Origin of the sequence: Paracoccus litorisediminis (genome assembly GCF_009711205.1) — a bacterium.
In the GTDB taxonomy this organism is placed as follows: Bacteria; Pseudomonadota; Alphaproteobacteria; order Rhodobacterales; family Rhodobacteraceae; genus Paracoccus; species Paracoccus litorisediminis.
In genome coordinates this window covers 1-88531 of sequence record NZ_WMIG01000018.1, presented here as the reverse complement: position 1 = coordinate 88531, position 88531 = coordinate 1, and the positions used below count along the sequence as shown (strand labels likewise).

At 63.4% G+C, this 88531-nt stretch carries 72 protein-coding genes and 1 pseudogene; 56 read left to right on the top strand and 17 right to left on the bottom strand.

Translation table 11 applies throughout. From position 1 onward, the window contains the following. Nucleotides 1-161 precede the first annotated feature (161 nt). Entirely contained in the window at nt 162-1079 is a 918-nt protein-coding gene (locus GL300_RS20880) for a LysR substrate-binding domain-containing protein (protein WP_155041621.1), read from the bottom strand. Between the two features lie 120 nt (nt 1080-1199). Here GL300_RS20880 and GL300_RS20875 point away from each other — a divergent pair, with 120 nt between their 5' ends. The 6 genes from GL300_RS20875 (at nt 1200) to GL300_RS20850 (ending at nt 7626) form a co-directional block, all read left to right on the top strand. Further along, nucleotides 1200-2501, top strand: a complete 1302-nt coding sequence (locus tag GL300_RS20875; RefSeq protein ID WP_155041620.1) for an MFS transporter — start codon at nt 1200-1202, stop codon at nt 2499-2501. 23 nt (nt 2502-2524) lie between these two features. Further along, nucleotides 2525-3649, top strand: coding sequence for a tartrate dehydrogenase (locus GL300_RS20870; RefSeq protein ID WP_155041619.1), 1125 nt, complete (start codon nt 2525-2527; stop codon nt 3647-3649). A gap of 12 nt (nt 3650-3661) precedes the next feature. Then, on the top strand, nt 3662-4924 hold the full coding sequence (locus GL300_RS20865) for a glycerate kinase type-2 family protein (RefSeq protein ID WP_155041618.1): 1263 nt from the start codon (nt 3662-3664) through the stop codon (nt 4922-4924). Continuing rightward, entirely contained in the window at nt 4921-6366 is a 1446-nt protein-coding gene (gene pyk, locus GL300_RS20860; RefSeq protein WP_246195284.1) for a pyruvate kinase, read from the top strand. Before GL300_RS20865 ends, pyk begins: the two co-directional genes overlap by 4 nt. A gap of 364 nt (nt 6367-6730) precedes the next feature. Continuing rightward, on the top strand, nt 6731-7189 hold the full coding sequence (locus tag GL300_RS20855) for a YeeE/YedE family protein (RefSeq protein WP_155041617.1): 459 nt from the start codon (nt 6731-6733) through the stop codon (nt 7187-7189). Then, nucleotides 7189-7626, top strand: coding sequence for a DUF6691 family protein (locus tag GL300_RS20850; RefSeq protein ID WP_155041616.1), 438 nt, complete (start codon nt 7189-7191; stop codon nt 7624-7626). Before GL300_RS20855 ends, GL300_RS20850 begins: the two co-directional genes overlap by 1 nt. Before the next feature lie 551 nt (nt 7627-8177). Here the strand turns inward: GL300_RS20850 and GL300_RS20845 are convergent. Next, a complete protein-coding gene (locus GL300_RS20845; RefSeq protein ID WP_155041615.1) occupies nt 8178-8639 on the bottom strand; it encodes a histidine kinase in 462 nt (153 codons plus the stop codon). Nucleotides 8640-8881: 242 nt separating this feature from the next. On the opposite strand from GL300_RS20845, the gene GL300_RS20840 reads away from it, so the two are divergent. The 8 genes from GL300_RS20840 to GL300_RS20805 all read left to right on the top strand — a co-directional run bounded on the left by GL300_RS20840 (nt 8882) and on the right by GL300_RS20805 (nt 18014). Beyond that, on the top strand, nt 8882-11170 hold the full coding sequence (locus tag GL300_RS20840) for a DUF3141 domain-containing protein (protein ID WP_211595277.1): 2289 nt from the start codon (nt 8882-8884) through the stop codon (nt 11168-11170). After that, on the top strand, nt 11167-11820 hold the full coding sequence (locus GL300_RS20835; protein WP_155041614.1) for a CoA transferase subunit A: 654 nt from the start codon (nt 11167-11169) through the stop codon (nt 11818-11820). The genes GL300_RS20840 and GL300_RS20835 overlap by 4 nt, the downstream gene beginning before the upstream one ends. Beyond that, on the top strand, nt 11820-12473 hold the full coding sequence (locus tag GL300_RS20830; RefSeq protein ID WP_155041631.1) for a 3-oxoacid CoA-transferase subunit B: 654 nt from the start codon (nt 11820-11822) through the stop codon (nt 12471-12473). Before GL300_RS20835 ends, GL300_RS20830 begins: the two co-directional genes overlap by 1 nt. 21 nt (nt 12474-12494) lie before the next feature. After that, nucleotides 12495-13451: a phosphate acetyltransferase gene (locus GL300_RS20825; RefSeq protein ID WP_343043147.1), complete on the top strand. Its 957-nt coding sequence runs from the start codon at nt 12495-12497 to the stop codon at nt 13449-13451. Beyond that, a complete protein-coding gene (locus GL300_RS20820) occupies nt 13448-14641 on the top strand; it encodes an acetate/propionate family kinase (protein WP_155041613.1) in 1194 nt (397 codons plus the stop codon). The genes GL300_RS20825 and GL300_RS20820 overlap by 4 nt, the downstream gene beginning before the upstream one ends. Next, complete coding sequence (fabI, locus tag GL300_RS20815) at nt 14638-15423, top strand: enoyl-ACP reductase FabI (RefSeq protein ID WP_155041612.1); 786 nt, start codon at nt 14638-14640, stop codon at nt 15421-15423. Before GL300_RS20820 ends, fabI begins: the two co-directional genes overlap by 4 nt. A gap of 108 nt (nt 15424-15531) precedes the next feature. Next, complete coding sequence (locus GL300_RS20810) at nt 15532-17112, top strand: DUF3300 domain-containing protein (protein ID WP_155041611.1); 1581 nt, start codon at nt 15532-15534, stop codon at nt 17110-17112. Continuing rightward, nucleotides 17109-18014: a DUF2950 domain-containing protein gene (locus GL300_RS20805; RefSeq protein ID WP_155041610.1), complete on the top strand. Its 906-nt coding sequence runs from the start codon at nt 17109-17111 to the stop codon at nt 18012-18014. Before GL300_RS20810 ends, GL300_RS20805 begins: the two co-directional genes overlap by 4 nt. Nucleotides 18015-18079: 65 nt before the next feature. On the opposite strand, the gene GL300_RS20800 is transcribed toward GL300_RS20805, so the two are convergent. Then, nucleotides 18080-19711 (bottom strand): tetratricopeptide repeat protein, encoded by a 1632-nt coding sequence (locus GL300_RS20800; protein ID WP_155041609.1) that lies wholly within the window; start codon nt 19709-19711, stop codon nt 18080-18082. Between the two features lie 159 nt (nt 19712-19870). Between GL300_RS20800 and GL300_RS20795 the strand changes: the two genes are divergently transcribed. From GL300_RS20795 to GL300_RS20715, 17 genes are all read left to right on the top strand, one after another. Then, nucleotides 19871-20128 carry a hypothetical protein gene (locus GL300_RS20795; protein ID WP_155041608.1) on the top strand — a complete coding sequence of 86 codons (258 nt, stop codon included), beginning with the start codon at nt 19871-19873 and terminating at the stop codon, nt 20126-20128. Between the two features lie 146 nt (nt 20129-20274). Further along, on the top strand, nt 20275-23007 hold the full coding sequence (locus GL300_RS20790) for an aminotransferase class I/II-fold pyridoxal phosphate-dependent enzyme (protein WP_155041607.1): 2733 nt from the start codon (nt 20275-20277) through the stop codon (nt 23005-23007). Between the two features lie 21 nt (nt 23008-23028). Beyond that, nucleotides 23029-24720 carry an aspartate-alanine antiporter gene (gene aspT / locus GL300_RS20785; RefSeq protein ID WP_155041606.1) on the top strand — a complete coding sequence of 564 codons (1692 nt, stop codon included), beginning with the start codon at nt 23029-23031 and terminating at the stop codon, nt 24718-24720. 49 nt (nt 24721-24769) lie between these two features. Continuing rightward, nucleotides 24770-26458, top strand: coding sequence for an aspartate-alanine antiporter (gene aspT / locus GL300_RS20780; protein ID WP_155041605.1), 1689 nt, complete (start codon nt 24770-24772; stop codon nt 26456-26458). Nucleotides 26459-26473: 15 nt separating this feature from the next. Beyond that, nucleotides 26474-27562 carry a calcium/proton exchanger gene (cax, locus tag GL300_RS20775; RefSeq protein ID WP_155041604.1) on the top strand — a complete coding sequence of 363 codons (1089 nt, stop codon included), beginning with the start codon at nt 26474-26476 and terminating at the stop codon, nt 27560-27562. Then, nucleotides 27559-28197: a VIT1/CCC1 transporter family protein gene (locus GL300_RS20770; protein ID WP_155041603.1), complete on the top strand. Its 639-nt coding sequence runs from the start codon at nt 27559-27561 to the stop codon at nt 28195-28197. The genes cax and GL300_RS20770 overlap by 4 nt, the downstream gene beginning before the upstream one ends. A 2-nt stretch (nt 28198-28199) precedes the next feature. After that, nucleotides 28200-28577: a potassium channel family protein gene (locus tag GL300_RS20765; RefSeq protein WP_155041602.1), complete on the top strand. Its 378-nt coding sequence runs from the start codon at nt 28200-28202 to the stop codon at nt 28575-28577. Nucleotides 28578-28649: 72 nt separating this feature from the next. Beyond that, the gene (locus GL300_RS20760; RefSeq protein WP_343043144.1) at nt 28650-30305 is read left to right on the top strand and encodes a bifunctional aspartate transaminase/aspartate 4-decarboxylase; all 1656 of its coding nucleotides are present in this window, start codon (nt 28650-28652) and stop codon (nt 30303-30305) included. 178 nt (nt 30306-30483) lie between these two features. Continuing rightward, complete coding sequence (locus tag GL300_RS20755; protein WP_211595273.1) at nt 30484-31206, top strand: FadR/GntR family transcriptional regulator; 723 nt, start codon at nt 30484-30486, stop codon at nt 31204-31206. 11 nt (nt 31207-31217) lie between these two features. After that, nucleotides 31218-32420, top strand: a complete 1203-nt coding sequence (locus GL300_RS20750) for a mandelate racemase/muconate lactonizing enzyme family protein (protein WP_155041601.1) — start codon at nt 31218-31220, stop codon at nt 32418-32420. Between the two features lie 201 nt (nt 32421-32621). Further along, the gene (locus tag GL300_RS20745; RefSeq protein WP_155041600.1) at nt 32622-34247 is read left to right on the top strand and encodes an amidohydrolase; all 1626 of its coding nucleotides are present in this window, start codon (nt 32622-32624) and stop codon (nt 34245-34247) included. Between the two features lie 75 nt (nt 34248-34322). Then, nucleotides 34323-35915 carry an ABC transporter substrate-binding protein gene (locus GL300_RS20740; RefSeq protein WP_155041599.1) on the top strand — a complete coding sequence of 531 codons (1593 nt, stop codon included), beginning with the start codon at nt 34323-34325 and terminating at the stop codon, nt 35913-35915. Between the two features lie 75 nt (nt 35916-35990). Then, a complete protein-coding gene (locus GL300_RS20735) occupies nt 35991-36926 on the top strand; it encodes an ABC transporter permease (RefSeq protein ID WP_155041598.1) in 936 nt (311 codons plus the stop codon). A 3-nt stretch (nt 36927-36929) separates the two neighbouring features. Further along, nucleotides 36930-37751, top strand: coding sequence for an ABC transporter permease (locus GL300_RS20730; protein ID WP_155041597.1), 822 nt, complete (start codon nt 36930-36932; stop codon nt 37749-37751). Then, nucleotides 37748-38671 (top strand): ABC transporter ATP-binding protein, encoded by a 924-nt coding sequence (locus GL300_RS20725; RefSeq protein WP_155041596.1) that lies wholly within the window; start codon nt 37748-37750, stop codon nt 38669-38671. Before GL300_RS20730 ends, GL300_RS20725 begins: the two co-directional genes overlap by 4 nt. Further along, nucleotides 38668-39618 carry an ABC transporter ATP-binding protein gene (locus GL300_RS20720; RefSeq protein ID WP_155041595.1) on the top strand — a complete coding sequence of 317 codons (951 nt, stop codon included), beginning with the start codon at nt 38668-38670 and terminating at the stop codon, nt 39616-39618. The genes GL300_RS20725 and GL300_RS20720 overlap by 4 nt, the downstream gene beginning before the upstream one ends. 101 nt (nt 39619-39719) lie before the next feature. Continuing rightward, nucleotides 39720-40742 (top strand): DmpA family aminopeptidase, encoded by a 1023-nt coding sequence (locus GL300_RS20715; RefSeq protein WP_155041594.1) that lies wholly within the window; start codon nt 39720-39722, stop codon nt 40740-40742. 160 nt (nt 40743-40902) lie between these two features. Here the strand turns inward: GL300_RS20715 and GL300_RS20710 are convergent, their stop codons facing one another. The 3 genes from GL300_RS20710 to GL300_RS20700 form a co-directional block, all read right to left on the bottom strand. Next, a complete protein-coding gene (locus GL300_RS20710) occupies nt 40903-41736 on the bottom strand; it encodes a shikimate dehydrogenase family protein (RefSeq protein WP_155041593.1) in 834 nt (277 codons plus the stop codon). 73 nt (nt 41737-41809) lie between these two features. Continuing rightward, nucleotides 41810-43198, bottom strand: a complete 1389-nt coding sequence (locus GL300_RS20705) for an MFS transporter (RefSeq protein ID WP_155041592.1) — start codon at nt 43196-43198, stop codon at nt 41810-41812. A gap of 582 nt (nt 43199-43780) precedes the next feature. Continuing rightward, entirely contained in the window at nt 43781-45661 is a 1881-nt protein-coding gene (locus GL300_RS20700) for a bifunctional sugar phosphate isomerase/epimerase/4-hydroxyphenylpyruvate dioxygenase family protein (RefSeq protein WP_155041591.1), read from the bottom strand. A 213-nt stretch (nt 45662-45874) separates the two neighbouring features. Here GL300_RS20700 and GL300_RS20695 point away from each other — a divergent pair, with 213 nt between their 5' ends. Both GL300_RS20695 and GL300_RS20690 read left to right on the top strand, forming a co-directional pair. After that, complete coding sequence (locus GL300_RS20695) at nt 45875-46801, top strand: LysR family transcriptional regulator (protein WP_155041590.1); 927 nt, start codon at nt 45875-45877, stop codon at nt 46799-46801. 183 nt (nt 46802-46984) lie between these two features. Further along, nucleotides 46985-47989, top strand: a complete 1005-nt coding sequence (locus GL300_RS20690; RefSeq protein WP_155041589.1) for a purine-nucleoside phosphorylase — start codon at nt 46985-46987, stop codon at nt 47987-47989. Between the two features lie 113 nt (nt 47990-48102). Here the strand turns inward: GL300_RS20690 and GL300_RS20685 are convergent, their stop codons facing one another. Continuing rightward, the gene (locus tag GL300_RS20685) at nt 48103-49020 is read right to left on the bottom strand and encodes a LysR substrate-binding domain-containing protein (RefSeq protein WP_211595271.1); all 918 of its coding nucleotides are present in this window, start codon (nt 49018-49020) and stop codon (nt 48103-48105) included. A gap of 240 nt (nt 49021-49260) precedes the next feature. Between GL300_RS20685 and GL300_RS20680 the strand changes: the two genes are divergently transcribed. From GL300_RS20680 to GL300_RS20640, 9 genes are all read left to right on the top strand, one after another. Next, entirely contained in the window at nt 49261-50352 is a 1092-nt protein-coding gene (locus tag GL300_RS20680) for an ABC transporter ATP-binding protein (protein ID WP_155041587.1), read from the top strand. A 32-nt stretch (nt 50353-50384) separates the two neighbouring features. Next, nucleotides 50385-51113, top strand: coding sequence for an HAD-IA family hydrolase (locus GL300_RS20675; protein ID WP_155041586.1), 729 nt, complete (start codon nt 50385-50387; stop codon nt 51111-51113). Nucleotides 51114-51122: 9 nt separating this feature from the next. Beyond that, nucleotides 51123-52424, top strand: coding sequence for an NAD(P)/FAD-dependent oxidoreductase (locus GL300_RS20670; protein ID WP_211595269.1), 1302 nt, complete (start codon nt 51123-51125; stop codon nt 52422-52424). A 39-nt stretch (nt 52425-52463) separates the two neighbouring features. Further along, nucleotides 52464-53504, top strand: a complete 1041-nt coding sequence (locus tag GL300_RS20665) for a polyamine ABC transporter substrate-binding protein (RefSeq protein ID WP_155041585.1) — start codon at nt 52464-52466, stop codon at nt 53502-53504. A 113-nt stretch (nt 53505-53617) separates the two neighbouring features. Continuing rightward, nucleotides 53618-54490, top strand: coding sequence for an ABC transporter permease (locus tag GL300_RS20660; RefSeq protein WP_155041584.1), 873 nt, complete (start codon nt 53618-53620; stop codon nt 54488-54490). Nucleotides 54491-54494: 4 nt separating this feature from the next. After that, nucleotides 54495-55301: an ABC transporter permease gene (locus GL300_RS20655; RefSeq protein ID WP_170297756.1), complete on the top strand. Its 807-nt coding sequence runs from the start codon at nt 54495-54497 to the stop codon at nt 55299-55301. Between the two features lie 6 nt (nt 55302-55307). Further along, nucleotides 55308-56996 (top strand): GMC family oxidoreductase, encoded by a 1689-nt coding sequence (locus tag GL300_RS20650; RefSeq protein ID WP_155041583.1) that lies wholly within the window; start codon nt 55308-55310, stop codon nt 56994-56996. A gap of 17 nt (nt 56997-57013) precedes the next feature. Beyond that, nucleotides 57014-58063, top strand: a complete 1050-nt coding sequence (locus GL300_RS20645) for a tartrate dehydrogenase (RefSeq protein ID WP_155041582.1) — start codon at nt 57014-57016, stop codon at nt 58061-58063. A gap of 5 nt (nt 58064-58068) precedes the next feature. Next, nucleotides 58069-59529 carry an NAD-dependent succinate-semialdehyde dehydrogenase gene (locus GL300_RS20640; RefSeq protein WP_211595267.1) on the top strand — a complete coding sequence of 487 codons (1461 nt, stop codon included), beginning with the start codon at nt 58069-58071 and terminating at the stop codon, nt 59527-59529. Nucleotides 59530-59991: 462 nt separating this feature from the next. On the opposite strand, the gene argE is transcribed toward GL300_RS20640, so the two are convergent. Then, nucleotides 59992-61125: an acetylornithine deacetylase gene (argE, locus tag GL300_RS20630; protein WP_155041581.1), complete on the bottom strand. Its 1134-nt coding sequence runs from the start codon at nt 61123-61125 to the stop codon at nt 59992-59994. A gap of 247 nt (nt 61126-61372) precedes the next feature. Here argE and GL300_RS20625 point away from each other — a divergent pair, with 247 nt between their 5' ends. The 3 genes from GL300_RS20625 to GL300_RS20615 are packed head-to-tail and all read left to right on the top strand — an operon-like array spanning nt 61373 to nt 65362. Next, nucleotides 61373-62836 (top strand): aldehyde dehydrogenase family protein, encoded by a 1464-nt coding sequence (locus GL300_RS20625; protein ID WP_155041580.1) that lies wholly within the window; start codon nt 61373-61375, stop codon nt 62834-62836. Between the two features lie 7 nt (nt 62837-62843). Further along, entirely contained in the window at nt 62844-63896 is a 1053-nt protein-coding gene (locus tag GL300_RS20620) for a tartrate dehydrogenase (protein ID WP_155041579.1), read from the top strand. A 5-nt stretch (nt 63897-63901) separates the two neighbouring features. Beyond that, nucleotides 63902-65362, top strand: a complete 1461-nt coding sequence (locus GL300_RS20615; RefSeq protein ID WP_211595267.1) for an NAD-dependent succinate-semialdehyde dehydrogenase — start codon at nt 63902-63904, stop codon at nt 65360-65362. A gap of 147 nt (nt 65363-65509) precedes the next feature. On the opposite strand, the gene GL300_RS20610 is transcribed toward GL300_RS20615, so the two are convergent. From GL300_RS20610 to GL300_RS20600, 3 genes are read right to left on the bottom strand one after another with little or no spacing between them, the layout of a single operon-like run. Beyond that, the gene (locus tag GL300_RS20610; RefSeq protein WP_155041578.1) at nt 65510-65863 is read right to left on the bottom strand and encodes a cupin domain-containing protein; all 354 of its coding nucleotides are present in this window, start codon (nt 65861-65863) and stop codon (nt 65510-65512) included. Then, nucleotides 65863-67140: an NAD(P)/FAD-dependent oxidoreductase gene (locus GL300_RS20605; protein ID WP_155041577.1), complete on the bottom strand. Its 1278-nt coding sequence runs from the start codon at nt 67138-67140 to the stop codon at nt 65863-65865. Before GL300_RS20605 ends, GL300_RS20610 begins: the two co-directional genes overlap by 1 nt. A 5-nt stretch (nt 67141-67145) precedes the next feature. Beyond that, nucleotides 67146-67991, bottom strand: coding sequence for a haloacid dehalogenase type II (locus GL300_RS20600; protein WP_246195283.1), 846 nt, complete (start codon nt 67989-67991; stop codon nt 67146-67148). Nucleotides 67992-68107: 116 nt separating this feature from the next. Between GL300_RS20600 and GL300_RS20595 the strand changes: the two genes are divergently transcribed. From GL300_RS20595 to GL300_RS20565, 7 genes are all read left to right on the top strand, one after another. Next, on the top strand, nt 68108-68923 hold the full coding sequence (locus GL300_RS20595) for a GNAT family N-acetyltransferase (protein ID WP_155041576.1): 816 nt from the start codon (nt 68108-68110) through the stop codon (nt 68921-68923). Between the two features lie 17 nt (nt 68924-68940). Continuing rightward, on the top strand, nt 68941-70317 hold the full coding sequence (locus GL300_RS20590) for an aspartate aminotransferase family protein (protein ID WP_155041575.1): 1377 nt from the start codon (nt 68941-68943) through the stop codon (nt 70315-70317). Beyond that, nucleotides 70317-71231 (top strand): 2-hydroxyacid dehydrogenase, encoded by a 915-nt coding sequence (locus GL300_RS20585; protein WP_155041574.1) that lies wholly within the window; start codon nt 70317-70319, stop codon nt 71229-71231. Before GL300_RS20590 ends, GL300_RS20585 begins: the two co-directional genes overlap by 1 nt. A gap of 349 nt (nt 71232-71580) precedes the next feature. After that, nucleotides 71581-73194 (top strand): ABC transporter substrate-binding protein, encoded by a 1614-nt coding sequence (locus GL300_RS20580; protein WP_155041573.1) that lies wholly within the window; start codon nt 71581-71583, stop codon nt 73192-73194. 56 nt (nt 73195-73250) lie between these two features. Then, nucleotides 73251-74204: an ABC transporter permease gene (locus tag GL300_RS20575; RefSeq protein WP_155041572.1), complete on the top strand. Its 954-nt coding sequence runs from the start codon at nt 73251-73253 to the stop codon at nt 74202-74204. Beyond that, complete coding sequence (locus GL300_RS20570) at nt 74204-75046, top strand: ABC transporter permease (protein ID WP_155041571.1); 843 nt, start codon at nt 74204-74206, stop codon at nt 75044-75046. The genes GL300_RS20575 and GL300_RS20570 overlap by 1 nt, the downstream gene beginning before the upstream one ends. Next, a complete protein-coding gene (locus tag GL300_RS20565) occupies nt 75046-76692 on the top strand; it encodes a nickel ABC transporter ATP-binding protein NikE (RefSeq protein WP_155041570.1) in 1647 nt (548 codons plus the stop codon). The genes GL300_RS20570 and GL300_RS20565 overlap by 1 nt, the downstream gene beginning before the upstream one ends. Here GL300_RS20565 and GL300_RS20560 read toward each other — a convergent pair. Then, nucleotides 76689-77168: an Lrp/AsnC family transcriptional regulator gene (locus GL300_RS20560; RefSeq protein ID WP_211595263.1), complete on the bottom strand. Its 480-nt coding sequence runs from the start codon at nt 77166-77168 to the stop codon at nt 76689-76691. The two genes, GL300_RS20565 and GL300_RS20560, sit on opposite strands and share 4 nt — an antisense overlap. 218 nt (nt 77169-77386) lie before the next feature. Between GL300_RS20560 and GL300_RS20555 the strand changes: the two genes are divergently transcribed. Beyond that, nucleotides 77387-78706, top strand: coding sequence for an NAD(P)/FAD-dependent oxidoreductase (locus GL300_RS20555; RefSeq protein WP_155041569.1), 1320 nt, complete (start codon nt 77387-77389; stop codon nt 78704-78706). A 35-nt stretch (nt 78707-78741) separates the two neighbouring features. Here the strand turns inward: GL300_RS20555 and GL300_RS20550 are convergent, their stop codons facing one another. Further along, a complete protein-coding gene (locus tag GL300_RS20550) occupies nt 78742-79608 on the bottom strand; it encodes a GNAT family N-acetyltransferase (protein ID WP_211595260.1) in 867 nt (288 codons plus the stop codon). Between the two features lie 174 nt (nt 79609-79782). Continuing rightward, nucleotides 79783-80232: a GMC family oxidoreductase gene (locus tag GL300_RS20545; RefSeq protein ID WP_343043148.1), complete on the bottom strand. Its 450-nt coding sequence runs from the start codon at nt 80230-80232 to the stop codon at nt 79783-79785. Between GL300_RS20545 and GL300_RS26435 the strand changes: the two genes are divergently transcribed. After that, nucleotides 80233-80895: a LysR family transcriptional regulator gene (locus GL300_RS26435; RefSeq protein WP_155041567.1), complete on the top strand. Its 663-nt coding sequence runs from the start codon at nt 80233-80235 to the stop codon at nt 80893-80895. Between the two features lie 259 nt (nt 80896-81154). On the opposite strand, the gene GL300_RS20535 is transcribed toward GL300_RS26435, so the two are convergent. From GL300_RS20535 to GL300_RS20525, 3 genes and pseudogenes are all read right to left on the bottom strand, one after another. After that, nucleotides 81155-82174 carry a nucleotidyltransferase family protein gene (locus tag GL300_RS20535; protein WP_155041566.1) on the bottom strand — a complete coding sequence of 340 codons (1020 nt, stop codon included), beginning with the start codon at nt 82172-82174 and terminating at the stop codon, nt 81155-81157. Between the two features lie 742 nt (nt 82175-82916). After that, nucleotides 82917-84099: pseudogene (locus GL300_RS20530) on the bottom strand (IS3 family transposase); the annotation flags it as partial. A gap of 197 nt (nt 84100-84296) precedes the next feature. Beyond that, nucleotides 84297-84971 carry a hypothetical protein gene (locus GL300_RS20525; RefSeq protein ID WP_155041565.1) on the bottom strand — a complete coding sequence of 225 codons (675 nt, stop codon included), beginning with the start codon at nt 84969-84971 and terminating at the stop codon, nt 84297-84299. Nucleotides 84972-85442: 471 nt separating this feature from the next. Between GL300_RS20525 and GL300_RS20520 the strand changes: the two genes are divergently transcribed. Both GL300_RS20520 and GL300_RS20515 read left to right on the top strand, forming a co-directional pair. Next, on the top strand, nt 85443-86747 hold the full coding sequence (locus GL300_RS20520) for an AAA family ATPase (RefSeq protein ID WP_155041564.1): 1305 nt from the start codon (nt 85443-85445) through the stop codon (nt 86745-86747). Next, entirely contained in the window at nt 86744-87841 is a 1098-nt protein-coding gene (locus GL300_RS20515) for a ParB/RepB/Spo0J family partition protein (RefSeq protein WP_155041563.1), read from the top strand. The genes GL300_RS20520 and GL300_RS20515 overlap by 4 nt, the downstream gene beginning before the upstream one ends. Nucleotides 87842-88531: the final 690 nt, after the last annotated feature.

The window sequence follows — 88531 nt, the reverse complement described above, 5'->3', positions numbered from 1 at the left end:
AAGACCTGTCCGCCACTATCACCACATCCGCCGGGAATGACCCTCGGTCGACATGATCGCGGATCACCGGGTTGCGGCTGCAGGAACGCCGCCTTCTGGCGACATGTGTGGGGCCGCCCCGTCAGGGTGTGGAGGGCAACGTCACCAGTCCCGGTTCACTGTCATGCGGATGCGGCATAGCGGTCGATGATCGACAGCAGGATCTCGACAACAGCATCGCGTGAGGGATCACGAATGTCGCGTGGCCAGACGACATGCAGCGGCAATTTGGCTTGCGCCTCGCCCCGGCTGGGCGCCAATTCGCAGACCTGCACGCCCCGGGGCGCAAGCGCGGACCACCAGCGCGGGATGATGGCTGCCCCGATCCCGGCGGCGACCATATTCATCATGGTCTGCTTTTCATCCGCATTCTGAATGATGTTCGGCTGGATATTCTCGCCCTCGAACAATGCCAGCACGGAATCGTGGCTATGGGGGCGCGAGCGGCGATCCGGCACGATCAATGGCATGTCCTGCAAATCGGTGACGTTCACTTCCTGCAGACGGGTCAGCGGATGGCCAGAGGGCAGCAGGACGACCGAGCTTTCATGCAGCAGGAAATGGCCGCGAAGACGTCGGTGAAACGGCATCAGACCCGGTCGGACCAGCGCCAGATCAAGGTTTCCGGCCAGCAGCCGGGGTATCAGCTTGGCGGATCGTTCCTCCACCAACTGAATCTTCAGTTCGGGATGACTGGCGTGGACCGCCGAGAGAAGGCCGGGAATCAGCCCGCTGGCAGCAGTATCGATTGCACCCAGCCGCAGCACCTGCCTGCCCTTGCGGCCCATCTTGCGCCAGCGCTGCTCTGCCGCGTCAATATGCTCCAGGAGGACACGGGCTTCCCTGATCAGCTTCAGGCCCTCGGGGGTGATGACGACGGAACGGGTTGTCCGCTCGAACAACTGGACGCCCAGCCCGTCCTCCAGTTGCCGGACCATGCGCCCCAATGCGGCAGGTAGTATTTCCAGCCGCGCCGCAGCCCTGCCGAAATGCATCTCGTCGGCGACTGCGACGGCGCAGCGCAATTGGCGAAGGTCCATCCAGCCTCCATTGATTATATCGTTTCAGTATATATTCCCCAAACGATTGAGGAAAGGCGCCACCTCCCGGTATTTTCATCAAAAGGCGCGGAGGAGCGCTTTCATATCCGGGAGGACCGCATGAGCAACGCGCTCGAAAAGCGCGTCATGAGAAAGATCTCATGGCGCATCATCCCCTTCATCATGCTGCTCTATTTCATCGCTTTCCTTGATCGCGTGAATGTGGGCTTTGCCGCCATCCACATGAACGAGGATATCGGCCTGTCACCCGCAATCTTCGGCTTCGGGGCCGGGTTGTTCTTTATCGGCTATTTCCTGTTCGAGGTGCCCTCGAACCTCGCTCTGGAACGCTTCGGTGCGCGGCTGTGGATTGCGCGGGTCATGGTGACCTGGGGCCTGATCTCGGGGGCAATGGCCTTTGTGCAGGGGCCGACCAGCTTCTATGTCCTGCGCTTCCTGCTGGGCGCGGCCGAGGCCGGATTCTTTCCGGGCATCATCCTGTATCTGAGCTACTGGTTCCCTTCTCGCTCTCGTGCACAGGTTACCGCCTTGTTCATGGCCGCGGCACCGATCTCGGTCGCGCTCGGCTCGCCCATCTCGGGCATCCTGCTTGAGATGGACGGGCTGATGGGCTGGCATGGCTGGCAGTGGATGTTCATGATCGAGGCAGTTCCGGCGCTGGTGCTGGGCGTGGTCGTCCTGTTCTACATGACCGACCGCCCCGAAAACGCGAAATGGCTGAATGCCGAGGAGCGCGACTGGCTGTCGAACACGATGAATGCCGAGCGCGCCGCCAAGGATCGCGCCGGGGCAAGCCATTCCATCCTGAAGGGCATGACCGATCCCCGCGTGCTGGCACTGTCGCTGGTCTATTTCGGGACCTCGGCCGGGCTTTACACGCTGGGGATCTGGGCGCCGCAAATGCTGCATGGCATGGGCCTGACCTCGTTCCAGACCGGCTTCGTCAATGCCATCCCGCCGATCTTTGCGGTGATCGCCATGTACACCTGGTCGCGCCATTCCGACCGCACGAATGAACGGACCTGGCATGTGGCGCTGGCCTGCACGGCCGCGGGTATCGGCCTGTTCTTTGCGGGCTTCGCCGTCTCTCTGGTTGCGGTGGTCATCGCGCTGGTGGCGGTCAATGCCGGGGTCAGCGCCGCCAAACCGCCGCTATGGAGCATGCCGACCATGTTCCTGTCGGGCTCGGCTGCGGCGACCGGCATCGCCACGATCAACTCGCTGGGCAACCTGGGCGGCTTCGTCGGCCCCTATGCAATCGGGCTGATCAAGCAAAGCACCGGCAGCTTTGAATGGGGCCTCTATTTCGTGGGCGCGCTGCTGATCCTGTCGGCCATCGTCACCCTGATCATCGCCGGGACGGCGCGCCGGGCGCGCACCACCGCCACGGCCAATCTTTGACCTTTCTGCAAGGAACCCTGACCATGAAATCCTACAAGATCGCCGCCATTCCCGCCGATGGCATCGGCCCCGAAGTGATCGATGCCGGGCTGCAAGTGCTGGAAGCATTGGCCGAGCGTGACGGCGGCTTCCAACTGGACGTCACCAGCTTCGACTGGGGCTCGGATCGCTACAAGCGGACCGGCGCCCTGATGCCCGAGGACGGGCCGGCCCAACTCAAGGCCTTTGACGCGATTTTCTTCGGTGCGGTGGGTGCGCCGGACGTCCCCGACCACATCACGCTTTGGGGCCTGCGCCTGCCGATCTGCCAAGGCTTCGACCAATATGCCAATGTCCGCCCGACCAAGATCCTGCCGGGCATCAAATCGCCGCTGGCCAATGTCGGCCTGGGCGATCTGAATTGGGTGATCGTGCGCGAGAACTCCGAGGGCGAATATTCCGGCCATGGCGGGCGCGCCCATCGCGGGTTGCCCGAGGAAGTCGGGACCGAGGTCGCGATCTTTACCCGCGTCGGCGTGACCCGGATCATGCGCTATGCCTTCAAGCTGGCGCAGTCCCGCCCGCGCAAGCTGCTGACGGTGGTGACCAAGTCCAACGCGCAGCGCCACGGCATGGTCATGTGGGACGAAATCGCGGCCGAGGTCGCGCAGGAATTCCCCGACGTGAGCTGGGACAAGATGCTGGTCGACGCGATGACCGTGCGCATGGTCAAGAACCCGCAAAGCCTGGATACCATCGTCGCGACCAACCTGCATGCCGATATCCTGTCGGACCTTGCCGGTGCGCTGGCAGGCAGCCTTGGCGTCGCCCCGACCGGCAATATCGACCCCGAGCGCCGCTTCCCCTCGATGTTCGAGCCGATCCATGGTTCCGCCTTCGACATCACCGGCATGGGCATCGCCAACCCGGTCGCGACCTTCTGGACCGCCGCGCAGATGCTGGAACATCTGGGCGAAGCGGATGCGGCGGCCCGCCTGCTGAAGGCGGTCGAGCAGGTCTGTGCGCAAGGTGTGATGACCCCCGATGTCGGCGGAACCGCCAATACGCAGCAGGTGACGGACGCGGTTTGCGCGGCTATCCGTGGCGCAAACGATGTCACGCAGCAGGTGACGGACAGCGCGCGCCGCACCGTCGCCGCGATCGGCTGAGGCGGTCGGGTGATGCGCGATCTGAACCTTTCTGCCCGCGATCTGCTGCTGCAGCTTTTTGCTGCGGCAGTGGACAGCGCCGACCCGGCGCAGACGGTCGCGCGTCACCTTCCCGAATTGCCGCGCGGTCGTGTTGTCGTCGTCGGTGCCGGGAAATCCGCCGCCGCCATGGCCCGCGCAGTCGAAATGGCGTGGCCCGATGTCGATCTGTCGGGCGTGGTCGTGACCCGCTACGGCCATGGCGTTCCGACCGAAAGGATCGAGGTGATCGAGGCCGCGCATCCCGTTCCCGACGCGAATGGGGCAATGGCCGCAAAACGCATCCTGCAGGCGGTCAGCGGGCTTGGACCGGATGATCTGGTGCTGGCGCTGATCTCGGGCGGGGGCTCGGCCTTGATGACCGCCCCTGCGCCGGGGCTGACGCTTGAGGAGAAAATGCAGGTCAACCGCCTGCTTCTGGCCTCGGGGGTGCCGATCTCGGTGATGAACCGGGTGCGGCGGCGCTTGTCCGCCGTCAAGGGCGGTCGTCTGGCGCTGGCGGCGGCACCTGCACGGGTGGTGACACTGGCCATCTCGGACGTGCCGGGGGACGACCCGCTGGCCATCGCCTCGGGTCCGACGGTCCATGATCCGGATGGCGGTGCAGACCTCTCGGAGATCGTGGATCAGCTGGGCCCGGATCTGCCGGTCGCGGCAAGACAATTGCTGCTGGCCGCGCCCAAGCCGATCCCGGCCTTCGCGGCCGATTACCGGCTGATCTCGACACCACAGATGGCGCTTGAGGCGGCCGCAAAGCTGGCCCACGCGGCAGGGATCACGCCGCTGATCCTTGGCGATGCGCTTGAGGGTGAGGCCAGCACCACGGGACAGGTCATGGCCGGGATCGCCCGGAGTGCTGCCCTGCATGGCCATCCCGTCGCAGGCCCGGCGGTGCTGCTTTCGGGCGGCGAAACCACCGTATACATCGGGGACGTCAAACCGGGCCGCGGCGGGCGCAATACCGAATTCCTGCTGTCCATGGCCTTGGCGCTGGACGGGCAGACCGGCATCCATACCTTGGCCTGCGACACGGACGGCATCGACGGGACCGAGGACGCAGCTGGTGCGATCATCACCCCTGACACGCTGACCCGCGCCCGCGCCGCCGGGTTGGACCCGCGCGCGATCCTGCGCGGCCATGACAGCTACAGCCTGTTCGACCGGATCGGCGATCTGGTCCGAACCGGCCCCACCCTTACCAATGTCAACGACTTCCGGGCGGTTTTCATCCCATGATCCTCAATACATCCATGACGCCCCCGCAACTGCGCGACCGCCGCGCCAAGATCGTGGCAACGGTCGGCCCGGCGAGCCATGCTCCCCGGATGCTGCGCCAGTTGTTCCTTGCCGGCGTCGATACCTTCCGGCTGAATTTCAGCCATGGCAGCCATGACGACCACCGGCGGGCCTTCGACGCCATTCGCGCCCTTGAGGCCGAGCTGGATCAGCCCATCGGCATCCTGCAGGACCTGCAGGGCCCCAAGATCCGCATCGGTCAGGTGCCGGGCGGCCCGCGAGACTTGCTGGCCGGGCAAAGCCTGATCCTGCGGCTGGGTACGACCTGCGCCCCTGACGAAATCCCCCTGCCCCATCCCGAGATTTTCGCCGCCATCCGGCCCGGCGATACGCTGCTGGTCGATGATGGCCGCATCCGGCTTGTGGTCACCTCGCATGAGGCCGAAAGCATCTCGACCCGTGTGGTGGCGGGCGGAAAGCTGCAGGACCGCAAGGGGGTGAACCTGCCCGACACCGTCGTCGCGCTGCCTGCCCTAACCGGAAAGGACCGCGCCGATCTGGAATTCGGCCTGTCCCTTGGTGTCGACTGGGTCGCACTCTCCTTCGTGCAGCGGGCCGAGGATCTTGTCGAGGTCAAGGAGCTGATCCGTGGCCGTGCCGGGCTTATCGCCAAGATCGAAAAGCCCTCGGCGCTTCTGGACCTGCCGCGGATCGTCGCCGAATCCGATGCGGTCATGATCGCGCGGGGTGATCTGGGCGTCGAGATTCCGCCCGAGGAGGTTCCCGGCCGCCAGAAAGAGATCATCCGCCTTTGCCGCCAACAGGATCGTCCGGTCATCGTCGCGACCCAGATGCTGGAATCGATGATCTCGACCCCCACGCCGACACGGGCCGAAGCCTCGGACGTGGCCAATGCCATCCATGACGGTGCGGATGCCGTGATGCTTTCGGCCGAAACCGCCTCGGGTCTGTTCCCGCTTGAGGCGGTGGCGATGATGGACCGGATCATTCGCCGCACCGAGGCTCATCCCTTCTACGCAGCCTCGATGCAGACCAGCGCGCCCCATGCCGACACGCCGAACCGTGCCATCGCCGGAGCGGCAGTGGACCTGGCCAACGCCCTGTCGGTTCCCGCCATTGTGGCCTTTTCCTCGACCGGGGCTTCAGGTCGCCGCATCGCCTCGCGTCGGGCGGCGCGCCCCACCGTGCTGTTGACTGCCAGCCCCGAGGTCGCCCGCCGCATGGCGCTGGTCTGGGGCATCCGTCCCAAGCTCGCCGCCGAGATCGCGGATCATGACACCGTTCCGATCCTTGCCGAAGAAGCCGTCCTTGCCCTTGGCATCGGCCATGTCGCGCAAAGCGTCATCGTGGTCTGCGGCTTTCCCTTTGGCGTGCCGGGCACGACGAACAGCATCCGCGTCACCCAGCTTGGAGGTGTCTGAGATTTACCTTTCCCGGCAGAATGTCCCGAAAGCGCCGTCATCAAGATTTCGGAAATCGGGGTCAGCGATGCGATAGTAAACGGTCTGCGCCTCGCGCCGCGTTGCAACCATTCCCGCCTCACGACGTCGGGCAAGGTGCTGACTCAGGGCAGGCTGGCTCAACCGTTAATCAGGTCACAAAGGACTATCAGGCGCTTGGCGTTAGCGACCTACGACAGGCGCTCAGCAACATGTTCGGCCCATTTTTCCCTGGCGGCGAAAGGGACGCCATTGCTTTAGAATTACATTATTTAGCTATAGATAATATATGGCGTGATAGCGATGCGAGGGTAAGCCGCCTGCCGCATGCCTTTGGAGGGTTCGCATGGGTCCAACAATCGTGACAGATTTCACGCCTTGGGTTTCTCTGGCAGGCGGGATGCTGATCGGGCTCAGCGCGGTCATCGTGATGGCGCTATTCGGAAAGATTGCGGGTATTTCCGGGATTACCAAGTCGATCATCGGGGCGATGGCACCGACTGGAAATGCACCCCAAGAACGCGACTGGAGACTTGCCTTCGTTCTCGGTCTCATTGCCGCGCCTGTGATCTATCGTCTCGTTGGCGGCGCAATCGAGCAGACGGTGTCGAGCAACCTTCTCGCCATGGCGGTCGCAGGACTGCTCGTGGGTTTCGGGACCGGGCTTGGTTCGGGCTGCACTTCAGGTCACGGTGTCTGCGGATTGGCACGATTGTCGCGCCGCTCGTTCGTCGCGGTCGTGACCTTCATGGCCGCAGGCTTCGCTACGGTGTTTGTCCTGCGCCATGTTCTTGGAGGCGCCTGATGCGACACCTTCTTGGCTTCGCAAGCGGTCTTCTCTTTGGCCTTGGCCTTGTCCTCTCCGGAATGGCGAACCCGGCGAAAGTGCTGAACTTCCTCGACCTGGCGGGGTCATGGGATCCTAGCCTCGGCTTCGTCATGGGCGGAGCCTTGTTGGTCACCTTTCTCGGCTATCGGATGGTGTGGCGCAAAAGCACGCCGGTGTTTTCTGATCGCTTCGATCTGCCATCAAGCACGCAAATCGACCGGCCTCTTGTCCTTGGCGCGGCGCTGTTTGGGATCGGCTGGGGAATAGGTGGCTTCTGCCCCGGTCCGGCTTGGGTCGCACTGCCACTTCTCGCGCCGGGAGCAATCGTATTTTTGCCAATGATGCTGATCGGGCTGTGGCTTGGCGAGAAGGGTAGGAATCTGTCTACTCTGTCGCCTAAAGGGACTCGCTGAGAAACATCAACGATGTTTGTTGCCCGCTATTTTCCGTCGAAATCGGTGGCGTCTTTACCCAAGCCAACGTGCGGCAGTCGGCGCAGAAATCGACCCGTATAAGAACCTCCCTGGTTCGGGACACTAATCTCGTACTCTTGCCTTCAGAAGATGCCCGAGCCGGCACAGCGTCATGAACCGATCCAATCCGCTGGCAGCGAGGTTGCCCCCTCGTCATCCACGCGCAACTGCTCCGAGATGTTTGTCCTTTGGCATCTTCAGGCGCTGCGCGAGCTGTTTCGGGCTCATGGCGGTCGACCAGCACTTGCTTTGCCGGTGAACGTATTGGCATCCTCTATACCGCGACAGACCCAGCGAAAGTGATGCAGGCCGCAGTGGCGCGGAAACCGGAGAGCCTGCCACGGCTTGATCCATATGCCATCGGGCAGTCACTGCCAGACCGGAGGCCGACTTGGCGAGGCCGAATGGACAGCCAGCGAGGTCTATCGAAGGGTAATGATGCGCGCGTCGGTCCCTGAAAGGGACCACACACACATCGGCTCAGGCCGCAATCACACCGCCTTCGGCGCCCAATCCAGGTAGAAGCCGACGTCTCCGGGCATGCCATCGGGAAAGTTGATGATCATGGCTTTCAGCTTGTAGCCCTTGGGCTGCAGATTTGCCTTGAACCGGTCGTAGAAATCCCGCGCCTTGCCTTGCAGCGTCTCGGGCCAATCACGTTCGGCATTGTTGATGGCCCGGCCGTTATCGGTGCAAAGCTTCGAGGGGAAACTGTAGACCATCACCTCGAACTGGCCCTTCTCGACCGCATTCATGACAAGGCGACGGATCAATTCGCGTTCACGGTCAGTGACCTCGCCCTTGAGGAATTCCTCGGCAGCACGGGCGCGCTCCTGACGCTCGGTGTCGAGAAGCTTGGCGCGGCGCTCCATTTCCTCCAGTTCTTTTTGCAGATGCAGCAGGCGCAGCTCATCGGCGGTCGGGACGGCAGCTTTGGGGTCGGATTGGGTCATGGCCCTGTTTCTCCTTGCGCTGGATTTGTCAGGAAATGCTGTTAGCCTGCGGTCAGGCGAATCCTCGGGAAGATGCCGCATTACGTAGCAGTCCGGCTCGGCTCGGCAGGTAGTTTACAGTAATTAACGCCGCCGGTCTGGATCAGATTGCTGCATCGCGGCTAAAATCCGGGAGGCCGCGCTTTTGGAACTGCTTGGCCCGCATGGGCCGCCTTGCCCCAGCCTCAGTCATGGAGAGCGACATGACACAACGGACCAATTCCAAGCCCGCCCCCACCCCCACAGAGCCGGCATGGGCGCTGCCCTCGGCGGCGGCGGCTTATATGATCGATGCTTGGCAACGCTCGGTCCTTTACATGGACGTAATGCGCGAACGGTCCGAGCAATATCGTGAACATGCCGCGCAGGATATTCCGCATGTCCTGGATTACAAAGCCGAGCTGATCCTTGACGGCCGCAGCTTTGAGCGGCCGGTGAATTACCTGATGGGACGCATCCTGCCGAAACCGGGCAATGAACCCGATCCCCGCAAGCGCCCCTTTGTCGTGATCGATCCCCGCGCGGGCCACGGCCCCGGCATTGGCGGCTTCAAGGCCGACAGCGAGATCGGGGTTGCGATGAAGGCGGGTCATCCCTGCTATTTCATCGGCTTCCTGCCCAACCCGATCCCCGGCCAGACGATTGAGGACATTGTCCATGCCGAAGCGCAGTTCCTGCGCGCAGTGATTGCCCGGCACCCGCAATCCGAAGGCAAGCCCTGTGTCATCGGCAATTGTCAGGCCGGTTGGTCGGTGATGATGGTTGCGGCGCTTTACCCTGAGCTATTCGGCCCGATCATCCTTGCCGGCACGCCGTTGTCCTACTGGGCGGGCATCCGGGGACAGTATCCGATGCGCTATTCCGGCGGGCTTCTGGGCGGAAGCTGGCTGACCGCCCTGACCAGCGACCTTGGCGGCGGGGTTTTTGACGGCGCGTGGCTGGTTCAGAATTTCGAGAACCAGAACCCCGCCAACACCTATTGGACCAAGCAATACAACCTCTGGTCCAAAATCGACAGCGAGGCGGCGCGTTATCTGGGTTTCGAAAAATGGTGGGGCGGCCATGTTCTGCTGAATGCCGAGGAAATGCAGTTCATCGTCGATGAGCTGTTCGTCGGCAACCGCCTGTCCTCGGGCGAAATCCGCACCAGCGAGGGCACGGCGATCGATCTGCGAAATATCCGCGCCCCGATCGTGGTCTTTTGCTCCAAAGGCGACAACATCACCCCGCCGCAGCAGGCGCTGGACTGGATTCTGGATCTTTACGACAGCGTCGATGAGATACGCGCCTTTGGCCAGACCATCGTCTATACCGTTCATGACAAGATCGGTCATCTGGGCATTTTCGTTTCGTCCGGGGTGGCGCGGAAAGAGCATCAGCAATTCGCCTCGAATATCGACATGCTCGATCTGCTGCCGCCCGGCCTGTATGAAGCCGTGCTGGAGCCGAAGGACGAAGCCGAGTTGCATCCCGAACTTGTGCAAGGCGAATGGGTGATGCGCTGCGAGGCCCGTACGCTTGACGATATCCGCGCGCTTGGCAGCAATGACCCCGAGGATGATCGGCGCTTTGACGCCGCCGCGCGGCTCTCCGAGATGAACCTTGCGATGTATCGCACCTTTGCCCAGCCCTTCGTGCGGGCGATGGTGCCGCCGGGCATGCCCGACATCATGCAGCATCTGCATCCGATGCGCCTGCAATACGAAATGCTTGGCCCATGGAACCCGCTGACCGGCTGGACCAAGGCCATGGCCGAACGTGTGCGTGAAACCCGCCAGTCCGTCTCGCCCGCGAACCCCTTCCTTGCCTTGCAGGAGCAGGTCTCAAGCCAGATCGTGGCGGGGTTTGAGACCCTGCGCCAGACCAGTGAACGCTGGGCCGAGGAAAGCTTCATGAAGTTTTACGGTCGCGAGGTCCTGCAATCGGCGCTTGGCGTGGACCAAAGCGACCGGCCCAAGCGCAAGGCCGCGAAAAGCCCGATGCATGACCACAATGTCGCCCTTCGCATTGCCGAATTGCGTGGCGGAATGGGGCGCGGCGGAATGCGCGAGGCCCTTGCCCGCTCGCTTTTCTATGCAGGCGCACCGCGCGGCGGCGTGGACGAGCGCAGCTTTGAGGCCGTGCGCCGGTTCTGCCGTGCCAACCCCGAGCTGAGCCGACAAAGTTTCGACGATTTCCGCAAGATGCTGCGCGAGCAGTTCTTCATGCTGCTGATCGACGAGGATGCCGCCATGGCCGCCCTGCCGAAACTGCTGCCGACAAGCGAGGCCGAACGTCGCGCCGGTCTGGAGATGCTGGACACGGTTCTGTCCGCCGCCGCCGAACCCGATGGCGAGGTCGCCGTACGCCTGCGCCATCTGGCCGAACTGTTCGGGCTGGGAGATTCCCCTTTGTCGCCCCCCAAGACAGCAGCGCCTGAAGCCGCTGCCCCCAAGAAGCCGGCCAGACCGACGAAGCCTCGCGGCAAGCCCAAACCGGAACCCTCGGCATGAAGGCTGCGCTCCGGCCCGAGGCCGCCGCCGAGATGATCGAGGAAGGCGCGGTCCTGCTGGTCGGGGGCTTCATGGGCGTTGGCTCTCCGCATCGGCTGATCGACGCGATCCTTGCACGTGGCACCGGCGGATTGACCATCATCTGCAACGACCTCTGCACCCCCGAAAAGGGGGTGGGAAAGCTGGTCGTATCGGGTCAGGTCAGCCGCGCCATCGTGTCGCATATCGGCCTGAACCCCTTGGCACAGCAGAAGATGATGGCCGGAGAGATGCAGGTCGAACTGGTCCCACAGGGCACGCTGGTCGAGCGCATCCGCGCTGCGGGCTACGGCTTGGGCGGGGTGCTGACCGCGACCGGCCTTGGTACCCCGGTCGAGGAGGGCAAGCAGATCGTCGAGGTCGACGGCCAGCGTTTCCTGCTGGAACGTCCGATCCGGGGCGATTACGCGCTGCTGGCCTGTCACCACGCCGATTACGCCGGCAATCTAAGCTATCTGCTGACCGCGCATAACTTCAATCCGATCATGGCGATGGCAGCGGCCACGGTGATTGCCGAGCCCGAACATATCGTTCCCGTGGGCATGATCCCGCCCGATGCGGTCAAGACGCCGGGTGTGCTGGTCGATCATCTTCTGGGGACAGCACCATGATGGACGCCAAGGAAATCATCGCCCGCCGCGTCGCCCGCGAAATCCGCCCCGGCACATTGGTCAACCTGGGTATCGGCCTGCCAAGCCTTGTCGCGAATTACGTCCCCGAAGGCATCGACGTGTTCTTTCAGGCCGAGAATGGCGTCATCGGTCTGGGCGCCCGCCCACCCGAGGGCATGGCCGAGAAAAGCCTGACCGATGCAGGGGGCGGCTTTGTCACCGCGGTTCCGGGCGCTGCCTCGATCGACAGCGCCATGAGCTTTGGCCTGATCCGGGGCGGGCATCTGGACATGACCGTGCTGGGCGGCCTGCAAGTCGATGAAAAGGGGCATCTTGCGAACTGGATGGTGCCGGGCCGGATGGTGCCCGGCATGGGCGGGGCCATGGATCTGGTCGCGGGCGCGCGCAGCGTCGTGGTCGCCATGCTGCACAGCGCCAAGGGCGAGCCCAAGATCCTGCCCGAATGCACCCTGCCCCTGACCGCCGAACGTCGCGTCGACCTGATCGTGACCGAGATGGCGGTGATCCGCCCGACCGAAAGCGGCCTTGAACTGCGGGAACGCGGGCCGGGCGTCAGTATTGAACAGATCCTTGCCGCCACCGCCGCCCATCTGATCATCGAGGGCGACATCCCCGAGATGGAACTGGATTAGAAACCTCCTGAGGAGAGTATCGTGACCGAAACCGATGCGCATACGCCCTCGAAATACGACCTGCTGATTGCGCGGGCGCGCGAGACCCGCGATGTCGTGACCGTCGTCGCCCATCCCTGCGACGAAACCTCGCTGCGCGGCCCCATCGAGGCCGGGCGCGAAGGGCTGATCACCCCCCTGCTGGTCGGTCCCGAGCCAAAGATCCGCGCCGTCGCCGCCCAGCATGACATTGACCTGAACGGCATCGAAATCATCGATGTCCCGCATAGCCATGCCGCCGCTGACATGGCCGTCGCCCTCATCCGCGAGGGCAAGGGCGAGGTGCTGATGAAGGGCAGCCTTCATACCGATGAATTCATGCGGGCGGTCACCTCCTCGGCGACCGGGCTGCGCACGGACCGCCGCATCAGCCATGTCTTTGTCATGGACGTGCCCGGTCATGCCGACACGCTGTTCATCACCGATGCCGCCATCAACATCTTTCCCGATCTGGAAACCAAGCGCGACATCGTCCAGAACGCCATCGACCTGCTGCATGCGCTTGGCATGACCGAACCGCGCGTGGCGATCCTGTCGGCGGTCGAGACGGTGACCGGCAAGATCCCCTCGACCATCGAGGCCGCGGCTTTGTGCAAGATGGCCGAGCGCGGCCAGATCACCGGTGGGTTGCTGGAAGGGCCGCTGGCCTTCGACAATGCCATAGACCCCGAGGCGGCACGGATCAAGGGCATTGGTGGACCGGTCGCGGGAAGGGCGCAGGTTCTGGTCGTCCCCGACCTTGAGGCCGGGAACATGCTGGCCAAAAATCTCAGCTTCCTGTCCCATGCCGATGCCGCTGGGGTGGTGCTGGGAGCCCGCGTGCCGATCATCCTGACCTCACGCGCGGATTCGGTGCGGACGCGTCTCGCCTCCTGTGCCGTGGCCGCGCTGGATGCCGAGTCGCGCCGCAAGGGCAAACCCAAGGTGGCTGCCGAATGAAGGGCGCAATCCTTGTCGTCAACGCAGGCTCGTCCAGCCTGAAGTTTCAGGTCTTCACCATCGAGGACTCCGCGCTGATCCGGAAAATCCGCGGCCAGCTGGACGGGATCGGCGTTCGACCCCATTTGCGCGCCACCGCCTCGGACGGGGCCGTGATCCTCGACCGAAGCTATGGACCCAAGGAGGTCCCTGATCTGCCCGCCGCGATCGCTGAAACCCGGTCATGGCTGCGCACGCTTGAAGGGTTGCAACTGCGCGCCATCGGCCATCGGGTCGTGCATGGCGGGCCGGACTTCGCGGCCCCGGTGCTGATCGACGACGCGATCCTTGACCGGCTCGCAGAATATCAGGATCTCGCGCCGCTGCATCAGCCGAACAATCTCGCCCCGATCCGGCTGGCCATGCAGATCAATCCAGACGTGCCGCAGGTGGCCTGTTTTGACACGGCCTTCCATCGCGACCATCCTCAGGTTGCCGACCGATATGCCATTCCCCGCGCCTATTATGATGAGGGGGTGCGGCGTTACGGATTTCACGGTCTTTCCTATGAATATGTCGCCGAGCGCCTGCGCGAGATCGCGCCGCAGGCTGCTGCAGGCCGGGTGATCGTCGCACATCTGGGCAGCGGCGCCTCGATGTGCGCGATAAGGGCGGGGCGCAGCGTCGAAAGCACGATGGGCTTTACCGCGCTGGACGGTCTGCCGATGGGAACGCGTCCGGGTCAGGTCGATCCGGGCGTGGTGCTTTACCTGATCTCGCAGCGGGGGATGAGCGCGGATCAGGTCACCGACCTGTTCTATCGCGGCTCGGGACTGAAGGGCCTGTCGGGAATTTCAAGCGACATGCGCGAATTGCTGGCCAGCGATGCGCCCGAGGCAGCCTTCGCCATCGACCACTTCGCCTATCGCTGTGGATTGAACGCGGGAATGCTGGCGGCGGCGCTTGGCGGGCTTGATGCCTTCGTCTTCACGGCGGGCATCGGTGAAAACTCGGCCCCCATCCGTGCCCGTATTGCCCAGACCCTTGGCTGGCTTGGGGTCGAAATGGACCCCAAGGCGAATGCCGCCGGGGCAACCCTGATCTCAACCCCGGCAAGCCGCGTCGCGGTCCATGTCATTCCGACCGACGAGGAACTGATGATCGCCCGCCATACCCTCGCCCTGATCGAACCAGAAGGAGCGCCGACATGACCCTTCCCCTTGCTCAGGCCAAGCTGCTCGAAGGCAAGAAGGGCCTGATCGTCGGCATCGCCAATGATCAGTCGATCGCCTGGGGCTGCGCCCGCGCCTTTCGCGCCCTGGGGGCCGAGGTCGCGGTGACCTACCTGAACGACAAGGCCAAACGCTTCGTCGAGCCATTGGCGCAAGAGGTCGAGGCACCGATTTTCCTGCCCCTCGACATGCTGGTCCCCGGTCAGGTCGAGGCGGTATTCGACGAGATCACTGCAAAATGGGGTGAGCTTGATTACCTGATCCACTCCATCGCCTTCGCCCCACGCGACACGCTGGCGGGGCGGGTGACGGACGCGCCACTGGACGGCTTTCTGAAGACGATGGAGGTCTCGTGCTGGTCCTTCATGCGGATGGCGCATCTGGCCGAACCGCTGATGAAAAGGGGCGGCGCCATGTTCACCATGAGCTATTACGGCGCCGAGATGGTGGTCGAGAATTACAACATCATGGGCGTCGCCAAGGCCGCGCTGGAAAGTGCGGTGCGCTACATGGCGGCCGAGCTTGGCCCCAAAGGCATCCGCGTCCATGCAATCTCGCCCGGCCCGCTTGCCACCCGCGCCGCCTCGGGAATTCCGGAGTTCGATGAACTTCTAGCCAAGGCCGAACGCAAGGCACCGGCCCGCGAACTGGTCGGCATCGACGATGTCGGGGCGGCGGTGGCCTTCCTTGCCCATGACGCGGCGCGGCTGATCACCGGCCAAACCATCTATATCGACGGCGGCTACCACATCATCGACTGAAATTGTGAAAATCCTTTGAGTAAAAACACTTCTCAGCCACACTTGGCTGGATTAGCATTCACAGGGGATTCTCGCGCAAGGTCGCGGGGTCCGGGATGGAGGCCGATTATGTCTCGTAGAACCACCCGGCGCTTTCGTATTTCGAGCCAACATCAGATTGCCCTGCGCCGCGGCCTTGCGGCAGGCCTGATGCTGTCTGCAACCGCCCCACCATTGCTGGCACAGGACGCCCTGACCTGCGGCAACCCGCATGTGGTTGCCAGCGGCGAGACGCTGAGCAAGCTCGCGACCCGCGCCTATGGCGACCCCAATCTTTACGGCCTCATCCTTGATGCAAACCGGGATGTGCTGGGCGGTAAACCGGAAAGCCTTGCGGTCGGAATGACGTTGACCATCCCCTGCGCCAGCGGTGCGCAGGGTGCGACGCCCTCACCGGCGATGCAGGCCGCGATCGCGGCCGAGGGCACGCTTTCGCCCGACGAACTCGACACGCTGTTCGGGCCGGTCGCGCTGTTCCCGGATCAGTTGCTGACCCCGACTCTGGTTGCCACGACCTTTCCGCTGGACGTGGCCAAAGCCGGAAACTTCGTCGAGGACAATGCCGACACACCCGACAAGGAACGCGCCAAACTGGCTTCGGCCGAGCCTTGGGACGACAGCGTACGCGAGCTTGCCGCCGGCTTTCCCGACGTGATTACCCGCATGAGCGACAATATGGACTGGACCGAGCAGGCTGGTGAGGCCGTGGTCGGACAGACCGATGACGTGCTGGCCTCGATCCAGCGCCTGCGGGGCAAGGCCGAGAAAATGGGCTATCTTGCCGATAGCCCAGTCCAGAAGGTCGAAAAGGTCAATGACAAGATCCAGATCGCCCCGGCAGATCCCGGCGTAGTCTATGTCCCAACCTATGACAGCAATGTGGTCTATTCGACCCCGATCCCTGCCTCGACCGCGCCCAATTACCACTATGGCTACAATTACGGCTATGACGACGGCACCGACTGGGACGACATTCTGGTGACCGGCGGCGTGCTGCTGGGCGGCGCGGTGATCCTTGACGAGATCTTCGACGATGATGATTGGCATGGCTGGGATGTCGATGACGATATCGACTGGGATCGCGGCGACATCACCATCGATCGCGGCGACCGCAATATCGACCGGGGCGATATCAATATCGACCGCGACAAGGTCAACATAGACCGCGACCGGATCGGCGGCGGCGAACGGGTCAGTATCGGTGCGGCCAATCGCGCCCAGATCGACCGGGGCGATGTCCGTCAGGCCGTCGGTGATCGGGCAGGCAACCGTCCGAACCAGAAGCCGCTGGCCACCCCGGCAAACCGCGATGCCGCCAAGAAAAAGATCGAGGCACGCAAAGCCTCGGGGGCGAAACCCGCCAATCTCAAGGCCGCCAAGAAAAAGACCGGTCAGGCCGCCGCGAACCGCAAGCAGCCGGTGCGGCAGGCCAAGCCCGCAGCCAATCGGCCAAGCGCGGGCGCACGCCCCTCGGGGCAGCGCGCGAGCCATGCGTCTCGGCCCTCGGCGCAAAAGATGCCCAAGGCGCGCGCCACCCAGAGCCGTCCGAACGCGTTCAAGAAACCCAGCGGGCCACGCCCCTCGGCGGCAAGCCATCGCGGGCGCAGCAGCATGGGCGGCCGCGGCGGCGGTCGGGGAGGAAGAAGATGAAACGCATCATTTCCACACTCGCCCTGCTCATCGGCACGGCACCGGGTGCCTGGGCCGCGCCGCAATATTTCGACACGCCCGAGGCCGCGGTTACGGCGCTTGTCTCGGCGCTTGAGGCCAAGGACAAGGCGGCGGTCCTGCAGATTTTCGGCCCCGAGGCCGAAGACGTGGTCTCAACCGGAGACGCCGAAGAGGATCGCGTGGTTTGGCGCGAATTCCTTGACGACATGCATGCGATCCACCGGCTGGAACCTGCGGGCGACGGCCGGATGACGCTGCTGGCCGGGCGCGAGATGTGGCCCTTTCCGGCCGATCTGGTCAAAGGCGACACCGGTTGGAGCTTTGACGCCGAAAGCGCGCGCGAGGAGGTCTTGGCGCGGCGCATCGGTCGGAATGAGCTTGAGGTCATCGGCCTGCTGCGCCGCGCCCATGAAGTTCAGGCAAGCTTTCGTCAGACCGACTATGACGGCGACGGGGTAATGGAGTTCGCCGCGTCGATCCTGTCCACGCCGGGCCAGCATGACGGGCTTTTCTGGGCAGACGACCCCGACTCGCCGCCCAGTCCCTTTGACGAAAGTCTTGCCCGCGCCAATTTCACCGGCTTCAGCAGCGACGGAGAGGACCGGGAGCCCGAACCCTATGAGGGCTACTATTTCCGCATCCTTCAGGGTCAGGGTCCGGCGGCACCCGGCGGGGCCTATAGCTACATGGTCAATGGCAACATGGTTTCAGGCCATGCCGTCGTGGCCTATCCCGCAGCCTATGGCGACAGCGGCATCATGAGCTTCATCGTGGCCGAACCCGGCATCGTCTATCAGACCGATCTGGGCGAAGACACGCTGGAAAAAGCCGCAAAGATCGAGCTTTTCGACCCGACCGAGGAATGGGCACCGGTGGAATGACCGCCTGATTGGTCGGACCGCGATGGGTAAAGCGCAATCTTGAAACACGTAGAAGGCGGCGATTGTCAGCTGGCCGGGGGGCGGCGCAGATGCCTGACGCGTCCCGGCCCGGGATCGACCCGGCCGATGGCGCGGGCGATGGCGGCGATCAGATCGGGATGGATCTGGCGAAAGGTCAGGTCCTCGACCAGACGATCGCGCAGACCGGGAACCAGCCGGTCCGTCTCGGCCAGATAGGCGCGCGCTTCATCGATCCGCCCCATTTCGGACAGCGCCGCGCAACTGGCCAGGTGGAAATGGCCAATACCGGGAGCGTTGATCGCCAATGCCTCGCGCAATGCCTCGGCGGGCCGGTCGTGCGCAAAATGGAAAAAGAACAGTCCCATCCGGTATTGACCACTTTGCAGCGGATTGCGCAGATAGGCTTCCTCCAGCAGCGGCACGGCGATTTCCCAAACCATCCGCTTGGCATGGCGAAAGCCCAGTTCGGCCATCAACTCGGGGTCATTGGGGTTGAGCGCGCGGGCCATCTGCAGGGTCGCCAGCGCGGACTCGGGCTGGCCAAGAAACCATTCCGCCACCGCCCTTGCATGATAGGCCTTGCTGGAATTCGGTGCGAGCCTGATCGCCTCTCGCGCCAGCGACAATGCGCGATCCAGCGGCGCCGGACCGGCCTGATACCCGAAGCGGGCCGCATTGCCGTAAAGCAGCGACAGGCAGGCGCGACCTGCGGCAAAGCCTGAATCGGCGGCAATCGTCGCCTCAAGGTCAAGGCGCAATGGCTCAAAGCGCGCCGGATCGAGGGTGCGCCAGTAATCGTGGAAATCCAGCAATTTCTGGTAGCCTGCGAAATGCCGTGGCGCGGCACCACCGGATTCGCGGGCCTGACTGTCAAGGATACCGTCGCGCAGCGCCACCACGCGGACGACATGGCCGGCGATCTCGGAGCACAGGCTGACGATCTGCTGAGGGTCACGCTCAACCCCCAAGGGGTGATCCAACGTCTGCGCCCAGACATAGCGGCCATCCATTTGCCGACTCATCAGCAGATCGGCATGCAGCCGGTCCCTGGACAGGGTCAGGGTGCCCGACAGGCGATAATCGATCGGCAGATCATGTTCCGCCCCACCGACTTCTGCCGTGGCAGGTCCATAGACAAAGAGATCGGTGAAACGGGTCAGTGCCGAAATCACCTGCCGCGTCAGCGTGCGCCCGATGGTCGGACAGCTCGCAAGATCGCCTTCCTGCTCGAACAGTTCGACCAGAATGCGGGGACCATAATCCTGCAGGGGCTCAGTGGCGGGCGGTGCTTTCTGCTCGATCAAAGGCGATGCTTCCGCCGGCGACTGAGGCCGAGAGAATTCGGGCACATAGGTGCCCTTGGGGATGGTGATCCGCGCCCCAAGTCGGTCGCCTTCCAGCAGGTAGAAACGCTCGATGGCGCGGCGCAGGCGTGCGGCCTCGATGCGGACGATGGAATCCTGCAGGGGATCGAAATCATCCGGGCGGCCAAAGACGCTGGTCGCGATGCTATAGGCCTTGATCCGCCCCCCCCGGCCAAGCAGGGTTTCCTCGACGACGTGGCGCAGAAAGCGGCGGTTCCTTGCCGAAGCCTGAAAATCCGAGGACGCAAGGATGCGTTCAAGCTCCGCGCGGATTTCTGGCTCAGGGATCGAACTCGACAACCCGTCTGACATTCCAGTTTTCCTGTTCCAGAAAAGACTGAAGCAAAGGCGAAGGAAACGGCTTGTTACGGTAACGTACTCGTGACGCTTCGGATAATCCGGAAACTTTGGAAACTTGCAAGCGATTGATTGATCGTAGCGCCATTCTGCCACAGTGGAGGGTTTCGTGCCATGCACTTGATCGAGCATGTCATCCAACGATTTCCCGACCGGGCCAAAATCATCCGCCGGCTTTACCTGCGGGATGAGCGTTTCCGGGCGATCTGTGAGGATATGGAAATGGCGGTCGCCTCGCTCAAGCGTTTCGAAGCCCGTCCCGATGCGGTCTTACGTCCCGAAGTCGATGAATATCGCCATGTGCTGGTCGAGCTTGAGGAAGAGTTGCGCGACTACCTGTCCCATCATGGCCGCAACCATGACGACGGTTGAGACAGGCCAAACCATCCGGTGCAGTAGTTAACAGTAAGCTACATAGGCCGGATCGCGCCAACCTCATCCCCCACCCTATGATTCTTGTGACAGCAGGATCCCGGGCGTTGCCTGAAAGGGGTCCGGCATTGCCGTAGGGGGATGCAATGGACAAGCAAGCTGCGGAGCCACAAGAACGCCGCATCGACCATTTCTTTTCATTTCCGGGAGCGCGCGCCGACAGGTGGCGCGAACTTCACGCCGCCGCGCGCGAATGGGAACAGGGCCGCGGCGATGCCACCCAGATGCGCGCCTTGTTGGAAGGGATCGAGGCCTATGAGGGCTTCTTCGCCTATCCGGGCGGGCAATTGCTGGCCAGCCTGCGCCAGCGCATCGATGCCGGGCAGGCTGGGGCGGCGGCGACGCTGGCGCAGCGTCTGTCGGAATCGATCCTGACGCGCTCCTACAAATCCGATGCCGAAGACTGGGATTCGGGCGAGATTCTTTCCGACCCCCCTCCCGGCCTGAACACCCCCACCCTGTCGCGCGACCAGCATCACCGCCCCTATTTCGAGATGCTGGTGGTCGCCCCCGGTGCGGTCAGCCGGGGCCGCAACATCATCGAGCAGATGCGCCGCCTGCGCCGCTCCGAGGACGCCTTCACCTATGAGGCAGTACCGGTCGGCAGCTTCGAGGACGCGATCATCGCGATAATTCTGAACCCCGCCATCGCGGCGGTGACGATTTACGAAGGCTTTGCCCATGACAGCACCGCACCCGTGCCGGTGCTGCGCGATTTCCTTGCCTCGGCCAAGCTCGATGCCGCGCATATCGCGGGCGATGATCTGCCGCTGTCGCTGGCCGATGCGCTCAAACGCATCCGCCCGGAACTGGACATCTATCTGCTATCGGACCGGCATGTCGAACGGCTGGCGGGCGATCTGCGCGCCTCCAGCGTCCGCCGGGTGCTTTATTCGGTCGAGGAGCTGCTGGAGCTGCATCTGTGCGTTCTGGAGGGGATCGACGACCGCTTCCGCACGCCGTTCTTCGACAATCTCAAGAAATACGCGATGCGGCCGATCAGCACCTTTCACGCGCTGCCCATCGCGCGGGGCAAGTCGGTGTTCAAGTCCGACTGGATCCGCGACATGGGCGAATTCTATGGGCTGAACATCTTTCTGGCGGAATCCAGCGCCACGACCGGCGGCCTCGACAGCCTGTTGGAGCCAACCGGCAATATCAAGCTGGCGCAGGAAATGGCGGCGCGGGCCTTTGGCGCGGATCACGTGTTCTTTGTCACCAACGGCACCAGCACCTCGAACAAGATGGTGCATCAGGCGCTGGTCGCGCCGGGCGATATCGTGCTGCTGGACCGCAATTGCCACAAGTCGCATCACTATGGGCTGGTGCTGGCGGGGGGCCAGCCGCTGTATATCGACGCCTTCCCGATGACGGAATATTCGATGTATGGCGCGGTTCCGCTGTCCGCGATCAAGCAGGCGCTGCTGGAACTCAAGGCCGAGGGGCGGCTGGACCGCGCCAAGATGGTCGACCTGACCAACTGCACCTTTGACGGCCATATCTACAACACCCGCCGGGTGATGGAGGAATGCTTAGCGATCAAGCCCGACCTGATCTTCCTGTGGGACGAGGCATGGTTCGGCTTTGCCCGCTGGTCGCCCTTCCTGCGCCCGCGCACCGCCATGGGTGCCGCCGATGCCATTTCCGCATGGATGCGCGACCCGGCCTCGGTCGAAGCCTATGAGGCCCAGCAGAAGGAACTGGGCAAGAAGCCCAGCATCGAGAAACTGCTGGAAACCCGGCTGATCCCCGATCCGCGCCAGATCCGGCTGCGGGTCTATCAGACCAACTCGACGCACAAGTCGATGTCGGCGCTGCGTCAAGGCTCGATGCTGCTGGTGCGCGATGTGGATTTCGCATCCGTCGAAGCGCAGTTCCATGAGGCGGTCTTTACCCATGCCTCGACCAGCCCGAACCAGCAGCTGATCGCCAGCCTTGATGTCGCCCGCCGCCAGATGGAACTGGAGGGCTACGGTCTGGTCGCCAATGCCATCGAGATCGCGCTGGACATCCGCAAAGAGGTCAACGCCCATCCCATCATCTCGAAATACTTCCGGGTGCTGGGCGTCCCCGAGATGATCCCCGCCAAATATCGCAGTGCCGGTTTCGTCGACTTCCTGACCCCCGGCGCGGATTGGGAGGATCAGGTGCGGTCCATGCATGAGGACGAGTTCTGTCTGGACCCGACCCGGATGACACTGGTCTGCGGCACGGCGGGTTTTGACGGCACCCAGTTCAAGAAACTGATGGCCGATGATTACGACATCCAGTTCAACAAGACCTCGCGCAACTCAGTCCTGCTGCAATCGAACATCAACAACACCCGCAGCGACGTGGCCAACCTGATCCGGGTGCTGCTGGAGATCAGCCGCAAGATCGAGACGGATCTGGCAAAGGGCGGCGAAAACGCTGCCGCAACCTTTGCCGCCCGCGTGAAATCGCTGATGACCGATGTACCGGACCTGCCGAATTTCAGCCATTTCCACGAGGCCTATCGCTGGGACGCCGGCAAGACCACGCCCGAGGGCGACATGCGCTCGGCCTTCTACAGCGCCTATTACGCCGAGGGCTGCGAATATCTGCCGCTGGACAGTCCCGATGTCGACACGCGACTGAAATCCGGCCCCGAGATGATCTCGGCCAATTTCGTCATCCCCTACCCTCCGGGCTTTCCGATCATGGTGCCCGGTCAGGTCATCAGCAAGGAAACGATCGACTTCATGCGCAAGCTTGATGTCAAGGAAATCCACGGATTTGAGCGCGCCAAGGGGCTGAAGCTGATCCGGCCCGACCATGCCAAGGATCACATCCGCAAATAGCGCCCGACAGGAGGCAGAACCATGTTCAGTTACGTCTTCGATACGCTTCGCGCCAATCCGCAGCTGGCGATCTTTCTGACGCTGGCCATCGGCTACTGGGTCGGCGCCAAGCGCTTTGGCAGCTTCAGCCTTGGCGCGGTCACCGGCACATTGCTGGCCGGGGTGATCATCGGCCAGATCGGCATCGATATCTCGGGTCAGGTGAAGTCAATCTTCTTCATCATGTTCCTGTTTGCCGTGGGCTTCGGGGTCGGGCCGCAATTCGTCCGCGGCATCGCCACCGACGGGCTGCCGCAGGCGCTGTTCGCGGTGGTGATCTCGGTCCTGTGTCTGATCGTCGTCTGGATCGCGGCCAAGGTCTCGGGCTATGGGCCGGGGTTGTCGGCGGGGTTGCTGGCCGGGGCGCAGACGATCTCTGCCTCGATTGGCCTCGCGACGGATGCGATCAACAATTCCGGCATGCCGCCCGATCAGGCCAAGGCGCAGACCGACCTGATCCCGGTCGCCTATGCCATCACCTACCTGTTCGGGACCATCGGCACCGGCTGGATCCTGGCCTTTCTTGGGCCGAAGCTGCTGGGTGTCGACCTGCGCGAAGCCTGCGCCCGTTATGAGCGCGAGGTGCTGAAGGGCGGATCAAAAGATGCGGGCCATCTGAGCGCTTGGCATGCCCGCGAGCTGCGCGCCTATCGCGTCCGCGAGGGTGGTATCGCCGTCGGCAAATCCGCCATCGCCGCCGAGGCCTTGGCCAAGGGTGAACGCCTGTTCATCGAACGTCTTCGTCGTGGTGGTGAGCTGGTCAGCCCCACCCCCGACACCGTCCTGCAGGCGGGCGACATCGTCGCCATCTCGGGGCGGCGCGAGGCGCTGGTGGAACTGTTCGAGGATGCGGATGAGGTCGAGGATCGCGGGCTGCTGGACATCCCGGTCGAGGCCCTTGACGTGGTCCTGACCAACAAGGCGCTGGACGGGCGCGAGTTGATCGAACTGGCCAAGGAGCCCTATACGCGCGGCGTCTATCTGAACTCGATCCGGCGCGGCTCGATGGCGGTGAACATCCCGGTGCTGCCGGGAACCAAGCTGAACCGCGGCGATATCCTGCGGGTTGCCGGTTCGACCGCTCATGTCGAGGCCTTCGTCAAATCGACCGGTTTCGCCGACCGCCCGCAGACCGTCACCAACATGGTGCTGGTCGGGCTGTCGATCTTTTTCGGCGGGCTCTTCGGGGCGCTGGTGCTGCCCGTCGGTGGCATCCCGATCACGCTGTCAACCTCGGGTGGGGCGCTGATCGCCGGGATCATTGTCGGCTGGCTGCGCACCATCAAGCCGCAGATCGGCAATATTCCGCAGCCGACGCTGTGGTTCATGAACTCGGTCGGCTTGAACGTGTTCATCGCCATTGTCGGCATCACCTCGGGTCCGACCTTCATCGCCGGACTGAAAGAGGCCGGGTTCGGCCTGTTCTTCTGGGGCCTGTTTGCCACTGCCGTTCCCATGCTGATCGCGCCCTATATCGGCAAATACATCTTCAAATTCGATGACGCGATCAATCTGGGCTGCTGCGGCGGCGCGCGGACCTCGACCGCCTCGGTGGCGATGGTGGGCGAGGTTGCGCAAAGCGACGTGCCGATGCTGGGCTACACGGTGCCCTATGCCGTCAGCAACACGCTGCTGACCCTGTGGGGCCTGGTCATCGTGCTGCTGGTCATGTGAGCGGGGGCGGCCCTGCGGGGCCGTCCGGTGAGTGGCAGGAGGCGGGGAAATGGAACTGATCCGATCGTTCTTTGACGCGTCCCCGATCGCCGTGCTGTTCGTCTGCGTCGCGATCGGCTTTGCCATCGGTCGCATCAGGGTGGCGGGGATACCGCTAGGCGGCATTCCCGGCACGCTGTTTGCCGCCATCGTCGTCGGACAGGTCGGGGTTGAGGTCGATGAGAACATCAAGACCATGGCATTCGCGCTGTTCATCTATTCGCTGGGCTATGTCAGCGGCCCCAGCTTCTTTCAAAGCCTTGGGCGCAGCACGCTGAACCTTGTCAACCTGTCGCTGGTCTCAAGCCTGCTGATCTTCGTGACGATCTGGGGGCTGGCGCAGTTCTTCGGCCTCGACAAGGGCACGGCCGCCGGGCTGCTGGCGGGCGGGATCACGGAATCGGCGGCGGTCGGCACCGCCAGCGAGGCCTTGGGCAGCATGGACCTGCCCGCCGATCAGATCAGCGCGATGCAGGCCAATATCGGCGTGGCCTATGCCATCACCTATCTGTTCGGCTTCACGCTGGTGGTGTTCTTCGTCAGCCTGATCGCGCCAAAGTTGATGGGGATCTCGCTTCAGGTCGAGGCCGCGAAGTACACGGCGGATCTGGGGATCGGCGGGGATGACGATCTGGAACCGGGGCAGGAAACCGCCCTGCGCGGCATTGTCGCGCGCGCCTTTCAGATCACCCGACCCGAAGCGCTGATCGATGTCGGCGCGTTCGAAGACAGGTTCAACGGCTTTGTCACGGTCCAGCGTATCGTCCGCCGGGGCCGGACGCTGGAACCGGAAAAAAGCCGCAAACTGGCCATGGGCGATCGGGTCGCCCTGCTGGGCCGGTTGGACGAGGTACTCAAGGCCGAGACCTTCCTAGGTCTTGAGACCACCGATACCCGCGGGCTGGATCTGGTCGGAGAGACGAGGACGGTCGTCCTGACGAACAAGGATTTCATCGGCGAAACCATCATGGCGGTGCGGGCGAAGATCGACCCCCAGCAGCGCCGGGGTGTGCATGTCGTCAAGATCACGCGGTCGGGGCAGAACCTTGTCCCACGGCCCAGAATGCGGCTGGAGGCCGGGGATCTGGTCAGCCTGTATGGCATGCCCGAGGCGCTGGACGGCGCAGTTCCGGTGATCGGCTATGCCGTCGATCAGGGACTCGCGGTGGATTACGTCTATCTGGGGCTGGGCATCATCGTCGGCATTCTGATCGGCATGATCACCGTACCCATCGCCGGCTCTCCGGTCGCGCTGCATACCGGCGGCGGTTGCCTGCTGTCGGGGCTGCTGTTCGGCTGGCTGCGCTCGCGCCATCCCAAATTCGGAGGGCTGCCGCCCGCCACCGCGCTTCATCTGCGGGATTTCGGGCTGGCCATCTTCATCGCCTGTGTCGGGCTGGGGACCGGACCGCAGGCGCTGACCCTGCTGAAACAACAGGGCATCCTGCTGCCCGTCCTTGCCATTGTCGCGGTGATCGTGCCGATCGTCCTGTCGCTGTTTTACGCACGCTACGTGCTGAAGATGAACCCGGCCATCATTTGCGGCGCGCTGGCCGGGTGCTTTACCTGCACCGCCGGGCTGAACGCCGCCGTACAGGCCGCCGAGAACGAGACACCCGTCCTTGGCTATACGGTGCCCTATGCGATCTCGAACGTCACGCTTACGCTGCTTGGCCCCATTCTGGTCCTCACCGTCTGACAAGGAACGCGCGCCATGACCCAGCTTCTTGGCAAGATCCGGTCTACGCCGCTGCTGTGGCTGCTGGTCTTTGTGCCCGTGGTCCTGTTCACCGAACATGCCCGCCCCGAGGCGCATGTGGCTCTGTTCCTGCTGTCGGTTCTGGCCATCGTGCCGCTGGCCGCCATGCTGAGCCTTGCTACCGAATCCGTCGCCGAAAAAACCGGCGATGCGGCGGGCGGGCTGATCAACGCCACCTTGGGCAACCTGACCGAACTGGTCATCGCCCTGACCGCGCTGGCGGCGGGGCAATATGCGCTGGTCAAGGCCTCGATCGCCGGGGCCATTGTCACCAACGCCTTGTTCATGCTGGGCGCGTCCTTTCTGCTGGGGGGCTTGCGTCACCATGTGCAGGATTTCAACCGCGTCGGCGCTAGGTTTCAGGCCAGCATGCTGTTCATCGCCACCGTGGCGCTGCTGGTGCCCTCGGCGGTGGCGACGGCGGATCATGTCGCCGATCCCGTGGCGCTTCAGCACCTTAGCCTGATGTTGGCCGTCCTGCTGATCGGCGGCTATGTGCTGGGGCTGTTCTTCTCGCTGGGGACGCATAAGGAGGCCTTTGCCAGCTCCGAACATGAGACGCATGGCGATGCCATGCCGATCGGCATTGCGCTGGTGACGCTGGCCGTGATCACCGTTCTGGTCGCGATGGTCAGCCATATCTTTGTGGCCTCGGTCGAGGTGGCTGGTGCGGCGCTGGGGCTTTCACCGGCCTTTGTCGGTTTCATCGTCGTGTCGCTGGTGGGCGGGGCCGCCGAATTCGCCTCGGCCTTCTCGGCGGCGCGCAAGAACCGGCTGGATCTCAGCGTCAGCATCGCGCTTGGCAGCGCCGCGCAGATCGCGCTGTTTGTCGGACCGCTGCTGGTGCTTCTAAGCTATGTCATCGGGCCCATGCCGATGGGGCTGGATTTCTGGCCGGGTGCCATCGTGATGATGCTGATCGCAGCGCTTTCGGCGGCGATGCTGACCAATGGCGGACATTCGACCTGGTTTCTGGGGGTGCTGGTGCTGATGGTCTATGCGATCTTCGGCCTGACGCTTTACGTCCTGCCGCCCGCGCAATGACAACCGACACGACCCGCGTCCTTGACCCGGTTTCGCGCGCAACCGAGATCCTGTTCGGTCTGATCATGGTCCTGACCTTCACCGCCTCGCTGAACGTGGCCGAGGCAAGCCGCACCGACGTGCGGCTGATGCTGATCGCGGCGCTTGGCTGCAATCTTGCCTGGGGGCTGATCGACGCGGCGATGTATCTGCTGTCGACCCGCGCCGAAAAGGCCTTGGCGATGCGCATGATCGGAACCGTCCAGAACGCGCCCCCTGCCCTTGCCCGGCACGAGATCGCGGCCACCTTGCCCGCCTATGTCACAGCCTCTCTCGACGAAGACGATATCGAGCGGATCCGCCAACATCTTGCCTCTCTTCCCGCACAGGATACGCACCCCGACGCCACCGACCTGCGCGCGGCGGCAATGGTCTTTGCGCTGGTCTTTTTCGGCACCCTTCCGGTCGCCCTGCCCTTCCTGCTGATCAAGGATGCCCAACTGGCGCTGTGGCTGTCCCACGCCATCGCCCTCGCGTCGCTTTTCGTCGCGGGCAGCACATTGGGACGGCTTTGGGGGCGACCGTGGCGGGTTGGACTTGCCATGGTGGCAGTCGGACTTATCCTTGTTGGCATCGCATTGGCGCTGGGGGGCTGAACATGCGGCTTCTTCATGCCTATGCCACGCTGTTCTGGGCGGTCATCGCAGCCTTTCGCAGCACGCGCGTTCAGGCGCTGCTGCTGATCTGCGCGCTGATCGCGCTGGCGCAGGCGGCGGTTTTTGCCCGGCTCGAGGGCTGGCGCTTTCTGGACGCCTTCTATTTCGCGGTCGTCAGCATGGCCACGGTCGGCTATGGCGACCTTACCCCCCAGACACCGCTGGGCAAGATTTGCGCCATGGCTTTCCTGCTTGTCGGGATCGGGGTTTTCGTCCTGACAGTATCGTCCATCGCGCAAGTGATCCTGCAGCAGGTCGTGCAGGCCGAAGAAGCCCGCGACAATCCGCCTGACGATCCAGGCGGCGGTGACTCACGGTAATATACAGTCCGCCCGGTCCCCGCACATGCCCAGCTGGGTTAGGATGCGCGCAGCGCCAACGGAGGATCAGTCGTGCCAGACAAGATACAATTCGAAAGCCTTGCCGGACTCTCGCCCTTCGAAATCAAGGACGAGTTGATCAAGCTTGCTCGCGCCGGTGCCGAGAAATCCTCCGGCACTTTCCTGAATGCCGGGCGCGGCAACCCGAACTGGATCGCCACCCGCGCCCGAGAAGCGTTCTTTCTGCTGGGCCAGTTCGCCTTGACCGAGGCCAGGCGCAGCTACGACGACCCGGTTGCGGGGCTGGCAGGAATGCCGCCGCGCGACGGCGCGTATCAGCGCTTTACCCGCTGGATCGCCAAGCAGACCCGCATCCAAGAGGCGGATTGGGACGATGAGGATGGCATTCCTCCGGCCCGAACACTGGGCGATGCGGTCGAATTCGCCATCGCGAAGTTCGGCTTCGACCCCGATGCCTTTCTGCACGAACTGACGGATTCGATCATCGGCGACAATTACCCGGTCCCCGACCGCGCCCTGCATCACAATGAGATCATCACCCATGAATATCTGATGTGGGCGATGTGCGCGGGCCATCCTCCGGGGGTGAAGTTCGATCTGTACCCGGTCGAAGGTGGCACGGCGGCCATGTGCTACCTGTTCAAGGCCCTGAAGAACCAGCGGCTGCTGAATGCGGGCGATACAATCGCGCTGGCGACACCGATCTTCACTCCCTATCTGGAAATGCCCGAGCTTGAGGATTACGGCCTGCACGTCATCCGCGTGAATGCCGAGCAGGAGGACAGGTTCCAGCTGACCGAGTCCGACCTGACCGCGCTGGAGGATCCGACGGTCAAGGCGCTGTTTCTGGTCAATCCCGGCAACCCTTCGGCCGCGGCGATGGACAGGGATTCGATCCGCCGTCTGGTCGATTTCGTCAATACCAAGCGCCCGGACCTGATGATCCTGACCGATGATGTCTATGGCACCTTTGTTCCCGACTTCGAGTCGATCCTTGGTCACCTGCCCCGCAACACCATCGGCGTCTATTCCTATTCCAAGTATTTCGGCTGCACCGGCTGGCGTCTTGGCGTGATCGCGGTGGCGCAGGACAATATCTTTGACGAAAGGATCGCCGCCCATCCCGCCGAGGTTCAGACCCTGCTCGACAAGCGCTACCATGCGCTGACGCCCAAGCCGCGTGAGCTGCGCTTCATCGACCGCATCGTTGCCGACAGCCGCGATGTCGCGCTGAACCACACTTCGGGTCTGTCTCTGCCGCAACAGGTGATGATGACGCTATTCGGCCTGGTCGAGATGATGGATGCCGAAAAAATCTATCAAAAGGCCTGCATCGCCATCTGCGTGAAACGCTTCCGCAATCTGGTGGACGGGCTTGGCGTGGAATCCAATCCCGGCCCCTATTTCGACCACTATTACGGCGTGATCGACCTTGAATTCTGGTTGCGCAAATATGTGGGCGAGGATGTCGTGACCTGGGTCAAGCAGAACATCCACCCGCTCGACATCCCGTTCCGACTGGCCGAGGACCACGGCATCGTGCTGCTGAACGGCTCGGGTTTTGCCGCGCCGAACTGGTCGGTCAGGGTGTCCTTCGCGAACCTGAACGACGACGCCTATCTCTCGATCGGGCGGGCTGTCCGCTCAATAGCAAGGGGCTATGTGCAGGCCTATCAGGCAGCGACCGGCAAGACGGTCAAGCTTTAACGCGGGTCGTTCACGGCCGCTTCCGTTCGATGTGCCAATGTTGCGTCCCAGTGCTTCAGCACTGGGACGCAACAGCATTTGCGGCACCCGTTTCCCGAAGCCCCTTCCGCAATATCAAAACTGTTGCCCAATTTTGCGAAACTAGTCATACAGGTTTTACAGATTCGGGAGACAGTATGTGACCGCGATTTCAGGTGATGACGCTGCAAGCCACGCCAGCGGTCTGGTCAGCAGCGCGATTGTGGCGATTACCCGGCATATTCGGGCGAATGAATTGAACCCCGGAGACCGGCTGCCCAGCGAAGCGGTTCTGTCGCGGGAATTGAGCGTCTCTCGCACTGTCGTGCGCGAGGCATTCAGATCGCTGGCGGCGGTGCGGCTGATCGATCTGAGCGCGGGGAAGCGCGCGACTGTGGCGCAGCTTGACGACCGTGCCATGTCGCTCATGATCGAACATGGCGTCGATACGGCGCAAATCAGCATCAATCAGGTCTATGACGCGCGCCGCACCATCGAAATGCGCACCGCCGCGCTGGCCGCGCTGCGCCGGACCGATGCGGAAGTGCGGCTGATCCTTGGTCACGCGCACGCGATGGTCGATAATTTCTCTGACGCGGACAGCGTGATGGAAAGCGACCTGGCCTTCCATCTTGAGATCGCGCGCGCATCGCGAAATCCGATCTTTTCCATCCTGATCGGGGCCTTTCAGGGGATCGCACGCCAAACCTGGCCGATTGGATGGCGCAGCCGATCCTCGGACGCCGAACGACAGGCCATGAACAGGATCCATGTCGAACTGGCCGAGGCGATCAGCGCGGGTGATCCGCAAGCCGCCAGCCAGCTCATGGCACGACATTTCGACGAAAGCGCCAAGGCACTTCTCGCCGCCGGAATTGCATAGAGGACAACCGGATGAAAATTACGAAACTTGAAACCGTTCGCATTGCCGAACGGCCGAACCTGCTTTGGGTGCTGGTGCATACCGACGAAGGACTGACCGGGCTTGGCGAAACATTCTTCGGCGCCGAAACGGTCGAGGCCTATATTCACGAATATGTCGCGCCCCGCGTGATCGGGCGCAATCCGCTGCAGATCGATCTGCTGGCGTCGGAACTGGTGGGCTATCTGGGCTTTCGTTCATCCGGTGCCGAGGTGCGGGGCAACTCCGCCTTTGACATCGCGCTGTGGGATATCTTTGGCAAGGCGACGGGCCAGCCGATTGCGCAGCTTCTTGGCGGTTTCAGCCGCAATGAAATCCGCACCTACAACACTTGTGCGGGGACCGAATACATCAAGAAGGCGACCGGCCAGACCACGGCGAACTATGATCTGTCGGCGGCAGCCATCCGCGACTACGACGACCTGAACGGCTTCCTGCATCGCGCCGACGAACTGGCCGAGTCGCTGCTGGAGGAAGGCATCACCGCGATGAAGATCTGGCCCTTTGACATCGCGGCGGAAAAGTCGCGCGGCCAGTATATCTCGATGCCCGACCTGAAAACGGCGCTGCAGCCGTTCGAGAAGATCCGCAAGGCCGTCGGTGACCGCATGGACATCATGGTCGAGTTTCACTCGATGTGGCAGCTTCTGCCGGCCATGCAGATCGCCAAGGCGCTGGAGCCCTATCAGACCTTCTGGCACGAAGACCCGATCAAGATGGACAGTCTTTCCAGCCTCAAGCGCTATGCTGCCGTTTCGCCCGCGCCGATCTCGGCCTCGGAAACGCTGGGCTCGCGCTGGGGTTTCCGCGACCTTCTGGAAACCGGAGCCGCTGGCGTCGTCATGCTGGATATCAGCTGGTGTGGCGGCTTGTCCGAGGCCCGCAAGATCGCGGCGATGGCCGAGGCATGGCATCTGCCCGTCGCCCCGCATGACTGCACCGGCCCGGTCGTGCTTTGCGCCTCGACCCACCTGTCGCTCAATGCCCCGAATGCCCTGGTTCAGGAAAGCGTGCGCGCATTCTACAAGACGTGGTACCGCGACCTTGTCACCGCACTGCCCGAGGTGCGGAACGGCATGATCACCGTGCCCCCCGGCGCGGGTCTGGGCATGGAGCTGAACCCCGACCTTGAAAAGGCCTTTACAGTCTCGCGTCGTATTTCGGTCGCTGACTGATTTCGGACCGAAGGTTGCGTTTCGGATGCGGGCCCAGCGGCTCGCATCCGTGCGTAAAGACAGGTCACTCGCTGCCGGAATGCCGCCCAAAGAAGGTTCCGCAAGTCAATGCCTTGACAGCCTGCTGCATATTCTGAAGCATCCTGCCCTAATAACAGGCACCCGACTGCCGGGACCGACACAGGGAAGAGTGTTTCAATCATGACCTCAGCGATTGCTGCCGATCTCGTGCTTCGGCACGGGAAAATCTGGCCCGGCTATGGGTTGCCGCTGGCCGAATCTCTGGCGATTTCCGGCAATCGGATTCTGGCGCTGGGAAGCGATGCCGAGATTGAGCCGCTGATCGGGGCCCAGACGAAAGTCGTCGATCTGGCCGGGCGCTTCGCCATGCCGGGGTTGAACGACGCGCATCTTCACCTGATCTCGACCGGCCTGCTGCGCGGACAGGTCGATGCGACAGCGGATGCCGCGCCGACCCGTAAGGAACTGCTCCACGCGCTTCAAGCCCGCGCCGCGACGACCCCGAAGGGAGAGTGGATCCGCGCGCGTGGCTTTGACCAGACCCGCTACCCGGATGGGCTGATGCCCACCGCTCAGGAACTTGACGCAGCGCTGCCCGATCATCCGGTTTCGGTGACGCGCGCCTGCGGCCATGTCACGATCGTCAACTCGTTGGCTTTCGCGCGGGCGGGGATCACGGCGGATACGCCTGACCCGGATGGCGGTGTCATCGGGCGCGAGAACGGGCAGCTGACCGGGATGCTGGCGGAAAACGCCCAGAATCTGGTCTATAGCGTGCAGCCGACGCCCTCGCTTGAGGAAATCATCGACGCGATCGAGGCGGGTGGCCAGCATCTTGCACAGTTCGGCATTACCTCGTGCATGGATGCGGCGACGGGCCAGATCGACGGCATGACGGAAATCCGCGCCTATCACCTTGCGCTTCGCGACGGGCGGCTGCCGGTCCGGGTCTGGGCCACGCTGCTGGGCGATCCCGGCTCATCCATCGTCGAGCCCTGCCATGACGTCGGCCTTGTCACCGGGGTCGGTAACGACATGTTCCGCATCGGCGGCGTCAAGGTCTTTACCGACGGCTCGGCGGGTGGGCGCACGGCATGGATGCGCCAGCCCTATCACGGTCAGACCAACAATTACGGCGTCCAGATGCTGCCGGACGCGCAGCTGTTCGAACTGGTCGATCGCTATACCTCGATGGGCTACACCATGGTCTGCCATGGCATCGGCGATGCCGCCATCGACCAGCTTATCCGCGCCTATGAGCGTGTCCGCGCCGCGAATCCGGATGACGCCCGTCGCCACCGGATCGAGCATTGCGGCTATGCCGATGCCGAGATGAACCAACGAATGCTGGATTCCGGCATCCTGCCCGCGCCGCAACAGGCCTTCATCTATGATTTCGGCGATGCCTATGTCTCGGTTCTGGGACCGGAACGCGGGTTGCGGTCTTATCCGATCGCGACCTGGGACCGGTTGGGGATGAAGCCCTCGACCGGCAGTGATTCACCGGTCTGCTCTCCGAACCCGTTCCCGGATATTTACGCGATGCTGACGCGCAAGACCCATAAGGGCACGGTGATGGATGCGTCCGAGATCCTGACGCCCGAACAGGCCCTGCGCGCCTATACCGAACATGGCGCCTATTCGCAGGGGGCGGAAAAGGTAAAGGGACGGCTGGAGCCCGGAATGCTGGCAGATGTCGCGGTGTTCGATCAGGACCTGCTAACCGCCGATCCCGAGACCATCCTGCACCACACCCGTTGCGAGATCACGATTCTGGATGGGCGCATCGTTCACGACAGAAGCTGAGGCCCGGTGCGGGGAGGCATCGGTCCGCAAGACCACCAACAAAGGGGGCGCAATCGCGCCACAGGGAGGAAAGACATGCTGACCAGACTTAGCCTGATGGCGATGCTTGCGCTTGGGACGGCGACGGCCGCACTGGCACAGGATGCGACACCCAAGGACGGGGGAACGCTGGTTTTCGCGGCGCCCTACGGCAACTCGATCACCTCGCTGGACATGACGGCGACGCCCCATACCCAGGACGAGATCGTCGGCAAGGCGCTGAACCGCTCACTGTACAAATGGAACCCGGACAGCGGCAAACCCGAGCTTGATCTGGCGGAATCGGTCGAGAAATCGGCGGATGGCAAGACCTATACCTACAAGCTGCGCGACGCGACCTTCCATAACGGCGACAAGTTGGACGCGGATGACGTGATCTGGTCCTACAACCGCATCGCCGATCCCAAGAAGGCCCTGCCCGCTGCCGAACAGGTGCTGCAGATTGCGGGCGTGGCCGAATTTCAGGCGGGCACGGCCGATCATATCGCCGGCATCAAAAAGATCGACGACAAGACCGTCGAGATCACCGTCACCAATCTGGCCGATCCCGGCTGGAACCTGATGTCCAACTATGCCCCGATCTACTCCAAGGACTATCCCGAGGATCAGCTGGCCTCGAAACCGAACGGCCTTGGCCCGTTCAAGCTGGCGAATTACGTTCCCGGCTCCAAGGTCGAGCTGGTCAAGTTCGACGGCTATTACGAAACCGGCAAGCCGCATCTGGCCAAGCTTGACATCATGCTGATGGGCGAGGCCGCGGCCCGCGACGTTGCCTTCCGCAATGGCGAGATCGACGCGAACGTGCTGGGTCCGGTTCAGTACGAGGCCTATACGCAGGACCCGACGCTCAAGGACCAGATCCTTGAAGTGGCCGAGGTCTATACGCGCAATATCGGCTTCAATCCCAAGATCGAGGCCTTCAAGGACAAGCGCGTCCGTCAGGCCATCAACCACGCGATCAACAAGGACGTGATCGTCCAGAAGCTGCTGAAAAACAAAGCCTATCCGGCGGTTTCATGGCTGCCGGTCTCGTCCCCGGCATTCGACAAGGACGCCAAGGCCTATGCCTATGACCCGGAAAAGGCCAAGGCGCTGCTGAAGGAAGCGGGCTACGAATCCGGTCTGAAATTCTCGGTCACGGCGACCGACAATGAAAGCTGGGGCCTGCCCATCGTCGAGGCGATCATCCCGATGCTGGCCAAGGTCGGGGTCGAGGTCACGACCGATCCGGTCGATGGTTCGGTCCTGTCCGACAAGATCCTGTCCGATAATTTCGACGGCTATATCTGGTCGAACTCATCGGGTCCGGACCCGCTGAAATATCTCAACTGCTTCCATTCGGCGACCTCGCAATCGGCCTGCAACTACGTCAAGTTCGCCAACCCCGAATTCGACAAGCTGATCGAAGCTGCCGGGAACGAAACCGATCCGACCAAGCAGAATGATCTGCTTAAGCAGGCCAACAACCTGCTGCTGGAAGAGGCTCCGGTCTGGTTCTTCAACTATAACAAGGCCGTCATGGCCTATCAGCCCTGGGTGCATGGGCTGAAGCCGAACGCGATGGAACTGGCCATTCAGGATTACGAAGACATCTGGATCGACGAGAACGCCCCGGCAACGCGCAAGTAACACTCAAAGGGAGGGGCCCGGAAATCCGGGCCCTTCCAGCCTTCCGCAGAATTCCACCAAAGGCAGAACCAGCAGATGATGCGTTTCATCCTTCGCCGGACGTTGCAGATGATTCCCACCATGCTGGCGGTCATCCTGATCATTTTCGTGATCTTCAGCGTCGTGCCGGGCAGTTTCATCACCTCGCTGATGTCAGAGGGCCGAAACGCCACCAATGCGCAGGTTCTGTCGCATCTGAATGAGCAGTTCGGACTGGATCAGCCGCTGCCGGTCCGGCTCTGGAACTACCTCTCGGGACTGGCCCATTTCGATCTGGGCATTTCCTACCGCACCCGCGAGCCGGTCTGGAACGTGATCGAGCCGCGGCTCTGGCCCTCGATCAAGCTGGCGCTTTGCGCCATGGGCTTTGCGGCCTTCGTCGGGATTCCGCTGGGCTTTCTGGCTGCACTGAAACCCGGCAGCGTCTTTGACAGCGGCACGATGGTCGTCGCGGTCTCGGGCCTGTCGCTGCCGGAATTCTGGTTCGGGCTGCTGCTGATGTATGTCTTTGCGCTGAATCTGGGCTGGTTGCCCAGCTTCGGCTATCAGCCCGGCAGCATCCGGCACATCATCCTGCCCGCCATCGCGCTGGGGGTCGGACCGATGGCGCTGCTGGCACGGACGACCCGGGCGGGGGTGCTTGACGTGATGAACGCCGATTTCGTCCGCACCGCCCGCGCCAAGGGCCTGGCCGAGCCGCGGCTGGTGCGCAGCCATGTCGCCCGAAATGTGCTTGTTCTGATCCTGACGACGATGGGGCTGCAGATCGGCGCATTGATGGGACAGGCCATCGTGATCGAGAAGCTGTTTTCATGGCCCGGCATCGGCTCATTGCTGGTCGATAGCGTTGCCGTGCGCGACATCCCGGTGGTGCAAGGCGCGGTTCTGGTGATCGTGCTGTGGTTTCTGGTCATCAACATGCTGGTCGATATCGCCTATGCGCTGATCGACCCGCGCATCAAGGTGAGCTGAACCATGAGCCTTCGTTTCAACTTTGCGCTGGGTCTGGCGCTGGTGGTTCTGGTCGTCCTTGGCGCGGTGCTGGCTGGCCTGATCGCGCCTTATGATCCGATCATGGACGCCGATCTGATGAATTCCGAAATGCCGCCCAGTTGGGAGCATTGGATGGGCACCGACGGGCAGGGCCGCGATGTCCTGTCGCGGGTGCTTTACGGGGCGCGGGTCTCGCTGACGGTCGGGCTGATCTCGCAGCTGATCAATTCGGTGATCGGGACGGCGCTTGGGGTCTCGGCCGGGTATTTTGGCGGCTGGTGGGATGATCTTGTGAACGGGCTGACCAATGTCATGCTGGCCATCCCCTCGCTGGTCTTCGCGCTGGCGATCATGGCGGTGCTGGGGCCAGGACTGCCCAGCCTGCTGCTTGCTCTTGGCCTGACCAACTGGTCCTGGACCTGCCGGATTGCACGATCCTCGACGCTCTCGCTAAAAAATCAGGGCTTCGTGCAGGCCGCCAAGACTGCGGGCTTCGGCAACTTCAACATCATGCGCACCCAGATCCTGCCCAATATCCTTGGCCCCGTGCTGGTGATCGCGACGCTGGGCATCGGCGGCGCGGTCCTGTCCGAGGCGGCCCTGTCCTTTCTGGGCGTCGGCATCCGTCCGCCGCAGCCCAGCTGGGGCAACATGCTTTCCGATGCCCGAGAGCTGATCCGCACCGCGCCCTGGGCCGCGATCTTTCCTGGCCTTGCGATCTTTGCGACGGTGCTGGGCTTCAACCTGCTGGGCGACGGTCTGCGCGACATGCTCGACCCCCATATGAGGACGCGGACGGCATGAGCCAGTTTCTTCCCGATCCGGTGCTGTCGGTCCGCAACCTGCGTCTGGGCATCGGCAAACGATACGAGATCCTGCATGGCATCTCATTCGACATCCTGCCGGGCGAGACCTATGGGCTGGTGGGCGAATCCGGGTCGGGCAAAAGCGTGACCGGGCTGGCGATCATGGGCCTGCTGAAGCGCCCCCTGAGCGTCACCGGCGGAACGATCCATTTTCAGGACCGCGACCTGCTGAAGATGCATCCGCGTGAACGCCGCCAATTGCGCGGCGACCGCATTGCGATGGTGTTTCAGGAACCGATGACGGCGCTGAACCCGCTGGTCACCATCGGTCGTCAGATCGCCGAGATGTTCGTGATCCATCGCGGCATGGGCTGGCCCGAAGCACGGCGCAAAGCCGTCGAGGCGCTGGAAAGCGTGCGTGTCCCCGCCCCCGAGGAACGCGCCCATGCCTATCCCCATCAATTGTCCGGCGGCATGCGGCAGCGCGTGATGATCGCGATTGCACTGGCGTGCCGCCCCGACCTGCTGATCGCGGATGAGCCGACGACAGCGCTAGACGTCACCGTTCAGGCGGGCGTGCTGGAACTGATGGCCGAGCTTTGCCGCGCCGAGGGCACCGCGGTCCTGTTGGTCAGCCATGATCTGGGTGTCATCGCCAATATGTGCCAACGCGTCGGCGTGATGGATCAGGGGCGGTTGGTCGAGGAGCAGGATACCCGCAACATCTTCACCAACCCGCTTCATCCCTATACGCGCGGCCTGCTTGCCGCCCGACCCCGGTTAGGCTCGCGCACACCGGGTCAGCGCAGCCGCCTGATCGAGCTGGACGAAGTCGTCAACGCCAAGGATCGCGGCCGCGACATGCCGACGCTGATCACCCCGCGCGGCCCGCAGCTTGCCCCGGAGACAAGGGCATGACCGCACCCCTTCTGGAAATCCGCGACCTCAAGGTGCATTTCAACCTGCCCCGTCAAAGCCTTCTTGGCCCCCGCCGCGTGCTGCGCGCGGTGGACGGCGTGAACCTGACGCTGCACGAGGGCGAATGCCTGTCGATCGTCGGGGAATCCGGCTGCGGCAAGTCGACGACCGCGCTGACCGTCATGGGCCTGCAGGAGCCGACCTCGGGCGAGGTGTTGTATAAGGGCAAGCCCCTGAACGGTCCCGGTGCCCCCTCGCGCAAGCAGCGCGCCCGGATCGCGCAGATGGTGTTTCAGGACCCTTACGCCTCACTCAACCCGCGCCAGACGATCGGCTCGACCCTGCTGTCGCAGCTGAAACTGCATGGCCTCGCCTCGGGGTCCGAGGCGCAGGACCGGGTCGCGGCGATGCTGAAGCGTGTCGGGCTGCAGCCCGACCATGCCCGGCGGTTTCCGCATGAGTTTTCGGGCGGCCAGCGCCAGCGCATCGGCATTGCCCGGGCGCTGATGCTCGACCCCCAGATCCTTGTGCTGGATGAGCCGGTCTCGGCGCTGGATGTCTCGATCCAGGCGCAGATCATCAACCTGCTTATGGATCTGCAAGAGACGCTGAGGCTGAGCTACATCATGATCTCGCACGATCTGTCGGTGGTCGAACATGTCAGCGACCGGGTCGCGGTGATGTATTTCGGACATGTGGTCGAGGAAGGCGACTGGCATTCGGTCTTCACCCGCCCGACCCATCCCTATACCCGCCGCCTGATCGGCTCGGTCCCCGACGCCGAGGCGATCCTGACCGGCGCGCGCGGCGTGCCGGACGGTGTCGCGATCCCCTCGGGACGCAGCTTCTCTCCGGATATCTCCATCCGGCGGGACCCGGGCCAGTCCTCGGAACCCAGCGCCTTGGTCCCGGTCGGGTCGGATCACCGCGTTCGACTGGCGATCTAGCGTCTGCATGGGGTCTCGGCTACCAACGGCTCAGTCCAGCAAATGCCGCACGATGCGATCCCGCGACCACAGACCAATGCATCGGGCGTAGGAGGGAAGACATGGCACGGGCACGCGATTTCGGACTGGTTGCGGGGATCATGCCCCCCGGCATCGGCAATGCGATCACCGACGTTCCGGGCGTGCAGGTCGGTCATGTCACCCTGCGTCAGGGCAAGGTGAATACCGGCGTCACCGCGATCGTGCCGCAGCCCGGAAACCTGTTTCTGAACAAGCTGACAGCCGCGGTCGAGGTGATCAACGGCTTTGGTAAAAGTGCCGGGCTGATGCAGGTGGCCGAGCTTGGGACACTGGAGACCCCGATCCTGCTGACCAATACCTTCGGTGTCGGCACCTGCGTCAATGCCCTGATCCGGCATGCGATCAGCGAAACGCCGACCATCGGGCGCGAGACCTCGACCGTCAATGCGGTCGTCTGCGAATGCAATGACGGCCCGCTGTCGGATATCCAGGCCTTCGCCGTGACCGAGGCGAATGCCCTGCACGCGCTAGAAACGGCAGGGGATACGGTGGTCGAAGGATCGGTCGGCGCCGGAACCGGGATGTCGTGTTTCGGCTTCAAGGGCGGGATCGGGACCGCGTCACGCCGGATCGGGATTGAGGATCGGGATTGCCATCTGGGTGTGCTGGTTCTGGCAAATTTCGGACGCGCGGGGGATCTGGTGCTGCCCGACGGCCGCCGCCCCGATCCACATGCTGCAGCGCAGCCCGAGAAAGGCTCGATCATCGTCGTTCTGGCGACCGACGTGCCGCTGGATCAGCGCCAATTGCAGCGGGTCTGCCGCCGCGCCGGTGCCGGGATTGCGCGGCTGGGTGCCTTCTGGGGTCATGGCAGCGGCGATGTCGTTCTGGGCTTCACCACTGCCAACCGCGTGCCGCATGTGTCTGCAAAGGACACGATCGCGCTTTCCAGATTGTCCGAATCCCGCATCGACGACCTGTTTCGCGCTGCCTGTGAAAGCACCGAAGAGGCGATCCTGAACGCGCTGTGCTCTGCAACCTCGGTCACCGGGCCTGACGGAACGACGCGTCCATTGCTGGCTGACTGGCTGCGTGGCCGTTGATCTTGGCGGCTCACGTCCGTCAAGCCGGGATCATGCTGGATCGATATCGCGGCTGACGGTCTGCCATTCGTCGTTCTGCCCGACGTAATGGGCCGATAAGGCCCAGGTTGCCTGTTGTGAGGCTTTGGCAGCCACCGTCCGATGCGCTGCCCCGTATCCGTCAGTAGCTGATCGCGGCGCTCGCCTGCAGTTCCTCGACCGACGGCTTGGGGAATCCGAAGAATTCAAGATAGGCCGGGATCTGCTCGAACAGCATGTCGGTCCCGATCTGATAGGCGCAACCCTTGGCCCGCGCGGCATGCAGCAGGGGGGTGATTTCGGACTTCATGACGACCTCGCCGACAAAAGTGATGTCGGAAATCCGTTCGGGGTCCATGGGCAGAGGGTCGGTATCCCTCATCCCCAAAGGCGATGCGTTGACGACCAGATCAAAGCCCGCCGGGTCATTCGAGCCGGTCTGCAGCGCGATCGCCGGATAGGCGGCAGCGATGCGACCTGCCAGGGCCTCGGCGCTGCTGGCCTGCGGATCGAACAATGCCAGTCGCGCGACACCCGCCTTTGCCAGTGAGGCCGCGATGGCCGATCCGACACCGCCGCAGCCGACGACCAAAGCCGAGGTCCCAGCAAGGGTCCTGCCCTTGCCCAGCACCCCTCGCACGAAGCCCTCTCCGTCGAACATATCGGCCTCGATCGCGCCGTCCTCGGCAAGCCGAAGCGCGTTGGCGGCTCCGGCGATGCGCGCCGTGACCGAGATGCGATCCGCCAGCGCAAGCGTCGAGACCTTGTGCGGCATGGTGACAAGGGCACCGTGGATATTCGAAAGCCGGAACAGCAATCGCAGGAATTCCGGGTAATCCTCGGGTTTGCAGCCCATCGGAACGACCACCGCGTCGATCCCCCGGCGCTCGAACCAGGGGTTGTAGATCATCGGCGATTTGAAGGTTGCGGTCGGATAGCCCAGATGCGCGATGAGCTTGGTTGTTCCGCGGATCATGTGACTTTTTCCTTTGAATGGTTAGGCTGGAATGCGCGGCCCCCGACCGTGGGGGACCGCGCCAGATCGTGGATCAGCGGTTCGCCAGCGCCTGATTGCGCAGCCGATCATAATCGTCCACCGGCACAGGGACGGCGTTGGGATTACCAAGATCCTCCATCCGGACCCGATAGGTTTCGCGTGCCGACCAGCATGCGGCAGCGGCGATGACGGTGATGGCGAAGGCGATCGAGCCCACGATCATCGGCACATTGGTCGAACCGGGGGGTGCGACAGTCGCGAACAGGGCGGGCAGCATCGCGGTGATGGTGGTGCCGATATTCTGCGAGATCGCCATGGACGAGACGCGGGTCCGGGTCGGGAACAGCTCGGGATAGAAGCTGGGGAAGACCGCGTTATAGCCCTGATAGACCACACCCCACATCAGCAGCGACATCAGGACCGCCAGCGGAACCGAATGGATCGAGATGGCGTAAAGATAGCCGAATGCCAGAAGACCAGAACCCAGCGCGCCGACGATGATCGGCGGACGGCGACCGATCTTGTCCGAGAGATTGCCGATGAGCGGGATAACGGCGCAGGCCAGGATGTTGCCCATGACCGGTATCCACAGATAGACATCCTTGTGGAAGCCGATGCCATAGGCGGCCTGCACCGCATAGGCCGCGCCAAAGACCGTGGCAACGACGGGGATCGTGTTCATCAGCGCCATGCAGATCACGCGGATCATGTCTGGCCACGAGGTGCGGATCGCCTCGACCACCGGGGATTTCGGGGTGGCGTGCTTGGCCTCTGCCTTCTGGAAGGCCGGGGTTTCGTCGACTTCGCGACGGATGATCCAGCCGGCGACGATGACCAAGAAGCTTAGCAGGAAGGGGATACGCCAGCCCCAGCTGTTGAAGGATTCCTCCGGCATGAAATGTGCAAGCGGCAGGAAGACGGCGGCGGCAAGGATCTGACCGGCCTGCACACCCTGCAGGGTGAAGCTGGCAAAGAAGCCGCGACGGCCAAAGGGCGCGTGTTCCAGCACCATCGAACTGGCCCCCGATATCTCACCAGCGACCGCGAAGCCCTGCACGAGGCGCAGGATCACGAGCAGGATCGGGGCGAGGATGCCGACCTGCGCATAGGTCGGAAGCAGGCCGACAAGCAGGGTCGAAAAGCCCATCAGGAACATGCACAGGATCAGCACGTTCTTGCGGCCGTGGGTGTCGCCCCAATGGCCCAGCACGAATGCGCCGATCGGTCGGGCGATATAACCCACCCCATAGGTGGCCAGGGACGCGATGATCGCGGCGCGCGGATTTTCGGATGGAAAGAAGATCTGCGGAAAGACCAGCGAAGCGGCCGTCGCGTAGATGAAGAAGTCGTAGTATTCGAGGGCCGAACCGATCCAGCCGCTGGCCGCAGCCTTGCTGGATTGGCTCTTGCCCTTTGATGACAAGGCCGGAGAAGTGGTCATTTGAACCTCCCTGATAGTGGCGCCGGCTCCTCAGGCGCATTCTGAGCCGACAATTGGCAAAAGAGGCTCGTAACGTCAAAGACCGTCTGATGGAATGCATTAACTCAATGTTAATGTCTGGATCGCGGGATTGGCGACATGCGGGCCGTGGCCAATCGCTGAATGGGCGTATGAACTTGTTTTTCCCGGCGACTTGCGTGGCATTTACAGCCGCGGCGTGTTTCAACCAATAAGGTTCGACTCCGGGGCGAAACCGTTGCGCGCCGCAACAAAACTGTCACCAAGATTGGTTGCCCCCCTTTGGAACGCTATCGGTGCCGCGAAAGCGAGCCGCGCAGCCGCGTCCTGCACGCATGAATCGGGATCGCATTGTGGATCGGCGCCATTCGCGAGATCGCTAAAGACACCACGCGGAAGCGCCGTTCTCGTCAGGAACGGCGCGGCTATCTTCGATAATTTCTATAGGGCCGCGTCACACCGGGCCTTACCTAGCGCGGACTGCCAAACAACCGATGACTTCCGCCCGACCCGATGAAACGGATCGGACGGGATTGTCCCGATGCTGAACGGAATGCGTTGAATCTAGGTGCGCGGCATTCCACGCGGCTGCATGGCCCGCTTCTGTGCGGCGATGCGGAAGGGAGCGTTGGGCGCGCCATAGCCGTCATATCCGCCTGCGCGCTGCACAATCTCAAGGAAGAAGCCCCCGGGCAGCGCGGTCGAATAGAATTGCATGAACTGCCCGGCAGCATCCTCATCATACATGATGTTATGGACCCGCAGCCGCTCGGTCAGTCTTGGGTCCAGGCCGAAGCGGGCCTCGACATCATCGTAGTAATTCGCGCCGATCCTGAGGAAGGGGAACCCTCGGGCGGCCATTTCGGCGGCGGTCGCGAAGATATCCTCGGTCGTGAAGGCGATATGCTGCACCGAGGAACCGAACGTGTCATGCAGGAACTGCCCTGCCACCGTCCCACGCGCCTCGGCCCCGTTCAGGGTAATACGCAGATTGCCCGCCCGTATGGCCTGGCTGCGTACCAGCCCCTCGGGATCGACCACATCCACAACCGGCGTTTTCTGTCCTGTAAAGAGCGTAGTGTAGAACAGCGACCAACTAAGCATATCCTCATAGGCCATGGTCTGCGCCAGATGGTCGGTGCCGACCAGCCCCGCACCCTGCGGCGCCGGATGGTCAACGGCAAAGTCGATGTCCCAGATACGCGCAAGCGGGGTTTGCGAATCCAGCAGTCGCAGGACATTGCTTCCCGCCCCCCGGACACCCGGAATATCCAGCTCCTGCGGGGCGCGCGGCGGGACATGTGGTTCACCGCCAAGCGCCACGGCCCGCTGAAAGGTCGCGGCTGCATCGGGGACGATCAGCGCCACTTCGGAGACATGCGTGCCATGGCTAAGCCAGGCACTGTGGGCATAGCCTTCGGCCTCGCTGTTCACCAGCAGGTTGACACCGCCCTGACGCCAAAGCGCGACCTGCTTGGTCAGATGCCGCCCCGCCCTTTCGAACCCCGCCGAGGCCAGCAGCGTCTCAAGCTGCGAGGCGTCCTCCTGCGAGGTGGCAAATTCGACGAACTCGACCTTTTCGACCGGCTCGGCGGCGGGAAAGGCTGGCAAATTGACCTTCATCGCGGGCTCGGCCCTGCGCACCCGGTCCATCAAGGCTACAAGGCTGCGATGCCCGTCGCGCGCAATCAGCCGAGGCAGCCCCGCCCGGAACTGGTCGTTGAAGATCTCAAGGCTCAGCGGCCCGTCATAGCCCGTGGCCATGACCGCGCGGGTAAAGCCGGTCACGTCCAGATCGCCTTCGCCGGGCATATTGCGGAAGTGCCGTGACCAGTACAGCAGGTCCATGTCGATTGCGGGCGCGTCGGCAAGCTGGACGAAGAAGATCTTGTCACCCGGAATGCGCCGGATGGTCTGCGGGTCCACCCCGCGGCCCAGAGTATGAAAGCTGTCAAGGATCAGGCCGATATTGGGATGATCGGCGCGGCGGACGATTTCCCAGGCATCGCGGTGGTCGTTGATGTGACGGCCCCAGCACAAGGCCTCGTATCCAACGCGGATGCCGCAGTCTTTGGCGATCTCGCCCAGTTCGTGGAAATCCGCAGCGGCGCGATCGATCCCGCCAAGCGCCTCGGGATGACAGGATGAACAGAACAGGACCAGATCCGTTCCCAACTCTTCCATCAGGTCAAATTTGCGCTGCGCCCGCGCGAAAGCCCGGGCGCGAAATGGTTCGGGCAATCCCTCGAAATCGCGGAACGGCTGGAACAGCGTGATTTCCAGCCCGTGGTCGCGGACCATGCGGCCCACCTCGCGTGCCGAGAAATCCGAGGCGAGGAAATCCTGTTCGAATATCTCGATCCCATCGAAACCCGCTTGCTGGATCGCAACAAGTTTTTCGCTGAAACTGCCCGAAATCGAGACCGTGGCAATCGAGGTTTTCATGGCCAACCCTGTTGTTAACGGCAAATTCTTGCAAATGCCGCACGTAACTGCAAATACGCAAAGTGCAATACGATTAACTTGTTGTTATGCTCAGGTGGCATCACGATACGCGCGCCAAGCACGATCCCGCGGACAGGCTGGACGCGAGCGCGGGTTATTGGTGCCGGAATTTCATGCGGGCAATCCGCACCCACTGCAGCTAAGATCAACACCATGAAAGAACTGACTCTTCGCCAGGTTGAAGTAATCCGCGCCGTGATGATGGCCGGGACGATTCAGGGTGCGGCCAAGCTTCTGAATGTCTCGGCCCCGGGAATTTCCCGGCTGGTCAAGCATACCGAGGAATCGCTGGGGATCCGGCTGTTCGAACGCAAGGCCGGGCTTTTCGTCCCTTCCTCCGAGGCGGCCCCGATTTTCGAGATGGTGCATCAGGTCCATCGCCAGATGGAAAACCTGAACACGGCTGTCGCATCGCTGCGCAAGGGCGAGGACGTGCGATTGTCCTTCGCCTCGGCGCCCTCGATCGCCCAGTTCATCGCCGCACGCGCCATCCGCAGCATCCGGGCGCGCTTCCCCGATCTGTTCATCGACCTCAACATCCTCAAGATCGAGGAAACCTCGGACTATCTGCTGCTCGAACGGGGCGAATTCGTGCTGATGAGTTCGGCCATTCAGAACTCGGCCCTGAACAGTGAACCGCTGGTACAGGGCAGACTGGTGGTCATCGTTCCCGAGGACCATCCCCTTGCCGCAAAGCCGGTGATCTCGGTTCATGATCTGGCGCAAGAGGAATTCGTCGGCGTCGATCCTACCGACCCCTATGGCGAGATCCTTGCACGACCGTTTCGCGAGGCCGGAATCGAGCCGCGCTATTCGATGCGCGGACGATTTGCTCAGACCGTGGTCAGTCTGGTGCGCCACGGGCTGGGCGTGGCGATCATCGACGAATTTTCCGTGGCCGAGGTCTACATGCCCGGACTGGTGCGCCGCCCCCTGGCCGAGCGCGCTGGCATAACCGCATGGGTGGTGACCAAGAAGGACCGCCAGCTGTCCAGCTTTGCGGAATTCGCCATCGACCGCTTCCGCCGAGAGCTGAGCGCCGCCGTCCGGGAAAACTTGGAGCCGGGTCCACAGGGATGACTGTCGGCCCCGCCGGTGGGGGGCGGATGAACCGAAACAGCAACCTTTGCCGAAAATATGGGCGCAATCTTTGCTACGCGTTTGGTAACATGTCTGGGGTTTGGTTTTCGTGGCTCGGTGCTTGCTTTCGGACCACAACTCCACGAGTAGGGCGGCTCAAGCTGCCGGCATAAGGAATTGACAATGAACATAATCAGATCTGCGCTCTCGGCCACGGCCATGCTTTGCGCCACAACTGCAATTGCGAGCGCGGAACCGATCAAGGTCAAGGTCTTTGTCGGATCGATGTTCGAGATCGGTGAAAACAGCGGCGACCGCGCCGGTGAATATCAGAACTGGTATGAGCGTTACTGGCAGGACAGCAAACCGCACGAGGTCAAAGGTGCCTTCCGCCCGGTTCACTGCAATGACGATGGGGTTTGCGGCTCTGTCCTCGGCATGGGCAAGGTCAACTCCTCTGCCTCGATGCAAGCCATCTTGCTGAACCCGGATTACGACTTCTCGGAGGCCTATTTCATCCTGTCCGGCGTCGCGGGCACACCGCCATCGCGCGGGACCATCGGAGATGTAAGCTGGGGCACATGGCTGGTGGACTATGATCTGGGGCATCGCTGGGCACCTGAAGAGGGGGAACCCGGCGCCCCGGTGTTCATGCCGCGCAAGGGCTACGAAGCCTATCGGCTTTTCGAACTGAACCCTGCTCTGGTCGATTGGGCTGTCGAACTGTCGAAGGACGTTGAGCTTCAGGATTCGGAATCCGCGCGAAACTATCGCATGCGCTACCCCGATGCGGCAGCTCAGGCTGCACCTTCGGTGAAAACCGGCACTCACATGACCGGTGACACCTTCTTTCATGGCCCCGGCCTGTCGAACGAGGCCCAGTACATGGCCAAGCTCTATGGTGCGGATGACTATCTGATCACCGAAATGGAGGCTGCCGCGATCGCTTTGGTGATCAACCGGACGCATGGCATTGATCGTGTCATGAGCTTGCGTGGTGCGGTCAATTTCGATCAGGGCAATCCAAAGGAAACCACCCTTCAGCACCTGGACCCGGCCCCCGGAGAAACCGCCGGCGGCTTTGCCGAGACGGTCGCAAACATCACTGCGGTCGGGGCGCCTCTGGTCGATACGATTGTCGCCAACTGGGACGACTGGCGCACTGGCGTCCCCGCGCGCAGCAAATAGTCCCATTCCATTGGCGTCGCCCCGCGAATATCGGGGCGACGATCATTTGGGTCGCGATAAACGTCCACTGCAGCCTTGTTGCGGTGGACTCGTTATCCTCCGCTATGGGAACCCTACAGCACGCCGTCGGTCAGTGCGGGGATTTCCAATGCAGGGAACATGGTCCTGACTTCGGTATAGTCGGATTGCAGTTCGGCAATGATCCAATCACGTACCTGTTCGACCACTGGGCGCAGAGGCTTGCCCTCGGCTTGGACAAAGCAGCAATGGCGCGGCGTGATCTGGCGGCGCATGTTCGCCGGAACCAGATCTCCGTGCCGCATCCAATGGCCCACCACGCTTAGCCAGCCCCAGGCAATCCCCTGCCCCAGCAATGCGGCCTGAACTACGATGGCGTAATCGGCAAAGATCAGCGGATTGGCCGCGATCAGGTCCGAGCCGGCGACAAGGTCATAGGGCGAGTAGGGCTCACCCTCGGACAGCTTGATCAAGGTCTCACCATCCTGCGCCGAGGCATCGCGGCGGCTGCGATAGGCCGGGCTGCAGATCGGAACCAGCACCTCGGGCATGATCGGAAACACGCGATGACGCGACTCACGCGCACGCAGGAAGCGCATGCCGAAATCCACATCGTCAACCGGCCCGCTCAGCGGGCCCATCAGCAATTGAAACCGCAGATCGACACTGGGAAAGGCCGCCTTGAACTTCATCATCCGCGGCATCAGCCAATGGGTGGTGAAGGCAGTCGAGACCGAAATCGTCACGGTATCGACACCCAGACTGCGATCCTCGATCTCGATCAGCGCGGCCTCGATCTGGGCGACGGCGCGGCTGGTGGCATCGAACAGCAAGCGCCCGCTTTCGCTAAGCGTCACCCCCGTTCCCGCGCGGTGAAACAGGGGGGTGCCCAGATGCTCCTCAAGGCGCTGCATCATGCGGCTGACGGCCGCGGGCGTGACATTCAACTCTTCGGAAGCACGCGAGAAATTGCGCAACCGCCCTGCTGCCTCAAAGGCAAAAAGCGCGTTCATGGACGGTATCTGGCGGCGCGTTCTTCTCATTACATCATGTAACAACAAGCGCGATTTTTTTTCAATTGCCCCAGCGTTACTTTTTCGTCACCTTGAGTTCAACAGGCAGCAAAAAGCCTGAAAACGCCAACAGAACGACAGCGATCAGACCACCTTTGGTTTCGTAAGCGCAGGATGTTTTTACATTTCTGCAAACAGACCCGGCATGTCCGAACGCAACAGACAGGAGCACGTCGCCGCATGAACTCCCCCCTGCATCCGCAAAAGGTCGGCGTCTCGATCCGCAACGCCGTCAAGCGATACGGCACGTTCAAGGCGCTGGACGATGTCAGTCTGGACGTAGCGCCCGGCGAATTCCTTTCGGTCCTTGGCCCCTCGGGCTCGGGCAAGACGACGCTGCTGGGCCTGCTGGGCGGCTTTGTGCAACCGACCTCGGGCAGCATCCATCTGGGCGCGACCGACATCACCTATACGCCGCCGCATCTGCGCGGTATCGGTATCGTCTTTCAGAACTACGCGCTGTTCCCGCATATGACCGTGGGAGAAAACATCACCTTCCCTCTGCGGGCCCGTCGCCTGCCCAAGGCGGAATGGCCGGCCAAGCTGCAAGCCGCGCTGGAGATGGTCGAACTGTCGGGCTATGCCGACCGGGCGATCTCGGCCCTGTCCGGCGGGCAGCGCCAGCGCGTCGCCTTGGCCCGCGCGATGATCTTTGAGCCGCGCCTGATCCTGATGGATGAGCCGCTTTCGGCGCTGGACAAGCAGCTGCGCGAAAACATGCAGCTGGAGCTGAAACAGCTGCACGCCAAGCTGGGCGCGACGATCATCTATGTCACCCATGACCAGCGCGAGGCGCTGACCATGTCCGACCGCATCGCCGTGATGAAAAGCGGCGGTCTGGTGCAGGTGGACACGCCCAAGCAGCTGCATGACCGCCCCAAGGACTCGTTCGTGGCAAGTTTCATCGGCGAGGCGATGCTGCTGCCGGTCCAGCGGCTGGATGCCGGCAACCTGACCCTGGCGGGCCAGACCCTGCGCTCGGCCCATCCGCTGCCCAGTTCGGACGACCTGTTCCTGACGGTGCATTCCGAAAAGCTGGCCTTTGCCGGGCCACAGACCGCACCGGAAAGCAACCTGCTGCCGGGAACGGTGAATTCCTGCCTGTATCAGGGCGAAAGCGTGCGGATCTTTGTCACCCTTTCCGGGGGCGAACAGGTCAGCCTGCGCCTGCCCTCGAACCATTCCGGTTGGCAAATGATGCCCGAGGCGGGCCAGCCGGTCACGCTAGCCCTGCACCCCGAGGACACCATCGTCGTGCCTCGGGCGGCCTGAACTTCCCCACTGCAACAACAAGGATCTGGGAAATGAAACTCACCGATTTCAAGGTGATGACCTTTGACGTGGTCGGAACGCTGATCGATTTCGAAACCGGCGTGCTGGAGGCGATCCGCAGCCTCGGCGGGCCCAAGGCGGCCGCAGCCTCGGATTACGAGATCTTCGAGCCCTATCTGCGCGGGCGCGACAAGTTCTATGGCCGCTCGTCCTTTGCCTTCCGCGATGTCTACCTGTCGATTGCCGCGGAAACCGGTTATGATGCCTCGGACGCGGTCGCCAACGCCTTCCAGCTTTCGGTCCTGCGTTGGCCCGCATTCGCGGATTCGGTCGAGGCATTGGCCCGGCTGCGCAAGAACTTCCGGCTGGTCGCGATGACCAATGCCGACCGCACCGCCTTTACCGCCTATGAACATACGCTGGGGCGTCCCTTCCATGACGCGGTGACCTGCGACGAAACTGGCTATGCCAAGCCCGCCCCTGAATTCTTTGCCTTCAACAAGGGGCGGCAGTCGGCCTTTGGCTACAAGCAGTCGGAAATCCTGCATGTCGCGCAAAGCCAGCACCATGATATCGGCGTGGCGCGCGATCTGGGATACACCACCTGCTGGATCCAGCGTCGCGCGGGACAGGATGGCTTCGGCGCCTCGCCGATCCCCAAGGTCGTGACCACCCCCGACTATCACTTTACCTCGCTCAAGGAACTTGCCGACGCGGTGGATGCCGAACTGGCCGAAAAGCGCTACGGCGCGGCAGCCTGAGGCACGATCGTGACCCAGCCCCCGCTTCCCGATATCGCGTCGCTGTGGCGCGACACCGTTCAGCCAGCACCCCCTTCTCAGCCGCTGACCGGAACCTGCCAGGCCGATGTCGCCATCGTGGGCGGGGGCTATACCGGACTGTCGACCGCGCGCGCCCTTGCGGCGCGCGGGGTGGACGTGGTGGTGCTTGAGGCAAACCGGCTGGGCTGGGGCGCCTCGGGTCGCAATGGCGGTGTCGTCTCGGGCAAGTTCCGTCTGGGATTTGCCGAAATGGCCCGGCGCTGGGACATCGACACCGCGCGGCGCATGCATGACATCGGCATCGAGGCGATCGAGAATGTCGGCGTGCTGCTGGAGGAATTCGGCATCGACGCGGATTACCGGCCCAGCGGTTCGCTGCGCTGCGCCCATCGTCCCGAGGCCCTGGAGGCGCTGCGGGCGGAATGCGGCTGGCTTCGCGACACTTTGGGCGACGATGCCGTCTCGATCCTTGCTGCCGGGCAGATGGCCGAGGAAACCGGCTCGCGGGATTTTTGCGGGGGCATGCTGAACCGCCATGGCGGCGTCATCCATCCGCTGAAATTCCATCGCGGTCTGGCGCAGGGCCTGCGCGAACGCGGCATCCGCATCCATGACGAAAGCCCCGTCACCAGGATCGAACGCCGTGCCGAAGGCGGCGTGCATCTGCACCTGCCGGGCGGGCGGGTGCAGGCGCGGCAGGTGGTGCTGGCCACCAATGCCTATTCCAGCCTGACCCTCGCCTCGGCCAGCGTCGAGCGCCGGGTTGTCCCCTTCCGCTCGGCCATGATCGCCACCCAGCCGCTGACCGGCACGGCGGGCGAGGCGCTGCTGGCGCATGGCCGCAGCTATACCGAGACCCGGCGCATGATGCGCTGGTTCCGCAAATCCGGCGACCGGCTGCTTTATGGCGGTCGCGGCGCCTTTGGCAAATCCGACAGCCCCGCGGCCTTCGCTGCCCTGGAAAGGGCGATGCTGAAGCAATTCCCCCAGCTTGAGGGGATCAGGGTCACGCATCGCTGGTCGGGGCTGGTGGCGATGACCATGGACAGCCTGCCGCATCTGGGTCGGCTGGATGACCGCATGGTCTATGCCATGGGCTATAACGGCACCGGCGTCGCGCTGGCCAGCTATATCGGCGAGCATGTCGCGGATCAGGTGCTGGGCCGGACGCCCGATGCCGGTCTGCTTGGGCAACTGCCTTTGCCGACCGTCCCCCTTTATCCCATCCGCGAGATCGGCGTCCGTCTGGTTGCCGGCTGGTATCAGTTCCTCGACGCGGTGGGCAAATAGCCACGCCTAAAAATAACCGAAAAACAGGAAGGTAACACCATGACTAGCAAGCTGAAGTTCACTGCCGCGACCAGTCTGACCTTGTGCCTGGGCGTGGGTTGGCTGCATGCGGCCGAAATCACCTTCGTGTCGCAGGGCGGCGCATATCAGGAGGCCCAGACCAAGGCGATCCTCGACCCGGTGACCGAAAAAACCGGGATCGTCGTCAAGCAGGACAGCAGCCCCGATGCCTGGCCGGTCATCCGCACCCAGACCGCCACCGGCAAGCCGATCTGGGACGTGATCGATACGCCCACCAAGGACTGTATGCGTGGTGGTGAGCAGGGCATGATCGAGAAGCTGGACCTTGCCGCGATGCCTTCGGTCGCGGCCATGCCGGCCGAATTGCGCAATGACTATTCGGTCGCCTATGAGTTCTATTCCTCGGTGCTGGCCTACAACAAGGATGCCTATGGCGAGAACGGCCCGCAAAGCTGGGCGGATTTCTGGGATGTCGAGAAATTCCCCGGCACCCGCGCGCTGCGCAACCACCCGTTGGCCACGCTGGAAGCCGCGCTGATGGCCGACGGCGTCGCCCCCGCCGACATCTATCCGATGGACGTGGATCGCGCCTTCAAGAAGCTGGAAGAAATCAAGCCCCATATCTCTGTCTGGTGGACCTCGGGCGCGCAATCCGCGCAGCTTCTGGCCGATGGCGAAGCCGACATGGTGATGGCCTGGAACGGTCGGGTATCGGCAGTCATGGCCGAGGGCGCGCCGGTCGACTTCACCTATAATCAGGGCATCCTGCAATATACCTCGCTTTGTGTCCTGAAAGGGGCCCCGAACTTGGAGACCGCGATGAAGTTCATCGAGGCCGCCATGTCACCCGAGATTCAGGCGAACTTCCCCGAATATATCGACTACGGCCCCGGCAACCCCGCCGCCTATGAGACCGGCAAGATCTCGGCCGAGCGCGCGGCCCAGATGCCGAACTCGCCCGAAAACGCGGCCAAGCAGGTGCTGAACTCGGCAGCGTGGTGGAGTTCGCCCGAGGGCGAGGCGGCGCAGGAACGCTGGGCAGCGTTTGTCCAGCAATGACCAGCGCGCCCGACACCCCGACGGGACGGGAGGCGGCCTGGCCGCATCCCCCCTCCGGCCCCGGCGCGACGTCGCGCCGGTCCCAGCCGGCCCCAGCCCATGGCGGAACGACCATGACCAAGAACGTGACCAATTTCCTCAGCCCCGAGGAGCGGCGCGAGCGGCGGATGATCCTGCTGCTGCTGGCTCCGGCGCTGGCCGTCGTCGGCCTGCTGCTGATCGGGCCATTGATCTGGATGGGCTGGCAATCCTTTCAGGGGCCGGACGGTTTCACGCTGGATCATTACGCGCGCTTCCTGTCGGACACGGTTTATCTGTCGTCCTTCGTCCAGACCTTCCGCATCGCCTTTGTGGTCACCATCGCCGCGCTGCTGCTGGGCTATCCGATCGCCTATGTCGCGGCGAAATCGCAGGGCATCTGGCCGCCGATCATTCTGGGCATGGTGCTGCTGCCCTTCTGGACCAGCGTGCTGGTGCGCGCCTATGCGTGGCTGATCCTGCTGCAACGGCGTGGGCTGGTGAACACGATGCTGATCGAGACCGGCGTGATCGACAAGCCGCTGATCCTGGTCAACAACGAATTCGGCACGGTCATGGCGACGCTGCATATCCTGCTGCCGTTCATGGTGCTGCCGCTTTACGCCACGATGAAGAAAATCCCGGCGGAACTGGAAATGGCGGGCGCGAGCCTTGGCGGCGGCGGCTGGCTGGTGTTTCGCTCGGTCTTCCTGCCACTGTCGCTGCCCGGCGTGATCGCGGGCTCGGTGCTGGTCTTTGTCCTGACGCTGGGCTTCTACATCACGCCCGAATTGCTGGGCGGTGGCCGGACCTTCCTGGTCTCGATGCTCGTATCGCGCAATATCGAGCTTTACAACGAATGGGGCGCGGCCTCGTCGATCTCGATGGTGCTTCTGCTGCTGGTGTTCCTGATCTTCCGGCTGGCCAGCATGCTGATCCCCTTCGAGCGCATCATGGGAACGAGGTAAGCCGATGGAACGCATCTCACTGTCCCCATCCCAGATCATGCTGCGTGTCTTTGTCGGCGTCGTCCTGCTGTGGCTGATCATCCCGGTCCTGATCATCATCCCGATGTCGTTTTCGGGCGCGCGTTTCCTAAGCTTTCCGCCGCCAAGCTGGTCGCTGCGCTGGTACCAGGCCTATCTGACCAACCCGGCCTGGATGCAGGCCACGAAAACCAGCCTGATCCTGGCCACCTCCAGCGCGGTTCTGGCCACGATCATCGGCACGGCCGCCGCCTATGCGCTGAACATGACGCAGTCGCGCTGGGTCAAGAACCTGCAGATCGTGCTGCTGCTGCCGCTGGTGGTGCCGATTGTCATCACCGCCGTCGGGGTGTTTCTGGTCTATGCCCAGATCGGCCTGATCGCGACGCTGAGCGGGTTGATCCTGGCCAATGTGATGCTGGGCATGCCCTATGTCATCACCTCGGTTCTGGTCGGGCTGCGCAAGTTCGACCCGACACAGGAAATGGTGGCCCGCAGCCTGGGCATGAACCGCTGGCGCGCCTTCTTTACCGTGGTGCTGCCGCAGATCCGCCCTTCGGTGATCACCGGGATGCTGTTTGCCTTTATCTCGGCGCTGGATGAGACGGTGGTATCGCTGTTCATCTCGGGCGGGGATTACCAGACCCTGACCAAGCGCATGTTCACCGCGCTGCGCGACGAGATCGACCCGACCATCGCCGCCATCTCGACGCTGCTGACCGGGATATCGTTCATCATGGTGCTGCTGATGGCGATGAATGCCCGCGCGTCTGAATCGCGGGGCAAGGCCTGAGCCGGAATGGAAAGCGATATCCTGATCCTTGGCGGCGGCTCGGCGGGCTGCGTTCTGGCCGCCCGCCTTTCGGAAATGCCCGACCTGCGCGTGACGCTGGTCGAGGCCGGGCGCGACATCCTTCCGCCCGAATTGCCGGCCGAGATCGCCTCGCGCTATCCCGGACGGGCCTATCTGGACGGGCGCAATATCTGGCAGGGGCTCAGCGCGCGATACGGCAAAGGGGCTGCCCGCCGCTATGAACAGGCGCGCATCCTTGGTGGCGGCTCGGCCATCAACGCGCTGATGTCGAACCGCGGCGCACCTGCCGATTACGACGAATGGGCCGCATTTGGGGCCACGGGCTGGGGCTGGGACTCGGTCCTGCCCTATTTCCGCAAGCTGGAACATGACCGCGATTTTGACGGCCCGCTGCATGGCGATGCCGGTCCGCTCAAGATCCGGCGTCCCGACGATCTGGCGTTGTCGCCCTTTGTCGGGCAGGTGATGCGGGCGCTGGACGGTCAGGGTCACCCGATCCGACCCGATCAGAACGGCCCTTGGCAGGACGGTGTGTTCCGTGGCGCGGTCGGCCAGTCCGATACCGGGAAACGACAGCCGACCTCGCTGACATGGCTCACGCCCGAGGTGCGGGCCCGGCCGAACCTGCATATCCTCAGCGGCCATCAGGTCCTGCGCCTGCTGGTCGAGGGTCGTCAGGTGACGGGGGCGGAAATCGCCGCATCCTCCGGGGAAGCGATCCGCATCACCGCCCGCCGTACCATCCTCAGCATGGGCGCGATCCACAGCCCAGCCATGCTGCTGCGCGCAGGCATCGGCCCCGCCGCAGATCTGCGCGCGCTGGGGATCGAGCCGCTGGTCGATCTGTCCGGCGTGGGCGGCAATCTGATGGAACATCCGTCGATCGCGCTCGGGGCCTATCTGCCGCCTGGTTTGCGCGTGCGCGACCCGGATGAGCATCACGAACAGGGCGTCTGGCGCTACTCCTCGGGGCTGGCGGACACGCCACCCGGCGACATGCATGGGGCGATCCTGTCCCGTTCGGGCTGGCATTCGGTGGGCATGCGGATCGGTTCGATCTTCTTTTGGGTGAACAAATCCTATTCGCGTGGCCGCCTGCGTTTGACCTCGGCCGATCCCCGCGCCGAACCCGATGTCGATTTTAACATGCTGTCCGACCCGCGCGATCTGGAGCGCCTGAAAGGCGCGGTCCGCATGGGCGCGCGCGCCTTGGCAGATCCCGCAATGGCCGAGAAATGCGGGCCGGTATTTCCGACCAGCTACACGCCCCGCGTCGCCAAGGTTGCAAGTCCCGGCCGCTGGAACGCGATCCAACGGGGGGCACTCTCGGCCATGCTCGATCTGGCCGGACCGCTGCGGGCCGCGTTGGTGCACGGGCTGATCACGCAGGGCGTCACGCTGCGGGCACTGCTTGCCGATGACCAAGCGCTGACGGATTTCGTCCGGGCGAATGTCGGCGGCACCTGGCATGCCTCGGGGACCTGCCGGATGGGTGCCGCAGACGACCCCGCCGCCGTGACCGGCAGCGACGGGGCAGTTCACGGCGTCAACGGGCTGCATGTGGTCGATGCCTCGCTGATGCCTTCGATCCCCTGCGCGAATACCAATGTCCCGACCATCATGCTGGCCGAGCGCATCGCGGACATGATGAAATCCGCAATGCGCCAGTCCTGACAGGCAAAGGATCTTCCATGCTCCGAACTTCCCACCGCATTGCATTAATCCCGGGCGACGGGATTGGCATTCCTGTTCTTGAGGCCGCCATGACCGTGGCTGAGGCCGCGGCGCCGGGATTGCTGGAGCCGACCGGCTTTCCCTGGTCCTGCGAGCATTACCTGCAGACCGGGCGGATGATGCCCGAGGACGGGATCGAGACCCTGCGCGGCTTTGACGCGATCTTTCTGGGCGCGGTCGGCTGGCCGGCCAAGGTGCCCGATGCGGTGTCGCTGCACGGGCTGTTGCTGCCGATCCGCAAGGCCTTCGTCCAATATGCCAATATCCGCCCGCACCGGCTGCTGCCCGGCGTCGAAGGCCCGCTGCGCAAGGACGGTTTCGACATCCTCTGCATCCGCGAGAACACCGAGGGCGAATATTCCGGCGCCGGGGGCCGCGTCCATCAGGGCACCGGCGACGAGGTCGCGGTCGAGACCGCGATCTTCACCCGCACCGGCGTCGAGCGCATCCTGCGCTTCGGCTTCGAACAGGCGATGGGGCGGCGGCGCAAGCTGGCCTCGGTCACCAAATCCAATGCCCAGAAATACTCGATGGTGTTCTGGGATGAGGTCACCCGCGATCTGGCGCTTGAATTCCCCGAGGTCGAGGTCAGCCATTACCATGTCGACGCCATTGCCGCGCGCATGGTCATGGCCCCCGAGACGCTGGACGTGGTGGTGGCCTCGAACCTGTTCGGCGACATCCTGACCGATCTGGGCGCGGCGATCCAGGGGGGCTTGGGCTTTGCCGCCTCGGCCAATATCGACCCGACCCGCAAGGGCCCGTCGATGTTCGAGCCGGTGCATGGCTCGGCCCCCGACATCGCCGATCAGGGCATCGCCAACCCGATCGCCGCGATCTGGTCGCTGGTGATGATGCTGGACCATCTGGGCGAGCCTGCGGTCGCGGCCCGGATCATGGCCGCGGTCGAGGCCACCACCGCCCGCGGCATCGGCACCGTACCCGGCCGCGACAGCACCGATCAGATCACCGCCGCCGTGCTGGCCGCGCTGGAGGAACAGGAATGAACGTGATGACGAAACTGCCGGGCCTTGCCGATCCGGACCTGCTGCGCCAGTCGGCGCTGATCGGCGGCACCTGGGTCCCGGCCGATGGCGGCGCGACGCTGGAGGTCACCGATCCGGCGACCGGGGCGGTGATCGGCTCGGTGCCCGATGTCTCGGGTGCGCAGACCCGCGCCGCAATCGAGGCCGCCGATGCCGCCTTCCAGAACTGGCGCAAGCGCCCCCATGCCGACCGCGCAGCATTGCTCGAACGCTGGTTCGCGCTGATGGAGGATCATGCCGATGACCTTGCCCTGATCCTGACCATGGAGCAGGGCAAGCCTTTGGCCGAGGCCAGGGGCGAGATCGCCTATGGCGCCAGCTTCGTGAAATGGTTCGCCGAAGAGGCCCGCCGCATCGACGGATCGGTCATCCCTGCACCCACCGGAGACCGCCAGATCGTGGTGCTGAAGGAGCCGGTCGGGGTCTCGGCGATCATCACGCCATGGAACTTCCCCAATGCGATGATCACCCGCAAGGTCGCCCCGGCGCTGGCGGCGGGCTGCACCGTGGTGATCAAGCCCTCGGAATTCACGCCGTTTTCCGCATTGGCGCTGGGGGTGCTGGCCGAGCGCGCGGGGATACCGGCGGGGGTCATCAACATCGTCACCGGCCTGCCCACCGCGATCGGGGCCGAGCTGACCGCGAACCCCACGGTGCGCAAGCTGTCCTTTACCGGCTCGACCCGGGTGGGGGCGATGCTGATGGCGCAATGCGCGCCCTCGGTGAAGCGGCTCAGCCTGGAGCTGGGTGGCAATGCGCCGTTCATCGTCTTCGACGACGCCGATCTGGACGCGGCGGTCGAGGGCGCGATGGCCTCGAAATTCCGCAATGGCGGGCAGACCTGCGTCTGTTCGAACCGGGTGCTGGTGCAGGCGGGGATCTATGACGCCTTCGCGGCAAAGCTGGCCGCGCGGGTGGCGGCGCTGCGCGTCGGTCCGGGGCTGGAGCCGGGGGTCGAGATCGGCCCGATGATCAATGCCCCGGCGCTGGAGAAGATCCGCCGCCATGTCGCCGATGCGGTGGACAAGGGCGCGGTCCTGCTGGCCGAGGCCCCGACGCCCTCGGGCGGTCAATATGCCACGCCGGTGGTGCTGGGAGGGGCCGACGTGACGATGGAGCTGGCCAGCGAGGAAACCTTCGGCCCGGTCGCGGCGCTGTTTCCCTTCGAGACCGAGGCCGAGGCCATCGCCCTGGCCAATGCCACGCCCTATGGGCTGGCCGCCTATTTCTACACCGAGAGCCACAAGCGCGCCTGGCGCGTCGGGCAGGCGCTGGAATTCGGCATGGTCGGGCTGAACACCGGCTCGGTCTCGACCACGGTCTCGCCCTTCGGCGGCGTCAAGCAATCCGGCCTCGGCCGCGAGGGCGCCCGCATCGGCATCGACGAATACCTCGAAAGCAAGGCCTTCCACATGGCGGGTCTCTGATAGCGGCGATGCCGGGCCGGGGGCTCTGCCCCCACGCCACTGCGGCCCCTCAACGGGGCCACAGTGGCGTCCCCCCGGGATATTTGAGCAAGAAAGAAAACGGGCGCCGTCGAGAGATGGCGCCCGTTGGCTTCCAGAGAGCGATGCTTACTCAATCACGACATAGATCTTGCGGATCGTCTCGATCGTCTTCCAGACACCACGAAAACCAGGCTTCATCACAAAGCTGTTCAGGCCACATCTGGTCCAGCCAGTCGGCTGCCTGCTCGGAGCAGCGCCTGAATCCGCGATCGGACCAGCTTGCTACTCACCCGAAATGCCGATGCCGACAGAGCGTCCGTCCCTCATTGCTGATTAGCCTCCAGCCGAACGTGCGTCGACTTTGGTTGATGCAACGACCGTTACCCCCAGGCAAATTGACCACATGTCGGACAAGCGCTTCTCAACCTCAACGCGCTTCCCCTAGCCAGCAGACAAATGCCGGGCCAGCCCGCGCATCATGGCGCAGCATTCGGCCAGTTCGCTGGGCAGAATGAACTCATCGGGGCGATGCGCGCGGGCGATCTCGCCGGGGCCGCAGATGATGGCGGGGATACCCGCGGCGTCGAACAGTCCTGCCTCGGTGCCGTAGCTGACCGATTGCAGTGCCTCATGTCCTGTCAAACGGATCAACAGGTCCGCCAATTGCGGATCGTCCGCAGGCGGTAGAGCCGGATAGGCACTCAGCTCATGACGCGAGACCGTCAGGACCCGGTCGGGGACCAGCGCGCGCGCCGCTTGGATCACATGTGCGGTGATCGCCGCCGGATCGTCGCCGGGGATCGTCCTGACCTCGAACTGGATCTCGCAGCGGTCGGGAATGATATTGACCGCCGTGCCGCCCCGCACCACCCCCGCAACCACCGTGGAATGGGGCGGAGAAAACCGCGGATCAAAGGGGCCTTCGCTGGCCAAGCGGGCATTCAGGTCGCGGATGGCCAGCAGGATCTCGGCCCCGGCGTAATTCGCGTTCAACCCGGCCTCGGGCTGCGAGGAATGGGCCGCGCGTCCCCTAAGCACCAAGGCGGTCGCCTGTTTGCCCTTGTGCGACAGGACCGGTCGCATCCCCGAGGGCTCGCCCACGATGCAGGCTGCGGGGGGCGCGATCAGGCCGGGCAACGCCGCGATCAAATGGGGCGCACCGCGGCAGCCGATCTCCTCATCATAGGAAAAGGCAAGGTGGACCGGGCGCTGCAGCCCGGCGGCCTGAAGTTCGGGGATCATCGCCAGCATGCAGGCCAGATAGCCCTTCATGTCGGTGGTCCCGCGCCCGTAGAGCCTGCCGTCGCGCGCGGTCAGCCGGAACGGGTCCGAGGCCCAGACCTGCCCCTCGGTCGAGACCACATCCATATGCCCCGACAGGATCACCCCCGGCGTGTTGCGCGGACCGATCGTGGCAAGGATGTTCACCCGGTCGCCCTCGGGACCGGTCAGCACCACGGGATCAAGCCCGGCGCGGCGCAGATGATGCTGCACGCAACCGGCGACCGAGGCATTCGAGCCTCCGGGCAGGTCGGCGCAAGCAACAAGATCGGCAAGGATGGCTTCGGGGGTCATGGCGGACTCAGAGTTTGGATTGCTTGGCCATCCTGCCGATTTCGCGCGCCAGTTTCTGCCGAAGCGGCGCGGGGCGGCGCAATTCCCTGCCGGACGCGGGCAAGGGCATGTTCCGATCCTGCCGCAGCATGGAATGCCGCGTCTGCCGCAGCCTTCGGCAAGATCGGCTGCGGCTGTGGGTCGGGAAATGACTTCTGCGGCGGCGGTGGGACTAGGTTGACCGCGAATAACCATCAGGGAAAGCGCCATGAACCTGCCCTTTGACCCCAATGCCGCCGCCCTGCCTCGTGGCCATTTCATTGGCGGCGCCTATATCGAAGCCGAGCATATTCTGCCGCTGACCCGGCCCTCGGACGGCCAGCCGCTGGGGGCGATCCCGGTCGCGGATGCGGAAATGGTCGACCGTGCCGTGGCCGTCGCGGCCAAGGCGCAGCGGGATTCCGGCTGGGGTGCTTGCCAGCCCCGCGACCGCACACGGGCCATGCATGCCTGGGCCGACCTGATCGAGGCGCATGCCGCGGAACTGTCCTGGCTGGAATCCGTGGCCTCGACCCGCCTGATCAGCCAGATCCCCGGCATCGACATCGCCGTCACCGCCGAGCAGATCCGCTTTTTTGCCGAACTGGCCGACAAGGAGGGCGGCGCGCTGGTCCCGACCCGCGACGACCAGCTGGGCATGATCATGGACGAGCCTTACGGCGTCGTCGGCGCGATCACGCCGTGGAATTTTCCGATCTCGATGGCGGGATGGAAACTGGGACCAGCGCTGGCGGCAGGAAATGCCGTAGTGCTTAAGCCGTCCGAGATGACCCCCTTTGCCACGCTGCGCATGGCCGAGCTGTCGGTGCAGGCCGGCATCCCCGCCGGGCTGGTCAATGTCGTGCTGGGTGATGGGCTGGTCACCGGCACGGCGCTGACCGGGCATCCCGGCATCGGCAAGGTCAGCTTCACCGGCTCAACGCTGGCGGGGGCGGCGATCATGCAGAACATCGCCCGGAGCGGCATCAAGCCGATGACGCTGGAGCTGGGCGGCAAAAGCCCGCAGGTGGTCTTTGCCGATGCGGATCTGGATCTGGCGGCGCGCTGCATCGCGGGCAGCATCATGTTCAATGCCGGTCAGGCCTGTGTCGCGGGCAGCCGGGTCATCGCCCATGCCTCGGTCGCCGAGGCGCTGTCGGAAAAGCTGGTCGCCCTGATGCAGCCGCGCAATCCCGGTCCCAGCTGGCTGGAGGGCAGCGGCTATTCCCCCGCGATCTCTGCCCGCCAGTTGGGTCGCGTCGACGAGATTGTGCAGGCCGCGATCCGCGACGGGGCCGAGGTGGTCTGCGGCGCGGCTTCCATGGACCGGCCAGGCTTCTTCTATCAGCCGACGCTGCTGCGCGGCGTCGACCAGAAAAACCCTGCCGTGACCGAAGAAATCTTTGGCCCGGTACTGACGCTGCAAAGCTTCACCGATGATGACGAGGCCTTGGCGCTGGCCGATCATCCGACCTATGGTCTGGCCGCCGGGGTCTATACGCGTGACCTGTCCCGCGCGATCCGCGTCACCCGTGCGCTGCAGGCGGGCACGGTCTGGGTCAACCGCTATGGCCGCTCGCGCGATCATATCCTGCCGACCGGGGGTTACAAATCCTCGGGGCTGGGCAAGGATCTGGGCCGCGAGGCCTATCACGCCAACCGCCGCTCGAAATCCGTTCTGATCGACCTTTGAGGCTCATATGACCATCCGAACTTCCCACCGCATTGCATTAATCCCCGGCGACGGGATCGGCATTCCTGTTCTTGAGGCCGCCATGGCCGTGGCTGAGGCCGCGGCACCGGGATTGCTGGAGCCGACCGGCTTTCCCTGGTCCTGCGAGCATTACCTGCAGACCGGGCGGATGATGCCCGAGGACGGGATCGAGACCCTGCGCGGCTTTGACGCGATCTTTCTGGGCGCGGTCGGCTGGCCGGCCAAGGTGCCCGATGCGGTGTCGCTGCACGGGCTGTTGCTGCCGATCCGCAAGGCCTTCGTCCAATATGCCAATATCCGCCCGCACCGGCTGCTGCCCGGCGTCGAAGGCCCGCTGCGCAAGGACGGTTTCGACATCCTCTGCATCCGCGAGAACACCGAGGGCGAATATTCCGGCGCCGGGGGCCGCGTCCATCAGGGCACCGGCGACGAGGTCGCGGTCGAGACCGCGATCTTCACCCGCACCGGCGTCGAGCGCATCCTGCGCTTCGGCTTCGAACAGGCGATGGGGCGGCGGCGCAAGCTGGCCTCGGTCACCAAATCCAATGCCCAGAAATACTCGATGGTGTTCTGGGATGAGGTCACCCGCGATCTGGCGCTTGAATTCCCCGAGGTCGAGGTCAGCCATTACCATGTCGACGCCATTGCCGCGCGCATGGTCATGGCCCCCGAGACGCTGGACGTGGTGGTGGCCTCGAACCTGTTCGGCGACATCCTGACCGATCTGGGCGCGGCGATCCAGGGGGGCTTGGGCTTTGCCGCCTCGGCCAATATCGACCCGACCCGCAAGGGCCCGTCGATGTTCGAGCCGGTGCATGGCTCGGCCCCCGACATCGCCGATCAGGGCATCGCCAACCCGATCGCCGCGATCTGGTCGCTGGTGATGATGCTGGACCATCTGGGCGAGCCTGCGGTCGCGGCCCGGATCATGGCCGCGGTCGAGGCCACCACCGCCCGCGGCATCGGCACCGTACCCGGCCGCGACAGCACCGATCAGATCACCGCCGCCGTGCTGGCCGCGCTGGAGGAACAGGAATGAACGTGATGACGAAACTGCCGGGCCTTGCCGATCCGGACCTGCTGCGCCAGTCGGCGCTGATCGGCGGCACCTGGGTCCCGGCCGATGGCGGCGCGACGCTGGAGGTCACCGATCCGGCGACCGGGGCGGTGATCGGCTCGGTGCCCGATGTCTCGGGTGCGCAGACCCGCGCCGCAATCGAGGCCGCCGATGCCGCCTTCCAGAACTGGCGCAAGCGCCCCCATGCCGACCGCGCAGCATTGCTCGAACGCTGGTTCGCGCTGATGGAGGATCATGCCGATGACCTTGCCCTGATCCTGACCATGGAGCAGGGCAAGCCTTTGGCCGAGGCCAGGGGCGAGATCGCCTATGGCGCCAGCTTCGTGAAATGGTTCGCCGAAGAGGCCCGCCGCATCGACGGATCGGTCATCCCTGCACCCACCGGAGACCGCCAGATCGTGGTGCTGAAGGAGCCGGTCGGGGTCTCGGCGATCATCACGCCATGGAACTTCCCCAATGCGATGATCACCCGCAAGGTCGCCCCGGCGCTGGCGGCGGGCTGCACCGTGGTGATCAAGCCCTCGGAATTCACGCCGTTTTCCGCATTGGCGCTGGGGGTGCTGGCCGAGCGCGCGGGGATACCGGCGGGGGTCATCAACATCGTCACCGGCCTGCCCACCGCGATCGGGGCCGAGCTGACCGCGAACCCCACGGTGCGCAAGCTGTCCTTTACCGGCTCGACCCGGGTGGGGGCGATGCTGATGGCGCAATGCGCGCCCTCGGTGAAGCGGCTCAGCCTGGAGCTGGGTGGCAATGCGCCGTTCATCGTCTTCGACGACGCCGATCTGGACGCGGCGGTCGAGGGCGCGATGGCCTCGAAATTCCGCAATGGCGGGCAGACCTGCGTCTGTTCGAACCGGGTGCTGGTGCAGGCGGGGATCTATGACGCCTTCGCGGCAAAGCTGGCCGCGCGGGTGGCGGCGCTGCGCGTCGGTCCGGGGCTGGAGCCGGGGGTCGAGATCGGCCCGATGATCAATGCCCCGGCGCTGGAGAAGATCCGCCGCCATGTCGCCGATGCGGTGGACAAGGGCGCGGTCCTGCTGGCCGAGGCCCCGACGCCCTCGGGCGGTCAATATGCCACGCCGGTGGTGCTGGGAGGGGCCGACGTGACGATGGAGCTGGCCAGCGAGGAAACCTTCGGCCCGGTCGCGGCGCTGTTTCCCTTCGAGACCGAGGCCGAGGCCATCGCCCTGGCCAATGCCACGCCCTATGGGCTGGCCGCCTATTTCTACACCGAGAGCCACAAGCGCGCCTGGCGCGTCGGGCAGGCGCTGGAATTCGGCATGGTCGGGCTGAACACCGGCTCGGTCTCGACCACGGTCTCGCCCTTCGGCGGCGTCAAGCAATCCGGCCTCGGCCGCGAGGGCGCCCGCATCGGCATCGACGAATACCTCGAAAGCAAGGCCTTCCACATGGCGGGTCTCTGATAGCGGCGATGCCGGGCCGGGGGCTCTGCCCCCACGCCACTGCGGCCCCTCAACGGGGCCACAGTGGCGTCCCCCCGGGATATTTGAGCAAGAAAGAAAACGGGCGCCGTCGAGAGATGGCGCCCGTTGGCTTCCAGAGAGCGATGCTTACTCAATCACGACATAGATCTTGCGGATCGTCTCGATCGTCTTCCAGACACCACGAAAACCAGGCTTCATCACAAAGCTGTCGCCCTTGCGATAGGTGACGGGTTCCTTGCCATCCTCGGTCAACTCAACGACGCCATCAAGGATATGGCAGTATTCGTAGATCTCGCCCTTGATCGACAGCGTCTCGCCCGGAGTTGCCTCCCAGATGCCGGTCTTGACGCGGCCTTCCTTGCCCTCGTCAAAAGCCCAGGTGGTGAAGGACGGGTCGCCCGATACCAGCCGCTCGGGCAGGGGCTTTGATGCCTTGGGGGCGGGCAGGTTGTTCGGGTCGATCTTGATCAGCAGGTCCATTATTTCACCTTGTCCAGAGTTTTGTAATAAAGCCCGACCAGCGGCAGGAACCACGGCTTGCCGGTATGCAGCGGCACCGCGTTCCATGGCAGGTCAGAGAAAGGGTTGCGGTCGGTCTTGCCGATCATCAGATCGGCCATGATCTCGCCCATATGGCTGGCGATCTGTGCGCCGTGGCCGGAATAGCCCATGGCAAAATGCACACCGTCGGCGAAACCCGCGCGCGGGTAACGGTCCTGCGTCATATCGACCATACCGCCCCAGCAGTAATCGACCGCGACATCGGCCAGATGCGGAAAGATGCCCGCCATCGCCTGACGCAGGATTGCCCCGCTTTGCGCGTCCGATTGCTGATCCGAGCGTGCCGAAAACCGCGCCCTGCCGCCAAAGATCAGCCGATTGTCCGGGGCAAGCCGGAAGTAATTGCCGATATTCAGCGAGGTCACACAGGTCCGGTTGCCGGGCAGGGTCGCCGCGATCTCGGACGGCGTCAAAGGCCGCGTCGCCAAAAGGAAGCTGCCCACGGGCACGATGCGCCGCCGGAACCAGCCAAAGGCCGGTGTGGTATAGGCCCCGGTTGCCAGCAGCACCTTGTCCGCAGTGATGTTGCCGCGCGGGGTGTCCAGTTGCCAGCCTCGGCCCATTTCGCGCCGCGCCGTGACCGGAGCGTTCTGATAGATGGTCGCGCCACGCCGTGCTGCCGCCTCGGCCAGACCAGTGACGAAGCGACCCATATGCATCATGGCGCTTTTCTTCTGCAGCATGGCGCCATGGAACGCATCCGAACCGACCTCAGCCCGCAGGTCGTCGCGGGTCAGCAGCTCGGTCTCGGGGTCGACCTCGGCATGGATCGCCTGAAAATTGCGGGCAATCCCCTCCATATGCTGCGGCTTCGAGGCGAGCTTGAGCTTGCCCGAGCGGCGGAAATCGCAATCGATCCCCTCCTCGCGCACGATACGTTCGATCGTGTCGATACCGTCATCGAAGGCGCGATAAAGCGCGCGGGCCTTTTCTGCCCCGAATTCGGACCGTGCCGCCAGATAGCTATGCGCGATGCCGTTGTTCAGGTGGCCGCCATTGCGCCCCGAGGCGCCAAAGCCCACCGTCCGGGCCTCAAGCACCGCAACGCTGCGACCCTCCATCGCCAGTTTGCGTGCCGCGCCAAGGCCGGTGAAGCCCGCGCCGATCACCGCGACATCGTAATGGCCCTGCACCGGCCCGCTGGCCGCCCCGGCAAAGGGCGGCACGCTGTCTTGCCAGTAAGAGACGAATTTCATCGCGCTCAGATCCCGAAGACGCCGGGAAGCCCGCCGATATCCTTGATCTCGGTATATTCGTAATAGGGGTTCGCGGGTTCGTGGCCGCGATTGACCCAGACCTTGGACTTGATGCCCAGATCATGCGCGGTCATCAGGTCGTAGCGGAACGAGGACGACACATGGGTGATGTCCTCGGGCCCGCAGCCCAGCACGTCGAGCATGTATTCGAAACCCTGCATCTGCGGCTTGTAGGCGCCGGTTTCCTCGGCGGTGATCACCTTGAAGAAGGGCGCGCCCAGCTTTTCGACGTTATGGGGGATCTGCACCTTCATGGCGTTGGACAGGATCACCAGCGGGATTTCCTGCGCAAGCTTCGCCAATCCGGCGGGCACGTCCGCGTGCGGACCCCAGGTCGGAACCTCATTATACACACGCAGGGCATCTTCGGGGCGGAAGGTCACGCCATTCGCCTTGCATGTGCGCTCCAGCGAGTTGTGGACGATCTCGGCATAAGGCTTCCACGCACCCAGAACCTCATCCAGACGGTAGGCGGCGAAGTTCTTGATGAACTGCGTCATCGCGGCCTCGTCCAGCTGCGCGCCATAAACGCGGCGGGCGGCGCCAGCCATGTCGAAATTGGTCAGCGTGCCGTAGCAGTCGAAGGTCACGTATTTCGGGCGGAACAGGGCCATGATGTCCTCGTGCAGATGGGTTGCCCTGATCCTAAGCGCCGCCGCCGACCAGTCTGGCCGCAATTGCCGCCGCGCGTAGCAGAAAACACCGTATCGAGACGCCATGACGGCAGAGAGTTGCGACAGCCCGCAATCGCCCCCTGCCCCACGGGCCAGCACAGTTGAACGTGACAGCATTTCCTGCTGCCACCCCAGCAAGGAACAGCCGAAGATTTTTGTGAAAAGCTGCGATGCCGTCAAAGATCGGCGCGGAACACCGCATGATGTGCCGGTCCCGACCCAAAAGGTTTTCCATGACCCAGACCCTGAACTTTGCCCCTTTCGGGCCCGAACATCTTGACGCCGCGCTGCGCCTGTCGCGCGAGGCGGGCTGGCCGCATCGGCGCGAGGATTGGGCGCTGGTGCAATCGGTCAGCCAAGGCGTCGTCGCGCAGGAAGATGGTCGCGTCGTCGCCACCGCGTTGGCCACGCCCTTTGGTCCGGTCGGCATGGTCAACATGATCATCGTCGATGAAACGATGCGCGGCCGCGGCCTTGGGCGCGAAATCATGCAGCAGGCAATGGCGCTGGCACAGCCGCAGGAATGGCGGCTGGTGGCGACGCAGGCCGGACTGCCGCTTTACCTGAAGCTTGGCTTTGTCGAATGCGGGCTGGTGCATCAGCATCAGGGCCATGTGGCCGGACTGCCCACGGTGAAGGGCGTCCGCTGGGCCGAGGCTTCCGACCTGCCCGCGATTGTCGCCATGGACCGCGACACCAATGGTGCGGATCGTGCCACCTTGCTAACGGCATTGGCCAAGCGGGGTCGAATCGCGCTGATCGACGGCAAGGGCTTTGCCGTGCTGCGCGATTTCGGGCGCGGGCATGTCGTCGGGCCGGTGGTGGCGCAGGACGATGCGACGGCCCGTGACCTGCTTGGCTTTGTTCTGGCCGGTCGTGGCGGCGAGTTCATGCGCGTCGACACCACCGATGAGACGGACATTGCCGGATGGCTGCAGGACATCGGCCTTGCGCGGGTCGATACCGGCATCGCCATGCGGCGCGGAGACATTCAGGCCAGGACAGGTGCGTTCCAACGCTTCGCGCTTGCTGCCCAGGCCCTTGGCTGACAACAGGAGATAAACCCATGCTCAGCAATTCCCTGATCGAACAGGACCGGGCGCATCTGGTCCATCCCGTCGCCTCGTGGCGCGGTCATGAAGCCACCGGCGTGCGCCTGCTGAAATCAGCCAAGGGCGCGACGGTGACCGACGCAACCGGGCACCAGCTTCTGGACGGTTTCGCGGGCCTTTGGTGCGTGAATGCCGGCTATGGCCAGGAATCGGTGATCGAGGCCGCGACGAAGCAATTGCGCGAACTGCCCTATGCCACCGGCTATTTCAGCCTTGGTTCGGAGCCAGCCGCCCGCCTTGCCGCGCGGCTGGCCGATCATGCGCCGGGCGATCTGAACCATGTCTATTTCACGCTGGGTGGCTCGGACGCGGTGGACAGCACCGTGCGTTTCGCCCGCTATTACTGGAACGCGCGCGGGCTGCCGCAGAAGGATCAGTTCATCTCGGTCCAGCAGGGTTATCACGGGTCCAGCACGGTGGGCGCGGGACTGACGGCGCTACCCGCCTTCCATGCAGGTTTCAGCCTGCCGCTGGACTGGCAGCACAAGATTTCCTCGCATTACGCTTATCGCAACCCGGTGGGGAATGATCCGCAGGCGATCATCGCGACCTCGGTCGCGGAACTGCGCGCCAAGATCGACCAGATCGGCGGCCCCGAGCGTGTCGCGGCCTTCTATGTCGAGCCGATTCAGGGTTCGGGTGGGGTTCTGGTTCCGCCCAAGGGCTGGATCGCAGCAATGCGGGCGGTCTGCACCGAGTTGGACATCCTGTTCATCGCCGATGAGGTCATCACCGGCTTTGGCCGCACTGGCCCGCTTTTTGCCTGCGAGGAAGAGGGCATCGTTCCCGACATGATGACCACGGCCAAGGGGCTGACCTCGGGCTATGTGCCGATGGGTGCGGTGTTCCTGTCGGATCATGTCTATGACACCATCGCCGATGGCGCGGGCGCTGCGGCAGTGGGCCACGGCTACACTTACTCGGCCCACCCGGTCAGTGCCGCCGTCGGCCTTGCCGTGCTGGACCTGTACGAGGACGGGCTGCTGGAAAATGGCCGCCGAATGGGGGCACGGCTGCTGGCCGGGCTGCAGGGCCTGTCCGATCACCCGCTGGTCGGCGATGTGCGCGGGCGCGGAATGCTGGCCGCGATCGAGCTGGTCACCGACAAGCAGTTGAAGACCCCGCTGCCAGCGGTGGCCCAGCCCTCGACCCGGATCTTTGACCGGGCATGGCAGAACGGGCTGGTCCTGCGCGCCTTTGCCCAAGGCGTGATCGGCTATGCCCCGCCCTTATGCTGCACTGAAGCCGAGATCGACCAGATCGTCGAACGCACCCGGCAGACGCTGGACCAGACGCTGGACGATCCCGATATTCGTGCGGCGATGCGCTGATGGCGGTTCTGTTCTTGTCCACGCCCGCGCGGGCCGAGGTGTTCCGCGCGGCCTTTGCCGAAGCCCTGCCCGATGTGGATTTCCATGTCGGACAGGCCCCGGACAAGTTGGCGGTGCGCTGGCTGGTGACATGGACCGCGCCGCCGGATCTGGCGCAGACCTATCCGAACCTGCGGCTGATCTTCTCCATCGGCGCGGGGGTGGACCAGTTCGACCAAAGCCAGATCCCCGCGCATATCGGCATCGTGCGCATGCTGGAACCGGGCATTGCAGCGCAGATGGGCGAATATGCCACGCTTGCGACGCTGGCTTTGCATCGCGACCTGCCCGCCTATCTGGCGCGGCAGGCACAGGGCGAATGGCAGGCGGGCGAGAACCTGCCCGCCCCACAGCGCCGGGTCGGGGTGATGGGGCTGGGCCAGCTGGGCCTGACGGTGATCGACCGGCTGCGGCCCTTTGGCTTTGACCTCGCGGGCTACAGCCGCACGGCCAAGTCGGTCGAGGGCGTCACCTGTTTCACCGATCTGAACGCCTTTCTGGCGCGGACCGATCTGCTGATCTGCCTGTTGCCGCTGACGGCGGATACGCAGGGCATCCTGAACGCCGAACTGTTCGCCCGGCTTCCGCATGGCGCACGGCTGGTTCATGTCGGCCGGGGCGGGCATCTGGTGACGCAGGACCTGCTGGCGGCGCTGGATTCGGGCCAGATTGCGGCAGCGATGCTGGACGTGACCGAACCCGAGCCGCTGCCCGCCGAACATCCCCTGTGGCGGCACCCCGCCGTCATCGTGACCCCGCATATCGCCAGCCAAACCAGTGCCGCCGAGGGCGCGGCCCATGTCATCGCCGGCATCCGAGCCGATCTGGCGGGCACAAGCGTGCCGGGCCAGATCGACCGGCAGCGGGGCTATTGACGGCATTCCGCCGCCCGCTGCCAGTTCAGCATAATATGCTGCGGTAGCCACGATTTCGACGCATCCCAAGCGCCGTTTCGTTTCATTCTGCCCCTTAGCGGTCAAGGCTGACCAAGGCCAATGATCAACCCCGGCGCAAGATCGGGGCAAGAAAATCCGGCAGATCATGCTGCCAACAGGGAATACCCCGTCGCCGCACAAATGTTTGCGGATCGGGGAAGAGACGATCCTTGAACCAGCATGTCCTGCCCAGTTCCGGCGGATCGGTCCTGTCGCCTGCGACGGATCGGCCATATGCCCCGCAAGGGCGTTCCATCCGCGCCAGACGGCGCAAGAACAGGGAAGAACGATGAGCAATACCGGCATTACCAACTGGTCCCGTTCGGACGATGCGATGGTCGAAGACGCCATGCGCCGTGGCGCCTCGCGGCGCGATCTTCTGCGCATGTTCATGGCGGGCGGGATCGGCCTTGCCGTCGGCGGCGGCATTCTGGGCCGCGCCAGCGCCGCGCTGGCCGCGACCCCGGTCCGCGGCGGCCATCTGATCGGGGCCAGCTGGTCCTCGTCCACCGCCGATACGCTGGACCCGGCCAAGGCCTCGCAGGCAACCGATTACGTGCGTTGCTGCGCGCTGTACAACCGCCTGACCTTCCTCAACGGCAAGGGCGAGGTCCAGATGGAACTGGCCGACAGCGTCGAGTCGAGCGACGCCAAGGTCTGGACCATCAAGCTGAAGAAGGGCGTGACCTTCCATGACGGCAAGACCCTGACTGCTGATGACGTGGTCTATTCGCTGAACCGCCATCTGGACGAAAGCGTCGGCTCCAAGGTCAATGCCATGGCCAAGCAGATGACCGAGATCAAGGCCATCGACCCGACCACCGTGCAGATCACGCTGACCGCGCCGAATGCCGATATTCCCAGCATCCTCGCCATGCACCATTTCATGATCGTGGCCGACGGCACCACCGATTTCAGCAAGGGCAACGGCACCGGCTCCTTCGCGCTGGAAAGCTTTGAGCCGGGCGTGAAATCGCTGATGAAGCGCAATGAGAATTACTTCAAGTCCGGCGGTGCCAATGTCGACAGCTTCGAATATTTCGCCATTCCCGACGATACCGCGCGGGTCAATGCGCTGCTGTCGGGCGATATCCATCTGGCTGCCTCGATCAAGCCGCAGGCGCTGCGCCTGATCGAAGCCGCGGGCAATATCGACGTGGTGCAGAACACCGCTGGCAACTACACCAACTTCAACATGCGGCTGGACATGGCGCCCGGCGACAAGGCGGGCTTCGCCGAGGGCATGAAATACCTGTTCGACCGCGAGCTGATCACCAAATCCATCGCCCGTGGCCGCGCGGTCATCGCCAATGACCAGCCGATCTCGCCCTCGAACCGCTTCCACAATGCCGAGCTGAAGGCCCGCGAATTCGATCCCGAACGCGCCAAGTCGCTATTCGAGAAAGCCGGGCTGCTGGGACAAAACATCCCGATCGTCGCATCCGATGCGGCCACGTCCTCGGTCGAGATGGCGACGCTGCTGCAACAGGCCGGGTCCAAGATCGGGATGAAGTTCGACATCCAGCGCGTGCCCTCGGACGGCTACTGGTCGAAATACTGGCTGAAATCGCCGGTTCATTTCGGCAATATCAACCCGCGCCCGACGCCGGACATCCTGTTCTCGTTGCTCTACACCTCGGATGCACCGTGGAACGAAAGCCAGTTCCGCTCCGAGAGGTTCGACAAGCTGGTCCATGAGGCCCGCGGAGAGCTGGACGACTCCAAGCGCAAGGAGATCTACGACGAATGTCAGGTCATCGTCTCGAACGAGGCGGCGACCGCGATCCCGGTCTGGCTGTCGGACATGGAGGCCAAGTCGAACAAGCTGCAAGGGCTTGAGACCAATCCGCTGGGCGGCCAGATGGGCTACGCCATGGCCGAATATGTCTGGCTTCAGGCCTGATCCCCGGACGGGGGCGCATCTGCCGCCCCCGTTGCTTTCGTGAAAGGTCTCCTTGGATGAATTCGCAAATCCCCAGACTTGTTCTTGGCCGGCTGGGCGTCGCCGCGATCACATTGCTGATCGTGTCGGCCGTGGTCTTTGGCGCGACCCAGATGCTGCCCGGAGACGTGGCCGAGATCCTGTTGGGTCAGGCCGCCACCCCCGAGGCCGTGGCCGGGCTGCGTCAGGCCATGCATCTGGATCAGCCCGCGCTGGTGCAGTATGCAAGCTGGCTTTGGGGTTTGGCGCAGGGCGATCTGGGGACTTCCTATGCCAACAGCATGCCGGTCGCCGACCTGATCGGCGGCAGGCTGCTGAACACGCTGCGGCTGGGGGCGGTTACTGCCGCGCTGGCCGTGCCCTTGGCGCTGACGCTGGGGATCACCAGCGCGATGTATCGCGGCACGCTTTACGACCGCATCGTCAGCACCTGCATCATCGGGGTGATCTCGGTCCCGGAATTCATGATTGCGACGCTGGCCGTGCTGATCTTTGCCGTCTGGCTGAAATGGCTGCCAGCGCTGTCCTTCGGCAATGATGTGCAAAGCATCGGTGAGATGCTGCGGATCTTTGCCATGCCGGTGATCACCCTGCTTTGCGTGATTTGCGCCCAGATGATCCGCATGACCCGCGCCGCGATGATCAGCGTTCTGGACAGCCCCTATGTCGAGATGGCGCTGCTGAAGGGCGCATCCCGTCCGCGCATGGTCTTGCGTCACGCCCTGCCCAATGCCGTCGGTCCCATCGTCAACGCGGTGGCGCTGTCACTGTCCTATCTGGTCGGGGGCGTGATCATCGTCGAGACGGTCTTCAACTATCCCGGCATTGCCCGGCTGATGGTCGATTCCGTCGCCACCCGCGACCTGCCGCTGATCCAGAGCTGCGCGATGATCTTCTGCATCGGCTATCTGGTCCTGATCACCCTTGCCGATGTGATCGCCATCCTCTCGAACCCCAGGTTGCGCAAGTAATGGCTGTTTCCTTCCCCACCCCCCGCAGGCTTGGCTATCACATCAGCTGGACCGGTATCCTTGCCGCGACCATCGTGCTGTTCTGGGCCGTCATCGCCATCATCGGCCCCTGGCTGATGCCGCATCCGCCCGGAGACATCATCGACTTCGAATATTTCGGTCCGATGACCGGCGAATTGTGGTTCGGCTCGGATTATCTGGGGCGCGACATGTTCTCGCGTATCCTGATGGGGGCGCGCTACACGGTCGGCATCTCGCTGGCGGCGGTGGTGCTGGCTTGCGCCTCGGGCGTGGTGCTGGGGATGACGGCGGCGGTCACCGGCGGCTGGTTCGACACGATCCTGTCGCGGGTGCTGGATGCGCTGAACTCGATCCCGTCCAAGCTGTTCGGGCTGGTCATGGTGGCGGCGGTCGGATCGTCCATCCCGGTGCTGATCGCGGTGCTGGCGGTGATCTACTTGCCCGGTGCCTATCGCTTTGCCCGGTCGCTGGCGGTCAATATCAACACCATGGATTTCGTCACCGTGGCCCGCGCCCGGGGCGAACGCACGCCCTATCTGATCCTGAAGGAAATCCTGCCCAACATGACCGGCCCGGTGCTGGCCGATGTCGGGCTGCGGTTCGTCTTTATTGTGCTGTTGCTGTCGGGCCTGTCCTTCCTTGGCCTTGGCGTGCAGCCGCCCAATGCCGACTGGGGCAGTCTGGTGCGCGAGAATATCGGCGGCCTGCCCTTTGCCGCGCCCGCCGTCACCATCCCCAGCCTGGCCATTGCCAGCCTGACGATCAGCGTGAACCTGCTGATCGACAACCTGCCCGTCAAGATCCGCGACCGGAGCGAATGATGCCAAACCTTGTCGAAATCCGCGATCTTCAGGTCAAGGCCACCACCGATGCCGGCAATATCATCCCGATCATCAAGGGCGTCAGCTTTGACATCGCGCCCGGCGAAATCGTCGCCCTGATCGGTGAAAGCGGCTCGGGCAAGACCACCATCGCCCTGACCCTGATGGGCCATACCCGGTCCGGCTGCGAGATCTCGGGCGGGTCGGTCAGTCTGGCCGGACGCGACGTGGTGCAGATGACCGCGCGCCAGCGTCAGGCCATGCGCGGAACCGAGGTCGCCTATGTCCCGCAAAGCGCCGCCGCCGCCTTCAATCCGGCGCTGCGTCTGATCGATCAGGTGATCGAGGTCGCCCGCATCCACCGCACCATGCCGATGCCGCAGGCCCGCGCCAAGGCGGTCGAACTGTTCCGCGCGCTGGCCTTGCCCGATCCCGAAAACATCGGCCAGCGCTATCCGCATCAGGTGTCCGGCGGGCAGTTGCAGCGGCTTTCGGCGGCGATGGCACTGATCGGCGACCCCAAGCTGGTGATCTTTGACGAACCCACCACCGCGCTGGATGTAACCACCCAGATCGAGGTGCTGCGCGCCTTTAAATCGGTGATGAAAGCGGGCGGCATGGCCGGGGTCTATGTCAGCCATGATCTGGCCGTCGTGGCCCAGATCGCCGACCGCATCGTTGTGTTGAAAGGCGGCGTGGTGCAGGAAATCGGTCCGACCGAAGCCATCCTGCATCGCCCTGCCCATCCCTATACCCGCGAGTTGCTTTCGGCATTCGAGCCGGTGGCCTATGCCCGTGCCGCTCAGCCCGAGGCGGCGGCGCGGGTGCCGATCCTTGAGGTTGCGAATGTCATCGCCGGTTATGGACCGCTTGGCCCCGACCGGATGCCGCATAAGCTGGTCCTGAAGGATGTCAGCTGCCGTCTGGCCAAGGGCAGCAATCTGGGCGTGATCGGGGAAAGCGGCTCGGGCAAATCGACGCTGGCTCGCGCCATTGCCGGGCTGCTGCCACCTGCCTCGGGCAAGGTGCTGCTGAATGGCGAATTGCTGGAACCCGCCGCCGCCGCGCGCAGCAAGGAAGACCTGCGCCGCTTGCAGATCGTGTTTCAGCTGGCCGATACCGCGCTGAACCCGGCCCGTCCCATCGGTGACATTCTGGGGCGGCCACTGACCTTCTATCACGGGCTGAAAGGCGCTGCGAAACAGGATCGCATCACCCAGTTGCTGGACATGGTGCGCCTGCCCAAGGCCATCGCCCACCGCTTGCCCGGCGAACTCTCCGGCGGGCAGAAGCAGCGGGTGAACCTTGCCCGCGCCCTGGCTGCAAACCCCGAGGTGATCCTGTGTGATGAGATCACCTCGGCGCTGGATACGGTGGTCGCAGCGGCGGTGATCGAGTTGCTGAAGGAACTTCAGCGCGAACTGGACCTGTCCTATGTCTTCATCAGCCATGACCTGTCCACCGTGCAGGCGATCTGCGACGAGGTGATGGTGATGAATGGCGGCGAGACGGTCGAGACCCTGCGCGCCGACAGCCTGCCGCATGGCGCCCGCCATCCCTATTCGCAGTTGCTGTTCGCCTCGGTGCCGCAGCTGGATACTGGCTGGCTGGACGGCGTGCCGCTGCGCGTCGCCAAGTCGGCCTAAAGCCGGAAGATGTTCTTCAACGGCAGGTGGCTTTTCACAAAGGGCGATTTCATCACGACAAAGCTGAAATACTTGTCGATGCCGATTTCGCGGTCGATCAGGCCCTCCATGATGGCCTGATATTCGGTGATGCCACCGGTCACGAATTTCAGCAGATAGTCATAGCCGCCCGAAATCAGATGGCATTCGATGCATTCCTCGACCTTCAGCAGCGCCTCTTGGAAGCGGGCGAAGTCGATCTGGCGGTGGTTCTTCAGCGTGATCTCGGTGAAGACGGTCAGGGTCGGGCCCAGCTTGGCCACGTCGATCTGCGCCGAATAGCCGGTGATGAATCCCGCCTGCTGCAGCTTCTTGACCCGCATCAGACAGGGGCTGGGCGACAGGTGGACCAGATCGGCCAGCTCGACATTGGTGATGCGCCCGTTGCGCTGCAGTTCATGCAGGATGCGGATGTCGATGCGGTCGAGTTTCAGCATGGTGCGCCTGTCTGCGAAGGGTTCAGACAGGCTACGCATAAAATTCCGCAGCCTCAAGGCGTCGCCGTAGGAAATCGTGCGCATATCCGCCATTTTTTCAGCAATTCATGGCTCTGCATGATTGCCGACTTTCAGCACAATATTCCGTCGTTGGTGGCGATGCGGCAGATGCTTTCGCCCTGTTCGCCTAGCTTTACCCGGAACAGTAGGAGTTTTTCATGCCCGCGCCCCTGATGCCGATCGAAACCGCAGCCGAGTTGCCGAAGCAGGCCGATGTCGTGGTCATCGGCGGTGGCATCGTCGGCACCTGCGCCGCCTATTACCTCGCACAGCGGGGGCTGTCGGTGGTGCTGTTGGAAAAGGGTCGGATCGGAGCCGAACAGTCCAGCCGCAACTGGGGCTGGTGCCGCCAGCAGAACCGAGATGCGCGCGAACTGCCGATCTCGACCAAAAGCCTGACGCTATGGGACCGGCTTGCCGCCGAAATCGGGCAGGATGTCGGGTTCCGCCGCTGCGGGCTGCTGTATCTGTCCAACAATGAGGCGGAGATTGCTGGTTGGGCGCGCTGGCGCGATTTCGCCCGCGGCGAGGGCGTCACCACCCATATGCTGAGCGCCGCCGAGGCCGGGGAACGCGGCGCGGCCACGGGAAAAAACTGGAAGGGCGGCGTGTTTTCGCCCTCGGACGGCATTGCCGATCCGCAGCGTGCCGCCCCCACCATCGCCTTGGGGATCGAACGTTTCGGCGGTCGGGTCGTGCAGAACTGTGCCGCGCGCGGGCTGGAGCTACTGGGCGGTGCCGTCGCTGGCGTCGTCACCGAGAAGGGCGTGATCCGCACCCGAACCGTGGTCATGGCGGGGGGCGCGTGGGCCTCGTCCTTTCTGCATCAACTGGGCCTCAGCTTTCCGCAGGCCAGCGTGCGTTCGTCGATCCTGTCGGTCGCACCGGGGGCGGCCCTGCCCGACGCGGTCCATACCAGCCATGTCTCGATCACGCGGCGCGGGGATGGCGGTCATACGCTGGCAGTGTCTGGCGCGGCGCGGGTGGATGTGACGCCACAGCAGATGCGCTATTGGTCGAAATTCCTGCCGATGTTCTTCAAGCGCCGCAAGTCGCTGGCACCGGGCGGGTTGCAGGGATGGCAATCGGGGCATGAATCGCTGTGCCGCTGGAAGCTGGACCGCCAGACGCCGATGGAACGCATGCGCATCCTCGACCCCCGGCCCGACATGGGGCAGATCAGGCTGACGCTGGCGCGCGCACGCGAGGTCTTTCCGGGGCTGGAGACGGTTCCGATGGCCGCGTCATGGGCGGGCTATATCGACAGCACTCCGGACGGTGTCCCGGCCATTGGCGAGACGCGGATCCCCGGCCTGATCCTTGCTGCCGGGTTCAGCGGCCACGGCTTTGGCATCGGTCCGGGCGCGGGTCATCTGATCGCGGATATCGTGACGGGAAGCGCCCCCATCGTCGATGCCGCGCCCTATCATCCGTCGCGGCTGGACGGCTCGGTCTGGGGTAAGGTCGCGGATTTCTGAATCGACAAGGGCGCGGTTATCCGCGCCCCTATCCCCTAGCCAAGCGCCTGATTGACAAGACCAAAGGTCCGCGCCGGCCCCACCGGCTCGGGCAACGGCTCCAGCGACATGCGCTGGACGGTGTCATAAGCCTCGATCCCCCCTGCGGTCAGGAAGTCGCGGAAGGGACCGTCCGTTTCGCGGGTGTCGACGCGCATGAACTGGCCCTGATGCGCGGCGATGAACGGCCCGCACAGCGCCATTGCATCTGCCTCGTTTTCCGCGACGATGGGTCCGATCACCCAGCCGCGCCCGAACTGACGCAGCAGCGCAAAGCCCACGATCTGGCCGTCCCGCTCGATCACCATCCCCTGCGAGACCGCCAGCAGCGCCGCCATCACCTCGGGGCGCGCCACACCCATCGCGTCGGTGTCGAGCCGCAGCACCGCCGCACGATCCGCATCGCGCATGGGTCGGGCGGTGGCCGGAAATTCGGGAACCGAGGTCACCACGCCATTCATCTGATGCACCGCCGCCAGCGTCTTGAACCCCAGCGAGACATACAGCCGGAACGCCTCCTTGGTGGCATTCAGCACGCGGGCGCGGCCTTGCGTCTCGGCCAGAACGCGGCGCATCAACCAACCGCCCGCGCCGTTTTCCTGCAACCGAGGCGAGGTGATGACCATCCCGATCGAGGCCACGCTGTCCGAGAACGGGAACCACATGGCCGAGCCAAAGACCCGCCCGATCTGATCCCGCGCCACCCAGCCATGGCCCAGCCCGATCACCATGGCCCAGTCGTCGGCACGATGCGGCCAACTGACCGCCACCGACAATTCGTGCAGCCGGGGGATGTCTTCAACCGTCATCGGCTCAAGGCTCAGCTCGTATCCGGCGATGTCGATGGTTTCCGCAATGTCCAAGGTCTGCTCCTGCCCGGTTGCCGCCTTATTTCCATACTAGAGGAGGGCGGAAAGGCTAACCTAGCGGAAATGAGCGGGAAAACAGCATTTCCTGCTAAATAGCCGCAGCGAGGATGGGCTTGGAATGCTTCGATGCGGCCCGGGTCAGCCCAACGTGCCGACAAACGAATAGGGTTACAGGTCACCGGCGGAAATGGGGCGGTCCTGACCCTTGAGCGCCGTGGCCAGATTTCGGCAAGCGCGCAGGGTCAGTGCCATCACGGTCAGCGTCGTTCCGCTTACGCCACTGCTGCAGAAGGCACTGGCATCCGACACGACCAGATTGGGTGCGTCCCAGCATTGGTTCCACTTGTTCAGAACCGATCGCTTCGGATCATCCCCCATTCTTGCGCCACCGCTTTCGTGAATGGCGGCCCCCATCAGCACCGAGCGGTGGAATGAGCGGCGAAACAGCGCGCGGCTGAACGGATCAGCATCGGGATAGGCCCCGCGACCAAACTCCTCCAACCCAAGGGGCGAGCCGACAAAGTCGATCTCGCCGTCGACGGCCTTGATCATCTGCTTGAAGCCCTCGCTTTGCGCCTTCATCACCTGATGATCCTCGCCCCGAGGGCGGCAGTCGATATGCGGAACGCTGATACCCCAGGCATCGCGACGTCCAAAAGCGTGCGCAGGATCGAGGACGATCTGGGCGCAAGGTTGCTCAATCGCGGCCCGAATGGCACGCAGCTGACCCTGTTCGGCCAGATGTTGCTGGGCTATGCGCAGTTGATCCTGGAGCTGGCCGACGAGGCCGTGAACGAGATCGACGCCCTGCGCGGCGCCCGCCGCGGCGTTCTGCGGATCGGAGCCCTGCCGATCGCCTTACAGCAGTTGCTGCCTGACGCGCTGATCCGTTTCAATCGCAAGGCCCCCGACATCTCGATCGTCGTGCATGAGGGCATCAACGAGAACCTGCTGCCACAGCTTTACAACGGTCGTCTGGACATCCTGTTCACCCTCAAACCGTCCGAGCCGCAAAGCGATGATTTCGAATGGCGCAGCGTCCTGGTCGAGCCGGTGCGGATCGTCTGCCGTCGCGACCATCCCCTGGCCAGGCTTGAACGGGTCGCGCTGGCGGATCTGCCCGCCTATCCGTGGCTCCTGCCCCCGATGCCCGAACCGGACCGGCTGACGCTGGATCAGATATTCCGCAAGGCCGGGTTACCGCGCGCGAAAGTGGCGATGGAGACGACCTCGATCACCTTCCTGAAATCCACGCTCGCCCGGACCGATTATCTTAGCTAGCTGACCCGCCCGAGCGTCGAGCAGGATGCCGCTGACCTTGTCGCGCTGATGGTCGATGAACTTGCCTTCCAGCGTGACATTCACGCGGTCTTTCGCCGCAAGGGCGTGGTTCGTCCATCCGTGATGGGCTTGCTGCGCGAGATCGAACAACGGGGCTGAGGTTCTGTTAACGCGTCACTGTGGCCGCGTTAACCTGTCCGCGATCCGGGATGACACGCCCATTCGCCATAAGTTTCAATATCCCCTGCCCCGCGTCACATCATCCCAAAGCCCGCAAGGTCGCGGCAGTCGCGGGCAGTCTGGCCAGACTCGCGTCTAGCCTTTCGCGCCAGCGTGGACCCCGTGACAGAGCATCCTCATAGGCTTCGTGAAGGTCGTCGGGCCGGTCCTCGGCAAGCACTTCGATCAGAAATGCCGCCTGGCCGCGGTCCTTGCGCGACTTGGCTTGATCGGGACCGCCGTGGCGACGATCGGCGACGATCAGCTTGTGGATCGCGAAACGTTCGGGCCGCGGGATCTGCAGCAGCACGCCCGACCGATAAAGCGCCACTGCCGGGATCGGCTCGGCAATCAAGAAATTCAAGTAGTTGAGGGCCTGCGCACTGACCCCCAACGCCGGCAAAGGCTTGACCCGCTCGTCGCCAAAGGCGGGCGTGAGAAACTCGACCATTGCCTCGCCGCGGTTCTGCCGCCATTTCCAGACCTGCCGATCCTGTACGCCCGGCACCGGATCGAACTTCAGTGCCTGCAGAATATCGCCCGGATTTTCCTCAACCGTGTCCCCCAAGGCAACCGAGAGCCGCTCGAAACTGGCGAAATCGATATCGCCCGTCTGCGCCAGTTCTTCCGAGTCGAAGCGGACGCCCAACTCGCCCTGATAGAGAGCATAGGCCGCCGTGCCGACAAGCGTGCCACCAAGGCGAAAGACGCCCGCGCGGGCAAAGGCCAGAAGCAGCGAGCCAGTATTCCGGTCAGTGGCAATGAACCCCTCGGCGCGCAGGACGCGGGCAAGTCGCGCCATCGTTTTTCGGCGCGGCTCGGCCGCGGCCTTCAACTCGGTGGCGCGGGTCAGGCGGGCCCGCAACTCGGGGGTGTCCTCGCCCAGATAGCGGCTTTTCATCTCGGTGCCGATGCGGAATTTATCGTACAGGTAAGTGCGCCCATTCCGCGCACGTTCCTCGATGCTGCCGATCAGCTCCGAGGCGGTCTCATCCAGATGAAGACGCAGCAGGTCCTGATAGGCCACCTGCGCGGCACGGGAATGGGAAGTGATGGTCATCGAAGCACCTCGGTGTGTGCATCAAATATATCTATGCTGCACACGATCGCAAGTGTGCAGCCAAAAATATTTTGATGCACACATCAAAGCCCAACCCGAGCGGTAGCGCCGGGCTGCCTTGATTTGAATCCAAACTAAAGGCGGTGCATCGCGCGCTGGCTTCATGTCCCAAGCTGATCGTCTAGACAAATTGGCCCTGGCGCACAGATCCTGAACTTCTAACGCGGCGGCGGCAGCGTGGTGACCTGTCTGATGTCCTCTCTTGCGGGATGCAGTACATCTGAGATGAGAGCGGAATAGTGCACCTGAACGAATTCGCTGACCGCGCCGGCATGACAACCGCTTTCCGCTGTGATGCATCATTGTATTCGGTCACTGATGATCGCAGCCCAGTCCCCAGTGGGAAAAAGGGTTTGCTGGTTTCGGCCCCTGCTCAAGTGCGATCCGTCTAACCCCTACAACCCGCCGCTCCTATCCGCCGCTGCCAGCTCGCCCCGACCGCGCGTCGTCTGTTATCACGCCGGCAATCTGCGCCTGCGAGTTGACGCAATCGGCGGCCGCAGGAATCGCGGTGGCCCAAATGCTGTGCCCCCCGACGCTCATCCAGCCGAAACCAGAGCCGACAGGTGACAATTGTCCGCTAGCGCAGAGGGAGCAATGGGCGATCGGCGGAACGTTTCCATTTCGTGGAGCCGACCGCCCATTGCGGTGAGTTGGGCGGCAAAGGGTCGACGCACTGCGTCGACGGGGTTTGGTAGCCGAAGGCGGAGTGGGGCCGGTTCGTGTTGTAATCGTCCATCCATTCGGCGACGACGCTTCGGGCATGATCGAGGCCGAAGAACAGCGTCTCGTGCAACAGTTCGTCCCGCATCTTCGAATTGAACGTCTCGCAGATGCCGTGTCTCGCATTGGCTTTCCGGGCGCGATAAAGTGCCAGAGCACGCCGGTCCCCTCGCACCAAGCAAGCATCGCATTCGAGGTGAATTCGGTGCCGTCGCCATTGTCGCTCGGACCAATGGCGCTCCAATGGCAACTCGCTGACAATCAGGCCCGGTTTGCCGCGCCGGGTGAACAGCACCGTCAGTTCCCGCGCGACGCGGCGGCCCGAGATCGAAGTGTTGACCACGGCGGCGAGACAGTCCTTCGTCACGTCGTCGATCACGTTGAATATCCGGAACCGACGACCTTGGGCGAACTGGTCGTGGACGAAATCGACCGACCAGCGCGCGTTTGGCAAGGCCACCGTCAGCGGTGGTGCCCGCATCCCGGTCGCCTTCTTCCGGCCCCGCCGTTTGCGCACTGAAAGGTCCTCTTCGCGATAGAGCCGTTGCGTTTTCTTGCGGTTCACGAGATGGCCCTCCCGCCTGAGCAGATGGTGCAGCCACCGCTAGCCGAACCGGCTGGCGTTCGGATGCCAGCGCTCGCAGACGCTCGCGCAGATCGTGATCGTCGGGACGCCGGCTGCGGTAGTGGACCGTGGTCCTGTCTGTGCCGATCACGGCACACGCCGTTGCTCGCTACAAACGGTCCCCGGACCGTTTGCTTGACGCTCCAACGTCGCTCATCTCGTGGCCCTCCACAAGGATTGCGACGGCCTCGCGCCTGGCGGCGGGCGTCACCACTTTCGCGACAGCAGATCCTGCAACGCAGCCTGGTCGAGCAGGGATTCCGCCAATAGCCGCTTCAGCCGGGCGTGCTCGTCCTCGAGTTCTTTCAGACGTTTGACGTCCGAGACCTCCATGCCGCCATATTTGGCCTTCCACACGTAAAACGTCGATTCCGCCATGCCGTCCGGCGCTAAAAACAGTCCCCCGGACTGTTTGCTATACGCTTGGACTGCGGCACAGATCACCGGTCTTGGTACCGGCCTCCTGTTCGCGCAGGATACCGATGATCTGCTCATCGCTGAATTTGGTTCGCTTCATATCCGGTCCTTTTCAATGGGCCGGACTCTAGCAGCAGATGGACGAGTTATAGGGGGTCACAGCAGCTCTGGTGCCACCGCGCAGAAGCTTCAGTTCAAAATATTCGGTGCGCGGCATGCACGGACTTATTGCTCCTCCCCTGCCGAGAGGAGTACTAAATGGCCGTCTGGGACCATGTAGCTAGATCCCCCCGGGTATCACGCTATCTCGATCCGCACATGCTCGACCTCCGCATCGCTGCGCCGTACCGCGATGAGCAGGCGGCCCATCAAATGGCTGCGGACATAGTTCGCGTGAAAGCGGCTGGGCGCAATCAGCGTCAGGCAGCCCTGCTCTATCCCGCCATCCGCCAGCGCCCGAAACCAACTGTCGCAAAGTCCCTGATCCTCATCCGCCAGACGCCGGCATGCCTCGCCCCAAACTCCCTTCGTCGTGGGCGCGACAGAGCGTGGAAACGGAATAACCTGCGAGACTGGCTCGGCTGCCGGGCCCCCCACCCTGCTCACGAAATCTTCGCCGATATTGGCCCATTCCCGTCGGGTATCCAGCATGATCCGCTCAAGGTTCAACCCCAGGACCGATACACGGCCCCGCGCACCCTGGCGTTTGACCTCGACCCAGCCCAGATCGCGCAGCTTGGCCATGTCGCGCTTGACCGTCCGCGCGTCGACACACCACAGCCGGGCGATCTCGCGCTGGCCGATGGTCAGCTCATCATGCTGCCAATTGTAGCGGGCCGTGATCAAAGCCATCAGGCGCAACACCAGCCGTTGCCGGTGCTGGTCTCCGGCCAGCGCATGCGCCATCATCGCCGAGAGAAGGTCATATTTCTTCGACGCCGCCTCTCGACCGACGGCCCTGATCGTTTGCATCACTGCCCTGCCCGCCGGAGGATATCCGGTCGCTTTCAATGGCCGCCTTTAGGGCGGTTCTGTCCTGATAAGCGTCTGTGTCGATCGTGCCGTTTAGGGCAAACACAACGCTTTTCGATTTCTTCACTGAATTTGCGTCCGGCCGATTGATTCTGTCAAGCGCCTTGGACCGAGATAGTCGGATCGAACCCAAAACTAAGTTTAAGAACGGTATCATTGGTATAGGGGGGCATCCTGGGTGTCCCTAAATGCGCCACAGATGTCCCTCATTCGCCAATGTTGCTCAGATACCTGTCCCTCATTCCCTCTGGCGGCTGTGCCGCGAGACGCAACGTCCGGCGCGGCGATTCGCCCAAGGAAAGCAGGCATTGATGAAATCCCGTTTCGATTGAACTTCTCTTTTGCCTAAAGCGCAAATCCGGCGTAAAAGCGAAACGGATAGAAATTAGCGTCCTTGAGTACAGGCACAACATGTATACACACGAAGACCTTGCCCGCCTGCAGTCGCAATCTCTGAAGATGCAGGGGTGGATTCGGCGTCAGACCTTCAGCCCGGACAATGAAAAGACTCTGCGCCGCTTTTCCAGTTGGGAGGTGGCTGAGCTGATCTTCCGCATCAACCAGTCGACCTTCCGTGGCAAGCTGGCCGCCGACCCGAACCTTCCCCTCGGGGAAGTCGAGGAGGATGGTCGCCAGCGTTGGTTCTCACTCGATGAGATCAATGAGCTGCGCCGCCGCGTCCGCATCAACAAGAAGACGTTGATGCCGCCCCGTCCCGAGGGCAAGCGCGCGCTGCGCGCGGCCATCGCCAATTTCAAGGGTGGTGCGGGCAAGTCGACGGTAGCCCTGCATTTCGCCCATGCCGCGGCTCTGGACGGCTACCGCGTCCTGGTCGTCGACTTCGACCCGCAGGCGACACTCAGCCACTCCATGGGACTGTCCGATGTTGGCGAGGATCACACCGTCTGGGGCATCATGGCCCGCGATCTTGAGCGCGAGACCGAGCGCATGAATGCCGCCGCAGCCGGGGCCGAGTCGGGAACCGCCCTGCCCCAGCGTAAGTTGCCCGCCTCGATCAGCGACATGGGTCTTGGCACCTTGCGTCCCGCGGACTTCATCAAGCCGACGGCCTGGTCGACGATTGATATCGTACCCAGCTGCGCCAATGCTGCCTTCGTCGAGTTCGCCAGTGCCCAGTACCGGCATCTGAATCCCGAATGGACCTTCTTTGGCGCGGTGTCTCGTTTCCTCGACAGCCTGCCTGACGATGCTTATGATCTGATCCTGTTCGATTGCCCGCCGGCCATTGGCTATCAGTCAATGAACGCGGTCTTCGCTGCCGACATGCTCTATATCCCCTCCGGTCCCGGCTATTGGGAGTATGACTCGACCACCAGCTTCATCGGTCAGTTGGCTGAAGCGTTGGAGGATCTGTCGCATGGCTTTGAAAACTTCCCCACGGGGAAGGTTCGGCTGCCCAAGGCCTTCGCAGATGTCCGCTTCCTGATGACCCGCTTCGAGCCGTCGAACGAATTGCATACCGCAATGTTTACCGCGTTCCGGCAGGTCTTTGGCGAACGCATGGCCGAGAATCCCATCGAGTTGACGCGCGCGGTTGAGCAGTCGGGTCGCTTCCTGAGCTCGATCTATGAGATCGACTATCGTGAGATGACGCGTGGTACCTGGCGCCGGGCGCGCGCGACTTTTGATCAGGCCTATGAGGAGTTCAAATCCCATGTCATCGCTGCATGGGAGAAGGTGGAGGTCGACGCATGAGCCGCAAGCGCCGCATGTTCGATATCGAGATGCCCGACGGTGACGCCGAAATCTTCCCCGTGGGGAAGGATGAGGAGGGTGCTCGTCGCGGTCCCATGGCGTCGGCCATCGTTGAGACGGCTGAATCCACCCGCGACCGCGCCCGGATCGAAGCGCAGATCCGTCAGGAAAACGATGCGCTGGCGCAGGAGCATGTCCGCCTCAAGCGCGCCGGGCTGATCGTCGACATGATCTCGCTGGACGTGATCGATACGCGCAAGCTGATCCGCGACCGTGTGCAGGGCGCGGATTTCGAATTGGCCGAGCTGATCGAATCCATTCGCGAGATTGGACTGTCGAACCCGATCCAGGTCGAACCCGCCGTGAACGGTCGCTACGAGCTGATTCAGGGCTGGCGGCGTCTCTCGGCCTATCGGCAATTGCTGGAAGAGACCGGGGATGCCGAAAAATGGGGTCGCATCCCCGCCGGAATTGCGGCGCGCGGCGATCAGTTGGAGCAGCTTTACCGACGTATGGTCGACGAGAACATGGTTCGCAAGGACATCTCCTTTGCCGAGATGGCCCAGCTGGCGCTGCATTACGCGATGGACCCGTTGACGGCGGAAAACGACCCCGAAAAGGCGGTGGCGATCCTGTTCAAATCCGCAGGGTATCAGAAGCGCAGCTACATTCGCAGCTTCATTCCGCTGGTCGAACGGTTGGGCGATGTGCTGATGTATGTGCAGGAAATTCCGCGCGCGCTTGGCCTGGCGTTGGTGCCAAAGCTGGAGGAGGTGCCGGGGCTGGTCGCAGCGATCAAGGCCGATCTCAAGGATTGGGACACACGTTCGGTCAAGGATGAGCTAGACATTTTGCGCCGCTATGCGGGGCAGGGTGGAGAGTTGGGTGACGCGGATAAAGCGCCGCGACAGACCCCGACAGCCTTGCCCGCTGGCAAGGCAAAGACGACATTTCAGATCGCTCGCCCGCAGGGCAGCGCTAAATGCACGGCGGCAAACGGACGATTGGAAATCCGGTTGGCACGTGATTTTTCGGCGGTGGATCGGCGGCGTCTGGAGGTCGCAGTGTCAAAGCTGCTGGATCAGATTGACTGACCTTCCCCACGGGGAAGGCTTCGGCCGTTGATCGAAGCTCACGCGGCTACGGGTTCAGGTGTTTTCATGAGAGGCGATGCTACGCTCCATTAGAAGGCGGGCCGCTATCATGCGGGGTGTACGGTCCGCCGCGCTCCGCGCTGCCACTGAGTTGTGGTCGTCATGCAGAAGTGTGCGACGGTCACGGCGCCCCATCGTCTACATAAGAGAGTATACGGCTATCGGTGGTTCCCGCTGAATGAAGCAGAGAGTCATGCTTGGTGCATTATCTGTTCCCAAAATCTGATGTCCCAAGTCCGCACGGTGTCGTGATACGGGTGGATATCACATATCGTCGATAAGCGGGACTTATCGGGACTATATTGTGTGAGAAGTTAAGATCTGTGTAATCCGCAGATAATCATACGCATGCGGTGTAATTGTCAATGACGCTACAAAATCTATAGTTTCCGCATCGAGGCAACATGTTGATTTCCACCGAGACGTGATCCGGTTTTGGAGTTACCCCCTCGGGCTGGACCACGGGACTTCATCGAACTAAGCCGCCTTCTGGGCGATTAGCTTTTCGAATTCCTCGGGCGGAGGGTAGCTGAGGGCTGAATGCAGTCTTCGGGTATTGTAGACCTGCTCGATGAACACCGGCAATCGGCCGGCGACATCGGCGAAGGTTTCGTATCCGGCGAGATAGAC

Bases quoted from the DNA above. Each gene is read 5' to 3' on its own strand.
- GL300_RS20880 (WP_155041621.1), bottom strand. From the start codon at position 1,079: ATGGACCTTCGCCAATTGCGCTGCGCCGTCGCAGTCGCCGACGAGATG.
- GL300_RS20875 (WP_155041620.1), top strand. From the start codon at position 1,200: ATGAGCAACGCGCTCGAAAAGCGCGTCATGAGAAAGATCTCATGGCGC.
- GL300_RS20870 (WP_155041619.1), top strand. From the start codon at position 2,525: ATGAAATCCTACAAGATCGCCGCCATTCCCGCCGATGGCATCGGCCCC.
- GL300_RS20865 (WP_155041618.1), top strand. From the start codon at position 3,662: ATGCGCGATCTGAACCTTTCTGCCCGCGATCTGCTGCTGCAGCTTTTT.
- pyk (WP_246195284.1), top strand. From the start codon at position 4,921: ATGATCCTCAATACATCCATGACGCCCCCGCAACTGCGCGACCGCCGC.
- GL300_RS20855 (WP_155041617.1), top strand. From the start codon at position 6,731: ATGGGTCCAACAATCGTGACAGATTTCACGCCTTGGGTTTCTCTGGCA.
- GL300_RS20850 (WP_155041616.1), top strand. From the start codon at position 7,189: ATGCGACACCTTCTTGGCTTCGCAAGCGGTCTTCTCTTTGGCCTTGGC.
- GL300_RS20845 (WP_155041615.1), bottom strand. From the start codon at position 8,639: ATGACCCAATCCGACCCCAAAGCTGCCGTCCCGACCGCCGATGAGCTG.
- GL300_RS20840 (WP_211595277.1), top strand. From the start codon at position 8,882: ATGACACAACGGACCAATTCCAAGCCCGCCCCCACCCCCACAGAGCCG.
- GL300_RS20835 (WP_155041614.1), top strand. From the start codon at position 11,167: ATGAAGGCTGCGCTCCGGCCCGAGGCCGCCGCCGAGATGATCGAGGAA.
- GL300_RS20830 (WP_155041631.1), top strand. From the start codon at position 11,820: ATGGACGCCAAGGAAATCATCGCCCGCCGCGTCGCCCGCGAAATCCGC.
- GL300_RS20820 (WP_155041613.1), top strand. From the start codon at position 13,448: ATGAAGGGCGCAATCCTTGTCGTCAACGCAGGCTCGTCCAGCCTGAAG.
- fabI (WP_155041612.1), top strand. From the start codon at position 14,638: ATGACCCTTCCCCTTGCTCAGGCCAAGCTGCTCGAAGGCAAGAAGGGC.
- GL300_RS20810 (WP_155041611.1), top strand. From the start codon at position 15,532: ATGTCTCGTAGAACCACCCGGCGCTTTCGTATTTCGAGCCAACATCAG.
- GL300_RS20805 (WP_155041610.1), top strand. From the start codon at position 17,109: ATGAAACGCATCATTTCCACACTCGCCCTGCTCATCGGCACGGCACCG.
- GL300_RS20800 (WP_155041609.1), bottom strand. From the start codon at position 19,711: ATGTCAGACGGGTTGTCGAGTTCGATCCCTGAGCCAGAAATCCGCGCG.
- GL300_RS20795 (WP_155041608.1), top strand. From the start codon at position 19,871: ATGCACTTGATCGAGCATGTCATCCAACGATTTCCCGACCGGGCCAAA.
- GL300_RS20790 (WP_155041607.1), top strand. From the start codon at position 20,275: ATGGACAAGCAAGCTGCGGAGCCACAAGAACGCCGCATCGACCATTTC.
- aspT (WP_155041606.1), top strand. From the start codon at position 23,029: ATGTTCAGTTACGTCTTCGATACGCTTCGCGCCAATCCGCAGCTGGCG.
- aspT (WP_155041605.1), top strand. From the start codon at position 24,770: ATGGAACTGATCCGATCGTTCTTTGACGCGTCCCCGATCGCCGTGCTG.
- cax (WP_155041604.1), top strand. From the start codon at position 26,474: ATGACCCAGCTTCTTGGCAAGATCCGGTCTACGCCGCTGCTGTGGCTG.
- GL300_RS20770 (WP_155041603.1), top strand. From the start codon at position 27,559: ATGACAACCGACACGACCCGCGTCCTTGACCCGGTTTCGCGCGCAACC.
- GL300_RS20765 (WP_155041602.1), top strand. From the start codon at position 28,200: ATGCGGCTTCTTCATGCCTATGCCACGCTGTTCTGGGCGGTCATCGCA.
- GL300_RS20750 (WP_155041601.1), top strand. From the start codon at position 31,218: ATGAAAATTACGAAACTTGAAACCGTTCGCATTGCCGAACGGCCGAAC.
- GL300_RS20745 (WP_155041600.1), top strand. From the start codon at position 32,622: ATGACCTCAGCGATTGCTGCCGATCTCGTGCTTCGGCACGGGAAAATC.
- GL300_RS20740 (WP_155041599.1), top strand. From the start codon at position 34,323: ATGCTGACCAGACTTAGCCTGATGGCGATGCTTGCGCTTGGGACGGCG.
- GL300_RS20735 (WP_155041598.1), top strand. From the start codon at position 35,991: ATGATGCGTTTCATCCTTCGCCGGACGTTGCAGATGATTCCCACCATG.
- GL300_RS20730 (WP_155041597.1), top strand. From the start codon at position 36,930: ATGAGCCTTCGTTTCAACTTTGCGCTGGGTCTGGCGCTGGTGGTTCTG.
- GL300_RS20725 (WP_155041596.1), top strand. From the start codon at position 37,748: ATGAGCCAGTTTCTTCCCGATCCGGTGCTGTCGGTCCGCAACCTGCGT.
- GL300_RS20720 (WP_155041595.1), top strand. From the start codon at position 38,668: ATGACCGCACCCCTTCTGGAAATCCGCGACCTCAAGGTGCATTTCAAC.
- GL300_RS20715 (WP_155041594.1), top strand. From the start codon at position 39,720: ATGGCACGGGCACGCGATTTCGGACTGGTTGCGGGGATCATGCCCCCC.
- GL300_RS20710 (WP_155041593.1), bottom strand. From the start codon at position 41,736: ATGATCCGCGGAACAACCAAGCTCATCGCGCATCTGGGCTATCCGACC.
- GL300_RS20705 (WP_155041592.1), bottom strand. From the start codon at position 43,198: ATGACCACTTCTCCGGCCTTGTCATCAAAGGGCAAGAGCCAATCCAGC.
- GL300_RS20700 (WP_155041591.1), bottom strand. From the start codon at position 45,661: ATGAAAACCTCGATTGCCACGGTCTCGATTTCGGGCAGTTTCAGCGAA.
- GL300_RS20695 (WP_155041590.1), top strand. From the start codon at position 45,875: ATGAAAGAACTGACTCTTCGCCAGGTTGAAGTAATCCGCGCCGTGATG.
- GL300_RS20690 (WP_155041589.1), top strand. From the start codon at position 46,985: ATGAACATAATCAGATCTGCGCTCTCGGCCACGGCCATGCTTTGCGCC.
- GL300_RS20685 (WP_211595271.1), bottom strand. From the start codon at position 49,020: ATGAACGCGCTTTTTGCCTTTGAGGCAGCAGGGCGGTTGCGCAATTTC.
- GL300_RS20680 (WP_155041587.1), top strand. From the start codon at position 49,261: ATGAACTCCCCCCTGCATCCGCAAAAGGTCGGCGTCTCGATCCGCAAC.
- GL300_RS20675 (WP_155041586.1), top strand. From the start codon at position 50,385: ATGAAACTCACCGATTTCAAGGTGATGACCTTTGACGTGGTCGGAACG.
- GL300_RS20665 (WP_155041585.1), top strand. From the start codon at position 52,464: ATGACTAGCAAGCTGAAGTTCACTGCCGCGACCAGTCTGACCTTGTGC.
- GL300_RS20660 (WP_155041584.1), top strand. From the start codon at position 53,618: ATGACCAAGAACGTGACCAATTTCCTCAGCCCCGAGGAGCGGCGCGAG.
- GL300_RS20655 (WP_170297756.1), top strand. From the start codon at position 54,495: ATGGAACGCATCTCACTGTCCCCATCCCAGATCATGCTGCGTGTCTTT.
- GL300_RS20650 (WP_155041583.1), top strand. From the start codon at position 55,308: ATGGAAAGCGATATCCTGATCCTTGGCGGCGGCTCGGCGGGCTGCGTT.
- GL300_RS20645 (WP_155041582.1), top strand. From the start codon at position 57,014: ATGCTCCGAACTTCCCACCGCATTGCATTAATCCCGGGCGACGGGATT.
- GL300_RS20640 (WP_211595267.1), top strand. From the start codon at position 58,069: ATGACGAAACTGCCGGGCCTTGCCGATCCGGACCTGCTGCGCCAGTCG.
- argE (WP_155041581.1), bottom strand. From the start codon at position 61,125: ATGACCCCCGAAGCCATCCTTGCCGATCTTGTTGCTTGCGCCGACCTG.
- GL300_RS20625 (WP_155041580.1), top strand. From the start codon at position 61,373: ATGAACCTGCCCTTTGACCCCAATGCCGCCGCCCTGCCTCGTGGCCAT.
- GL300_RS20620 (WP_155041579.1), top strand. From the start codon at position 62,844: ATGACCATCCGAACTTCCCACCGCATTGCATTAATCCCCGGCGACGGG.
- GL300_RS20615 (WP_211595267.1), top strand. From the start codon at position 63,902: ATGACGAAACTGCCGGGCCTTGCCGATCCGGACCTGCTGCGCCAGTCG.
- GL300_RS20610 (WP_155041578.1), bottom strand. From the start codon at position 65,863: ATGGACCTGCTGATCAAGATCGACCCGAACAACCTGCCCGCCCCCAAG.
- GL300_RS20605 (WP_155041577.1), bottom strand. From the start codon at position 67,140: ATGAAATTCGTCTCTTACTGGCAAGACAGCGTGCCGCCCTTTGCCGGG.
- GL300_RS20600 (WP_246195283.1), bottom strand. From the start codon at position 67,991: ATGCTGTCACGTTCAACTGTGCTGGCCCGTGGGGCAGGGGGCGATTGC.
- GL300_RS20595 (WP_155041576.1), top strand. From the start codon at position 68,108: ATGACCCAGACCCTGAACTTTGCCCCTTTCGGGCCCGAACATCTTGAC.
- GL300_RS20590 (WP_155041575.1), top strand. From the start codon at position 68,941: ATGCTCAGCAATTCCCTGATCGAACAGGACCGGGCGCATCTGGTCCAT.
- GL300_RS20585 (WP_155041574.1), top strand. From the start codon at position 70,317: ATGGCGGTTCTGTTCTTGTCCACGCCCGCGCGGGCCGAGGTGTTCCGC.
- GL300_RS20580 (WP_155041573.1), top strand. From the start codon at position 71,581: ATGAGCAATACCGGCATTACCAACTGGTCCCGTTCGGACGATGCGATG.
- GL300_RS20575 (WP_155041572.1), top strand. From the start codon at position 73,251: ATGAATTCGCAAATCCCCAGACTTGTTCTTGGCCGGCTGGGCGTCGCC.
- GL300_RS20570 (WP_155041571.1), top strand. From the start codon at position 74,204: ATGGCTGTTTCCTTCCCCACCCCCCGCAGGCTTGGCTATCACATCAGC.
- GL300_RS20565 (WP_155041570.1), top strand. From the start codon at position 75,046: ATGCCAAACCTTGTCGAAATCCGCGATCTTCAGGTCAAGGCCACCACC.
- GL300_RS20560 (WP_211595263.1), bottom strand. From the start codon at position 77,168: ATGCTGAAACTCGACCGCATCGACATCCGCATCCTGCATGAACTGCAG.
- GL300_RS20555 (WP_155041569.1), top strand. From the start codon at position 77,387: ATGCCCGCGCCCCTGATGCCGATCGAAACCGCAGCCGAGTTGCCGAAG.
- GL300_RS26435 (WP_155041567.1), top strand. From the start codon at position 80,233: ATGCGGAACGCTGATACCCCAGGCATCGCGACGTCCAAAAGCGTGCGC.
- GL300_RS20535 (WP_155041566.1), bottom strand. From the start codon at position 82,174: ATGACCATCACTTCCCATTCCCGTGCCGCGCAGGTGGCCTATCAGGAC.
- GL300_RS20525 (WP_155041565.1), bottom strand. From the start codon at position 84,971: ATGCAAACGATCAGGGCCGTCGGTCGAGAGGCGGCGTCGAAGAAATAT.
- GL300_RS20520 (WP_155041564.1), top strand. From the start codon at position 85,443: ATGTATACACACGAAGACCTTGCCCGCCTGCAGTCGCAATCTCTGAAG.
- GL300_RS20515 (WP_155041563.1), top strand. From the start codon at position 86,744: ATGAGCCGCAAGCGCCGCATGTTCGATATCGAGATGCCCGACGGTGAC.